We start from the raw sequence: 115,343 nt of genomic DNA, 5'->3' as shown, positions 1-115,343 counted from the left end.
TCCGAGGTGAAAATTTACTGTTCTTTCAGTGACCCCTAGAATCTGGGCAATTTCTGCTGACGTTTTACCCTCAGCAGTCCAACGCAGTGCCTCTTTTTCTCGGTTCGTTAAATAAAGATTAAACTGAGCGAATTCCACCTCATTTACAACTTTAGCAATGCTAGAATGCACAGTTTGAGACAACCAATACATATTTGTATATTGTGACTTTTGCTCTTTTTCCGACAATTGGTCATTGGATCTTGCGAGTGTTAGCATCCCTCTGGTTCCAATAAAGTCACGGCTTGACTGAGCCCAACCGACATTAAGGCCATAAGAGCGCGCCTCCTCCCAGAAATCTTTTTCTTCTTGTGTCTTTGCAGATTGGCTCGACCAGACAAGAGGTTGAAGTGATACCATACAATGCTGCACAGTTGGATCTATCTTCACATAATGCTGTTCCAAATAACGCTTTTGCCATGCTTCTGGATAATTATTCAACATAATCGTTTTTGGTTCAGCAATAGATAATGGCGACTGCATACCATAAGCACAATAATCAAATCCAAGCTTTGAAGCTGTAGATTTAACGATTTCAAACAGCTGGTATTCATTTTGTACGATCAGAAATTCTGATAATAAGTCCTCTTGCCAATTTTCCATTTACTCTCATTAGACTCCATTCACAAATCATTTTTTTTCAGTTGCACATTGTGAATTCAAACAATCCAATTGAAGCGTAGGTCTCTTCGTTTACCTTTATTTCAACAAAGCTTTTAAATACCTAATTTTATTTATCTGATTTCTCAATTTCAGATTTTGAATTCATCACCTAATTAACAACTCTTTTAAGCCAGATATGATTGCAAATTATTCAGACAAACTAAATTTATAAGAGCTTCCAAGGTTGTTATATTCCATGTGCGGATTATGCTTGAAAAATTGAATTTTACAGGATGCATTTTATTACAAAAAAATAAGTATTTTAAAAAAGATCAGAAGATCTATTAATCATTATTAATATTCAGTTTTCATTAATTTAATTAAACAATATTTTCTATCACCTATCTAGCCGATATAATTTTACTAATTATTATACAAATAAACTAAACACACCTTTAATAATTTAATAAATCAAGCAATTACATTATAAATCACCTTGCTTAGTATTATTATTTTAACAATAAGACTTGATGCACACTAAAACTTCTACAACAACACCAATCTACTTAGCATTTTTTTAAAAGGCAGTTTGCATATTAAAACTACAAAATTCTCGTTTTTTCATAAGTAAGCCTTAAAGGCTGAATAACTCTCTAGTAAGAACAGCTTAACGGTGTATGCCATACAATTACATTTAACCTGTTAAACATAACAGTATTTTATTGGCAATAATTTATGTTATTTATCCATTGAACCCCAATTCAAGTCACTTGAACAGGTAGCATGGTCACCATCCCCCCTTATTTCTCAATATCAGCAGATGGTTTTATTCGAATGAATGAAAACCAGCTCATGAACTATCCGCTCCAACACCTCATATCTATTGTTGAATCAACACAAATTGAAGATTCTCAAATTCTCTATTATGGTTTTACTGAATGGGTAACATCACTGACCCCAGCTTTAAGCACGGGATGGGATTGGGAATTTATTGAGTACAATGGCATCACAAGTATAAAAAGAATTGGCCTGCCTCGAAGCAATATTATGCTTGTTGATGTATCTGGTACAGATATTGGATTTGAAGTTACTGAAACACTAATTGAAAAGAAAATCGATACTTTGTTCTGGGAACAGTTCATTTATGCCCAAATCAATACAACCCAAACAATGGCTAAATTAACTCCATATTTCTCTTAGAAACCTGTAAATTCTTACAGTTACCGCTTCCTCACCTGTTAAGTAAAGTCACTTGAAAAATAAGTGGAAGCACTTGTAATGAATGTTATTGCTGGATTTCAAAATAATTTTTCAGAAGGCCTATATACTAAATTTAAAAATTACCGCTATAGGGTATTTGTTGAATATTTAGGTTGGGAGTTGAACTGTCCTAATAATGAAGAATTAGATCAGTTTGACAAAGTCGATACCGCCTATGTCGTCGCTCAAGATAGAGAATCTAATATTATTGGTTGTGCCAGATTACTACCGACTACTCAACCTTATTTACTTGGTGAGATATTTCCTCAATTACTTAATGGAATGCCTATTCCTTGCTCACCAGAAATTTGGGAGTTATCAAGATTCTCAGCAGTAGATTTCTCGAATCCGCCATCTTCAGCTAGTCAAGCTGTGTCATCGCCCGTCTCTATTGCAATTCTGCAAGAATCTATCAACTTTGCAAGAGAACAAGGTGCAAAACAACTCATTACCACCTCTCCTCTGGGGGTAGAACGGTTATTACGTGCTGCGGGTTTTCGTGCTCATCGTGCAGGCCCACCCATGGTTATTGATGGCTATGCGATGTTTGCATGCTTGATTGATATTTAATTTCTTATTTGGGACTCATACCTATTTTTGGCATGAGTCCCAATTTTTATATAGTTAGGTAGCAATACGATTAAGAAACATGAATACCTATTAATCAATTTTGGTTTTTAAATTTAAATTCGACTTTTTATAATAAGCTTTATCCGTTTTAGCACTCCAATCACGCGGCATAAATGACGTCGATATAATTGCGACTACAGCCATACTTCCAATATAAAGCATAATTAGATATGGATTACCCTGCCCGACACTCAACAATTTAGTAGCAATCATCGGTGCTAAACCGCCACCTAATACGCCAGCCAACTGTACCGAAATCGAGATTCCGCTATAACGAATTTCCGCTGGAAATTGACGTGCAAAAAGCTGAGCTTGCGGCGCATACATAATTGGGAACACAACGCCAATTGCCAAAACAATTGCTGTCCACACTAATACCGGATCTTTTGTATTGAGCATGGTAAAAAATGGATAGCAGTAAAGCGCCAATATGCATAGACCAAACATAAACATATTGCGTTGGCCGACTTTATCCGACAAATGTCCACATAACGGCGTCATAAATAAAATGACGGCTGCGCCGCAAATGGTGGCAAATAAAATGTCTTGGCGCGGGATTCCAAGTTGTGCAGTGGTATAAGCCAATGTAAATGTTGAGGCAATATAGAACCATGCATTCTCGGCAGCGCGAGCCAAAATAATAGTGATGAGTTGCTTTGGATGGTTTTTAAAAACCTGTAAAGCAGGAACTTTGACTTCTTCAGACTGTTGTTTTACTTTTTCGAAATCTGGTGACTCTGGCACTTTTACACGAATATACCAACCTACTGCCAGTAAAATAATACTGGCAAGAAATGGTAAACGCCAACCCCAGCTAAACAGCGCTTCTTCAGGTAATAACGACACCAGACCCAACGCGATTGAGGCTAGCATTAAACCACCACCTGTACTAGCTTGAGGCAAGCTTCCCCAAAACCCTTTACCGCCTTCGGGTGCATGTTCAACGGCCATCAGTACAGCACCGCCCCATTCACCGCCCATTGCCATACCTTGAATGAATCGCAAGACAACCAAACCAATCGCAGCCCAATATCCAATTGATTCATAAGTCGGTAATAAGCCAATCAGTACGGTTGGGATCCCCATGAGCATCAAGGTCAGTAGCAACATCGATTTACGGCCAATCTTGTCACCAAAATGACCAAAGACTAAGCCGCCTAATGGTCTTCCAATAAACCCAACGGCATAAGTTGCAAATGCAGCAAGCACGCCGGTAAGTGCATCCAGATTTGGGAAAAATAATTTATTAAAAATGAGCGCCGCCGCCGCACCGTAAATAAAAAAGTCATACCACTCAATGGTGGTGCCGACCATGCTAGAGATACCTGCTAATCGATGTGACGACTTTTTAGTATTTGAACCTTTTCCATGTATTGATTGCATCGTAATATCCTTTTTAGATTTTCTTGTTTTATCTTTTTTATGCTTATGACCAGCCCTGACCATAAGCATTTTCAGGTCTCGCTTTATCTCCTTAAGCTTTTTATGTTTTTGTAATTCGGTTTAGCTCAATTTTTCTAAAATTGGTTCAAATTTCGAATTACGTTCTTGCCACTGTGGTTGTTTGTCTTTATCGACAATGAGAGCGCGGACACCTTCAATAAAGTCACCATGTTCAAACCAGATATCCTGTAAATCACGTTCAAGCTGCATACACTGAGGTAAAGAGAGCCCTCGACCTAAATGTTGCAGTTTTAAACTGGTTTGCTTGGCAATAAATGAGCGTTGCTGCAAAATGCTGAGCATCTTGCTTGCCCAAGTCTTTAAACTTTCATCTTGTTCATTTTCAAGACTTTGCTCGATTTCATCTAAATGCTGATATCCGAAGTGTTTACGGATACCTTCCGCCAATTGTTTTAATTCACTTTCGGCAGGGCGAGTAATAAATCGGGTAATGATACGTTCAATTCCCTCTTTGCTTAAACTTGGCGCGTCAACGAGAGCATCTTGCAAAGCTTGTAACTGCTCGCTTGGCACATGGTAGTCAATTAAATCGAGGTAAAGCGCATCACTACTGCTGATCTGCTCACCCGTAATGGCCATATAAACACCAATATCATCAAGGCGAGAAAGGAAATGAGTTGCACCAACATCTGGGAAAAAGCCAATCGCTGTTTCAGGCATGGCAAATCTGGACTTTTCACTGCTCACCACAATGTGGCAAGCCTGAGCCAAGCCAAAACCGCCACCTAATACATAGCCATCAAGCACAACAATGATTGGCTTTTCATATTCACGCAGTATATTTAGCATTTTATATTCGGCACTAAAGTAGCCTTTGTAATCAGCCGTGCCATTTTTATAACTGTCATAGAGATAGCGGATATCTCCACCTGCACAGAAGGCTTTTGGACTATTTGATTTGATTAAAACTGCCTGAACAGCAGCATCATTTCGCCACAGTTCCAATTGGGCACCAATACTTTTAATCATATCTAGCGACAATGCGTTGAGATGAGTCACTCGGTCTAAGGTAATCATGCCCAACTTACCTTGTTGCTCAATCATTAAGTGATTTTCTGTATTCATTTTATTGATCTCTTATTGATTTTTAAAATTTGGTTTTCGTTTTTCAACGAACGCCTGCATTCCTTCTTTTTGGTCAAATGTTGCAAATATTGAATGAAACATGCGTCTTTCAAAACGTAAGCCTTCAGTCAGATTCACCTCAAAAGCGCGGTTAATGGTTTCTTTAAGCATCATGTTTGCTGTTAAAGATCGTGCCGCAATTTTTTCAGCTGCTTGCAAGGTTTGTTCAAGTAATTCTTCTTTGCTAAACACACGTGCAACTAAACCACTTTGTTCTGCTTCTACAGCGCCCATTTGACGAGCGGTAAAACACATTTCCATTGCTTTGGCTTTACCAATGGCATGGGTTAAGCGTTGTGTGCCACCAATACCCGGAATTACCCCTAAGGTGACTTCGGGTAAGCCAAACTTGGCGTTGTCAGCACAATAAATAAAGTCACACATAAGCGCCAATTCACAGCCACCACCTAACGCATAGCCACTCACCGCTGCAATTAGAGGTTTACGGCGCTGTGCGATACGGTCTGCAAGATGAAAAAAGTCATCAAAATAAATATCAGGAAATGCTAAATCAGCCATTTCTTTAATGTCTGCACCTGCGGCAAAAGCTTTTTCTGAGCCTGCCAATACGATGCAACCAATTTCGCGGTCTTTTTCGAGCTGATCTAATGCCTGATTAATTTCACTAATTAATTCGCTGTTTAAAGCATTGAGCGCTTGAGGGCGATTTAATGTAATCAGTCCAACCCCATTACGCTTTTCTAATAAAATACTTTGCCACTGCATTACTTATTCCTTGTTCTGATTTTATAGACTACGTGCGATGACTAAACGTTGGATATCACTCGTGCCTTCGTAAATTTGGCAAATACGGGCATCACGATAGATACGTTCAATTGGGAAGTCTCTGAGATAGCCATAGCCACCAAACACTTGTAGTGCACTCGAACACACACGCTCAGTCATTTCTGAAGCAAATAACTTAGCCATTGAAGCTTCATTGAGACATGGTTGTCCTGCTTCTTTTAAACGCGCAGCGTAGTGAACCAGTTGTCTCGCTGCTTCGATTTCTGTTGCCATGCTAGCAAGGCGAAACGCGATGGTTTGATGCTCAAAAATTGGCTTTCCAAAAGTAATACGCTCTTTGGCATAACGGGTCGCTTCTTCGAGCGCCGCACGTGCTAGACCGACTGCTTGTGCAGCAATCCCAATACGACCACCTTCCAAATTGGCAAGTGCGATTTTTAAACCTTCGCCTTCTTCGCCTAGCATGAGACTTTTATGAATGCGCACATCGGTCAGAGCAATCTGGCAGGTATCCGACGCATGCAGACCCAGTTTTTCTTCAACACGAATCACTTCGTAACCCGGTGTTTCGCGTGGAACTAAAAAGGCACTAATGCCCTTTTTGCCTGCGCTCGGATCAGTCACTGCAAACACAATAATGACACCTGCATTATCACCAGAGGTAATAAACTGCTTGGCACCATTTAAAATGTAATCATCGCCATCTTTTACCGCTCGTGTTTTAATGGCTCCTGCATCTGAGCCAGTATGCGGTTCAGTTAAAGCGAAAGCGCCAATCATTTCACCTTGTGCCAAAGGTTTTAAAAAGCGCTCTTTTTGCTCGTCAGTCCCAAATTTTAAAATAGGCACACAACCAACCGAGTTATGTACACTCATAATGGTCGAAGTTGCACCATCTGCTGCGGCTACTTCTTCGAGTGCTAGTACATAGGCTAAGTTACCCGTGTCTGAACCACCCCATTGCTCTGAAACAAGCATACCCATAAAACCGAGTTGCCCCATTTGAGCCAAGGTTTCTTTCGGGAATGTCCCGTCCCGATCCCAATCGCTGGCATGAGGCTTGATTTGTTCTTGGGCGAAACTTTTCGCCATGTCACGGATAAGTAATTGTTCTTCGGTAAATTGCATTATTATTTCCTTTACCCTGCTTTAGCTTGTTGTTTAGCAATTTCTTGATTACGCAATAAAAAGCGCTGAATTTTGCCACTTGGAGTTTTAGGTAATTCACTCACAAATTCAACTAAACGTGGGTAAGCATGAGCAGAAAGTCGTCTTTTAACAAACTGGCTGAGTTGTTCAGCAAGTGCCTCTGTAGGCTGAACACCCGTAGCTAAAATCACAAAAGCCTTAACCACTTCGGTACGGTCTGGGTCAGGCACACCAATCACTGCGGCCTCAACCACTGCATCATGTTCGAGTAAAGCGCTTTCTACATCGAATGGCCCAATCCGATAGCCAGATGTGGTGATTACATCATCACTACGACCAACAAAGCTCATGCTGCCATCAGCATGAAGTTCGGCAGTATCGCCTGTTAAATAGTAATGACCAACAAATGGCGATTTACGGCTTTCTTTATAGCCACCAAACCACATCATTGGAGACTGGCTAATATCGACTGCTAAAATTCCTGGTGTGTCGGCTGGAAGCTCTTCACCTTGTTCATTGACAATCGCAACACGGTAGCCCGGACTTGGGAAACCTGCTGAACCAGCATGAATTTCATGTTTTAAACCATGATGATTACACACCACCATGCCGACTTCGGTTTGCCCATAGTGGTCATAAATCGGAGCGTCTAAAACTTGTTTAAACCAACGTATTACTTCTGGATTCAGTGGTTCGCCTGCACTGCTCACTATACGAAACTGCCCTTTTAACGGCGCCATTTGTGCTGGATCAGCCGCCATCATCATGCGGTAAGCGGTTGGTGCACCTGCCAAGTTGTTAACTTTATAATCTTTCACAATTTGGCATAAGCTATCTGTGCTGAAACCACCTTCATAGAACAAAGTAGCGTGACCCAAGAATAACGGCCCAGTAATCGCATAGTACAGACCATACGCCCAACCCGGATCGGCAATATTCCAGAATGAATCTTCTTCGGTTAAACCAATGGCATCTTGCATATATCGACCAAAGGCAATCAGTGCTTTTAAAGGCACTTCCAATGGCTTAGCAGGACCTGTAGTGCCTGAAGTAAACATAAGCAAGAAAGGATCTTGGATACTACGCATGACCAAATCGCATTGATCAGACTGCTGCTTCACTTCATTCCAGAAATTAAAATCATCTGCTTTGAGTGGAGTACCTTGTACATCGGCAACCGTCACAATTGCAGGGCAATTCTCAATTTCATCAAGCTTACTGCGGTTACCTACATCGGTCACCACCAGCTTACTTTGTGCAAGCTGAATACGGTGCTCAATTGCTTTTGGGCCAAATGCAGTAAACAACGGTTGATAGACTGCACCAATTCGCCAAGCTGCCAAAATAGTCACGATCAATTCAGGTGTTCTTGGTAATAGACCTGAAATACGGTCGCCTGCTTTTACACCTTGTGATTTTAGAAAGTTGGCAAACTGACTTGACCACTCTTTTAATTCACGGAAGGTATATTGCTCTTTTCGTCCATCTTTTCCTTGCCAATACAGTGCAATTTTGTCGCCATCTGCGTGTCGATCACAGCATTCATAACAAGCATTTAAGGCATCAAGTGAACCTGATAACATCTGTTTTGCAGTGCTTTCCAAATCGAAAGTCTGTGCAGCATTTTGATAATCCATCATATCTTTTCCCTCAGTCCGGATTTGTTGTTATTCACGACAGGGTTTATGTGTTTAAAGCCATCCTTTGGCTTTACCGTTATGCCTCTTGTGGCAGGTATTGCTGAATAATGCTCGAAAAATCGAGATTGGCATTACCGCGCATGCACATTTGCTGATACAGCTGTTGCACCATGCCACCTAATATAACTGGTTGTTTGACTTGGCCCGCGGCCTCTACAGCGAGTCCTAAATCTTTTAGCATCAGCTGAGTCGCAAAACCATCTTGGTAACCTCGAGATGCTGGCGCATTTTCATTAATATGCGGCCATGGGTTACATACATCCGAGCTCCAACAACGGCCACTTGAGGTGTTAATGACGCCTGCCAATGCTTGTGGGTCGATGCCCAGCTTTACACCGAGTGCCATACCTTCGGCAACAGCAGCCATTGAAATACCTAAAATCAGGTTATTGCAGATTTTGGCAATTTGACCTGCGCCGACATCACCACAATGAACTATATTTTTACCCATGTGGCTAAGTACAGGTTTTACTTCATTAAAGGTTTGATCATCGGCACCCACCATAAAAGTTAAGGTTCCTGCTTGAGCACCAATGGTTCCACCAGAGACGGGTGCATCACAGATTTTAATATTTTTACTATGCGCAGCAGCAGTAATGTCTTTAATGGTTTGTGGGTCAATGGTACTGCTATCAATGCATAAGCTACCTGCTTTTAGTACTTCTAAAACACCATTTTCACCTAAGTAAACTTCTTTAACATGCTTTGCCGCAGGCAACATGGTAATGACCACATCTGCTTGTTTAGCTGCATCCTGTGGGCTATCACACACCACCCCACCTGCCTCGGCGAAGTGCTGAATCGCAACTTCACTGAGGTCATATCCATAAACATTGAGTCCGGCTTTAAGTAGGTTATGGGCCATTTTGCCGCCCATATTGCCTAGACCGATAAAGGCGATATTCATCCGTGATCCCCTTAACGTAAACTAATTGTTGTATTTACACCGCCAACTTCATGGCTATCTTCAAACCAGCGACTGGTAATGGTTTTGGTTTGAGTATAGAACTGCACAGCTTGTTTGCCGTATGGCCCCAAATCACCCAGTTTCGAACCTCTTGAACCGGTAAAACTAAAGAAAGGCACTGGCACAGGAATTGGAATATTGATACCAACTTGACCAATATCAATTAAGTTTTGGAAAGTACGTGCAATCGCACCGCTTTGTGTAAATAGACCTACACCGTTACCAAATGGGTTGGCGTTGATAAGCGCAATCGCTTCATCAAGTGTGTCTACACAAATAATTGAAAGGACAGGACCAAAGATTTCTTCTTTATAAATACGCATGTCGGTATTTACGCCACTAAAAATCGTTGCACCCACGAAGTTGCCCGATTCATAGCCTTGAACTTGAACATCGCGACCATCGAGTAGTAACTCTGCACCTTGCTCAACACCGCTATTAATTAAGTCGAGTACTCGCGCTTTAGCACGTTTTGAAATCACTGGGCCAATGTCAGTATTTGGTTCATGGCCTGCGTTTACTTTTAAGGTTTTGGCTTTTTCGACTAGCTCTTGAATCCACTGTTTGCTGTCACCGACCATGACTGCAACAGACAATGCCATACAACGTTGCCCTGCTGCACCAAACGCTGCGCCGACTAGAGCATTTAAAGTTTGCTCTTTATTGGCATCTGGCATCACAACCACATGGTTTTTTGCACCCATCATCGACTGCACGCGTTTACCATGTTGTCCTGCAAGGTTATAAACATGTGTTCCAACCGCAGTTGAACCTACAAATGAAATCGCTTTAATGTCTTTATGAGTACACAAGCGATCAACCACTTCTTTACCGCCGTGCACAACGTTGAGCACACCTGCTGGAATACCTGCTTGAATCGCAAGCTCGACCAGCATCATGGTTGATAACGGATCTTGTTCTGATGGTTTTAAAACAAAGGTATTGCCGCACACGATTGCCATTGGGAACATCCAAAGTGGAATCATGGCTGGGAAATTAAACGGCGTAATACCCGCACAGACACCCAAAGGTTGCTGCAAGGTATAAGTGTCTACACCACGCGCTACACCTTCAACATATTCACCCATTTGCAAAGTACCAACTGAACAGGCATGTTCAACCACTTCTAGACCACGTTGAATATCGCCTTCAGCGTCTGCCAAGGTTTTACCCTGTTCCGCCGTTAATACTTGTGCAATTTCTTTCATGCTGGCACGAATCAAGTCTTGTAGCTTGAGCATGATGCGCATACGTGCCTGAATTGGAGTCTGACGCCAAGAAGCAAAAGCATCTTGTGCAGCTTGAATAGCAGCGTCAACTTCTTTAACCGTTGCAAATGGTACGCGACCAATCACTTCCTGAGTCGCAGGATTAATAATGTCTTGCCATTCCTGTGTTTCAGATTCAATAAAATTTCCGTTAATGAGTAATTTAGCGGTTTCCAATTCGATTTTTTGGATTGTGTTCATAACCTCTCCGTAGGCCATATTTTTATTGTGTTCAATTATTAGAAAATACTTTTTGATCGTATTTTCTTTATTTCAGTTTCAATTGAGACTAGCAAAGAAAACTTTGACCACCAACGGAAATTCATGCACGATTGTTGTGCAAATATGCACAAGGATTACAACAAAAATGAAAGTGGATTGGGATCATCTACATTTTTTTCTGGTTTTAGCTCGGACTAAAACCTTGACCAATGCTGCGCGGATTATTGGTGTCGAGCACAGTACGGTTGCAAGACGAATTCAGGCCCTAGAACTTGCTTTGGGTACAACGCTGTTTAAGCGTGAAGCAACGGGCTATGAGTTAACTCTCGAAGGGATGGCACTGGTTCCTCGAGTTGAGCAAATGGAACAAGCTTTCTTACAAATTGAAAAACCACACCAACCTTTGCAAGGTCGTGTGCGAATTGGCACACCTGAAGGTTTTGGTACTGCGTTTTTAGCTCGGTTATTGGCTGAGTTCTCGATTCAATATCCACTGCTCACCATCGACCTAATTCCAGTGCCAAAAATGATTAAGCTTTCACACCGTGAGGCAGATATTGTGGTGTCAATTGATCGTCCTACGTCTGGCCCTTACATCATTACGCGATTATCAGATTATTGTTTAAAAATTTATGGTAGCAAAAACTATCTGACTCAAAACCCGCCTATCCGTGCCTTAGAAGATTTAACCCAACATCGCTTTGTGAACTATATTGATGATCTGGTGTATAGCCCTGAGTTGTATTGTCTAGAACGTTTACCTTTAAAGCTGAATGCTAACTTCCGTAGCAGCAGTATTTTGGCCCAGCAAATTGCGGTAAGTGCGGGTGCAGGACTTGCGATTTTGCCCAAGTTTTTGGCAGATGATAAACAGGAACTTGAAGAAGTGTTAGAGCAACAAGTTCGTTTTACCCACACATTTTGGATGCTGACATTTGTTGATTTACAACATGAACCGCGCATTAAACTCGTCTGGGATTATCTACGCAAACAAGCTGACAAATATCAGCATTTGTTGGTTGATTAAAGAACCTAAATAAAAAAGCCAATCATGATCGATTGGCTTTTTTGAAATTATTAATAATTATTCAAAAGTTTCTTGGCCTAGTTTTTTCATGCGTGGTTTATAAAACACATGATAGCTAACGCCTAAAACAACTAGCCACAATGGACTAACATATACCGCTTTTAATGTATCTGGCTCTAGTGCCAAAATCACTAAAGTGAACAAGAAGAATGCAATGACAACATACGCCATCAACACCCCGCCTGGCATTTTAAAGGTCGATTTAGCATGTAACTCTGGACTTAACTTACGGTAACGTAAATAGCATGCCATGATCAGAAGCCATACACTAATAAAGAGAATCACACAGAGTGAACTTGCCAAAGTAAATGCTTCCATGGTGTTTGGAACAAAGTACTGAAGCACTGCCCCACCCATAATGAAAATACATGAGAAGATTAAACCATTTGAAGGTACGGCACGTTTTGATAAACGCCCCAAAGCACTTGGCGCCTGACCATCTTTCGATAAACCGAACAGCATACGACTGGTTGAAAACACACCGCTGTTCATTGAAGACATCACCGAAGACAGTACAACCAAGTTCATAATAATTGCAGAAATAGGAATACCTGCATTTAAGAACAATTCAACAAATGGACTTTTATCTGCACGAATGTGATCCCAAGGTGTTACTGACATCACCACAAAGAGTGCCAACACATAGAATAGAATAATACGTACAGGAATCGCGTTAATTGCCTTCGGTAGATTTTTCTCTGGATCTTTCGTTTCAGCAGCAGTTGTACCAATCAATTCAACGCCAATAAAGGCAAACACGGCAATCTGGAAACCTGCCAAAAATCCGCTTACGCCTTTTGGAAATATGCCGCCATGCGACCAGACATTACTGATGCTCACCACATCACCGTGAGGAGCTTGGAAATGAGTGAGGATCATGTAGCCACCCACTCCAATCAAGCCAATAATGGCCAAAATCTTAATCAGCGCAAACCAGAATTCAACTTCACCAAATAGCTTAACAGTAAGCAGGTTAAGCCCTAAAATGAATAGTACACAGCCTGAACTAATCATGGCTTGTTGCATGGGTGAGAAACTGGCGCCTTCGGGCAGCCAGAAACTTAAATAGTTAATGACCGCAGACAAATCAGCAATACCGACTAGTACCCAGCCTAACCAATAAGTCCAGCCTATATAATAGCCAGCCCATGGTCCGATCAAATCATAAGCCATATCGACAAATGATTTGTAATGTAAGTTGGCAAGCAGTAGTTCACCCAATGCACGCATCAGAAAAAAGAACATGCCACCAATTATCATGTAGATAACGAGGATTGAAGGACCTGCGAGGGAGATGGTTTTGCCCGAGCCCATAAATAGGCCGGTTCCAATTGCACCGCCAATTGCAATCATTTGTAGATGGCGATTATTTAATTTCCGTTGTAAATGATCAGGGGAGCTTGCCTCATCAGAATGATGAACCATTGTCATATTAGAAGTCCTTTTTATATTTTGCTTAACTTAAATCAGCAACCTATAGGGAGAAAAACGAACCGTATATCGTGGGTTGCTGAGTCTATACCTCAGGACAAGATGTTCAAGTATATTTTTTCCTTAATTGATAAATCGTTTGTCCTGATTTTTTTAAGTCACATTATTTATGTACTGCCTTCACGGCAATTTTAATTAATCAATCTGGGTTTCCAGATTAGCCGAAGTGTAGCATGTGATCCTGCTATATGTACTTTTCCAATACCCTCCAAACTGCACTAGTGATTCAAAAATAAACAATATTATTCCGATAAAAAATCTAATAAAAATAAAAAAAGCCAATCATGATTGATTGGCTTTTTAATAAAACTTAATGATCGTTGACGAGTTCACGTCCTAGTTTTTTCATACGTGGTTTATACAACACATGATAGGTAACACCTAAAATGACCAGCCATACTGGACTGACATATAAAGCTTTCAATGTATCTGGCTCTAATGCCAAGATGACTAAAGTGAAAAGCATAAATGCCAAAACAACATAACTCATCCAAACGCCACCTGGCATTTTGAATGTTGATTTTTCATGTAATTCAGGACGTAATTTACGGTAGCGTAAATAGCACACCATGATGAGACTCCAGACACTAATGAATAGAATCACACAAAGTGAACTTGCCAAAGTAAATGCTTCCATCGTGTTTGGAACAAAGTACTGAAGCACCGCTCCGCCCATGATAAAGGTACAAGAGAAAATCAAACCATTTGAAGGAACTGCGCGTTTTGATAAACGACCAAATGCACCAGGTGCCTGACCGTCTTTTGATAAACCAAACAACATACGGCTAGTTGAAAACACGCCGCTGTTCATTGACGACATCACCGAAGAAAGTACAACTAAGTTCATGATGATGGCTGAAACAGGAATACCAGCATTTAAGAACAACTCAACAAACGGACTTTTGTCTGCACGAATGTGATCCCAAGGGGTTACTGACATCACAATAAACAATGCCAACACATAGAACAAAATAATACGTACCGGAATCGCATTAATCGCTTTCGGTAAGTTTTTCTGTGGATCTTTGGTTTCAGCAGCCGTTGTACCTACAAGTTCAACCCCGACAAAAGCAAATACAGCAATCTGGAATCCTGCCAAGAAGCCTTCTGTACCTTTCGGGAATAAACCGCCATGCGACCAGACATTACTGATACTTGCAACAGCGCCTTGCGGAGCTTGGAAATGGCTGAAAATCATGTAGCTACCCACTCCGATCAGACCAATAATCGCCAAGATCTTAATAAGTGCAAACCAGAATTCAATTTCACCAAATAGGCGTACTGTTAAGAGGTTAAGACCCATCACAAACAACACACAGCCTGCACTAATCATGGCTTGCTGTATCGGAGAGAAGCTTGCTCCATCGGGTAGCCAGAAACCTAAATAGTTAATGACTGCTGAAAGGTCCGCAATACCCACCAGCACCCAACCTAACCAATAAGTCCAGCCCAAATAATAACCAGCCCAAGGACCAATCAGATCATGAGCCATATCAACAAAAGATTTGTAATGCAGATTTGCAAGGAGCAACTCGCCCATTGCACGCATTAAGAAAAAGAACATTCCTCCAATAATCATATAGATCAAAAGGATTGAAGGACCTGCGAGGGAGATAGTTTTGCCCGAACCCATAAATAGGCCGGTTCCAATTGCACCGCCAATAGCAATCAGTTGTAAATGACGGTTAGACAGTTTTCGTTGCAGATGATCAGGAGAATTTTCCGTATCTGAATGACGAGCCATTGTCATATTAAAATTCCTTTTTGAATTCCTTTGTTAAGATCAGCAACCTATGGCGAAAATCGAACCGTATGCCATAGGCCGCTGAATCTGTTCACCAAAAATGACTGGATAAACCGTATCTATCTTCCTTCTGTTAGATACATCATCATTTTTGGAGTAAAAACGAATTACTTTTGTGCTGCCATCACGGCAATTTCAATTAACCAATCCGGATTGACCAAATCGGCCTGAATTGTGGCACGCGATGGAGCAACACACCCTTTTAACCAGTCAACCCAAATTGCATTTACGGTTGAAAAGTCAGAAAGATTTTTCAAATAGAGCTGTGCAGAGAGCAAGCGAGATTTGTCGGTATTGGCTAATGCCAAAAGTTCATCAATCGTTGCAAGAATTTCACGAGTTTGGCCTACCACGTCTTGCTCGGTATTTTTAGGTACCTGACCTGACAGATAAACTACTTTGTTAAAAACAGTCACGGCGCTCATGACTTCGTTAGTGTTAATCTTTTGTATATCTGAATTAGACATTCGGATTTCCTTATACCTGATTAATAAATTGAACACGGGCGGTGACAGCACACATCAGTTCATAGCCCACCGTACCGGATGAAACTGCGACATCATCAATAGGTAAAACGACGCCTGTACTTGATTGGCCCCAAAGCACGACTTCACTGCCGACTTTGGCACTTTCAATACCTGTTAAATCGACTGCCAACATATCCATGCTGACACGACCAATTGTGCGAGTGCGGACTGAGTCCACTAAAACAGGCGTACCTGTTGGTGAAATACGTTGATAACCATCAGCATAGCCACAAGCGACAATTCCAATCGTCATAGGCTGCTCTGCGACAAAGTTTGAGCCATAACCTACGCTTTCATTCGGCTCTAAATACTGAACGGAAATAATTTCACTGCGTAAGCTCATGGTTGGTTGCAAGCCCCAATCAGCAATACTATGCGTCGGGTAGTCTGGCGAGCTGCCATAGAGCATAATGCCGCTACGGGCATAATCTGATTTGAGCTGGTCTTGATAACGTAGAATTGCCGCACTATTACTTACCGATCTTTCACCCGGTAAATCTTTAATAATTTCTTCAAATGCAGTGATTTGATAATCAATGCCTTGCTGGCCAAAACGCTCGCCATCTGCATCAGAAAAATGCATCATGTGCGTAATCTTGGACACATTTGCCAAGTTATTTAACCGTTCCCAAGCCTGCACATAATGCTGTGGTTTAAAACCAAGACGGTTCATTCCACTATTCATTTTCAAGAAAACATCAAATTGAGCTGGATAAGGATGCTTTTCTACCCACTCAATTTGCGCTTCACTATGAATGGTGAAACTGAGTTGATATTGCACACAATCAAATAAATCTTGAGGAGAGAAAATTCCTTCGAGCAATAAAATTGGACCTGTCCAACCTAAAGCACGAATGCGTTTTGCTTCATCAAGATCAAGTAAGGCAAAGCCATCTGCTGCTTTAAACGCTTCATAAACACGTTCAATTCCGTGTCCATAAGCATTGGCTTTTACAACGGCAAAGACCTTACTGTTTGGCATAGCCTTGCGTACCACCGCCAAGTTGTTTTGTAAGGCTTGACGGTGGATGACTGCGGTAATAGGACGAGGCATGATTACTTTCCTAACGTCCGTTATGCAGCATGCGCGTGTGAATAACGCTGAATTGAAAGGCCATCGGTACTGATATCAGTCTTGTGATTCAATACGATGTCACTGATTAATTTTCCTGAACCACACGCCATCGTCCAGCCTAGAGTACCGTGACCTGTATTCAAGAACAGATTTTTAAAGCGAGTTGCGCCAATAATCGGTGTACTGTCTGGTGTCATTGGACGTAAACCAGTCCAAAAAGACGCCTGTGCCATATCGCCGCCCGGGAACAAGTCCTGAGTCACCATTTGCAATGTTGCACGGCGGTCTTCATTCAGGCCTAAGTTAAAGCCACTTAACTCAGCCATACCACCTACGCGAATACGTTGGTCAAAACGAGTAATCGCAATTTTGTAGGTTTCATCAAGCACTGTAGATTGTGGAGCAAAAGCAGGGTCAACAATTGGAATTGTCAACGAATAACCTTTCACAGGATATACAGGTAACTGTAGATCAAGTGGTTTCAAGAAATCACGTGAATAGCTACCAAATGCTAAGACATAACGATCTGCAGTTAAAACTTTACTATTGACCTGAACGCCCTTAATTTCATCGCCTTCAACAATCAATTTTTCTACATTCTGGTTGAACTGGAAGTTAACACCCAACTCCTTAGCAATTTGAGCTAAAGCATTGGTAAATAAATAACAGTCACCTGTTTCATCATTTGGTAAATGTAAACCACCAACCAGTTTATCTTGTGCATTTGCCAGCGCTGGTTCTACACGACCAAGTTCATTGCCATTTAATAATTCGTAGCTTACGCCGCATTCTTGTAGCACGCTAATGTCACGTTGAACCGCTTCCATTTGTGCTTCTTTACGGAATAACTGCAACGTGCCTTTTGCACGGTTTTCGTAATTAATGCCTGTATCTTTTCTAAGTTCACGTAAGCAGTCACGGCTATATTCAGCCACGCGCATCATACGTTCTTTGTTCACAGCATAACTTTGCGGATTACAGTTTTTTAGCATTTGAGCCATCCACTGTAATTGCCACATGCTGCCATCTAAATTAATCGCAAGCGGTGCATGGTGTTGGAACATCCATTTCACAGCTTTAAAAGGGATTCCTGGTGCTGCCCAAGGAGTAGAATACCCAGGCGAAATTTGACCTGCATTACCAAAGCTTGTTTCTTCAGCAGGACCTGACTGGCGATCGAGAACAGTAACCTCAGCTCCTTGTTGAGCTAGATAATAGGCACTTGCCACTCCAATAACGCCGCTACCTAAAACAATTACGCGCATTTCCATTCCCTCACGCACACCAGTTTATTTAACTAGTATATTTCTGCTTCAATAGTTTATTTCACTGTTTTTCAGGCTATAATCTAGGTAAATTTATGTTTTTCTCGCGAGAATTTAAAAAAAAGAGGAAATATCTATGCGCCCCTTAGATCGTATAGATCGCATGATTCTGGACATTTTGCAGCGTGAAGGACGAATTGCGATTAGTGAATTGGCATCGAGAGTTAACCTGTCGACCACCCCTTGTTCAGAGCGTGTAAAACGCCTAGAACGCGATGGCATTATCATGGGTTATTACGCTCGGCTAAACCCAGCCTTTGTGGACCGTAACCTGCTTGTCTTTTTAGAAATTAAGTTATCTGCCAAATCTGGCGATGTGTTTGATCAGGTGGCTAGAGATTTAGTCGAAATTCCTGAAGTGCTCGAATGTCACCTTATTTCTGGCGAATTTGACTACCTTGTAAAAGCGCGTTTAAAAGAAATGAGTGCATACCGCCGCTTATTAGGAGATCTGCTAAAGAAACTCCCTGCTTCGGCATCGTCACACAGTTATGTGGTTATGGAAGAAGTCAAAGAAACTCTATATCTCGATGTAAGCAAGTAAAGCGAAGCTTCATTGAATTCGCTTTACTCACGTTTTGAAAATTAGAAATATTTTAAAATCGAAATATGTTTGTTTTGATGTTTGAACTTCGAGAACCATTTAACCGCTGGGTAGAGTGCAAAAGACAACACAATCGTGATTAACCATAGCATCCACACATGATTGACCGACAAATAGTTTCCGTAGTTAGCTCCCCACACACTGAGTGCAAACACATACATGAGTTTCAACACATATAAATGCAGTAAGTAAAAGAACATAGGCACCGAGCCAAACACCACCAAGGGTTTTAGGAATGAATATTGCTGCATACGCTCAAAAGCAACAAGCGCAAGCAAGCCAATTCCAACATTCAGCAAAATAAATAATAAAGACGGTGGATACTTAGTGAGGTTAAAAAAGCTCATAAGGCTAAGTTGTAATGACTCAAAATGTTGCCACGGCTGGTCGCCATAGACATTGATAAAACGCAGTAAAACAAACAATCCAATACTTACTAAACCAAGGCTAAGTAAAGTGCGGCTTCTTTGCTTTGCTGAATATTTTGAACTAAAGAACTGACCTAGCGCATAGCCCAATAAAATCACGCCAATCCAAGGTAAAACAGGATAGCTTGTGCGAAGCTTGATGCCTGCAAACTCAAGCCAACCACGGTCATGTAAAACAAACCATATATTTTGTAAGATGCCTTGAGAGAAATGTACTGAATCTAATAAATTGTGCCCAAAAACAATAACCAAACCTGCACCCGCAAGAACAGGCAAAGGCAAACTTACACAGCAAGCCAAAACCACCATGCTAATGCCGATTGCCCAAATTACCTGTAAATAAATGACTTCGGGTGGAAAGGTAGCTGTCCAAGCAAAGTTCACCAGCGTGAGCTCAAGCCCAATCAAAAATAAGCCACGCTTTAATAAAAAAGCTCGAGTTTGCTGTAAGTCTTGTTTTTTTGATTGAAATAAAAATGCAGAAATACCGGTTAAAAGTACAAAAACCGGAGCACAGATATGTGCCAATAACCGACTACCAAATAAGGCGGGTTCAGTCACGGTCACATCCATTGGATCTATGACCTGCTTATGCAGATAGAAAGTTTCTCTTACATGGTCAAGCAGCATAATCAAGATAACTAAACCGCGTAAGGCATCAATCGACTGTAAACGCTCAATATTTTTTTCTAAAGGCATAGCGATAATCAACAAAATAATGTAACGTTATACTATTACATTTAATTCCTTTTGTCTTTTATGGCTGTTCATTTATGCAACACAAATTAGGTTTGTTGTCTTCGTTAGGACTCTCGTTTATATCGACTCTCACTTGGGCAGAAGAAACGTCAACGGTACTTGAGACCATACGTGTTCAGGCTGAAAGCACCCGGGAAAATGTGAGCCAAAATAGCTCGGCAACCAAGTTTTCTCACGATGTTTTAGATGTACCGTTTAATCGTGCTTTTCTCTCTAAACAAATGATAGAACAACAAGACGTTCAACGGATTGATGATGCATTAACTTTAGTGAGCGGAGTTTTTCATCAAAACAATTATGGGGGCGGTTTTTGGGATAATTACTCTTTCCGCGGTTTTAGTACCGATCCCAATTTAGGTGCCTCAATGATCCGCAACGGCTTGAGTGTCAACCGAGGGATTAGTGCTCCAAAAGATGTAGTAAATATTGAATCTTTAGAGTTTTTAAAAGGTCCAATGGCGGCGCTATATGGCCGCGGCGAAACAGGAGGCTTGCTTAACCTCAACAGTAAAAAACCACAATGGGAAAGTGAAAGTGAAGTTAACTTACGCGCTAATACCCAAGAACAATACCGAATTAGTCTGGAACATACCGCGCCTATAAATGATGAACTGGCCTATCGTGTAGCAGTGGCTCATGAAGATAATCAAAGCTTCCGTGATCATGTCAGCAGTGAACGCTGGTTCTTTTCACCACAGTTTACATGGAAAATTTCAGACCAAACGCAACTCGACTTTGACAGTGAATTTACAGAGCACAAAGGAACCTTTGACCGTGGGGTAAGCACAGTCAATCACCAGTTTGTGATGGACCCGAAAACCTTTACAGGTGAACCTGACGACGGCGATTTGAAAATAAAAGATTACTTTTACCAATTACGTCTTAGTCACGAGTTTAATCCTGACTGGAAACTAAATAGTGCGGTCAGCTATAAAGATGCCAAAATGGTCGGCTTTGCAACCGAACCTCGGCGTATGCAAGCCGATGGACGTACTTTAGAACGTCAACGTCGCTATCGTGACTATACAAGTGAAGATGTCCTAGCTCAGACAGAGTTACTTGGCAAGCTTGATACCTCTTGGGCTCGCCATGAAATTTTACTTTCAACCGAGCTTGGTCAACTTGACTATAAGCAAAACCAGCTTCGTCGTAATCACAGTGCTGGTATGCCAAACACAATTGATATTTACCAACCTGAATACGGCAAATATTTACCGAACCTCACTCCGTTTACCAACACCAAAGAACAGCAGCGTTACTTTGCACTTAATGTACAAGACCAGATCTTTTTTAATGATCAGTGGAGTGTGCTATTCGGCAACCGTTTTGATCAGGTCGAACAAGACTTTAAAAATCACCTGACTCAGACTGAAAGCAACCAGACCCTTCATCAAAATAGTCCGCGTTTTGGAGTAAATTTTAAAGCCTCTGACCAATGGGCGTTTTATACCAATTATGGCCGCTCATTTGCCATGAATAGTGGTATGAACCGAAATAGTCAGACTTTTGCTCCGGAAAAAGGTGAAAGCTATGAGGTCGGTACCAAATATAAAATGAATGACCAAAGTGTGCTGAGTCTCGCTTTGTTTAAAATGAAAAAGCAGAATGTACTGACGACAGATCCTATCAACAAAGACTTCCAAACCGCAGCTGGCGAAGTAAGTAGTAAAGGGATTGAGTTTGACTTAAATAGCCAAATCAATGACCGCTGGTTCGTCAATGCCAACTATAGTTATATTGATGCTCAAATTGAAAAAGACCAAGACTTGGCAAAAGGCGCTCGTCTGAGCAATGTTCCAAAACACCAAGGCTCCGTAAGCACCAATTATGAATTTCTACAAGAAGGTCCACGAAAAGCAGGTGTAGGTGCCAATCTCACTTATGTGGGTGAGCGTAGCGGGCATAATCTAGATAATGGATTTAATTTACCAAACTATACGCTGGTCAATTTAAATGGCTACTATGCCCCATCTGACCGCCTACGCTATCAGCTCAATGTGAATAATCTGTTTGATAAAACTTACTATGTCTCAAGCTATAGCGACTTATGGGTTCAACCAGGTGAACCCCTGAACGCCTCAATTTCGGCACAGTGGAAATTTTAATTCTTCCATAAATAAAAAAGCCCGAATTATTTTCGGGCTTTTTTATTAGAACATACCATTTTCATTGATGAGTGGGTCGGGCTGTACTTGCCCAATATCCCAAAACTCAGCAATTTTACCCTTTTCAAAGCGGCAAATATGAACCACGGCCAAGGTGGTTAACCCATTCATCTGCATTTCAAGTTTTGAATGCACTGCAACCAAATCGCCCTCTTCAATGACATGTTGAACATCAAAGACTTTGTTAGGCGTTTCAATTGCACTTTCACGCATCCCTTCCTTCAAAGAAGTCGCATCACCCGCATAATAAGGATTGTGATGCTTGAAGTTTGGCGCGGTGTAATTGCTATAGGCTTCATCGACTTCACCAGCTGCGGCAAGCTCTAAAAACCGTACTGCAATTTGTTTTTGAGATAAGTTCATATTTATCTCCTACTCTTTATTTTAGACCTTACTGCAACAGGTCATCTTCTTCGTCTTCCTCGAAGACGTAGGCCATACAGCCCCATCCATCATATTCGCCCTGAAATTTCTCAGCGATACTGGCAAACCATTGTTCCAAGTCAACAATATCTGAATACTCAGGTTCCATGTTAACGAAGATGGTTATCACCCATTCATTTGGCTCAACAGAATCATCTTGAAAAAGTGAAACTTTTTGTTCTTGGTAAAGCAAATAAAGTGCACATTGCTCTGCATTTTTCTGATCATGAAAAGCAATAGAAAATTCAATTTCATGCAGTTCGGTTAAATCATCCCCGTCTTCAGCCATTTGCCAAAGTACATTGCCGTTATCGTCATCTGGAAATTGTTCGTAGTCACGAGTCATAAAGTGATCCTTGTTGTTGTTGCGGTATTAATATTATTCGACATCAAGAATACCCGACTTTTATTGCAGTTTGGGTATATATTCAGTTCCCAATTGCATTAAATTAATTTTTTAATTATATAAATTTTAAAAAGGCACTTGTGACTCAATCACCACATCCGTTCCATTTAAGGGATGTTGGAAAGCCAAATATGCGGCATGTAAGGCCATGCGGTTTAAGTGAAAACGTTTAGGCTCAGGGTGATATAACTTATCCCCCATAATCGGATGTCCTATATGCATCATGTGCACACGTAACTGATGCGAACGCCCTGTTACTGGTTCAAGTAATACTCGACTTTGATCTGTTGTTTCATCATAAACCAACGGTTGAAACAACGTTTTAGCATGTTTACCTAGTTCAAAATGTACAATTTGTCTTGGGCGATTTTCCCAGTCGGTAATGAGCGGAACTTCAACACTTCCCTCTTGTGCGACTTGGCCTTGTACCAAAGCAATATAATGTTTTTTGACTGTTCTGGCCTGAAACATTTTACTTACCGCAACTTCTGCATCGCGATGTTTGGCAAACATAAGTAGGCCCGAAGTCGCCATATCTAAACGATGCGTGACCTTTGCTAAAGGAAACTTTTCCAAAACCCGTAAATAAGCGCTGTCATGATGCTCAGGTAAACGCCCCATCACCGACAACAAACCCGCAGGTTTATCAACCACAATTAAATCGTCATCTTCAAATAAAATTGAAAGCGGATCTTGTGGCGGAGCGTAAACAAAATTGTCGTTTAAAGGCATGGTCGTAGAAGCAGCAATGGAGCATGGCGGCAAATCATAAAGAAATTTCGAATCTACCGCAAAATAATCTATAACGCTCTACTCATGTTCCACGTGAAACTCAGAAAATCTTTATCGTTTTTTATTCATTTCAGCTAAAAGATCGAGCTGAATTTCTTGAATATGCGCAAGCCTTTCCCATTGATGCGATAAAAGGTGGTCCATTTTTTCATGCAAATGGCGAATTTCAAGTTCGGCTTTTAAATTAATTTGATAATCATGTTGAGAACGTAAGCGGTCTTTTGCTTCTTGGCGATTTTGGCTCATCATAATAATAGGCGCCTGAATTGCAGCTAAACATGACAATACTAAATTCAGCAAAATAAAGGGATAAGGGTCGACGGGACGTACAACCATCACCACCGTATTTAGAATAATCCAGCCTGTCAAAAATAGAGCAAAGCAAATGAGAAAAGCCCAGCTACCACCAAATGTCGCGATCTTATCTGCTAACTTTTCTCCAAATGTCCAATTCTGATCAAAGTCGGATTCGGTATTTCGGCTAATCAACTCATGGCGTTGCATACTGCCGATCACTTCATTTTCTAAATTAGATAACTCACCCTTTTCCGAGCGTAATAGCGACTGCACATATTTAATTCGATAATCTGCCAGATCAGCCCGACAAATAAAACTTGAGTAATTCCAATCTGGATAGTCTTTTAAAATTTCGTCGCTAATCACATTACGGATGACTTCACCAGACACTAGATCTTTTAAAGGAAAATTTTTCCCACAAACGGCGCACTGCCGACACTGATTTTTATTTTCCATATTATTCAGCTCTTTATTATGATAATAAGATTATTATATAAACAATTTTGGCTGATCACATCGTAAATAAAAATAGTAATCTAACCTAAAATCTGTAAAGTCGCTGGTACGATTTTTCGATGGGCAGGAATTACAGGTAGCATATACAATCGCCCAAGCCAATTTTTAATATGCACTATTGTAGTTACGGTAAGCACTTGGGTATCTTCATTTTTATAAATAGATAAAGTCACATTTAAGTGCTTATCATCATCTCCAATCACTAATTCATTTTCGGTACGTTGCCGTAAGGTAAAAATTCCAATTCGGTCGCCTGCGACATACTCATTTTCTTTTTTATTTGAATCAATCTGTTTGAAACTTCCTAAGTCTTTAAGCCCAATCTTTGAAGTAATTTTATTACGCATATTCATGCTCCACTCTACCCACTGCGGAGTGTGTTGAAATAGCTTAATAAGTTGTTGAAATATATTCAGGTCGGGCTGACCAAGCACAATACTCCACGAGTCGTGGAAGTAAGCATTGTTCAATTGAGATGAGATTTGGCTGTCGCTAGGTAAAGCAGAAAGATAAGGCTTATTCATAAATTATATTCTTGTAAAGTATCGTTTTTATTATAGAGAATTTTTTAGGGTGTCAAGGGAAAACATCTATGGTTTACTTCAACAATTATAACTTTGTAAGTTAGAACCTTATGCCTATAAACTTTTGATCTATAGCGTCCTAAGCCGAATCGAGACCTTTTGGGTGAGTACACACTAACGTTATACGTTTTGGTGCATGCTACTCTTTTCGATCCCTATCACACCCTTGAGATATAGTTTAGCCAGCACCCTGCGGGATTGTTTTTCTAAGAAAAGCGAATTTTTATTATTTTTGGGAATTTTTACAACATTAAGCCAATTTAAAAGAATTTATTCCCATTTGCACATAATTAGTTAAATTTAAATTCCACTTTATTTGTGTTTTTCGGTTTATTTTACCAAGAAATTTTTTAAGCCAAATTGGAAGTTCATTCAACAGCGCATGTTTAGCCGAATAACTCATGTAAAGCTGACTCCCTAATATCCACTTTTAAGCATTTTTATTCTTTGGGTACTATTCTTAGAGATAACTTTTGCGCTTGAATACATTATAAAAACATATTATAAACTATTTCTAACCAAATAATTGGTTTTTTGGAACTTTATAATGAACAACAATATTATAATTTTTGGTTATGGAACGGGTATTTCCAAAGCCGTAGCATATAAATTTGGTAAAGAAGGCTATAAAATCGGGTTAGTGGCACGTAATGCTGAAAAACTCGAAAAAGCCATTTTAGAACTTAAAACACAAGGTATTGAAGCTTACGCTTTTGCATGTGATTTAGCGGTTCTTGAAGATATACCAAATCTTATTAATCGTATTAAAGACCGATTAGGAGAGATTAAAAATATTCATTGGAATGCTTTCCATGATATTGAAGGCAATATCTTAAAAACCTCTCCACTAGAGCTTACTAAAAGCTTTCATATTCGTGTTTCGAGCTATATTGCGACGGTACAAGCTTGCTTAGGCGATTTAGAGAAGAACCACGGTAGCATTTTATCGACAAACGGAATTTTTGCTTTCGATGCAGTTGGTATCGACTTGGTTGCCAAAGAATATTCATCGTTAGCAACCACCGCTGCCGCTCAATACAAAGCCACCAACTTACTTGCTCATAGTCTAGCGGACTCAAATGTTTATGTGAGCCAAGTGATTGTGAATGGTTTCGTTGATGGGACATCTGGAGCACAAGATAAGACCTACACGGTACATCCAGAAACCATTGCGGAGCAGTTCTGGTACTTACACCAGCATAAGCAAGAAACTGTTTCCTTTTGTGGTGAAGCTATTCAAGCTGCTTAAACTATTTCTTATAGCAGAAGAAGCGTAATAAATTACGCTTCTCTGAAATTTTTTAATTTATAGTTCTATATCTCAGAAATATTTAATTATTTTTCATACTCTGAAGGATCAATTTTGTATTCTTTGAATAAAATTGAACGCACAGAGTCTTTTATACGTTCATCATGTTTAATAATTAAATAAATATCTTTTTTAGTCAGAGGAATTTCTTTTAGTAAATCAGGCAAGTCCTTCGACCTTATACCACTGACTTCACTAGGTTGTTTTAAGATATCTGGGTCTTGTTCTTCGAATTTAAAATCTACACCTTGTAAATTGAAATAAACCATAACCCTTCTGTTCAAAGAGTCACTATCATCATATAAAACAGTACCTTCTGGTAAAATATAATATTCTGGCAAAGTGCTATTTTTCGAATATTTACCTTCAAACGAATATATCTTTAAAGGTTTTTCTAAAACATGAATTTCGGGTGTTTTTGTACGGTTCCAGAAGTAATAATTTAATAAAGACTGTATGATGAAAATTGAAATTAGTATGGTAATTAATAAATTCTTTTTCATATCTACTTCTTATTAAAAATATCTTTTATTCTTTAACTACAAATTCATAGGTTTTAGTTAGCTTATCATCGCCTCGCCCATAAAAATATGTATTAATTATAATTTTGTATTTTCCTTTATATTTAGGAATACCTTCTATTTTTATATGATTGTATCCATCTATATCATCTACTGGAGTAATTTGGAAACCCTGATTTTCTGGAATATTAGAAGTTAATTCAAAATGTTGTTCTGAGAGTTTACCACCTGTAATTTTAATAAATTGACTATATGACTTTCCTATATAAGCTACTGGGAGCTCATGTGGTTCAATCTTGTAATCGCTACTACACCCTAAAAAACTTGTCATTAAAAACAATATTATTAAGTTTTTAAAGTTCATCTTTATTTCTCTAGATTTCGGGCATAATTATAGCCAACCCATCCTAAATCTTTTAAAAAATTTTCCACCATTGCTTGTTTTTTCTCTGCTCTTCCGCATCTTTGATAGCTTTATTAATATTAGCTTCTATTTTATCTTTATTATTATCCCATATCTTATTTAATACCTGCTCAAGATCTTCTCTGCTCCATAAATGAAATAAGCCACTGCTTTCACCCATTGCTTCTATAATTTTTTCATGAACTTTCTGGTTATCATAATTTTTTATTTTTTTATTAAACATATCAACAACCAAATCATTGATATTTGGCTTTATGTCATTATAAAAATCTATTGTCGTATGATCTTCTAAATTATCATCTTGTATAACCCATTTAGGTACAGGTAAATACAGATTAGTAACAATGATTTCTATCCGTATAATATTTTTATAATACATAGTCCGCTGCGTACCATTAAATCGAATTGCTATTATTTTTTCTTCATCCCAAGATAATTCTTTCGTTAAATATGGAGAAGATTTTTCCTCTTTATGATTACTTTCTTGTTTAAAAAAATTAAATAGCATTGTTTTACCTCTTTTTAAAATACAGTCCAAGCAGTAAATGCTTCTAATTCTTTATCAAATGCATCTACCAGTTGATATGCAGCAATCCCCCCAATTGCGCCACCAATGAGGATACCAATACCAGAACATATAGGTGATCCTGGACCACAAATTCCTCCTGCTATTGCTCCACCTGCCGCACCTCCTGCAATACCAGCACCAATAGAGGCGCCTTGTCTGTAAATTTCTTTTTCTTTATTTTCCGCGTTATAGATTTCATAACCTGCATAAGCAACAGAAAAAACTACAATTGCTCTTCCCCCCCATTTCATAAATGAGATTTTAGAATTAAACCCAGCATTCGTTTTCCCTGAACCTTTTAATATGCTGTAAAACACTCGGTTCTTTTGTGAATCATTAAGCGATTTAAAAATAGGGTTTCCTTGTTTTGCAGATGCCTTAACATAACTATCTATCGCACTACGCCCCTTACTTTTAAGCTCATCAAACAATTTGGGATTTTTCTCTTGTAATGCATAGTACTCCATGAATTCATCCATTGTTTTTGTGAGCAGTTTTTCTTTTTCTGCTATAGCACGCCCCACTGGTGAATTACGTTTTCGAATACCTTCTAATATTTCATTTCTTAAACTCGTTGCCTCTGAGGTCGCCTCTTTTACTGTCATCTTTCCTTCTTTGACTAACTGAAGGTAGCGGTCACTCATCTTTTTCACTTCACGGATATAAATTTCACGTAGATGAGAATCATGAGCTAGGAAATTATTTCCAAAATAAACAGCAGTACCATTTAAACTATCTAATGCTATTTCCAGTTCATTTTTTACTTTAACAGGTACTTTATTAGTATCAGCCTGTTTTGTTGAGCCACTCGTTGTTTTTAATTGAAAAGTGGATTTATTAAACTCTCCATTTTCCAATGCAGGAACACGAATTCTCGCGAGCTTAGAATTATTTAAAATGAGTTCAACAAAAATTAGATCCAACTTGTTGCATGGATAAACTCTCGTACATCCATTCGCATCAAGCTTGCCTCCATAGTTCTGTTTTGTTGTTGTATTTGTAAAAGTATAATTTAGCTTAGTCAGAATTTCTTTATTGTCGCAAAATACCTTTAAACGAGCAGTATAAGTCACTCCTTTTCCTCCATAGCTTCTACATCATACTTATGAACCATGAGGGTAAATTTTTCTTCTTTATCTGACGAAGCGACACGCACAATTCCGTCTTTTGGAACACTACCAGTTCTAATATTACCTTGAGAGTCTATAAGGCTATATGTTGGTAAGCTTTCTAATGCCACATTATCAAGTTTATGACGAACATCAAATTCCAATATATACTTTCCATTAGGTGATGAGGGAAGATTAGGAAGATCGGTTGTTACTGTTTGACTGCCACTAAATTTATGCTGTCCAGCCTTCACTTCAAACTTACCACCTGTGGTCATAAAAATGCCTGAACCGGTAATTTTGACTTGAGAACCGCCTGCGGTGAGTACAATTTCTTTGGCTGCGGTCGCTTCGATTTTGTCTTCAGTCGAAATCACCTGAACAGCTTTACGGGCAATCAAATCTGCTCCATCGCCTTGCGCTTGTATCTCGACTTTGCCTTTGCCTGCATAGAGTCTTGCCCCTTCTTGAGCTGCAAAAAGACTAATTTTATTTTGGGCATGTGCAATCAGGTTCTTTTGGGTAGACAGATTAATGCTGTCTCCAGCAGTTTGGTTTAGCTGCCCATCTGCGGTTAAGTGAATGTCTTCGTTACTACTCAACGCGACACTATTCGGACTTGCCAGCAGCATAATCGCTTCTTTAAAGGTTTTGGCTTTTGCGTTGTCTTGCTGCTCAAGTTTTTCAATAAAAGATTTTAGGTTTTCTAAATTTTCTAAAGGGTCAGTTTGCTGATTTTTGGCAACTTCACTGAGTGCTTTGGCATTGTTGAGGCCGCCTTCTATTTGTTGCTTAGCCTCATTTGCATCAAGGTGTACACCTTGAGCTTGATCCTGTTTGTGGGTACTAACGAGTAAACCACTGCCAGCTCTTACTGCGCCCCACTGGTCTGTTCTTAGTTCGAAGCCTTCACCACGACCTTCACTCTCCGCCTTATCTTTTGGATGGCTTAAGTTACCCAAGTTGAGCTGGCTTGCCGCATGACTACTTTGTAGCTGGGCACTGATTTGCCCTGTCGTGTCATCAAAACGTAGCTGGTTAAAGCCTTTACCGTCGACTTCTTCTGAGCGGATGCCGCTGAGTTTTTTAGTGTCAGGTAGCTGGCCTTTTTGGTCAAACTGCGTTGGGTGACGTTCGGCTTCATGAATACGTCCGACTACAAATGGGCGGTCAATATTGCCGTCAAAGAAGTCGATGACCACGATCTCACCTACGCGAGGCAAGAAGCGTGCGCCATAACCGGCGCCCGCCCACGGGGTCAGCACATCTACCCAAGCCGAGTCAGTGTCATTGTCGTTACTTCCTGCCCCACCATCATGGCTATGGTCGTCAGCTCGGGTAAACAGGAATCGGACTTTAATGCGGCCCCACTGGTCGACATGGATGCTTTCGCCTTCTAGCCCCACCACTTTAGCGCGCTGCGGATGAGCAGCTGGTCGGTGTTCTAGCGGGTTATATTCAGGCACAGCTTTAATATTTCGTCGAACAACGCTCAGCTCAGCATAGTGGCGCTGTTCAGGGTTTTGGCTGTCGAGTTGGGCTGCCTTGAGCTTATCTTTTGGTAATAGTCGCTCAAGTTGCTGTTGTAATTCTTTCGGTAAATTATTTTGGTTATAGTAGTGCTTGCTTAAGATTAAGAATTCTTTATCGGCACTGTCATGTTGATCAAGTTCTGAGTGATCATTGAGTTCAAACCAGTAACCGACCTGTGCATCCCGAACGTTACCAGCAACGGTAAATTGTTTAGAACTCAGGTGATGATAAGCATTCATGTGCTGGTTAAGCTGTTCAATCTGGCTATTGCCTGAAGCTGTAGCTTGGTCTTCGCCTTTTAGGTCCTGCATCCAGGCTGGGCTAATGTGCCATGCGTCTTCAAGATTTAGGCTGGCATTGTCATAGTGTTCGCTGTGCTTTTGTGTGCCTTGTACGCTACCGCTGCCTTCTTCTTGTTGCAGCGCATCTGCTTGCCAGCGTTGCACATGAACCGAAGTTGGTTGTAAACGGCGCTCTGCCTTGACTTGGGTAATGGTATCAAACTGCTCTGTGGCACTGCTGCGCTGGTAGCGTAGGCTTCGACGTTCAAGGGCCTGATAATTTTGGTTATCGTCAATTAAACGTAACACTTGTGGTTGAATGGAAGCCTTCGGATCAGCGACCAAAAGCTGTGATTCATCGACCAGCCAGTTGATGCCTTCGCTACGCCACAAACGGGTTAAAAAGTCATAATCGCTTTCGTTTGACTGCATCACAAATGGACGCACATCGTAATCTTTGGTTAAGCCTGCCGTGTCGAGCGTTAGACTTGAGGCAAACAATGGGCTTTTGCCTTGCCATTCTTTAAACAGAATTTCGCTAATATCACGCACGCTTTTATTCATAAACACGCGGCTATTACGGCGCTTATGCCAGAGTGCAGTTGGGTCTTTTAAAGTAAGGTTATAAATGGTGAGTGAGCCGTCGCTTTGCCCTTGGCTCGCTTCGGTAATAATTCCTGTTGTTCTAAAGAACTGGCCTGTGTCAGTGACTTGATCTACGGCAACCTGACAGCCAATAAATTGTTTTAATGCAATATGCGCGTTTGTCGACAGACACAGTAACTCAGCAACGCTACCTTGGTTGAGGGTATGTTCACCCTCAATGCGTTGCAAGAAAACTTGCTGATTTAAAGACTGATTTGAGAATTGGATATGAACAGCGCGATTTTGTGAAACAAGGCCTAAACGCTCCAATATACTCGACACACTCATCTGCATTTTTATTATCAATCAAACTTATATTTAGGCCGCATTTTAATTAAAAAAAGACTAATCTGTCTATCTATACTCATTTTCAAAATGTAACTAGTCTAAATATGCAGTTTTAGGTTAATTTCTTATTAAATAGGTATTTAAACCGTAAAATCAGATCATTTTAAAGCGTTATAAACCAACCAAACATATTTAATATTTTTCTTTTATATTCAAATAGATATTAAAGAAAGCAACTACTCAAATTAATAAAATTCAGGATAAGATATGAAAATAAAAAAGTCTGCTTTTTATATATTTACGGTGATTTTCTCACTTCATTCTTCAGCATTTGCTGAACCGAGTGTGGCCGATATTCAATATCGTGCAGAACAAGGGCAAGCTGTTGCTCAATATCATCTGGGGATGATGCTTTTAAGCGGCGAACAAGGTGTGGTTAAAAATTATGAACAAGCGTTTAAATGGTTAACTGCGGCTGACCAAAATGGAAGCGTGGGGGCAAAATATAGTTTAGGAATGCTGTATTACACAGGTACGAGCGTCGAAAAAGATGCCAAGCGCGCTTTTGATTATTTCACCAAGGCTGCGGCCAAGGGCCATGCTAAAGCGCAATATAACTTAGGGGTTTTATACGACAGAGGTGAAGGAACTGCGCAAAATTATGTGCAGGCGTTTGAATGGTTTAGTCGTGCTGCCGAGCAAGGCTATCCACCCGCAGAATATAATTTAGCTCATCTATATAAAAAAGGTCACGGCGTTTCACAAAGTGATGAGCAAGCCCTTAAGTGGTACACCAAAGCGGCTGAGCATAATGAAAGCGATGCTCAGTACAACTTGGCCCAGATGTATTTAAATGGTGAAGGCACGCCGAAAAACCTACAACTGGCAAAGAAATGGTTTCAGCAAGCTGCCGATGCAGGTGATTCGGATGCTAAAGAAATGCTTAAAAGTTTAGAATAGGCAGCTATCTCTATAATATTTTATTTATAAGATAATGAATCTCTACTATTAACAACATTACACTTACAACTTATTTTATTATTTATTTTTTCTAATTAAATATAAATATTAATCCTATTATTTTAAAAATACATTTATTTTTTATTATTAAATCAAAAATATTTTAAATATTAAATTGACGTAATTAAAATCACCGATTATTATCTCGTTGCTGGCCTACATTGCCAGACGGTTTTGACAGACCGTAACTCGTAGCGGGTTATAGTTCTACTATAATTCGTTAGACCCTTGCGTCCCCTTTTCTTTGCGGTAGGACGGGAGGGGGACGCCCCGTGCGTGCTGGTTCTACGAGTCCAGTCTGTCAACCCCCTTTCGTTCTACCACCATAAATTAATTCGCGGTAATCTGGTGGTAGGACTCCATAAATTATAAGGAGTTGACCATGACATTTTTCAAACTTATTCCCTCTCCTGCTTAATCATTTTATTTATTTAAAATTTAGGTTTTCTATTGCCTAGTTTTTTAAATTTATAAATTATTTTTATTTTAAAAATTTAATTATTTTATTTTCCTATAATTATGGGAGGATTAATTATTACCTAAAATTATTTTAAATCTTAAAACTAATTATATTTTTATTCTACTCATAGATATAAATTATTATGAGAATAATATGACAATTTATAAATCTATTATAGCTTTAAGTTTGGTTGTAGCGAGCTTGGGAATTTCGGGTTGTAACTTACACACTCAGCAGGAGTTTGAAAAAATTTGCCTGTCGGGTGGACACACTAAGACCAGTTGTGGATGTATTTATCAGCGGCTTGAACAAACCTACTCACTCAAGCTGATGCAGCAGCTAGAACATGTCAGTTTGCAAAGTCCTGTTCTCCCACGGGACTTTGCCCCTACTTTCTTTAGCGTCATGCAGCGGTGTGACAAAAGTAGTCTGGGCTAAGCGTTTGGCTTAGCTCTTTATCTCTGTGTTGCAATGGTTTATTACTTTAAATCAGCGCAAAAGATTAAAGTCTGTTGCGGCACAGGGGCCTAAAGTTGAATTCAAAATAATATATATCGAAAGCGATCTTGTACGTTTTTTCCTACAAGCTTTTAAGGATTTTGCGGATTGGCGACACCCTGCTTTTTTCCTAATATGAACTCATACAGGAACAGGATGTTCCGGAACATAAAACAACAATAATAGGTTCAAGCACCAGGAGCGTGAGATACGACAGGAGTCATATCTAGCAACCAAATACGAAAAAGCTCGACAGGATGTCGGGCTTTTTTTATTGCCATTTAAAAATAACCTAAAAGAAAATTCTTATATTGTTTTATGCACAACATACCTTTGCACTACTTGGTTGAGAGTAATTTCAGAGTGAAGGCGGCCATTATTTGCTTGAATGGTATTTGCAGAAGCTAAATTAGATTTATAACAATGTATATGTAATTCTGTTAGGCCTAACTTCCATGCCTCCTGAATTGTAAGCTCTAACAATTTCGAGCCAAAATTCTGTCCACGTTTAGAGGGACGAATACCTAAACCAATATGCCCACCGCAATATTCAATCTGTTCATTGAGTTTAAGTCGCAAGTTAGACGCGCCAATAATTTCATTACCTTCTACTAACCAATATGTAATGTTGGGAACATGCCCTTCTTCTAGGGATTCCCCTTTTTCATAATCTCTTAGTTTATTCAAAAATGATTCAAAATTTGTATGGTCAAACTCCGTTGTCAAAGGGTGACGATCTTCATCTGCTAATTCATTAATATAGTTGTTATAGCTTTCTTTAAATCTTAAATGAGGTTTTACCAACATAACGGTCATTTATTTATTACTCCCGATAAAATTGTTCTTTTTACAACCAAACTTAAACATAACATATTGTTATCAATAGCAACTCTTATTCTTCTCAACATCTCAAATGATTAGATATAAAAGTAAGCCCCCTCTATTCGCCCCCCGTTGTAACTACAAAATGCCCCATACCATGTTTCAATGTACGTTTTATCCTACAAACTTTTAGGGATTTTGCGGATTGGCGACTTACCACTTTTTTCCTAATATGAACTCATACAGGAACAGGATGTTCCGGAACATAAAACAACAATAATAGGTTCAAGCACCAGGAGCGTGAGATACGACAGGAGTCATATCTAGTACCCAAATACGAAAAAGCCCAACAGGATGTTGGGCTTTTTTATTACGTATAGAGAAGATATAAATTTAATATTGAGATTTAAATTTACTAAAAATAGGTTTAACGCTATCAGGCACACTATCTAAATTAATTAAATCAAGTACATACCCAAATCTTCTTTTACAGGAAGGAACATTTTCAATTCTGTAACCCAATATTACATTTGGCGTCTGAGCAAGTTTAAATAGAAAACTTATTTCTAATGGAGAAAAGTTTCTAATCATATTCTCATAAAATGGTATTGCTGCATTTGAAACTCCGTATCCATTTCCAATGTAACAACATACAATATGATGTACATACAGTTCTTGGATTGTAGAAGGGACACTATGCTGCTGAGTAATCTCATATACTCTTTCTGCAAAAGGAGGTTCATTATAAAAATTATTAGTAGCTCCATGGACTTGATAAAGTCGTTCTATTGCCCGATGGAATAAACTATGTAATTCAGAACTATCCAACAAACCTAATAAACTTAATAATTCAAAGAACTTTAAAGAGGCTTTATGTTTGTCCTCATCTCCTTTTGCCTTATAAGAATTATGATTTGTGATCAAATCCGATTTTAATTGTGATGTAAATTGCTCCTTGACTGAAATACATAGATTTATAATATTTTGCCTAGTTGTTTCCGAACTATTAGCATCACAATACATACCATGCATCATTTTCACTAAAATAGTCCTTTGAGCATCATATGTTTGACTAAGGGAACTTATCCAATGTGCTTTTTGAAGTTCTGAATATGCTCCGCATTTTAATGTATCAATAAATTCTTTTAAAACAACTCCTGTATGTTGTGTCGGATTCGCTAAAGCATATTGAATACAACGATTTGAGAATGCTAAAAGCTCTGTCTCATCAATCATTCCCACACTAGGATGTGCAGCAGAATAATTATTTCTGGTAGATCTAGCTTGTGATAAAAAGAAATAAGCCTGTTCATCTAAGATATTCAATTGAAAGCATATATCTAATAGCTCACTGTCTTGCAAATCAAGAAGATGCTTTTCTTCAAAATCTTTTTGTAAAATCTGAGCTACCACATTCAAACCAAAAGATTTTACTTTTTCTCTTAGGCTCAAAATAGCTGCATTCCAAACATAATTTATAGCACTGTCAAATAATCCAACGCTCACTGCTATACACATTCGGGCTATAAGTTCGTTTCTGTACTCTAGAGGAATATTCTTGAGTTGCCTAGGTAAATTGGCCCATGAATACTCAATAGCCTCATCACTAGCTAGAATACTTCTAGGAATATTTAAAGAAGGTAATAGAGTATTTATTCCAACTATTGTAGAAGTTGTAATATTAGGTAAATTAACAACAGGATTAGCATTATTCGTCATCTACTGCCCCTAAATATAATAAATAAGTTTAAAATTCCCTTTAAATAAAAATTTCTTATAAGGCATTTAGTCTAAAAATCACTGCCTATTACCCTTACTATTATTGAAATAATATTTAAAGCTGAGTCGTTTTTTAAAATATGACCTTTTAAAATAAACTTCAACTAGTTATAGACTAAATATTCAAATAGATATCATTAAAAATCTTGGGTAATGAAAGCCACATTTATAATTTACAACGGACTATGCACCTGTTCTTGCTTTTTCTGGCGAATCCAACGTACCACCCAAATAACTGCAATCAGCACCACTATTGCCACAAGCGCAGGCACTAACATGGCAGAAACCGAAAGTAAGATTGCCCCAATCCACTCCCCTGTTGCAACGACAAAATTACCCAAGCCACCCGTAGTTGCAGTTGAAACACCACGTGCAGCAACGGTACTCATTTGCACCACACCAGCCGTACCACCGCCCACAATAATCGCTGCCGCCCAACTGGCAAACTGAGACATTTCTCCGCTGCTAACCGCCATTGTCGCTAACGTACCCGCGATCATCGCCGCAGGAGTCGCGACTGTGTCTAAGGCATTATCAACCCAAGGAATATAATAAGCTGCAACTTCACACACCGTTGCCACGCCTAAAGCCAAACACACCGATGGCAGAGCTAACCACTCAAAGCCCTTCGATGGCTCAAACCATCCCATCATGGTGGCAATGCTCATGACCAGTAGCGGCACAAACACGCGAAAACCGCAGGCAGCACTCAGCCCCACGCCAATACATAAACCCAATATTGTTTCCATAACGGTTTCCTTTTCATGCCCATCACGGGTCTTGTTATGTAAGTCTTATTTTTAAATTAACAAAAAGCCCCATCAGGTGACAGGGCTTTTTGTTAAATGCGAACGCAAATATTATTTCATTCTTAACGTTTAAATTGTGTGCAGTAGCATTTCGTGCAAGGTGGTAAAGGGTCGGTATTAATTTCTAAAAACACTCTATGACCGCACTGAGCACAGAAGTAGAAGCCTGTTCCGGGTTTTTCGCCAGCTGTTACCATGATTACATTCCTATAATCGTATATATATTAAACAGGAATATAACCCACTTAAAGTGAATGTCAATTGTCCATTTCGCCCGATGATGATGGCATAAATGCAAAAAATGTTATTTGTACGATTTATCTTACATAGATTTAGGGATTTAGCCGATTGGCTATCTTCTGCTTTTTTTCTAATATGAACTCATACAGGAACAGGATGTTCCGGAACATAAAACAACAATAATAGGTTCATGCATCAGGATCGTGAGATACGACAGGAGTCATATCTAGCAACCAAATACGAAAAAGCCCAACAGGATGTTGGGCTTTTTTTTATTGATCTAAGATAATTGCGGAACTTCGATTAAGTTAACCGTAAATAAATTTAGAATATCTTCTCTGTCCATAAAGATTATTTGACTTCTCTTATTAGCATCAAGTTTATTTCCCAACCAATTTCTTGCTGCTTTAGTAATTTCTCCACCTGCAATGATATAAGCATGATCAACTAAAACTCTTTTATTTGTTTCAGGATCAAAAATCTCATGTCCTAACATCATTGTAGTTTGGTTATAAATTTCAGCAATATTATGATTCCCTGCTTTAGTCATTCCAGAAGAATCTAATTTTCCTTTCTTAACTTGTATCCCAAAATAAATTATATGTTGGGTGGGCAGCGTAAATTTCATCCAAATATCTTTTCCATATTCTAAAGCTTTGTCTTTATGTCCAGCTACCGTGATTCTTTGAAAACCCAATATTCTAAATAAAGGTAATAAAATTTTTTCAATTAACTCATCTTCTGAACATCTCTCTAAAAAGTTTATAAGTAATTCTCTTTTCTTTAGCTCATCTTCTGTGAATGGTCTATGTGGATTTTCACTTGGTTTTATTAAATTATTGGTTCTTATATTTCTTACATATAAAATATTATCGTTTCCATAAAAAGCTTCAAATCCCTCCCGACTTAATGGTTTATTCAATTCCATTAATGCATTTATTCTTTCAGGATCATCTTCTGTTGCATCAGACTTATACATTAATATCCTAAGCAGATTGATAAATTTCTCAGGTAAAGAGTCTTTTGCACACGGTTCTTCCAATAATTCCTTTAATCTTTCTGCTGTCCACCACCATCTAGTACTCCCATCATGTACATAAGGTAAATCACATTCATCAAAAAACTGTGTAATATAAAAACTACTTCTATAAGGAAAATATTGCCTGTCACCCACAATACAGTCTGCAATATCTTTTAAGTTTCTATCTCTAAACCTCATAAAAGCCTCTAAAAAAATAAAGAAACCTACTTTAAAGTAGGCTCTTTTTTAAAGAATATCAATAATTTTCAATTAAGTAGTATGGCACGCGTTTGCACACCAGTAACAACCATTTATTCTATTATTCGGCCAATTCGATTTAGCTTGAGCTACTGCTTGTTGGCAATTAACAAAATTACCTATTGAGACTTGATTTTCTATACTTGGTAAATAATTACATCCTTTCGTAGCATTATGTACTTCGTGATCTCCATTATATTGTGGATTTTTATTGATAATATAATGATCCATTGTTTACCCCCATATTTATAAAGTTAAGAGGCTTAAAAAATAAAGCCATATTTAAAATATGGCTTTATTGTACAAAAATCAATCTACTTTTTACTATTTAATCAAGCCACTTGGCCTTCTAAAAAGTCTTGCGCAAAACGCTGTAATACACCGCCCGCTTCATATACAGAAACTTCTTCTTCTGTATCTAAACGGCAGGTCACAGGTACTTCAAGAATCTCTTCTTTACCATCCGCTGTAGCACGCTCAATCACTAAAGTTAAAGTCGAACGTGGCGCAATATTACCAATCACGCTGTAAAGCTCTGTACCATCTAGTTTTAAAGACTTGCGGTTTACACCCGGTTTAAACTCAAGAGGTAACACGCCCATCCCCACTAAGTTGGTACGGTGAATACGCTCAAAACCTTCTGCCACAATCGCTTCAACACCTGCAAGGCGTACACCTTTTGCAGCCCAGTCACGGCTTGAACCCTGACCGTAGTCAGCACCCGCGATAATAATTAACGGTTGCTTACGGTTCATGTAGGTTTCAATCGCTTCCCACATACGCATCACTTCGCCTTCTGGCTCTACACGCGCTTTTGAACCTTGCTTAATGGTACCGTCTGAACGAACCACCATTTCGTTATAGAGTTTCGGGTTGGCAAATGTTGCACGTTGTGCAGTCAAATGGTCACCACGGTGGGTTGCATATGAGTTAAAGTCTTCTTCTGGTACGCCCATTTTGTGAAGATATTCACCCGCAGCCGAGTCCATTAAAATCGCATTTGAAGGCGACAAGTGGTCGGTAGTGATGTTGTCACCCAAAATCGCAAGTGGACGCATGTTCGCCAAAGTACGTGGTGCAGCCAACGCCCCTTCCCAATATGGTGGACGGCGGATGTAAGTACTTTGCGGACGCCAGTCATAAAGTGGGCTCTTCGCTTGCTCAACTTCGCCCAAGTCAAACATTGGAATGTAGACTTTACGGAACTGTTCAGGCTTCACAGCTTCTTTTACTAATGCATCAATTTCAGCATCAGATGGCCAGATGTCTTTCAGATAAATCGGGTTACCGTCTTTGTCATGACCTAATGCATCTTTTTCGATGTCAAAACGAATCGTGCCCGCAATTGCATATGCCACAACAAGTGGTGGAGATGCCAAGAACGCTTGTTTTGCATAAGGATGGATACGGCCATCGAAGTTACGGTTACCAGAGAGTACTGCTGTTGCGTACAAGTCACGGTCAATAATTTCTTCTTGAATGACTGGATCTAACGCACCCGACATACCGTTACACGTCGTACAAGCGTAAGCCACAATACCAAAACCAAGTTGCTCTAAGTCTTTTAGAACACCCGCTTCTTCAAGGTAAAGTGCAGCCGCTTTTGAACCTGGTGCAAATGATGATTTCACCCAAGGTTTACGAACTAAACCAAGTTCATTTGCCTTACGTGCCAACAAACCTGCCGCCACAGTGTTACGTGGGTTAGAAGTATTGGTACACGAAGTAATTGCGGCAATAATGATTGCACCATCTGGCATTAAGCCATCAGAACGGTTTTCAACAACACCTGCAATGCCTTTTTCTTTTAGGTCCGCAGTTGAAACACGTGCATGTGGGTTTGATGGGCCAGCAATGTTACGTGTGACTGTCGATAGGTCAAAACGTAGTACACGTGGGTACTCTGCTTTGGTCATTTCAGATGCCCAAAGGCCGATTTCTTTTGCGTACTGTTCAACCAATGCCACTTGAGCATCTTCACGGCCTGTTAGACGTAAGTAGTCAATCGTGTTTTGGTCGATGTAGAACATTGCAGCTGTAGCGCCATATTCTGGTGTCATGTTCGAAATGGTTGCACGGTCGCCCACAGACATGCTGTCAGCACCTTCACCAAAGAACTCAAGGTATGCACCAACAACGCGTTCTTTACGCAAGAATTCAGTTAGAGCAAGTACGATATCTGTTGCAGTAATGCCTGCTTGACGTTGACCTACAAACTCAACACCAATAATGTCTGGCAGACGCATCCAAGATGCACGGCCTAACATCACGTTTTCAGCCTCTAAGCCACCAACACCCACAGAAATTACGCCCAAAGCGTCTGTATGTGGTGTATGTGAGTCTGTGCCGACACATGTGTCTGGGAATGCTACGCCATCACGCGCCTGAATCACCGGAGACATTTTCTCTAGGTTAATCTGGTGCATAATGCCGTTCCCCGCAGGGATCACATCGACATTTTTAAATGCAGTTTTGGTCCACTCAATAAAGTGGAAACGGTCTTCGTTACGGCGGTCTTCAACAGCACGGTTTTTTGCAAAAGCGTCTGGGTCAGCACCACCGTATTCCACTGCTAAAGAGTGGTCGACAATGAGCTGTGTTGGCACAACTGGGTTAACTTTAGATGGGTCGCCGCCTTTGTCAGCAATCGCATCACGCAAGCCTGCAAGGTCAACCAATGCAGTTTGGCCTAGGATGTCATGACACACCACGCGCGCAGGATACCAAGGAAAGTCTAAGTCCTGACGGCGCTCAATTAACTGCGTTAAATAAGCAGTTAAATTCTCGGCATCGGCACGGCGTACCAATTGCTCTGCAAGTACTTTAGAGGTGTAAGGCAGTCTTTCGTATGCGCCTGGCTGAATATCTTCAACGGCTTGACGCACGTCGTAATATTCAAGCTGGGTACCTGCCAGCGGTTTACGGTATTTTGTGTTCATTAACCACGCTCCGCCAATGGTTTAAATTCGAGGTTTTCAGGGCCTGTGTAGTTCGCGCTTGGACGAATAATTTTGCCGTCTTGGCGTTGTTCAATCACGTGCGCTGACCAGCCTGCTGTACGTGCAATTACGAATAACGGTGTGAACATGGCAGTTGGAACACCCATTAAGTGATAGCTTACCGCACTGAACCAGTCGAGGTTCGGGAACATGTTTTTCACTTCTTTCATCACTGCTTCTAAACGCTCAGCAATGAGGTACATCTTGGTGTTCTCTTGTGCTTGTGCTAAGTCATGTGCCACTTTCTTGATCACTTCGTTACGTGGGTCAGAAACTGTATATACAGGGTGACCAAAACCAATCACGACTTCTTTATTTTCAACACGTTTACGGATGTCAGCTTCAGCTTCGTCTGCGTTGTCATAACGCTGTTGAATGACGAATGCAACTTCGTTTGCACCACCGTGCTTAGGTCCGCGAAGTGCACCAATACCGCCTGTAATTGCCGAGTACATGTCAGAGCCTGTACCTGCAACCACACGTGAAGTAAATGTAGACGCGTTAAACTCGTGCTCAGCATACAAAATAAGCGATGTATGCATTGCTTGAATCCATTCTTCAGATGGTTTTTCGCCATGAAGTAAATGTAAGAAATGCGCTGCAATTGAGTCGTCATCAGTTTCAACTTCAATACGACGACCGTTATTGCTGAAGTGATACCAATAAAGCAGCATTGAGCCTAGGCTTGCCATTAATTTGTCAGCAATGTCTTTTGCGCCCGCTTCATTGTGGTCTTCGTGTTCTGGCGTTAAACAACCTAGCACTGAAACACCTGTACGCATCACGTCCATTGGGTGTGCAGACGGAGGAAGTTGTTCAAGTGCAGTTTTAAGTGCTGCCGGTAAGCCACGAAGTGCTTTTAATTTTGCTTTATAGGCTTTGAGTTCAGCTTTGTTTGGTAATTTGCCATGTACGAGCAAGTGAGCAACTTCTTCAAACTGGCTACCCGCTGCAAGGTCAAGAATGTCATAGCCACGATAGTGCAAGTCGTTACCGCTACGTCCTACGGTACACAGTGCTGTGTTGCCTGCAACTTGTCCGCTAAGTGCAACTGATTTTTTTGGTTTGAAGCCTGTTGTTGTTTCATTTGAGCTCATAAGATTGTCCTTTCCTATCTATCTGAATTTATTTATTAAGCACGACGGAGTCGTACCATTTTCACTTCTTATTTCAGGATTAACCTTCGGTTCGACCTACTTTTCTTTCGGGAAAAGTAGGCAAAACCATTGTCATCTGCAAAACTCGTCCACAACCATCGAATATCCTATCTATCGCAGAACCATTTTTTAAAAATGTAGTCCTGTCTCAAACAGTTGCAGATGACGCCTCCGAGTATCAGATTCCAATTAATCAACTTTTTAATTTATTACTTCTTTTTAGCAAATGCGTTGTCTAAGTAGTCTTCAAACGCATAATAGTTAATGCGTTCATATAACTCTTTACGCGTTTGCATAATATCAATCACGTTCTTTTGCGTGCCTTCTTTACGCAAGGTTTCATACACAGTTTCGGCTGCTTTGTTCATGGCACGGAAAGCAGAAAGCGGATAAAGCGCAAGGCTTACATCGGCAGATGCTAACTCTTCAGTGGTAAACAGTGGTGTAGAACCAAATTCGGTAATGTTCGCCAAAATTGGTGCGCCAGTCTTCTGAGCAAATTGCTTGTACATATCAAGCTCGGTAATTGCTTCAGGGAACAACATGTCTGCACCCGCTTCAATGTAGGCTCCCGCACGGTCAATTGCAGCTTGTAAGCCATCTACGGCCAATGCATCAGTACGTGCCATAATCACGAAGCTGTCATCACCACGTGCATCGACCGCAGCTTTAATACGGTCAACCATTTCTTCTTGAGTCACAATGGCTTTGTTCGGACGGTGACCACAACGTTTTGCGCCCACTTGGTCTTCAATGTGCATTGCCGCAGCACCAAACTTGATGAGTGCTTTTGTCGTACGAGCAATGTTAAATGCAGAAGCACCAAAACCTGTGTCCGCATCGACCAACAATGGAAGATCACATACATCGGTAATACGGCGTACGTCTGTCAACACGTCATCAAGGTTACTGATTCCCAAATCAGGTAAGCCTAAAGAACCAGCTGCTACACCACCACCTGATAAGTAAATCGCTTTATAACCTGCACGTTTTGCCAAAAGTGCATGATTGGCGTTGATGGTTCCAACCACTTGTAATGGCTTTTCTTGGGCTACTGCATCGCGAAATAGCTGACCTGCGGATTGTTTAGCCATTGTTATGTTCTCCTTGTGCTTGTAGCAGTGTTTGCTCAATAATTTTGTAAGAAGCATTGATATGTCGATGCATGAGCAGCTCGGCAAGTTCACCATCGCCTTCTGCAATTGCATCTAAAATACGGATATGTTCATCCCAAGCTTTGCTTGGTCGATCAGGTGTGTTTGAAAACTGAATTCGGTACATGCGAATGAGGTGATAGAGCTCATCACATAGCATTTTTTCTAAGGTTTTATTGCCACTACTTTTGATAATGCAGTAGTGAAAATCGTCCTGCCCTTCTTGCAAGTAATATCCTTTACCTGCTTTAAAATTTTCATCTTCGGCATGCATACGCAATACATCACGTAGCGCCAAAATTTGCTTTTTATCAATATGCTGTGCAGCAAGTTTGCAAGCCAAACCTTCTAAAGACGCACGAATTTGGTAAAGCTCTTTGAACTGTTGCAGTGAGAGCGAAACCACGCGCGCACCCACATGAGCAGTGCGCTCAACCAAACGTTGACCTTCAAGGCGATGAATTGCTTCACGCAATGGCCCACGGCTAATGCCATAAGTGCGCGCCAGTTCAGGCTCAGAAATTTTGCTACCCGCCGGAATTTGACCCAAAACAATCGCCGTCTGTATTTGTTTAAATACATTCTCGGTCAGTGTTCTTCCCTGACTTTGTAGTGGCGCTGGTGCGAAGGTCAAATCTTGCATATTGTCGACAATTTTTAATCAATTATGAGTTTTATAGCGGTATGAATGAAAAAAATCAAGGTGATTGTTGACACTTTACAGAACGCATCAGGTCAATTTTTATCGTTTGACCTGTTATTTCACCTTATATTTATAGCATTACACCACTTACCAATTAGCACTTATAAAACAGTTATTTAATATTATTTTACCTATAAATTTATGGCACTTTTTTAGTTGCTTTTCGGCCTCTCATCTTTTGTTTCAAACTTTAGTCTACAACCAATGTATTACAGCAAGATTGTAGACAATCTGCTTGAATGAAAGCATGAGTTAGAAATTAGTTTCTATTTACCGTAATTTCTTTTAAATCTTTTTATCATTTTCATCCAGAAAATATCGATATTAGTGAAATTATCAGGTGCTTCACGGTAGCTTTATTGATACATTATTGAGCATCGACATAGTTGTGGCGTATTTTTCGAGACAGAAAAAACCCAGCACTATGCATATTGTTGAATGAAAGGACTTTTTTGATGTTTCAACATATCCCCCCATACGCAGGCGATCCAATTCTCTCTTTAATGGAACAGTTCAATGCTGATACTCGTTCTGGAAAAGTGAACTTGAGTATTGGTCTTTACTATAACGAAGACAGTATTGTTCCTCAGTTAGAGACCATTATTGAAGCGCAAAAGCGTATCGAGCCTAAAAACGGTAAAACCAAACTTTATTTGCCAATGGAAGGCTTCAAACCTTACCGTGAAGCAATTCAAGCACTTTTATTTGGTGCAAACAGCCCAGCAGTTAAAGCTGGCCGTGCTGTAACCATCCAAACACTTGGTGGTTCAGGTGCATTGAAAGTTGGTGCGGATTTCTTAAAAACTTATTTCCCAAATTCTGACGTTTGGGTAAGCCAACCAACTTGGGATAACCACGTTGCGATTTTCAATGGCGCTGGCATCAAAACTCATTTCTACCCATATTTCGACAACGAAACACGTGGTGTAGATTTTGACGGTATGCTTTCTACACTTAAAACTTTGCCTGAGCAAAGCATTGTGTTATTGCACCCATGCTGCCATAACCCAACTGGTGCTGACTTAAACCCAGCGCAATGGGACCAAGTAATTGCAGTATTAAAAGACCGTAACCTTATTCCATTCCTAGACATCGCTTACCAAGGTTTTGGTGACGGTATGGAAGAAGATGCGTATGCAATTCGTGCTTTAGACCAAGCGGGTCTAAACTTCATTGTGAGCAACTCATTCTCTAAAATCTTCTCTTTATATGGCGAGCGCGTTGGCGGCTTAACTTTCGTATGTGATGATGCAGAAGCTGCTCAGTGCACATTCGGTCAGTTAAAAGCGACTGTACGCCGTATTTACTCTAGCCCTCCTACAACAGGCGCTTGGTTAGTTGATGAAGTGTTAAATGACGCTGAACTTAACCAACAATGGCAAGGTGAAGTGAAAGAGATGCGTGAGCGTATTATTAAAATGCGTAGCATCTTGAAAGATGAACTTACTAAAGCATTACCAGACCGTGACTTTAGCTACCTTGTAAACCAAAAAGGTATGTTCAGCTATACAGGATTAACTGCTGAGCAAGTGGATATCTTGCGTGAAGAATATGCAATCTACTTAGTACGTAGTGGTCGTATTTGTGTAGCAGGTTTAAACATGAACAATGTTTACACTGTTGCAAAAGCGATGGCTGAAGTGCTTGCTAAATCAGTAGAAGCAGCATAAGACATCTATTAAAAAAGGCGCTTCGGCGCCTTTTTTTATGTCTCAATATTACGATTTAGCCTTGCCCCAATATTTCAGTTTTGAGGTATGTCCAATACCCACATTAAAGCTGTTGGTTGGGTCGAGTTTTTGGTAGAAATTGGCTAAGGCAGGTTTAGCAATGTAGAGATGCCCGACATTATGCTCTGCCGGATATTCAGCACGGCGCGCGTCCAATAACTTCCACATTTGATGTTCCATTTCTAATGGGTCATGGCCCTTTTTAAGAATATAGTCCTGATGAAAAACATGACAAAAGAAATGCCCATAATAGAGTTTATGGAGGATTTTATTTTCCATCTCGGCTGGTAGTTGCTCTACCCACTCACGGTCATTACGACGTAACGCAATATCAAGCGCCACAATATCTTCAACTTCACTACGGTGCGTATCACGATAACGAATTGCCGCCCCCGCAATCGCAAAGCGGTGCAAGAACGCCTTTCGGCCTTCTTCTTCGCTACACACGAAATAGCTACCTGACGGATGCACTGCAAAATATTCTTTTAAAAACTGCTCGGTCTGAGCTTTTGAATTATTTTCGACACGTAAAACTAAATGGTGCTCATAACGATCTCGATATTCGGTCATATGCTTCGGCAAATGACTCGGTAAAAAGAAGGTAATCGCCTGTAAAATATGATCCGTTAAGCCTTTAATTTTAAATCGTTCTAAAAAGCCATCGACTTTATCTTTCATCGCAAAAGCTTTGGGAACATTGGCTGTGCCGAACTTTTCAATAAACAAGAACGTGTCTTTCCCGTACTTCTCACCAATCAAATAAGCATCTCGATGAATATATTCACCTGCAATCGGTAGGCTTGGCAGCGAGGTGAGTAAGTAACGACGAATGGCTGTTAAATCATCGGCATCATTAGTACCAATATAAAAGACATTACTTTCTACTTTTTCATAGGTATCAAGGCGCACGGCAAACACACAAACTTTACCTGCCGAACCTGAGGCTTCAAACAAACGTGACGGGTCTGCATTAAAACGCGCAGGCGTATCTTCATCGACTTGAGTCACATCGTGGGCATAACGATGGTCCGATGCCTGCTTTTCGCTATCATCTAAAATATCTACGGCTTGGTATTGTTGCTTCTCTAAACGAGTTAAAATTTCTTCAGGAGTCGAGCCTAAATTCACACCTAAATGGTTCACCAGTTCTAATTGACCAGCAGCATTGACCTGAGCATATAACGCCAGTTCAGTATACGCAGGACCACGGCGTACCAAGGCACCGCCAGAATTATTACACACACCGCCCAGTACCGAAGCACCAATACAAGATGAACCAATTACTGAATGTGGTTCACGGTCATAACCTTTTAAAATTTGTTCTAAATTATCTAAGGTTGCACCTGGTAAACAAATGACTTGCTTGCCGTCATGGATGACTTGAATACCCTTTAATCGGCGAGTACTCATTACTAAAACAGGACGATCATAATCATCGCCATATGGGGTTGAACCACCAGTGAGTCCTGTATTTGCCGCCTGCATAATCACAATACAGTCTGCCTCAATTGCAGCCTGCAACACTTGCCATTGCTCAAGCAAGGTCCCTGGTACAACCACTGCAAGTACTTTCCCCTCGCCAAAACGACGACCTTGACGGTACTGACGCGTACTTTGATCATCGGTCAAAACATAAGAACGCCCTACAATATTTTGTAAGCGTTCGATCACTGCTTGAGGGGAAAATGTTTGCATGATGGTTTCCTTTTGGTCATCCATACCACATAGTTTTTTTAAATTTAGAGCAACACGACGTAGTCTTACAGGGAAAACTTCGATGTAAGCAGCTCATTCTGTTACTTTGGTTTTGCCCAAAGTAACCAAAGGCACTGTCACTTACAGAACCTGTTCGCTGTAGCCATTTTTCAATTTACATTGCAAAAACAAATCCTTGCTCATACCACGCAGGCTGTAAGTGACGCTTAGCACAGTAGCTAATTTCTTAATCCAATTGGCGACGCGTTGGCGGCATGGATGCCGCCGTTTCGATGCGGTAGCAAGGACGTACCGTCATCGAAACTAAAGTTTTTGGTTACTTTTTTAAAAAAGTAACGTCAATTAGCTACTTACATTGAACTTTTTCCGATAAGACTCCGTCGTGCCAATATCATCAAAGTTAATACGGAAATGTTAGAACTTCATCGCCTGCACTAAACAATCCGCATTAATATCCTTAATCGACTTAGCACCCGTTAAGGTCATCGCAACACGCATTTCTTTATCGATCAAATCAAGCAAGTTCGACACCCCTTGCCCACCTGCTGCCGCCAAGGCATAAACAAATGCACGGCCAAGTAAAACCGTATCGGCACCGAGCGCCAACATACGCACCACGTCTAAACCATTACGAATGCCTGAGTCAGCCAAAATGGCCAAATCACCTTTGACGGCATCGGCAATTGCAGGCAATGCACGAGCAGACGACATCACACCATCTAACTGACGACCACCATGATTCGACACCACAATACCGTCAGCACCAAAACGCACCGCATCTTTGGCATCTTCAGGATCTAAAATGCCCTTAATCACCATTGGGCCATCCCAAAATTCACGAATCCACTCAAGGTCTTTCCATGAAATGGATGGGTCAAAGTTCGAACCTAACCAACCAATATAGTCTTCAAGCCCAGTCGGTTTACCTAAATATTTAGAGATATTGCCCAAGTCGTGCGGACGACCCATTAAGCCGACATTCCATGACCAATGTGGGTGGAACATAGACTGCATATAACGGCGCATCGCAGCATTTGGCCCACTCATACCCGAATGGGCATCACGGTAACGTGCACCCGGCACAGGCATATCTACGGTAAACACAAGTGTTGAGCAGCCTGCCGCTTTTGCACGTTCCAAAGCATTACGCATAAAACCACGGTCGCGTAATACATAAAGCTGGAACCACATCGGGCGATTAATTGCAGGTGCAACTTCTTCAATCGGACAAACAGAAACCGTTGAAAGCGTAAATGGAATGCCCTTTTTGTCGGCTGCCATCGCCGCTTGAACTTCGCCACGGCGCGCATACATACCTGTTAAGCCTACAGGTGCCAAAGCAACTGGCATCGACAATGTTTCATTAAACAGTTTTGTCTCTAAACTTAACGCTGACATGTCATTGAGTACACGTTGACGCAATGCAATTTCTGACAAATCTTGTACGTTACGCTTTAAGGTATATTCCGAATACGCTCCACCATCGATGTAGTGAAATAAAAATGGAGGTAAGCGACGTTGTGCCGCAGCACGATAATCATTGCCAGAAGAAATAATCATTTTGAATCAACTCTATTTAAACGATTTGCACGTTTCTGGCGAGCTTCATCTTCATCCAGAGAACGCACATGATTAATCACAAATTCAATATGACCGCAGACAGCTTGGCGTGCGGCCTCGGGATCTTTACGATCAATAGCATCCATTACCTGAAAATGCTGCTCGCTCAGCAAGTCACCATTTACGGGGTCGTTATAAACTTTTTTACGTCCTAACAAGACGTTGTATTGCAGCAAATCAAACAGACTACGCATCATTTGGATCAGCACCACATTGTGAGATGCTTCAGCAATCGCTAAATGGAATTCAGCATCGGCTACTGCCGCCTGTGCCGAGTCACCCGCATTTTGATGGCGGCTAATTTCATTAAAATAATGATGAATTTTGACGCGATCTTCAGGCGTTGAGCGTAATGCGGCATACCAAGCAGTGCCACCTTCAAGTAATAACCGCGCCTCTTGCACATCGAAACGGTAGAGCGGATCTTCTTCAATCAGGTTGCTAATCGGGTTCACAATCAGTTGCTGTGGCCACTGTTCAGGTAACTGCTGAATATAGGTCCCATCACCGCGGCGGCTACTGAGCACCCCTTGACTATTGAGCTGTTGAATCGCTTCACGCAAAGACGGACGAGAAACCCTTAAGCTAGTTGCAAGCTGGCGTTCGGCAGGCAAACGGTCACCTTTTTTCATGTGACGTTCTTCAATTAATGCCTGCAATTTCATGACCACTTGATCGGAGATTCTCATCGCGTTTCCTTCACTGGAGTTATGGAATCATCCACGGAACAAGATAAGCCTGAACCGTAATAATGATGCCAACAAAGACAGTGAATATGATGCTATGTTTTACCGTGAAACGGAACAAGTCAGACTCTTTTCCAACTAAGCCTACTGCGGCACAAGCAATCGCAATCGACTGCGGAGAAATCATCTTACCTGTCACGCCTCCACTGGTATTAGCAGCCACCAGTAACACTTCTGGAATACCAATTTGCTGCGCTGTAGTTGCCTGTAGAGCCGAGAACAAAGCGTTTGAAGAGGTATCTGAACCTGTAAGGAACACTCCAAGCCAGCCCAAAAATGGTGAGAAGAAAGTAAACGCATGACCCGTATGCGATAGAGCCAAAGCCAAAGTTGCAGATAAACCTGAATAGTTCGCAATAAAAGCAAACGCTAACACCATACCAATCGAGTAAATCGGTGTTTTCAACTCATTGAGTGTTTCACCAAAAGTCGTTAGTGCCTCACTTGCTTTCATTTTCAAGAAAATAGCAGTGATGATTGCAGCAATAAAAATTGCAGTACCTGTTGCAGAGAACCAGTCAAACTTATAAATCGCTTCATATGGTTTCATCTCTGCCACAATTGGTGGCATTTTTTCGACCAATTTATGCAAATACGGTACTTCAAGTTTAAAAATCCAGTGCTCAAGAGCGCCATCTTTTGCAAATAATGCTTTAAATGGCTTAATACTCCAGATGGTGACCATCACGGTTAAGATGGCAAATGGAGACCATGCCTTCACAATTTTGCCAATGCTATAACGTTGAACCGTAGTAGGTTGTTGAGTTAAAGTTTGACCCGCCTCAGGTTCAAAACGGAAAATATGTTTTGGTTTCCAAACACGGAACAGTAAAGTTAAGCTCACTAATGATGCAATTGCTGCGGTAATGTCTGGTAATTCAGGGCCAATGAAGTTAGAAGTGAGATACTGAGCAATCGCAAACGAACCACCACCGACAACTACCGCAGGCCAAGTTTCTTTAACACCACGCCAGCCATCCATAATCGCCATAATCCAGAACAGCACGATCAGCGTTAAAAACGGCAACTGACGACCCACCATCTGGCTAATTTCCATGGTATCTACACCAGAAACCTGTCCTGCCACAATAATTGGAATACCCATTGCACCGAATGCCACTGGTGCTGTATTTACGATCAAACATAAACCAGCAGCGTAAAGTGGCTTAAAGCCTAAACCAACAAGGAGTGCAGCGGTAATTGCTACAGGAGCACCAAAACCCGCCGCCCCTTCAAGGAAAGTACCGAATGCAAAACCAACCAATAGCATTTGCAGACGTTGGTCTTCGGTAATCGACAAAATGCTTGAACGAATAACCTCAAACTGACCTGTTTTTACCGAAATTTTGTATAGAAAAACTGCCCCAATAATGATCCATGAAATTGGCCATAGACCGTAGAAGAAACCGTAAATGATTGACGCAAAGGCCATTTGACCCGGCATTTGATAGAAAAAGAGCGCAATCAATAATGCAATAATGACTGTGCCCGTACCCGCGATACTGCCTTTTAAACGAAAAACTGCTAGTGCTAAAAAGAAGAAAATAATCGGGATTAATGCAACCGCACTGGACAGCCAAATATTATTTAAAGGGTCATAAAGTTGTTGCCACATATTGAGCATTGTCATCTCCTTGAAATGCCGGGGCGAATTTTTGTACCTTAAATTCTTAAACATTCAACACAATTGGTATGACCAATTAAAAATTAAGTGCAAATGTTGTTCCTTAAACCACAGACCGCATCATAAACACAGATATTGGCAAGATCAATCATTAAATAATCACTATAATTGGTAAGACCAATATGATTAAGTAAAATCAAGACATTTCAAACTTTTGAATTTAATTATTAGACTAAAGTCGTAAAAAAGCTTTTTTATAAATTTAGATCAGGTCTATAGAAATGAAGTGAAAAATTTCAGTATAAAAACTATAAACATACCTGTTTAATGATCTATGTATAATGTGCACACAACTCAAACCACATGTATTGAATTGAATAATGACTACTTTAACGTGTTTTAAAGCTTATGATATCCGAGGCAAACTCGGCACCGAATTGAATGAAGAAATCGCCTATAAAATTGGCCGCGCTTACGGACAAATCTATAAACCAAAGACTGTGGTTGTAGGTTGTGATATTCGTCTAAGCAGTGAAACTTTAAAACAAGCGACCATCCGCGGTTTAAATGATGCGGGTGTGAATGTTCTTGATTTGGGCATGACGGGTACTGAAGAAGTGTACTTTGCAGCTTTTCATTTAGACGTACAAGGTGGTATAGAAATTACTGCGAGTCATAACCCAATGGACTATAATGGCATGAAATTAGTACGAGAAAATGCTCGTCCAATTAGTGCTGATACCGGTTTAAAAGAAATTCAGGCTTTAGCAGAAACCAATAACTTTGAAGAAGTTAGTCAAAAAGGTACAACGCAAAGCTATAACATTTTGCCTGAGTTCGTTGACCATCTACTGACTTATATTGAACCTGCAAAAATCCGTCCATTAAAGTTAGTGGTAAACGCAGGTAATGGTGCAGCTGGTCATGTGATTGATGCCATTGAAGAAAAATTTAAAGCGCTTAATGTACCAGTTGAATTTATTAAAATTCATCATGAAGCAGATGGTACTTTCCCAAATGGCATCCCTAACCCAATTTTAATTGAAAACCGTGACAGTACCCGAAATGCTGTTCTTGAGCATAAAGCAGATATAGGTATTGCATGGGACGGCGACTTTGACCGCTGTTTCTTGTTCGATGAAAAAGGTCAATTCATTGAGGGCTACTATATTGTTGGTCTATTGGCTCAAGCTTTCTTGATTAAACAGTCAGGCGAAAAAATTGTGCATGACCCACGTTTAGTGTGGAACACATTTGATATCGTCGACGAATATAAAGGTGTTGCTGTACAGTCAAAATCGGGGCATGCATTTATTAAAGATGTTATGCGTGAACACAATGCCGTATATGGTGGTGAAATGAGTGCCCATCACTATTTCCGTGACTTTGCTTACTGCGACAGCGGGATGATTCCATGGTTACTCACCGTTGCTCTACTCTCTGAAACAGGTCAATCTCTTTCAACCCTAGTTGAAAATATGATTACTAAATTTCCTTGTAGTGGTGAAATCAACTTTAAAGTGGCTGATACACAGATCACTATTCAAAAGATTTTCGATTTCTATGCTGATCAAAATCCACAAATTGATCGTACCGATGGTGTAAGCCTCGACTTTGGTGCATGGCGTTTTAATGTGCGTGCTTCAAACACTGAGCCTTTACTACGTCTCAACATTGAAAGCCGTGCCGATCGCCAAGCTCAGCCAATGCAATATTATGTAGATGAATTGACTAGGTTAATTAAGTCTTAATAGAGTTCATATCAAAGAGATGGAACATTATTGTTCCATCTCTTTTTGCGTACTCTGCATAATCTTATAAGTATGATTATGCCCATCTAATACATCCTTATTTAGATTTTCATAACCTTTTAACAATACTTTCTTATCAAAATTACACGTTGGATTTTCATTCATAAATTTTTGGTGAATGGCACTATAACAACTCGAGACATCATCAATAAATTGATAGTAACCTGATAAAGGCAACCCTGCCAGCTTTAATAGTTTTGGAGCAACGAAACTTGCAGCAATATAAGGCTGCTTTAAAGGCTTCTTATCTAATTTATAATTACTCCACACTACAAACGGTGTCTGATAATTTTTTAAATTAGTTCGCTCAGGATCATCTTTAAAAAAATCATAACTATCATAAACTTCTTGTAGATTCGGTAAATGATCGCCAAAAGCAATTAAAATTGTTGGTCGATCTACTGTCTTTAAATATTCAGCGAGCTCTTTTAGCTTTTGGTTAGCACGCGCAGTTCCAGCAGTATAAGTACTTAATTTTTGCTTTTCAGTTTCAGATAATTCTTTGTTAAGTTTATAATTTTGTTTACCAAATCGATAATCGTTGTACATTGGGTGATTTTCAACAGTAATCGCATAAATAAACTTTGGCTGTAGCTCATTCTCTTTTAAAATAGACTTAATTGAATCAAAAATAAGATCATCTGTGACCCAACCGCCTAAATTAATAACTTTTTCTAGATCTTTATGGGCAATCATGTTTTCAAGCGATATAAATTTCTCAAACCCTAAATCTGGATATACCTTATTACGATTATAGTAGTAACTATAATTATTATGCATTGCAACTGTTTGATAACCGATTGAATTTAAATAATAAGGTAGAGCATAAGTTGGCTTCTTGAGCTTAGAAACATATAACAATTCATTTGGGAAAAAAGTTGTATTGAGGCTCGTAAGTACTTCAAACTCGACATTCGCAGTACCTCCCCCAAAAGAAGGTGACAATAAGTTAGAAACTTGATTTTTGTGGACAAAAGATAATAAATTTTTTGGTAATCCAGTTTCTAAATGATGAGAATCCCAAAAAGACTCTTCCATAATAACCACAATATTCGGATATTCCTTCTTATTCTTTTCTAATGATTGAATCAAATGATGTTGCTGAAAAATTTGCTGTATATCTTGCTCAGACATTTTCTGACTAGGCAATAATACACTCGTTACATTATCCAATACTTTAGAAATGTAAAAAGTCACAAAACCATAATCTTGAATTTTCCGATAATCACCGATCCAGTCATTTCTTGTATTTGGAAATTCCTGTAAGCTTGCACAAATCATAGGCTTATTTTTAGAAAAACAAGCGCCTGTAGGATTTCTAATGAAATTTAAATAAATTAGGCTACTACTAAGTAATCCAAAAATAATAATATTTGGTACATAGAAATGAAATGTCACCTTACTTTCTTTTCTTATTGCAATTAGCAGAGTAATAAGAAAGAAAATAATTGAAGTAAAGAAAATGAGTTGTAAATGCCATGGTGTTGCCTTCATTGCCTCAGGCACAAGAAAAATATCTTCAGGACTTAGATTACTAAATAAATATTGTTGCTTCTTTTTATTAATAAAATTTAAAAATATAACGAATAACTGACTTAAAAAAAGAGCCGTATACTTACGACCAACTACAATAAAAAATAGTTGAATGACTGCATAGTTAAAGAGAATTGAAAAAATAGCTTTTTCTGAAATCAAATAGCTATAAAACTTATTCCATGTCAGATTCATATCCCATGCAACGTATACACCTACGCAAGTGGATAAAAAGGCAATAAAGATAAATAACAGCTGTTGACGCAGAAAGGCCATAACTTAACTAAAAGGAAAAAGGCAATGGCGAATATTACCATAAAAATAATCGCCAAATTAACAGTTCTCTTAATTTGCTAAATCCACTCCCCTCTCCTTTCTTTTTAAAAACCATTTAGTCAATCCTTTCTGCATAAAGAAACTAATAATTGGTTTCTCAATAAAACGATATGAAAGCCATCCCCAAGCTATTGCACCACCAGTCAAAAGAATAATCATTATTTGTACTGTACTATTATTTATAAAATGTAATTTATTTAAAATAATTACGCTCGCTCCTAAAACAAAAAGATGCGATAAATATAAAGAATAAGATGAATCACCCAATTTCATAAGAAACTTAGAAAATATATTATCAATTTCAAATCCTCCTTTAACTTCTATTAGTAAAACAGAGAACATCAATAAGAAAGATATAGCTCCATAAGAAACTAATCTTTCAGGAACAACTCCATTAAAAAATAAAGAAAAAATTGCTATCATAAAGAAAAATATTAAGAACCATAAGTTTTTATCAGATCTATTATAAACTAAGAAATATATAATCATTCCTAATAGAAATTCTAAAATAATTGGACTAGAAATATAATGTAAATAAAATGAATCATATTTAACTAAGCTAGATATTGATAAAGCAGACAAAATAAAACCAGTAAATATATATCTATATTTATTCATCAATAATAGAGATAAAGCAAATAGTATATAAAAATGAACCTCATAAACTAAAGTCCAAGCAACCAAGACAAGATTGGTATGATTTGTATATGGAATCAACAAATATGAAGGTAATATTTTAGTAGGTTCTGCTGCACTTCTATTAATTGAATCTGGACTAATTATAAAAATTATTAATGCTATAGTTGCATATACATAAAATATTGGATAAATTCTCACAAATCTTTTATATAGGAAATCGGCAACTCCCACATCTTTATTAAATGTAATATAAACCATAATAAAACCAGAAATAATAAAGAATAGGTCTACTCCAGCTTCTCCCCATGAATAAAAGTTTTTTGCTCCACAGCATAATGTACTAGTATTGCACCACTAGCATGAAATAAGACTACAGCAAGAGCAGCCAAACCTCTTAAATATTGAATTGATTTAATCATTTTTATTCCAAAATATTAGCTAGTTCCTAGAAATTATCTAATTTAAAATCCATTCTTTGAGCAAAAGCTTGAATTTATATAAGACTAAAAAATAGTAGTAATAAAAAATTAATCTAGTTAACTCTTTATTACTACTGATTAAGCTTAAGCACTATAAATTAAATTATTTCATATAACCTGTTGGATTCTGCTTTTGCCAATTCCAACTATCTTTAAGCATATCCTCTAAACCATATTGCGGCTGCCAACCTAGCTCCGCAACTGCGCGAGCGTTATCGGCAAAAGATGTTGCTACATCGCCTGCTCGACGTGGCGCAAATTCAAAAGCAACAGGCACACCGTTAACTTGCTCAAATGTATTTTTTACTTGCAAAACCGATGAACCATTACCTGTACCAATATTCCATGCACGGCAACCTGTCGCTTCTAATCGATTATTTAGAGCACATAAATGTGCATTCGCTAAATCGACGACATGGATATAGTCACGTACCCCAGTCCCGTCTACAGTATTGTAGTCGTTACCATAAATAGATAGCTTTTCACGGCGACCTACAGCAACTTGAGTCACATAAGGCATTAAATTATTTGGAATACCTTGTGGGTCTTCACCAATACGGCCACTTTTATGGGCACCCACTGGGTTAAAATAGCGTAGTAAAGCTATCGACCATTTAGAATCTGAATTTGACAGTTTTTGCAGCAATTGCTCAACAATCAGTTTAGTATAGCCATAGTTATTACTTGGCATACCTGTTGGCATATCTTCATTTAATGGAGATATATTGGCCTCGTCATATACTGTCGCAGAAGAGCTAAACACAAGCGTATACACACCTGCTTTTTCCATCGACTTAACGAGTTGAATACTACCAGCAATATTATTATCAAAATAAATCAGCGGTTTTTCTTGACTTTCACCTACTGCCTTTAAGCCTGCGAAGTGAATTACAGCATTAATTGAATGATCTTGAAACACGCGATCAAGTTCATTTGCATTACGAATATCACCTTTAACAAAAGCTAAACTCTTTTGTGTGATATCTTGGACTCTCGTTAACGACTCTTCAGAACTGTTTGATAGATTGTCAAAAACAATAACTTCATGACCAGCATTTAAAAGCTCTACACAGGTATGTGAACCAATATAACCAGCACCACCAATAACTAGGATTTTAGCCATCTACTTTTCCTAATAATATTTTAATTAATCCACGTGTTGAGGCATCTAATGATGAAAGATCATTTTGAACCCCATTTAAAATAGGTAATAGCTGATCAGCAATCTGTTTACCTTTTTCGACACCCCATTGATCAAACGGGTTAATATTCCAAATTACAGACTGCACAAAAACTTTATGCTCATATAAAGCAATTAACATTCCCAAACTATATGGATTTAACTCTTTCAATAATAGGGTCGAACTTGGTTGGTTACCTTCATATTGCTTGTAAATCGGCAGTTTTTCTAATTCAGTTGAGTCTAAAGCTTCATTACCAAAGGCCAATAATCTTGATTGGGCCAGACAGTTCGATAACGCAAGATGATGCTGTTCGACTAAAGCGTCTGCATTTTCAACATAGGTAAAATGGTCAGCGTTATAGCGTTGGACTGGGGCAATAAAGTCACAGCTGACTGCTTGAGTTCCCTGGTGTAATAACTGATAGAAGGCATGTTGAGCATTTGGTCCAACTTCACCCCATACAATTGGGCACGTATCGAGTTCGACTTCTTGACCGTCACGTTGTACCGATTTACCATTAGATTCCATTTCAAGCTGCTGTAAATAAGCAGCGAAATACTTTAATCGACCATCATAAGGCAATACGGCATGTGTTTGAATATTTAAAAAATTATTGTTCCAAACGCCTAATAATCCCATTAAAACAGGAATATTTTGCTCATAACTTGTATTTTGAAAATGTTCATCTATTGCATGAGCACCAGCTAAGACTTGTTGAAAACCTTCAACCCCGATACTCAACGCAATAGGTAAACCAATGCATGACCACAATGAGTAACGGCCACCTACCCAGTCCCAAAGCAGTAATTGATTTTCTGGGGCAATCCCCCATTCAGTCATTTTATCTGCTTTTGTTGATACTCCAACAAAATGACTTTTTAAAACTCGGGCATGTGTTCCCAAAGTTTTTTCAAGCCACTGACGTACGGTTTGGGCATTTGATAAAGTATCAATCGTTCCAAAAGATTTTGAAGAAATAATAAATAGTGTAGTTTCTGGACGAAGTTGGTGGAGTAATTCCGATAACTGACTACCATCCATGGTCGATACAAAGTGAACATTTAAAGGTTTAGCCGTTTTCACCTTAAAATCAGATAACGCATGGGTCACCATTTGTGGTCCTAAATCAGACCCCCCCACTCCAATATTGACAACATCTTGGATCACTTCACCAGTAGCACCACGATATTGCCCTGCATGGATTTTTTCTACTAAGGCATACATACGTTCTAACTGGCTATGGACTTGAGTCGTTAACTCTGGAAACTTCGAATAGTCAACTGGCAAACGTAGTGCCCAATGCATTGCTGCACGTTGCTCTGTACAATTTACTTTGTCTTGTGAAAAAAGACGCTCTATCCATTGATTTAATTGTTTAGTTTTCGCAAGAGCAATCAATTGTTCCAAAATGTCTTTCGTAACACGATGCTTACTATAATCAAAAACTAATGGATCAAATTTTATAGAATATTGTTGAAAGCGATCCGGTTCTGAAGCGAACAATTCTTTTATATGTAACTTTGAATTTTTCTCACCCATCGCCTGTAATTTTAGTAAAGGTGAAACCAACTCTTTAGGAAATTTCTCGATAGATTTACTCATAAACGACCTACTCCTTCATAAGCAAAGCCTTTAGCCTTTACATATGCTGGGTCATAAATATTACGCCCATCCAAAATTAAAGGATGTTGCATCAATTGTTGTAACTGCTTAAAGTCAGGACTCCAGTACTGTTTCCATGCGGTAACCAAACATAAGGCATGTGCACCTCGAGCAGCCTCATATTGATCAGTACACAGTATTAAATCCTTACGGTCACCATATGTAGCGGCAATTTCATCTAATGCTTGAGCATCATGCAAACGTACCGTTACACCTTGCGCCCACAATGCAGCTAATAAAATATGAATTGGCGAGTTATGTATGCTTGAGGTATTTTCTTTGAAGGATGCACCCCAAATAGCCACGGTTTTACCATTCAAATTACAATGATAGTAATTCCACAGCTTACGGAATAAAATTTCTTTTTGTTGTTCGTTAATCGCCCATACCTGCTCTAACAGTCGACTTTTCGCCCCAGTTTCAGAAACAGTACTCGAAAGGGTTAAAATATCATGCGAAAAATTTTCACCGCCAAAACCGACTCCAGCCGATAAATAAGCCGCTCCAATACGTGTATCTGCCGCAATACCATGTTTTACATTAGCAATATCAATACCGAGTTTCTCTGCTACCATAGCTAAGTCATTCATATAACTAATGCGGGTTGCCAACATGCCAGAAATACTAAGTTTGGTAAATTCAGCGTCCAAGATCGGCATGAATAAGTATTGATAGCTAAAACGAAAGAATGGACGTAACAGCTCTTGCATTGTATCCCGCGCATGGTTGGACTCAACACCAACAATGACATGTTTTACATTCAGCACACTGTTAATGGCATTTCCCTCTTGAATTACATCAGGGAAATAGACCCACTCATCTTTTGGTAAATATTGTTTCAACTGATCAGTTCCATGTAAACCAAACGTAGAACCATTTACCATTAATCTAGGATGAACAATAGGACGTTGGCTTAACTTCTCAACCGTATTTAAAGCAAGTTGCATTTGTGTGGGGCTAAAACAGAATAAATAAACCTCAACATCAAGAGGAATAGCAGAAAAAGGACTTTCTTGTAGAAAACCCGATCTTCTTTGCTTATTTAAATAATTATTAACTTCTTGATCTTGATAGGAAAGTACAGAAATATTTTCTTCGCAGGTGACACTTGTGCACCAATAAATCTGATTGCCATATTCAGCTAGTAATGCTGCCATTACACCAGCGTGTAAGGTGGTTCCAAACACTGCGATTTTCATTGCACACCTGATTTTTTAATATTCTATAGATTTCTCTTCCCGGTAAGGGAAGAGAATATATTGATTGTTTATTATATTCAGCAGTTTTTACAAATACTTAAGTAGAACTACACAATACTACAACTTAAGTTCTTGAATTAACTGTTTAAATTCTGACCCTAATTTAGGATGTTGAACTCCATAATGTAATACAGCTTTTAAATAACCAAGCTTACTACCGCAGTCAAAAGTTTGGCCTTGCATACGATAGGCTTCAACAATATCTGTTTCTTGTAACATCGCAATCGCATCTGTTAACTGAATTTCATTACCTGCACCTTTTGGCGTGTTTTCCAAAAGTTGCATAATTTTTGCAGGCAAAACGTAGCGACCAACTACAGAAAGATTAGAAGGTGCAGAGCCAACAGCAGGTTTTTCAACAATGCCTTGCATAGCAATACTTTCACCCTCATTAGGGCTATGTGCTACATCTACAATCCCGTATTGATCCACAAGGTTATCAGGTATTGCTTCTACCATAATCTGTGCAGCTTGAATTGCATTATAACGTGCAATCATACGAGATAAATCATTTCGGCCCGAGTCGTCTTTCACCAAAACATCTGGTAATAACACAGCAAAATCATCTTGACCAACAATACTCTTTGCACATAAAACCGCATGCCCTAACCCTAAAGGCTGAGGTTGTCTTACACTTACAACACTCACATGGGGTGGAACAATTTGTGTAATTTCTGCAAGTAAATCAAATTTCTTTTTTTGCTCTAATGTAGTTTCTAATTCAAAGTTTCGATCAAAATAATTTTCAATCGATGCTTTTGAAGAGTGAGTCACCAAAATAATCTGCTCTATTCCAGCATCAACTGCTTCACGCACTACATATTCAATAGCTGGACGGTCAACAACTGTTACCATTTCTTTTGGAATTGACTTACTTGCTGGTAAAAAACGTGTACCTAAACCAGCTACTGGTAAAACTGCTTTTTTGATCATACGGTAGTTTTCAAGATATAAAATTTACTTTACAGACGAGTCGATATTTTCTTGGGTATTATTGCCTTTAAACAAAGAAGGTCCAACATGCCCTGGTGCATTAATGCCTTCACGCTTAGTCATCACTTTGACTGTTTTAAACATAATTTTAAAGTCGACCCAAACATTGTGATTATCGACATACCAAACATCACATTTAAATCGTTCCTCATAATCTAGTTCATTACGGCCACTTACCTGAGCCAAACCAGTCATTCCAGGACGCACTTCTAAACGACGTGCCTGCTCTGGTGAATATAATGCAACAAAGTCTTTAAGCATTGGACGAGGTCCAACTACACTCATGTCACCTTTCAGTACATTAATGAGCTGAGGCATTTCATCTAAGCTTGTAGAGCGCAATTTCTGACCAAATGGGGTAATACGTGCCTCATCTGGCAATGGGTTTCCTTCTGCATCAAAAGCATCTTTCATTGAACGGAACTTAATCATTTTAAATAATTTTCCGTCCTTTCCTGGTCTTTCTTGATAAAAGAATATGGGTGACCCTAAATTTTTACGAACCTTATAAGCAACAATCAGAAATATTGGCGACAGCACAGTTAAAGCTATTAAAGAAATGACTATGTCTACTAAACGCTTCATATTTTCATTCACTCATTTTTTAATATCTTTACGAAGAAAGGTATTATAAATTTTACCCAATAAATTTGCTGGTAGCAGTCTAAACGCAGACCGTACCAGAAACAGCATGTTAGCATATAGAGGATTTTGTAACTTTAGTTGTTTTTTTAAATCTAGTAACTGTTTTTCACTTTTAATATATTGGAAACCTTTACGGCGTCCATGCATACCATTATCGATACGAGCATAGACCAATACATCTTGTACATTCTGAACCTTATACTCTTTGGCAATCACACGCAAAAAGAGATTGTAGTCTTCCATCCATAAATGGTGTTGATATCCACCTACCTCTAAAATCTTCGATTTTCTATAAGCAATTGTCATATTATTAAAAGGACTTTGTTTTTTTGCGTATTGGCGAAGCTCTAAATTTGTCAATGGAACATTTCGCATACCAGAAGGTGAAGAGATATCATCAATAAACTCTATAATTTGACCACCTAAAATTACTAATTCAGGATCATTTGATAAAATTTTAATTTGCTTTTCAAAACGATCCGGAACACTGATATCATCAGTATCCACAATACAAACTATTTCATTAGTGCATTGCTTTAGACCAATATTTTTTGCTTTACCTGTACCTACATTTTTAGCAAGTTTAGTAACTTTTAAAATATCTTTTAATTTCTCTTCCCAATATTTAATTATTAGATCTAACTCAGGAGTTAATGGGCCATCTTCTACCATGATAATTTCAGAAGGTTTCACTGTTTGATTATTCCAAATACTTTCCATACACGCATTAAAGTGATCTGGCTGCTCTTTAAAATAAATGGAAATTAGTACAGAAAATTTCATTAATTAATATCCTGATAAACATAGATAATGGTACATAGCATTCATATAAAACCTAAGAAACAAACTTAAATGGAATTTAAACTTAATAAATTTCATTTAATTAAAAAATTACAATACTTTTTTATAGAATCAATAAGCTTATCTTCTTGATCCTCCCAGGTCATGTCATTTTCATATTTACTATATTTATTAAAAAAAACTGTAGTATTAGACTTTAATTTCTCTTTAATATCATTAGGTGAGTATTCATCAACAATAATAACACTAGAATTATCTTGTAAATCCTCAGCCATTTTTGTCTTCTTAGATAAAACAATTCTTTTTTCAAAGAAAGAGCATTCAAAATACTTATTAGAAATTGCATAAACAGCATTGAAATCATTTGTAGGATAAGCCGCCCAAACTAAATCCGACTTTTCATAAATATATTTAAGATCAGAAGGCTTATATCTTCCAAAAAAGAAAACCTGCTTTTCCAATTTATAAAAGTTAACAGCCTTTACTAATTTATCAAGATCCGGACCGTCGCCAAAGACAAAGAAACAAATATTTGTATCTTTTATCGCTAATAATATATTTTCAATAATATCCAAATACCGAACCACTCCAATCCACGCTACATTTTTAGAGCCTTTAGGAATTTTATCATCATAACGCTTTATCCAATCTGGTTCAGTTGATGTACTATTAAGCAATTCTGTCGATGGATAATTTTCAAAGATATAAGACTTTACTTTTTTTGAATAAAGAGGTTTAAAGTGTCGTGAAGCAAAAATTGTCAAGTTTACGAACTTTAAACATATTTTCTCAATATAAATAATTATTTTTCTTATTATATTATTTGATAAAGTAGGTAAATCTAAACAGTCATAGATTATCTTTACTTTCCAATTCCAAATGAGCTTTAACAGCACGGCACAAATTAATGAGTCCCAATGACTTGCAAAAAAAACATTTGGTTTTTCTTTCTTACAAACTGAATAAATATGAATAAAAAAAAGAGGAAGTTTTAATAATTTTTTTAATTGATTTCCATAACCTATATTCGTATCTAAAATATAAGTTCCTTCTAATTCTTCTTTGACCCCTACTGAACCTCGATTCCAAGCAACTACAATAACTTTAAAGTATTTCTTAAAAGAATTTTTAAATCGCTCAGTTCTAGAATTAATTGGCCAAGTTGTATCTATTAGCAAAATTTTTTTCATCTCTATTTTCTACCAAAAAAATGCATAAGGTTGAGCTTTTAAAATTAAAGATGCGGTATATAAAAAATAGAGAAAAATAAATACCGAAGACATTACCCTTTTTGATCCCATATTTTTCTCTATTAAAAGGTTGTATACTTTAGCCAACCATGGAATAGTAACTACACTTATAAGCAAAAATAAATAACTAACACGCCAAGCCATAATTACAACGTGTGAAAAAATAACCATCAGCAAGGCACCAATTATATATAATTTGCAATAATACATATCAAAATATTTAGGAATATGCTGTTGACACTTAAAGATCAAAAAGACCACTCCCATAGCTAATATAATACGAGGATCATATATAGCCATAGGATATCCATAATCATCTGAAGCAAGATAACTTAATAGAAAATCTGACAATCTAGTTAAATGTAAAATTTCGAATATTTTTAGCAAAATTTGAAAGGGAGAAACAAAGACTAACATTGCAAAAGCAATGATTGTGGCATAAAATAATTTTTTCAAACTCACTCTAGCTAAAAATACTAAAACCAATATTAAAGCTGAAGAGTGAAATGAAGCGGCAATCACCAAAGCTAATAATGCTATAAGCCATCTTTTTTTATAATAAAGAATCATAAAAAGCAAACCAAAAGCCGCTGCAACAGAAGTACGACTTGTTTGCATATTCATTGCTAAAAAATATGGCATCCAAATTAATAAAGATAATATTTTATAAGGTGAGTATTTATAAATTATATATGTAACTGGAATTAATGCTAAAGTAGCCATGGCGACAATAATATATTGCTCACCAAGACCCAAAGAATGACCTAAAAAAGAAAGTAGTCGAAAGCCAATTTCTGCATGTATCTCAGGATTTATTACCTTTTCAAAGGTATCCGTTGTTGAATATAATCGTAAATAAGCATCATAGTCACCTGTACCAGTTCCTCCTACCCTAAAAGCAGAGAATATCAACATCCATAAGCTTAAAATAAAGAAGAAAATTTTATCTATTTTTTTACCATCAAATAGAGTACCAAACATGATGGCAAATAATAAGGTAAAATAAGGTACCATTAAAAATTTTCCTTAATAAAATCAATTATTCTCTGGCTCGCCAAACCATCTCCATATGGATTATTTGCACGAGACATTTGCTGATAAATTTTAGGATCATCTAATAATTCTTGGACAGCCAAGGTAATGGCCTGATAGTGTGTTCCCACCAATTTTACTGTACCAGCATCAACAGCTTCTGGACGCTCTGTTGTATCACGCATAACTAAAACTGGCTTACCAAGTCCTGGTGCTTCTTCTTGTACTCCCCCACTATCTGTAAGTACTAAATAAGCATGCTGCATCAGATAAACAAAAGGCTCATAACTTAATGGAGCAATGAGATGAACATTATTCAAACCACCTAATAATCGCTTCACAGGTTCTTGTACATTCGGATTAAGATGAACTGGATAAATAAAATGAGTTTCAGGGTTCACCTTAGCAAGTGAAGATAAAGCTTTACAAATATTCTCGAACCCTTCTCCAAAATTTTCTCGTCGATGCCCAGTAATTAGAACATAGCGTTTATCTATAATTGTATCTTTTAAACCTGCTTGTTCTAGAATTGAACGAATAGAGATCTTCATTTCACTAGAGTTTTCTATTTTCTTTACTACCCACTGCAAAGCATCTATTACAGTATTTCCTGTAATTTTAATTTTTTCTAAAGATATATCTTCATGTAATAAAGCTTTTTGATTTCGCTCTGTAGGAGCAAAATGAAGTGCAGCTAATCGTCCCGTTAATACACGATTTGCCTCTTCTGGCCATGGTGAATACATATTGCCTGTACGTAAACCAGCTTCTACATGTCCAACAGGAATTTGCTGATAAAAAGCAGCTAAGGATGCTGATAGAGTAGTTGTTGTATCTCCATGTACTAAAATTAAGTCTGGGCGAAAATCTTTAAGTACATCACGGAGACCTAGCAAAGCACCCGCTGTAACATCATACAAATCTTGTCCAGCTCTCATTAAATTCAAATCATAATCAGGTTGAATTTCAAACAGTTTTAAAACTTGATCAAGCATTTCTCGGTGCTGGGCAGTTACAGCAACTCGAGATTCAAAATAATCATCTGCAGCTAACGCTTTAACTAAGGGAGCCATTTTAATAGCTTCTGGACGGGTACCAAATACTGATAGAATCTTCATAATGTATCAAAGCTCAATAACTAATATAGATGTTTAGAAAGTTTTTCTTTCCATAAATCAAGTGAGAAGTCTTTTTTAATCTTAAGATGAGCAGCATCAGACATCTTTACATACTCAGTTTGAGAAAGGGATAGTGCACGCATCATAGCTTTAGCTAAATCAAAATCCGTAGCGACAATACCATTCACACCGTCTTCTATTATAACTTCATAACCATCACCTGGATAAATAATTGGTACAAGACCAAAAGACATTGCTTCAAGCAAGGCATAATTAGCTAATATTACATCTGCAGGTAAAATAAAAAATTTATAATCTTTCATTATATCTTTAATATTTTTAACAAACCCATAAACATCAACAAAATCATTTAATTTTAGCTCATTATATAATTTCAATGTTTTTTCAGAATATGGGGTACCTCGTGGAGCATAAACATTATTTGAAATGGAATTAAATCCATATATGGCCGCCGAGTATTCCACATGATCATCTCTTAAATCAGCCAAAGCCTCTACCAAAGACATAACATGTCTACCCTCAATTACAGCATTAGCATATATAAAAGTTTTTCTTTCTTTATTAACTAGGGCAGGGTTAATCTCTAAGACCGGAACACAGTTATATATTTTTTCAATTTTATCCAACAATTTAGGGTTTATATCTTTTATTGTTCTTATATGATGGTGTTCTTTTGCATAAATAGTATTCGTGAATACCAAGCAAAGCCTTGACAAATGCATCTTCGCATTAATAATAATGCGCAAAAATAAAGAATTATTATTTGCATCTTGTTTGTCGCCAACAAGCTCCCCACCAATAAGCCAAAATCTAACATTAATGCCTAACAATCTAGCAACTAATATATAGAAGATTGATAATATAGAATAATCATAACAATCAATATTTTTAGGGCGAAATTTATATAATACAGTTAAATAAGTATATACTCGTTTAAATTTATTTGTTCCTGCATAATAAAATTCTTCATTAATAGAGGAATCATTATTATTTCTTTCGGCATTTAACAACACCTTAGCATTAACGTCTATATCTTTATATGAATCTAATAAATACTGATATTTATGCGGGAAAAAAGGTAATCCAACAATTAGTAACTTTTTCATAGCACAAAAGCCTTAATAAACTGACGTCTGGTACCTAATACAGTCAGAATTTTCATAACACCGCTCTCTAACAGAACCACTAGAACTTTAAAATTTAACCCAACTGCAATAAAGATTTTAACTTTATGTTTTTAAACAAATAAAAACCAAAGAATAATGCAAAAAGCCACATCCCTATTCGTATATAAATCTCAAATGGAGCAAAAACATTGATTATAGACAAAACCATCAACAAAGCTGTAACAACATAGGCTTTCTTGGTAACGAAATCTCTCCAAACTTTTTTAGAAAGTTCAGTTCTAAATAGATAGAAACACCAAAAAGCCAAAGCAGTCGATATAGCAGCCCCACTAGCACCATACAAAGGTACTAAAATATAATTACTTACTAAACTGACTAACATCGCCAAAATAGAAGCTAGCATAGAGAATTTTGTTTTACGCGCAATTGTGATCCCTATCGCCGTTGTTTCCGATAAGGTAAAAAATAACGGCCCTAACAAGCAGATACACATTAAAAATTGAATCTCTACATAAGTCTTAGGCAATAAAAATGGTAGTACCCATGAAAACAAGCCTGCAAGAACTACGACAAAATAGATGGCAGCGAGAACATATTCTGAAATATCATCAATTTTTTTATAATCGACATTCCCTTCACTAATCCATTTAAAAACCATGGGAGACCAAATAGTATTAAAAATACCTGAAATAAGAGTTGCAACAGCAGCAATGCTCATTGCAACAGAATAGACACCCAACTCTGCATAAGTTGACATACTACGTAAAAATAGCCTGTCCATTACATTTAAGCCCCAAGATGCTAATCCACCTACAACTAAGGGTAATCCAAAAGCTAAACTCACTTTAAACTGTTGCCAATCAAATTTAACTTTTATTGCTGGTATCCAGTCTTGTCGTGTATTCCATACATATACAAAAAAAGCAGCTATTAATGACAAGGCATTTGCCGTCAAAAGCGTATAACTATTTTTGTCAAAATTAAACCAGACGACACTGAGTACAAACACCAAAAAAAGTATTTTAGGCAGCAACTGGCTCATAGAAAAAGCCAGAGCTTTTTCTTGCATTCGCAGGATAAGGGAAAGAAAACGGGCAATTAAGGCAACAAAAAAACAAATAATACTTAGTAGGCTTAAATATATACTTGAAATACCATACAATAATTTAGAGACAATAGATGTGTCATATAAAGTTACTACAAAAAGAGAGATAGAACCAAGTATTAAGCCTGGCCAAAGTACTACTTTAAATAATAGAAATTTATTCTCTACTTCATGATACTCACGAACATACGCTTGATCTAAGCCCAAACAAAACAGTAGTATAAAAAAACTGGTACAGACTTGGAGCATTGAAATACGGCCGACATCTTCTACAGAGTAGAACCATGTAATCATTGGTAAGGTAATTAAACCTATAAGTCCTGAACCAATTGGACCCACTGCATAGGCCATAACTTTTTTTAACAAAATAGAACCTCTTACTTCGTAGCTAAAGAAATTATTTTTTTTGTTTTTGCCATAATAACTTCTTCACTCCAAAATAATTTTAACTTCCTTCTATTAGATTCGACCTCATCTATAGTTAATTTTTTATCTAAAATTTCTGGATTAATTAATATATCCTCAACAAGATATACCGTAAAATTATTTTCTTTAAGAAAACTATAGACCGGATTTTCTTTTCTTAGATAAATTTTGGCCCCTAGATATAACATTAAAATAATATTGCCAACAGCTTGTTGACGCACATGATTCATAATAACATTACCGCAGCTTAGAACCATTGAAATATATTCCTCAATAGGTAAAAGCTGTAATAATGGAGTAAAATTAGTTTTTAAATAACTTTCACCAATTGAACGTATTTTTTTTTGATATTTTAAGTCTCCATAGCTCAATGGACAAACTACAGACTTATCTTTTAAATTAATTCCACTTAAGAATTTTATGGCTTCTATATGATTACATGTAGCAGATGAACTATTGCCTAAAAGAATATCATTATCAGAAACCTGCCTATTCTCAAATCCCTTTATAAAATCATGTTCAAGAACACCATAGTTAAAATCTAAATATTTCGGTATTTTTTGATTATTAAATAATTTTTCAAATAAAACATATTCACTCTCCAGAACAGGGGCAAAATAATCTATTTTCCTAATAATTTTTTTCTTTTGAATATTTCTATAAACAGATAATATTGGCTTACAAGTCTTATAATATATAAACTTAATAAAACCTTTTTGCATTAAAAGCGAATTAACACAAGCTTGTGTCTCTTTTAAAAGAATTTGTTGAGGAAATAAATCATAATAATCATACCCCCAACCTATCCATATTACTTTAATGTGAGCTGGTTTTTTTTCAATAATATCAAACCAAATACTATTGAGAGCATGTACTACAATCAAATTATAATCAAGCTGATCAATTACATTTAAGAGTTCATCTTTTTTATTAATGTAAAAACATTTACCTTCAAATTTTTTAAGTCTATTACCACCAAATTTAACAACTATATTATTCTGAGGTGAAGCTTTTTCAAAATATTGCAACGCAATATCTGTAAAAGAGTCATCCACACATAAATGTAAGATATTATTACTCATCTTTCACCGTTATTAATATAGAGATTTTAAAAATTTAGCAGGGTTTCCAACTAAAACTTGATTTGTTAAAACATTTTTAGTAACAACAGAACCCATACCAATCATAGCTCCACTCTGTATTAGGGTCTTTTCTTTGATCGAAGCATTAGCTCCTATCTCAACTAAAGACTCTAGGTGCACATCACCAGATACAGAAGCATTAGGCGCTACTGTAACGTAATCTCCTATTGTTGCCCCATGAGACAAAACCGCATTCGTGTTTATAATACAATGGCTCCCTATTTGAACGTCTATCGTTAAAATACTTCCAGCACAAATCATTGTTCCTTCTTGGATGCAAATATTTTCTCCAATAATTGCTGTAGGATCAATTAGCGTAGCAAAAGCAAGATTTTTTTTATGAAAGAAACTTTCAACAATTTTCTTTCTTGCTCGTGGAGAACCAATAGCAACTATAAATTCACAATCTTCAAATCGAGTACATTGATCTAACATCCCTAAAACAGGAATACCAGAGATATTACTTCCCTGTTTCTCAGGGGTATTATCTAAAAAACCTCTGATTAATCGACCGCAACGTTTAGCCAACCAAGCTATTTCTTTTCCGTGCCCACCAGCACCAATAATAATAAGATCTTTCATTTTTTTATGAATTAACATCTTTTATTAAATTGACTACATATTCACATAATTCAACTGTTAAATGTGGATACATAGGTAAACACAATACATGCTCCGATAGATATTTAGCTTTAGGAGTTAAAGTCTCAAACTTTTGATAAGGTTTAAATTGAGTAATTAGAGGATAGAAATACTTACGTGCAAATACATTATTCTCTTTCAGAAAAGTAAACAATTCATCACGAGATAATTTATATTCATCTTCAACAACTATTGGAAAATATGAATAATTATCTATATCTACATAGATTCGTGGAAAACATTTTATTCCTTTCACATCATTTAGCAAACTACGATAAAGTTCATCAACTTTCTTTCTTGCTTGTAGAGTTTCATCAATAGTCTTAAGTTGTAAAAGTCCTAAAGCAGAATGAACTTCACTTAACTTACCATTTAATGAAATATCCTCAACATTGGTCTCATCGACAATACCAAAATTTTTTAATCGATCAATTTTTTGTTTAGTTGCAAAGTCTTTACAAACAATAGCTCCACCTTCAAAAGTATTAAAAACTTTAGTAGCATGAAAGCTTAATACGCTTAAATCACCATAATTAAGTAAACTTGTACCGTTATATTTAACTCCAAAAGCATGAGCTGCATCATATAATAATTTAAGTTTATATTTATCTGCTATTGATTGTAGCTCTTCAACATTGCAAGGAATTCCATAACAATGAACAGGTAATATCGCCACAGTCTTATCAGTTATAGCTGCTTCAACAGCAGAAGGATCAATATTAGAAGTTTTGTCATCAATATCAACAAAAATAGGAGTTAAATTATTCCATACAATTGAATGAGCAGTTGCAATAAATGAGTAAGGAGTAGTAATTACCTCACCTTTATCAAGCCCTAAAGCCTGTATCGCGGTAACTAAAGCGATGGTTCCATTGTTAAATAAAGATATATAGGGAACATCTAAATATTCACAAAGCTTTTGCTCAAGTTGTTGATGCAGTGGACCACAATTCGTTAAAACTTTATTTTTCCAGATTTGTTCCAGATAAGGAGTAAAATCTTTTAAATCAGGTAATAATGGTTGAGTTACATAAATTGGCTCTTTCATATTTCAACAACCAAAGAAATTAAATACTGACCATAATCATTTTTACTCATACTCTGACCAATTTCTAACACTTTCTGTTTAGATAACCAGCCATTATTTAGAGCAATTTCCTCAAGACAAGCTACTTTATAACCTTGCCTTTTTTCAATTGTTTCAACAAATTGAGCCGCCTCTAGCAAGCTACTATGTGTACCTGTGTCTAACCACGCAAAGCCTCTGCCTAAAAGCTCTACATTAAGTTCGCCACGTTCCAAATATATTTGGTTAACTGTAGTAATTTCTAATTCACCGCGTTCAGATGGTTTTACCTGCTTTGCGATTTCAATAACCTCATTATCATAAAAATACAGACCAGTAACAGCGAAATTAGATTTTGGCTGTTTTGGTTTTTCTTCAAGCGAAATAGCACGTTTTTGTCCATCAAACTCAACTACACCAAAACGCTCTGGATCTTTTACCTGATAACCAAATACTGTAGCACCCTTTTGACGTGAAACCGCTTGACGGAGCATTGGAGTAAAGCCTTGACCATAAAAAATATTATCGCCTAAAACTAAACAAACATTACTGTCACCAATAAACTCTTCGCCAATTATAAAAGCCTGAGCTAATCCATCTGGACTAGGCTGGATGGCATAATCTAGTTTTATCCCAAACTGTGAGCCGTCCCCTAATAGACGTTTAAATCCATCAATATCTTCTGGTGTACTAATAATAAGAATTTCATTAATACCTGCTAGCATTAATACTGAAATCGGATAATAAACCATCGGTTTATCATATATGGGTAACAGTTGTTTAGATACACCCTTTGTAATGGGGTATAAACGTGTACCTGAACCACCCGCTAAAACTATACCTTTTGTTGTTTTCATTATACATTCTCCCCCAATCGTTCTCGTTGGTAACTGCCATCTTGTACTCTTCGGCACCAGTCCAGATTATTTAGATACCATAAAACAGTTTTCCGAATACCAGTTTCAAATGTTTCCTGTGGCAACCACTTCAAGTCATTCTTGATTTTTGTCGCATCAATTGCATACCTTAAATCATGCCCTGGGCGATCTTTTACAAATGTAATTAAAGATTCATAAGATTGTTGATTGTCTAATGGCTGCAACTCATCTAAAAGTGAACAAATTGTTCTAACTACTTCAATATTTTTCTTCTCATTATGCCCACCAATATTATAAGTTTCTCCAACTTCTCCTTCTGTTAAAACAGTATATAAAGCTCTGGCATGATCTTCTACATAAAGCCAATCACGAATTTGGTTTCCATCGCCATATACTGGTAATGGTTTTTTATCTAGAGCATTTAATATAATTAAAGGAATTAATTTTTCAGGAAAATGATAAGGACCATAATTATTAGAACAATTGGTTACTAGCGTTGGAAAACCATAAGTTCTTTGCCAAGCTCTCACCAAATGGTCTGAACTAGCTTTACTAGCGGAATAAGGAGAACTCGGCGCATAAGACGTTGTTTCGGTGAATAAGTCATCTGTCCCCTCCAAGTCACCATATACTTCATCTGTAGAAATATGATGGAAGCGGAATTTATCTTTTTTTGTAGATTCCAAACTATTCCAATATTTTCTCGCCACTTCTAATAGAACATAAGTGCCTACAATATTTGTCTGGATAAATGCTGCAGGTCCATCAATTGAACGATCAACATGCGACTCAGCAGCCAAATGCATTACAAAATCTGGCTGGAATTGCTCAAAAGCATTTGTTAACGCCAATTCATCACATATATCTATTTGTTGAAATTCATATCGATCTGACTGGTCTATTTCCGACAAAGACTCCAAGTTTCCAGCGTAAGTAAGCTTATCAATATTTAATACTTGGTTCAGCGTATTATTGATAATGTGCCTAATAACGGCAGAACCAATAAAACCAGCCCCTCCTGTTACTAAAACTTTCATAATCCTAAAGCCTCTACTATCTCAATTTGTTGTCTTTCTTGTAAATAAGGATGCATAGGTAAACTCATTACTTTTTCAGCAACCGCATCTCCAATAGGGAGATGAATCTCACTATCCGCTACAGCAGGTTGCTTATTAAGTGGAATAGGATAATGCACAGCTGTTGGAATACCTTGAGCTTTTAATTTCTCTTGTACTTCTGCACGGTTATCAATCTGAATCGTATACTGTGCCCAGGCACTCGTATTATATGACTCAATAAATGGGGTAGTATTAATACCTGCTTGACTAAATAATTGATTATAAATTTCAGCTACTTTTTGACGTGCTTGAATTTCATCATCCAAAATTTCTAATTTTGGTAACAAAATAGCTGCTTGTAAGGTATCTAAGCGGCTGTTCACACCCACACGAATATGGTGATAACGCTTATCTTGGCCATGACGTGCAATCTGACGAATCACTTTAGCTAGTTCATCATCATTGGTAAAAATGGCACCACCGTCACCATAACAACCTAATGGTTTGCTTGGGAAGAAACTCGTGCAAGCAACAGTACTTAGGTTACAGCTTTTACGACCTTTATAGGTTGCCCCAAAGCTTTGAGCTGCATCCTCAATAACAGGAATACCATATTTTTCCGCAATTACATTGATTGCATCAAAGTCTGCACACTGACCATATAAACTTACAGGAATAATAGCCTTGGTCCGAGGTGTAATTGCTGCCTCTAGTTTTTCAACGTCTAAATTATAAGTCTTCGGATTTACATCGACATAGACAGGTTTTGCACCTAAGAGTGCAACTGTTTCAGCAGTAGCAATATAAGTGAAACCCGGAGTAATCACTTCATCACCTAGCCCAATACCAAATGCCATTTGTGCAATTTGCAAGGCATCTGTTCCATTGGCGCAAGTAATACAATATTTAGCACCCACATAAGCAGCAAGCTTTTCTTCTAGCTCAATTACTTCTGGGCCTAAAATATATTGTCCATGTGTCAATACATTTTGAATACCAGCATCAATTTTATCTTTAATTCGATTTTGCTGTTTTTTTAAATCAATAAAGTCAATCATATTAACCTTGCTTTGTTAGTGTCGTTCCATCGAGTTGATAAACTGCTCCTGTATGTGAACAGGTTACTTGAGCTTGCCCCTGTAAAGGTAAATCAAGCTGTTCACCGAATTCACTCATCCACCCAATCTGTTTAGCCGGTACACCCACCATCAACGCATAAGCTGGTACATCTTTATTCACTACAGCACCAGCCCCAACAAAAGCATAAGCACCAATGGTAACACCGCAGACAATAGTACAGTTTGCGCCTAGCGTAGCGCCCTTTTTCACCAAGGTATCTCGGTATTGGTCTTTACGCTCTATGAGAGAACGCGGGTTATATACATTTGTAAAGACCATGCTTGGGCCACAAAAAACACCCTCTTCCAAAAATACATTATCGTAAACCGATACATTATTTTGGACTTTACAGTGATCACCAATTACAACGCGGTTACCCACAAATACATTTTGGCCTAAAGATACGCCTTTACCGATTTTGGCTCCACCGCAGACATGAACAAAATGCCAAACACGGGAGTCCTCACCAATTTGTGCACCATCATCGACTATGGCTGTTTCATGTTGATAAAAGCTCATGCTTTTTTCACCTTTGCCAATAGTGGATGTGGATTTTCTGGGTTTTCAACAATTGGAGAAACGCGAATCACTTCAACCGTCTCAATCGCTGCACGGTTTTCTTCAACTCCATAACCTTTACCTTCCAATACACGCTGGTAACTCTGTGTATGTAAATCGGTAAAGCCACCTGAAAACTCAAGCTCTTCATTTTCAATGGTAATACTACGATAAGTCAGCTTTTCACCTTGTACAGCATTCTCTGGTAGGTTATTCGCATCAATTGACAAGAACCAACGTACACGCGCACGCTCATATTCTAAATAACCCGAAGCGGTTTTCTCATCACGGAAATGCACTTCATTTTTAACAATTTTGCCAAAAATAAAATGCAACATGTCGTAAAAATGTACGCCAATATTAGTTGCTACACCACCTGATTTATTATCTACCCCTTTCCATGATTTTAGATACCATTTACCACGAGATGTAAGATAGGTAAGGTCTACGTCAAATACTCTGTCTGCTGGTGCAGCTTGAACTTTATCACGCAAAGCAATAATTGAGGGATGAAGGCGTAATTGTAAAATTGAGTTTACTTTAGCACCATATTGCTTTTCATATTCAGAAAGCATATTTAAGTCTTCTGAATTAAGCACCAATGGTTTTTCGCAAATGACCTCAATGCCATTTTTCAAAGCATATTTCATATGCGGAGCATGTAGATAGTTCGGTGAACAGATCGCTACGTAATCTAACTTTTCACCTTTTAGTTTTTGGTCTTCTACATAAGCTTCAAATTCTTCAAACTCGGTAAAAAACTCAGCTTCTGGAAAATGGCTATCCATAATCCCAACCGAGTCATTTACGTCCATAGCAACTGCTAAGGTATTACCAGTTTCTTTAATAGCTTTTAAATGACGTGGTGCGATATAACCAGCAGCACCAATAAGTGCAAATTTTTTCATAATCAAAACTTCAATTTAATAATAAGATAAAATTAGAGACGGAATACAGTAAAACCAGCATCTGACATTTCGGTGCGGTCAAAAAGGCTCTTTACATCAGCCAATACAGGTTTTTCACATTTCACATAATTTCGTAACTCATTTGCAGAAAGTGAGCGAAATTCGCTATGACCTACTGCAACAATGACGCTATCTACAGGATTTTGAGCATCAACTTTTCCAAGCTCAATACCATATTCATGCCTAACTTCATCTGCATCTGCCCATGGGTCTGCTACAACAACTTGTGCACCCCAGAACTCTAACTCTTTAATCAGATCAGCTATTTTACTATTACGAATATCAGGACAATTTTCTTTAAAGGTTACTCCGAGCACACCAACTTTTGCACGGGGCACATCAATACCATTTTGAAGCATAAGTTTAATAGTATTACGTGCAACATAGCGTGCCATATTGTCATTAATACGACGACCAGCAAGAATTACTTGTGGATGATAACCAACTTCTTCTGCTTTATGAGTCAAATAGTAAGGGTCTACACCAATACAATGCCCCCCCACTAAACCTGGACGGAATGGTAAAAAGTTCCATTTACTACCTGCGGCCTCTAACACATCTAAAGTATCAATACCAATACGATCAAAAATGACAGACAGCTCATTTACTAAAGCAATATTTAAATCACGTTGCGTGTTTTCAATTACTTTGGCAGCTTCTGCAACTTTAATGCTAGATGCTTTATGAGTGCCAGCAGTAATAATGCTTGCATAGACTGCATCTACAGTATCTGCTACTTCAGGTGTACTACCACTCGTAATCTTTTTAATTTTAGTCAATGTATTAACTTTATCACCGGGATTAATACGTTCAGGACTATAACCAGCAAAAAAATCTTGATTAAATTTCAATCCAGAGACTTTTTCTAATATCGGGATACAAACTTCTTCTGTAGCACCTGGATATACGGTAGATTCATAAACTACAATATCGCCTTTCTTCAGAACTTGCCCGACAGTTTCACTCGCTTTTTTTAAGGGAGTTAGATCAGGACGGTTCACCTGATCTACGGGAGTAGGAACAGTTACAATAAAAAAATTACTTTCTTCTAAATCCGCTAGATTTGCACTAAAACTTAATTGTTCTGCTTTTTGAAGTTCTTCTGGTGTCACTTCCAGCGTATGATCTTGTCCACTCTTTAGTTCATTAATACGATTTTGATTAATATCAAATCCAATTACTGGCCCTTTTTTCCCAAACTCAACCGCCAATGGCAAGCCTACATAACCTAAACCTATAATCGCTATTCTTAAATCGGCAAGTTGCATAAAAGTTAGCCTTATTCCTTACAAATTGTATATATTAAATAATGATACATGTTGACCGAATATCGTCGTGCGTAACTATATCAGTTTTTTTTTAATCCCCGTAACTCATTTGTATAAATGTGTTTACAATACAAATGCTGCCTGTTAAAGAATATATTTTTTAGTCTCCCTTTTTAACATTCCAATCGATTTTTTATACTCAACTTGACCTATATATATAAACTAAACATACAAAGCTCTACTATTTTTCGGTGTTTTTTGATTTCTTTTCAGCTAGAATCTGTTCATCCTGCGTTTAATAGATACTTGTTACTATGCAGTGGACGATATCAATTAAAGATAAATACACAAAGGGTTGCGTGTGAAGTATTGCCAGTTTTTTTCTATTCTTGCCTTAAGTTTGAGTGCTGCCAGCTGTGCGGTTACTTCGGGTTTACAAACTTACGATATTCCAAGTGAGGGGATTTATAAAACAGATCTCGGCACCACAGTTAATGTCGTTAAAATTTCTCAAGAAACAATACCAGCAATTCAACCTGCTCAAATTGACTATCAACGCGACTATGCAAGCTTATTTAAAACTCAGCAATCTATTTATCGCCTGAGTCCAGGAGATGTTCTCTCTATTCAACTGTGGGCGTACCCTGAAATTACTCCTCCTATTAATGGGATTAGTAACGAGCAATCTATTCAAGCTAACGGCTATCCAATTGACCAAACTGGTTACATTCAATTCCCTCTAGTTGGCCGTTATAAAGCTTCTGGAAAAACACTTGCTCAAGTAAACCGCGAACTTCGTAGTCAGCTTGCTCGTTTTTTGAAGAATCCAGACGTTGTAGTTCGAGTAGTCTCTTATGAGGGTCAGCGCTTCTCAGTACAAGGTAGTGTCACTAAAGGTGGTCAATTTTATTTAAATGATCAACCTGTCAGTATTTATACTGCGTTAGGGTTAGCTGGTGGTGTAACTACAACTGGTGATAATACTTACATTCAACTCATTCGAAATGGCCGAACCTATAACTTAAATACGATCGATCTAGAAAAAGCCGGATATTCCTTACATAAACTACTCGTTCAACCGAACGATACCATTTATGTAAGCACTCGTGAAAACCAGAAGATCTATGTAATGGGGGAAGCTGGAAAAAGTCAAGCCCTACCAATGCGTGATCAAGGTATGACTTTAAGTGATGCCTTAGGTGAAAGTTTAGGTATCAATCCAGCTTCTGGTAGTGCAAGTAAGATTTATGTAGTGCGTACTAATCCAAACGATCATACTACTGAAATTTATCATTTAAACCTATTAAGTATTGGTGACTTTGGTTTAGCTAATCAGTTTAGACTACGTAGTAATGATATTGTCTATGTTGATGCGACAGGCTTGACACGTTGGCAGCGTGTGGTTAACCAGATTATTCCATTCTCAAATGCTTTATACAACATAGATCGTTTGGGACAATAAAATTATGCAAATCAAAAACATTTTGGTGGTTTGTATTGGAAATATCTGCCGTAGTCCTATGGCAGAATATTTCTTAAAACAACAATACCCCCAATTAAATATTGAGTCTGCTGGCATCTCTGGACTCGTTGGGCATCAAGCAGATAATAAAGCGCAACTTTGTATGCAGCGCCTTGGAATCAATATGATGCCTCATATCGCAAGAAAGCTAAATGCCGAACATATTAAAAAAGCTGACCTTATTTTGGTCATGAGTCTCAACCAGCAAAAACATATTGAACAAACTTGGCCCTTTGCAAAAGGTAAAATCTATCGCTTAGGGCATTGGCAGAACAAAAATGTGCCAGATCCTTATCAGCATGACCAAGCAGTTTTTGATGAAACTTGCCAACTTATTCAACAGTGTATTGCTGACTGGAAACCTTATATTTAACGCCAAGATTTTAAGCTTATGAACCAAAATACCAATACCGAAGATACAATTGATTTAAAAGAATTGTTTTTTTCACTAATTGCCCAATGGAAACTTATTGCGCTCTGCATTATTTTGAGCCTCGTATGCGCTTTACTGTATTTACGCGTAACGCCAGATACCTATTCGGTGGATGCTTTGGTTCAGGTTGAAGATAGTAAAGGGGCTTCTGCCGCTCTTTTAGGTGAACTATCAAATGTTATGGAGCAAAAATCACCTGCCCAAGCGGAGATTGAAATTTTACAATCACGTCTGGTTCTAGGCTCTGTAATTAAAAACTTACATCTTGATATACAAGTTTCCAGCACAGAAGATACTCTTTCTCATCGCCTATTGAGTGATACTGATTATAAAACTGAATACACTAAAGATGGTGTTTTATTTAAAGATGGGCTAAAAAGTTTTGAAATCCGTCAATTTGAAATTCCAGCTTACTATTTAGATAGAAATTTAATTCTTAATTTTGATAAACAATCCGTGCGTTTAAGTGATGCTAGTACTGAGCAGACTATTCTAACTGTACCACTTAATCAGTTAAATCAAGTCACAGGTCCACATGGCTCTTGGAAAGTTGCTATTTTTAGTAAAGATCAATTTGATACTTCTTATAATATTAAGCATTTATCTTTACCTGCAGCAGTTGGTTCAATTAGCTCAAATTATTCTGTAGCAGAACAAGGAAAACTAACTGGTGTTCTAGGACTGACTTATCAAGGTCAAGATAAAGAACATATTACTAAAGTTTTAAATGCGATTTTGGCAACTTATAGTGCTCAAAATATTGAGCGTCGCTCAGCAGAATCAGCTCAAACATTAAAATTCTTAGATGAACAACTACCCGATCTTAAGAAACAGCTTGATGATGCTGAACGTGAATTTAATAAATTCCGTCAACAATATAATACAGTTGATGTAACTAAAGAATCTGAGTTGTATTTAACTCAAAGTATTACTTTAGAAACTAAAAAAGCTGAGCTTGAACAAAAGCAAGCTGAAATGGTAGCAAAATATACTGCTGAACATCCAGCAATGCGGGAAATTAATGGACAGCTCGCAGCTATTAATAAACAAATTGGTGAGTTAAATAGCACCTTAAAACAGCTACCTGATGTACAACGCCAATATTTACAATTGTATCGTGAAGTAGAAGTCAAGACTCAACTCTACACAGCACTTCTCAACTCTTATCAACAACTTCGTATTGCCAAAGCAGGCGAAATTGGGAATGTGCGTATTGTTGATACGGCTATTGAACCTGTTCAGCCTATTAAACCGAAAAAGCTTTTGATTCTTATTTTATCTGTTTTTGTTGGTGGCGTTACTGGAGCCATAATTGCATTACTACGTAATATGTTACGTACAGGTATTAAAGATTCTGGCCAAATTGAAAATGAGTTAGATCTGCCTGTCTATGCGACTGTACCCCGCTCTCCAATTCAAGAGAGTCGTATTAAGATTTTAAAGAAGAAAAAGAGCATTCCTATTCTTGCTGTTAAAAATAGTGATGATATTGCAATTGAAAGCTTACGTAGTATTCGTACAGCCATTCATTTTGCTTTAACAAATGCGAAAAATAATATCATTATGATCGCAGGCCCTTCTCCAGAAGTGGGTAAATCATTTATTTCAACGAATCTTGCAACTATTTTTGCGCAAGGCAACAAACGAGTGCTATTGATTGATGCCGATATGCGCCGCGGTTATATGCATAAGTACTTCGATGTAGATGTAAAACCTGGTCTTTCTGAACTACTAAGTGGACAGGCAGACTTTCAACAGGTTCTCCACAAAACTCAAGTTGCTAACTTAGATGTGATTACCCGTGGTAAAAGTCCAACGAACCCTTCGGAAATCTTAAGCTCTAATCAGTTTAAAGATTTGCTAGAAAAGGTTCAAAGTGAATATGACCACATCATTATTGATACTCCACCTGTCCTTGCAGTAACCGATGGTATTATTATTTCACAATATACTGGTGTGAACTTAATTGTTGCGCGTTATGCTAAGTCGCAAATGAAAGAGCTTGAATTAACGCTTAATCGCTTTGAACAAGCAGGTGTTAAAGTCAACGGCTTTATCCTTAACGATATTCAACGTGCGAGCGCGGGTTATGGTTATGGCTATAACTATGCCTATGCTTATAAAGCACAAAAAGAAGATTAATCGTAAAATGATAAGAGAACCGGATCAAATGATCCGGTTTTTTTATTTAAGATTTTTTAAGTTTATTCCAACTAAAACTAACTAAAATATATAAAAAACCACTCGTTTTTTTTCTTAAACATTCTATGCTTAAGCATGCTAAGATCAAAAGCAGCCTTTTTAGACTCAAATGATTATTTTTGGAACCTTTTATGAGTAAAGCCTTACCCATTGCTGTCGCTGTAGTTTTAGGCGGTGCTGCACTTGTACCAGTTTATTATGCAAGCCAACATCCGACCACAGAAGTCGGAAGCAAAGCAAATAAAAATGCCTCTCCAATTGAAAAAATCAGTTATGTTCTTGGGTACGAAGTTGCTCAGCAAACTCCACCTGAACTTGACACAAAATCATTTGTGAAAGGGATTCATGATGCTCGTAATAAGCAACCAAGTGCTTATACTCAAGAAGAGTTAAAAGCTGCTGTTGCTGCTTATGAAAAAGAATTGCAGCAAAAAATGCAACAACAAGATAAACCAGAGCAAGCTGCTGGAGCAGCGTCTGAATCTGCAGATGTTCAATTCCTTGCAGAAAATAAAACAAAAGCTGGTGTAAAAACTACAGCATCTGGCTTGCAATATATCATCACTAAAGAAGGCACAGGTAAACAACCAACTGCGCAGTCTATGGTGAAAGTACATTACGAAGGCCGATTAATTAATGGTCAAGTATTTGATAGTTCTTATAAGCGCGGTGAACCAGTTGAGTTTCCACTCAATCAGGTTATTCCAGGTTGGACCGAAGGGCTTCAGCTCATGAAAGAAGGCGGCAAAGCGACGTTCTTTATTCCATCTAATCTTGCTTATGGTCCTCAGGAACTTCCTGGCATTCCAGCAAACAGTACGCTGATTTTTGATGTAGAACTCATTTCAGTGAAATAAATACATTCAGGAGAGTAAAACAGTACTCTCTTTTTTTTGGAAAACGGCATGAAAAAAATTGGTTTAATTATTGCAACATCAACGATAAGTTTATCTGTTTTTGCTGCTGCACCTATTACAAATAAAAGCCCGGCGAAAGAACAATTTAGCTATAGCTATGGCTATTTAATGGGCCGTAATAATACTGATGCTTTAACAGATCTAAATCTTGATATTTTTTATCAGGGTTTACAAGAAGGTGCTCAGAACAAAACCGCACGCTTAACTGACGAAGAAATGGCGAAAGCGATTAATGATTATAAAAAAACTTTAGAAGCTAAGCAGCTTGTTGAATTTCAAAAAGTAGGACAACAAAATGCTCAAGCAGGTGCTGCATTTCTTGCTGATAATGCAAAAAAATCGGGCATAATCACGACTAAATCAGGTCTCCAATACCAAGTATTAAAAGAAGGTACAGGTAAAAAACCGAAAGCTGTATCACGTGTTAAAGTAAATTATGAAGGTCGTTTACTTGACGGAACTGTGTTTGACAGCTCAATCGCACGTAATCATCCAGTTGAGTTTCAACTCAGCCAAGTGATTGCAGGCTGGACTGAAGGTCTGCAAACCATGAAAGAAGGCGGTAAAACCCGTTTCTTTATCCCTGCAAATCTCGCTTACGGTGAAGTCGGTGCAGGTGATACGATTGGTCCGAATAGCACTTTAATTTTCGATATTGAATTGCTGCAAGTTTTGCCAAAATAAATGTATTAGTATAAAAAAAGCGATCATTTAAGATCGCTTTTTTTATTTTTAGTGTTTTAAATCTCTAGGTCGAAAACCCGTAAGGATTAAACCGATCAGGTAAGCAATTATCCCAACTACACATAGCCCTACGACTTCAGCAACACGTAACCACTGTGAAAGCTCTCCGTTATACCAATTGAGCCCAAACCAAAGCGCTGCAATCATGGCAAGGTTCGCTAAACCATATTGAAGTCCTAATTTCTTCCAATGCGGACCAAATCGGAAAATATTACGCTTATGCAAATAGAAGTAGAGTAAACCAGCATTTACTAACGCTGAACCTGAAGATGCTAGTGCAAGTGCCATATGTTCTGCATGCCAATCAATAAGCTTAAAGAAACCAATAAATACAACGTTTAAAATTGCATTAGCTGCGACCGACATTAAGCCTACGCGCACTGGTGTTTTTGTGTCTTGTTGTGCATAGAAACCAGGTGCAAATACTTTAATCAGCATGAAAGAAATTACACCTGCACTCATACATTGCAATGCTAGAGCTGTCATTTGTGTATCACGTAGATCAAACTCACCACGCTGGAATAATGCTTGAATAATCGGTGTTGAAAGCATAAATAAAGCAATACTTGCCGGTAATCCTACCAATACAATGACTTTTGCAGCCCAGTCGATCATGCCGCGGAACTTTGCTTGATCCTGCTCTGCATGACGGGCAGAAAGCGAAGGCAAAATTACTGTACCAATCGCAACCCCAATTAAACCTAAAGGTAGCTCAGTCATGCGTTCAGCACTGTAGAGCCAAGACACTGAACCATCTTGCATGAAAGATGCCCAAATCGTATTTAGCAATAGGTTAATCTGAGTCACCGATACACCAAATAATGCTGGAAGCATTAATTTTAAAATACGCTCTACACCCTCATGTTTAAAATCAACTTTAGGTGGAATCAGTAGGTTTTTACGCCACAATTCAGGAATTTGTATCGCTAACTGTAATACCCCAGCCGCAACAACTGACCAGCCTAATGCTTTGATTGGCTCAGCCATATACGGCGTAAGCCACCACGCTCCTGCGATCATCGCTACATTTAACAAAACTGGTGAAAAAGCTGGTGAGGCAAACGAACCATAACTATTTAAGATGCTGCTAGCAAAAGCCGTGAGCGACATAAACATTAGATATGGAATAGTCAAACGGAACATGCTGACGGCTAAATCGAACTTTTCTGGATCACTGTGGAAGCCCGGTGCGTACATATAGATGATTGCAGGTGCTAAAACCATAGCCACAAAAGTGAGTAAGGTCATAACTGTTAGCAAACAGCCAAATACCCGACTAATTAAGATCTGTACTTCAGCGTGTGCTCGACCTGTTTTATATTCAGTTAAGACTGGGATAAAGGCCTGAGAAAAGGCGCCTTCGGCAAATAGTCGTCGAAAGAAGTTAGGAATACGAAAAGCGACGACGAAGGTATCAAAATCTTTACCTGCACCAAACACGTTGAGCAATACGACATCACGTACTAATCCTAACACTCGTGACAACATCGTCATTGCACTGACAATAAAAGTCGATCGCCACAATGCCATCGCACTCACCTACAGCTATATTCGAAAGACGCTATTGTAATGAAACTAGAAAATCTTTTCGTTGTGAAATGATGAACAAACTCAAGTTTTTTTCTGAGCTAACAATTGTCTAAAGTGCTGCCATTTAAAATAAGGGCCTGGATCGGTTTTTCGGCCAGGAGCAACATCTGAATGCCCTGCAATATGGTTTTTAATTTCTGGATAAGCTTGGCGAATAGCAGTAACAACGTCAGTTAATACTTCATATTGTACATCTTCAAAAGGTAAATCATCACTTCCTTCAAGTTCTATACCAATTGAATAATCGTTGCATTCTACTTTGGCTAAATAACTTGAACGCCCTGCATGCCATGCTCTCTCGTTAAAGTTAACAAACTGTAGAACTTCACCTGTTCGTAAAATTAACAGATGTGTAGAAACTTGCATGCCTTTAATAGTCTGAAAATAAGGATGAACTGACCAATCTAACTTGTTTTGAAAAAACTGCTCAATATAGCCACCTCCAAATTGAGACGGCGGCAAACTAATATTATGAACCACAATCATTTGAATTTCGGTGCCAGTCGGACGCTGGTTAAAATTTGGAGAAGGGATTTGTCTCGCCCCTTTTAATTGTCCATCTATAACTTCATACGGTGTGATTTGCTTCATTGAGACGCCAATAAATTGCTTGCCAATTGTTTTAGTTTAAAACAGTTATGCGCTTTTCAAAGCAGTAAATGCGATTGTTTATCGCGATTAATCTCATAAAATAGCTTATTTTTCAGGTTGACGATGCTAATATATCGCAAGTTTTAGGGTCATCGACAAAATGGAAACCGTATGAGCATACCTCAGTCTTTGCTTGAACAATCAATTCAAATCAATATTCAACAAGCATTACAAGAAGATATTGGGGACGGTGACATTACCGCTATGCTCACACCTGAAGATGAGCAAGCCACGGCAACCATTATTAGCCGCGAAGATATGGTCTTAGCTGGACAACCGTGGGTTAATGCGCTCATCTCAGCTTATGACAATACTGTTCAGGTGACTTGGCTAAAACAAGAAGGTGAACGTGTTGCTGCAAACGAAGCCTTTTTAAAGCTTGCTGGTTCTGCACGTAGCTTACTGACTGTAGAGCGCCCTGCTTTAAACTTTATTCAAACTTTGTCTGCTGTTGCAACAAAAACTGCTGAATATGTTCAACATCTTGAAGGTTTAAATACAAAACTTCTCGATACACGTAAAACTCTACCAGGCTTACGTATTGCACAAAAATATGCGGTTGCTATCGGGGGCGGACAAAACCATCGTCTTGGCTTATTTGATGCGTTCTTAATTAAAGAAAACCATATTATGGCAGCAGGTGGTATTGCTCAAGCAATTGCCAAAGCACATCAAATCGCACCGGGCAAACCTGTTGAAGTCGAAGTTGAAACTTGGGATGAACTAAATCAAGCGCTTGAAGCTGGTGCTGACATTGTCATGCTCGATAACTTCAGTCAACAGCAAATGATTGATGCCGTAAAACATGTGGCGGGCCGCTGTAAACTCGAAGCCTCTGGCAATATCACTATTGAAAACTTGCGTGAAGTTGCCACCACTGGCGTTGACTATATTTCTATGGGTGTCCTAACTAAAGACGTTAGAGCTGTTGATTTATCTATGCGTTTTAATGCTTAGATAAAATCTGCGTCATTATTAGTATTTTTTTGCGACTTGGTCATGTCTGCCGCTTGTGTTTTTTGCCACGCTGACTGAGTCGCTTGTGCCCCACTATCACGTGGATCGGCAGCCATTAGAACAAATGTCACTACTGCTAATAATACAATAAAACCTTGTAGCATAAATTTTCCCCATTACTTTAAAAAATTCAGGGTTTCAAGGTAAAAGATAAATATGACCAGGCTTAGGAGATTCTGTTACAAAAGGTAAGTCTTTATTTTTATTATTCATCTATACGACAGCATATTCCCACATAATATTTTATATCAACAGCATAACTCCCTTTATTTACTATCGTGACATGGATATCTCTTTTCCTACACGACAGAGTCTTATCGCTTAGAATTTTTTGCCAACAGCTCATTCTGTTACTTTGGTTTTGCCCAAAGTAACCAAAGGCATTGTCATCTGCAAAACCTGCCCACTTTCATCCTCTATCCTATTTTGTTGCAAAAATAAGATCCTTATAGATTATAGACAGGTTGCAGATGACTTTTAGCACCAATTAATGAGGAATAAATTTCAATACCTTCATTAACAGAAATAACTTACCAACCTAAGACTCTAGATAACCCATATATGGATCAGAAATTGAATCTTCTTGAGTTTCTATACGGCCTGCGAAACGACGACTGAAAGTAGTATCATCAGCTAAAGTCACAGTGAAGTCATACCAGCCACCAAATTCAGACATATCCCAAACTAATTCTTTTTCAGAACTATTGGTTTCAATCGTCCATGTCTTGTTTGGAAGATAAGCATTTGCTTTGACGTTTAGCTTGACTGACTTATTACCATCATGACGCACTTTTAAATACAAATTCGCATCACACTCTTCCACACACACTCTAATTTCCGGTAATACTTGAGTCTGGTTAGCTTGACTCAAATCGCCTTTAAACGCGCGATGGAAACCATTTGGTCCAAGCACCCACAAATCGTACTGCCCATTTGTAGCATTCCATACATCATCGAGCTGTTTACCCGCCTCAACCATATAACGACGTGGAATTGCCGTAAGATCTAATCGGTTATAGACATGAAAAACGGCTGCCTGTTTACCCGTATTAGAGAACATCAGCTTAACCGTTTTTTGAGTGACATCGACTTTGGCACTGGTGTGCAAAATATATGGCAAAGCACGTGATGGCCTAATTCCCATTTCCTGCTGAGGAAATTGCTGCTGGCTCGGAACAGGAACTTGTGGCAATAAAGCTTGAGCAACACGAATCGCATCGGCTTCGGCTTTAGTTTTCTTCCCATCTAGTTCAGCAACAGGCAGAACATTCGGTGTTTTAAAGTTAAATGCCGTCGTTAAATCACCACATACAGCACGGCGGTATGGGCTAATGTTAGGTTCTTGCACACCAAAGCGTTTTTCTAAGAACTGTAAAATAGAGGTATGGTCAAAGACTTGAGAATTTACCCATCCTCCACGGCTCCACGGCGAAATCACATACATTGGAACGCGTACACCTGGTCCATACACTCGACCATCTGGCTTAGGTTGAGATTTTGAAGTCGCTACTGCTGGATGGTTAAAGTACTCATAAGATACTTGCTGATCGTTTAAAGTCGTTTTTCCATATACAACACCGTTTACATCTTTAGAAGGTGCACTTGGTGAAGGAATATGGTCAAAGAAACCGTCATTTTCATCGAAGTTCACCAATAAAACAGTTTGGCTCCACAGCTCAGGGTTTTCAGTTAATGCATTTAATACTTCTTGAATATACCAGGCACCTTGTACAGGACTAGATGGCCCCGGATGTTCACTGTAAGTTGCAGGAGCGACCAACCAACTCACCTGCGGTAATTTACCTTGTACGATATCAGCTTTAAAAGTTCCTAAAAAACCACCGTCCGGCATGGTATTGGCAATACCTTTGTAAAGTGGTTGAGTCGCATCAATCTTTTCATCGTATGCTGGACACGTTAGTGTGTCGTTACTAACAGGTTGACCAGATTGCTCATTTGCACGGCGATACTGTTTGAAACCAGCTAACGGGTTATCGGTAAAGTTATCTGGCATATTTTGATAAACTTTCCATGTTACGCCAGCCTGCTGTAAGCGCTCAGGATACGTCGTCCATTCATAACCTTCTGTTGATGCCCCAATCCCATCAAATTCATTTACAACACTCGCAACACCTGCACCTGTAGGACCATTAGTTCCAGTCCAAATAAACTTACGGTTTGGGTTGGTTCCAGCATGCATAGCACAGTGGTAAGCATCACAAATGGTAAAAGCATTCGCTAAAGCAAACTGATATTCGACTTCTTGTTTTTTATAATAGCCCATCGACTGTGGTTTTTTATAAGCGACCCAATCACTCATACGGCCATTGTCCCAAGCTGCTTGGCCATCAGACCATGAGTGAGGTGTACCTGAAACACGCTGAGCATTTCCTAAACGACTATCTAAATGGTAAGGCAATACTTTCTTTTTATTCGCATCATATTGTTCCCAAACCTTTCGGCTTTCCGTCATTGGAATCGTAAAACGATCACCAAAACCACGTACACCTTTTAATGTTCCGAAATAATTATCGAAAGAACGGTTTTCCTGAGTCAAAATCACGATGTGTTTAACATCTTGAATAGTTCCACTTTCAACTTTGGCATCAATAGCTAAAGCTTTTTGAATACTCAGCGGGAAACTCGCTAAAGCAGCTGTCCCAAACATGGTTTTTGTAGAGTTTAAAAGAAATTCACGACGATTCATTAGTTCTATCCTAGTTCTTATTATGGTGCACAGTGCATTTTGCAATTACTGGTGGGCGGTGTTGTTGGCGATGAATTATCTGAGTCGTTATCATCGTTACAAGCACTGAGCATGAGTGCTAAAGAGGTAATTAATAAAAGTGAAAGTTTTCGCATTGGTTTTTTCCAAACGGTTTAAATGCGAACTACTAATAAAGCGTAAAAGTGACAAGCAAGTGATGTTTTTATGTCGATTTGATGAAGGCATAAAAAAACGCATCCGAAGATGCGTTTTTCAGAAAGCGTAAAATTACCAGCCTAAAGCTTCTTGTTGCTTTTTAATGAGCTCGGCAATTCCTTTTTCAGCCATTTCTAACATGGCATTGCTTTGAGCGCGGGTAAACGGTTTGTCTTCGGCAGTACCTTGAATTTCAATAAACTCGCCAGCTTGTGTCATTACTACATTTAAGTCAGTTTGACAGTTCGAGTCTTCTTCATAGCAAAGGTCAAGCAACACTTCGTCTTGATACATACCGACAGAAATTGCAGCAACCAACCCTTTAAGCGGATCATGCTTAATTTTCTTTTGAGACAATAAAACATTCATCGCATCAACCAATGCTACAGCAGCACCAGTGATTGAAGCAGTACGCGTACCACCATCAGCCTGAATCACGTCACAGTCGATGGTAATCGTGTTTTCACCAAGCTTTTTCAAATCAACCATCGCACGTAAGCTACGGCCAATCAAACGTTGGATTTCTTGAGTACGACCAGTTTGTTTACCACGAGCCGCTTCACGGTCACAACGTGAATGTGTTGAACGCGGTAGCATGCCATATTCTGCCGTTACCCAGCCTTGGCCTTGGCCTTTTAAAAAGCGTGGCACTGAGTTATCAATGCTTGCAGTACAAAGGACTTTGGTGTGACCAAATTCGACTAGCACAGAACCTTCAGCATAACGGGTGTAGTTTCGTGTAATTTTCACTTCACGTAATTGGTCTAATGCACGTTGGTCAATACGCATAATCCTTCCTAACTTCTCTTAAATACGAACTTGGGCATAGTATAGCAAAGGATTTTGACAGGTTGAGTTTATTCCCTACTTTCAAATGTAAGTCTGCAAGTTTCATAACTCAAAAATAAAAATAGCCCCTAAAAAGGAGCTATTTTGAATTAACTGAGATTATGCAAAATTAAATTTTGCTTTTAACTTTTCTAATGTCTGCATTACTTTTCCAGTGGTATGGTTTGGCAGTGAACATTTCGCTAAACGTACCCATACACTCCAGAACTGGCGCATAAAGTTCGCTTCATTGTAATTAATGCCATATTCTGCGCAAAGTGCCTTAATTTTCGGTGCTACTTCTTTATAGCGGTTAGCTGGCATATCTGGAAATAAATGATGCTCAATCTGATGGCTTAAGTTACCACTCATAAAATGTAGCCATTCTGTACCACTAAAATTACTTGAACCACGAATCTGGCGTAAGTACCACTCGGCCTTAGTTTCGGTATCAGTATTATCAGGCTCAAACGTTTCTGCATCTTCAGTAAAGTGACCATTAAAAATCACCGCAGATGACCATAAATTCCGGATAATATTCGCAACTACATTTCCTGCAAAAACCGGTAAAAACATAGGGCCAGAGATCACAGGGAAAAACACATAGTCTTTTAAAACTTGGCGTGTGGCTTTTTTACGGACTTTAGCCGAATCTTTCCACACCTGTTTCCAGCTCTTGGTTTTATAAACTAATGCATCTTCAAGATGTAAGTTTTGTACACCTACATACCACTCAAAGAAAAACATTAACTGTAGACCTAGAGGAATATTAAACAGGTGGCGAGGTTCCCACTTCTGTTGATCACTTACTCGCAAAATACCATAACCGACATCATGGTCTTTACCGACAATATTGGTATAGGTGTGGTGCACATAGTTATGTGTTTCACGCCAGTCATCACCCGATGCAATGGTATCCCAATCGTAAGTATTACCATTCAAGCTTGGTTCATTTAACCAGTCAAACTGACCATGCATGACGTTATGACCAAGTTCCATGTTTTCTACAATTTTAGAAATACCTAATAAGCCTGTGCCTAGTAGCCAGACTGGCGGAATCCAACCACCAAACATCAACATGCCACGCGATGCGATTTCGGTATATCGAACAAAATTACGTACTTTGTAGATATATTTTGCATCTTGCTCACCAAGACTTTGCATAACGTCTTGACGAATCTGCTCAACACGGCGACCAAACTCTTCAGTCTGTTCAGGTGTTAAATGAGCAGATTTAGAAACAGTAGAAAATTCTAATGCCATATTCATAGGTTAATCCTCTTTAATTCTTTTTATAGATCAATCGTGACTGGGCTTAATGCCTGGCTCACGCATAGTTTAATTGGACGGTTCGGTTGATCTTCAATTTCACCAGTTAACAGGTTTTGAGTAACTCCGCTTACCTTGGTACAGCTGCATTTATTGCAAACACCCATACGGCAACCATGTTGTGGGCGTAAACCGACTTGCTCTGCACTGCTCAGTAAATTTGTTTCAGCTAAAAACTCGTGTTGAGCACGGCGGAAAATAACAGGCTGTGCTACATGTGTACCAGTCACGTGAAGTGGCTGAAAATACTCTTGATGAAGCTGGGACTGAGCATCTTTTTGTGCATAAATTTCATTGGCTTGCTGCATCATGCCATGATGACCACAAACATAAGTTGCTGTTTGCTCGAAATCTGGAACCAGCTTTTGCAGTAAGCTTTCAGTTAAATGCTGCTTTTGCTCGGTGGTATTAAAAAAGTGATATTGAAGCTGCGGGTGCTGTTCTGCCAAAGCTTTTAATTCAGTATGAAAAATTTCCGCACGATTAAAATAAATGACATGAATTTGTTCAAGTTGCTGTTTTAAAGCTTGCTGCAAGAGTGAATAAATTGCAGTTATACCGCTTCCTGACGCAATCAAAATCGCAGGATGCTGACCTTGGTGCAAAATAAAATCACCTTGTGGTTGTGAAATCTCAACACACTCACCCACATGTAATAGTTGAGCTGCACGAGACACCAAACCTTGTACTTTAATACCTAAAGCGATTTCACCCTGAGTAGTCACTTCAATAATTGAATAACTACGCTGTTGGTAAACGCCATCGATGAGTAAAGTCAGCAGGATACTTTGACCCGCTCGAACCTGATCGAAATTAAAATTACGATTCGGTTTAAGTCTAATGAGCACCATATCGGTATGAAGTGGCTGAACTGCAGTAACTTCTGCAAGTACCCTTTTCCACGCCCAAGTCACGTTAATTTTCTGCAAGACAAAATCAACGAAATCTTCTCGAACCCAATGTGGCTGATAACTAAGTGTTGCGTTCATACGTTCCTCTTTTGTATCTGGCTATTTATTTGAGTGAACACATGTTCGTATAGTGAACATATGTACACTATATTTATAACTGTTCACTCAGTCAACACTTGTTCACTATTTTTTTTATGAAAGTTTGCTCTTTTTTGTTAGACTTTGGCTCACGGTTTAAATAGGTTCTTTTAATGTCGATACGGGATGAACGAAAACAGCAAAGTCGTCAGGCACTTCTCGATGCAGCCTTGCATCTAAGCACGTCTGGGCGTTCGTTCAGTAGTATCAGTTTGCGTGAAGTTGCACGTGAAGTAGGTTTAGTACCGACAGCGTTCTACCGTCATTTTCAGGACATGGATGAACTCGGCAAAGAACTGGTTGACCAAGTTGCCCTACATTTAAAAAGCGTTTTACATCAACTAGGTCAAAGTTATTTACAACATAAATCTGCTAAAACCCAAACCAGTATTGAGCTATTTGTGCAGGCGGTAAATCATAGCCCTAAGCAATGGCAATTTATGATTGCTGAACGTTGGGGAGGCTCAGAAACAGTACGTGCAGCAATTGCCAGAGAAATTGAATTTCTGATTGAAGATCTAACAACTGATCTTACTAAACTCGAAAATTTTAAACATATTCAAAATCCTCAAGACTTAAATGTCTTATCTACCATTTTGACTAATATGTCATTTACATGGGCAATGACGTGGCTCAACCTATCGAAACAATATCAAGATGAACAGCTCAAGCTGCAACAAACTGCCTTTATTGAAAATGCCTCTACACAAGTTCGTTTACTCTTTAGAGGGATTGCAAACTGGGAACGATAGAAGCGGCAAATGACAAAAAACAGGTTATGTGGTAATACGTAAAGAGAGAAAGAAAAAGGCTAAAAATTTCGAGAAAAGTCTTTTTCTTTTTTACAGGAAGTAAACTATTAGTTAGGCCAAACTGGTGTGGGAATACCTATGAATCTTGATCGTCATACACAGTTTTTGATGCGTAAAGAAAAAATTCTGAGCGTGGCAGAAAAGTTGTTATTAGAAAACAATCAGGAAATTACTCTAGATGAGTTAGTGGCCGAGCTAGATATTGCTAAAGGCACACTTTATAAGCATTTTAGAAGTAAAAATGAGCTTCTACTTGAGCTCATTATTCAAAATGAAAAGCAAATTTTAGAAATTTCTAAAAAATATAATACAGATTTCAAAGAATATGCTCCTCATTACATGCTTCATCATTTACTTGCACCAGGTAAAACGATTCTATTGCATCAACTTGAAGAAAATCTGACGATGACAGAGTCTAAGTTGAAGCATCTTTTCGAAGAGCTGTATGAAATTCGACAGCAGCGTATTTTGGCAATTAAAGATATTACCGAAAAGTATTTAAAATCATTAAATTATGACATGTCGATTCGTGATTATTTGTCTTATATCTGGTCACTGACTTATGGTGCATCACTACTTTTAAATTCTACTTATTATCAGCGTTCGATTGGTTCTCGCCAAAAATTAATTAATTTATATATTAATCAAGCATTATCACTGCCGACTCAAACCGCTAATTTTGACGTTTTAAATTTTCAAATTGAAGATGAAAACCAGAAAAATTAATTGAATTATTTCGTGATAATTAACGATAAATTAAATATAAAAATGGGCTTCGTATGAAGCCCATTTTTGAAGTAAAGCCTAAACAACTTATTTTGCTTTACGTTCTTTCTCAATTAAATAATTAAGAACTTGAGTAACTTTACCATCTTCACCCTGCACAACATATTTACCATTCACGACCACTGCAGGTACGCCTGTTAATTGGTATTGTTGAGCAAGTTTATTTGACTCAGCAACTTTTGCCGTCACAGCAAACGAGTTATAAGTACTATTAAATTTCTGCTCAGGTACGCCATAACGAGTAAAGAATTTCGCAGCAGAAGCCTGATCAAAAATTTGTTGACCGTTCACCTGAATCGCATGGAATAGTGGTAAATGCGTGCGTTTACGTACACCTAATGCCTCAGATGTATAGTACGTACGTGCCCCTTGTTCCCACATTTTATTCATTGCAGCAGGTGTACGTACAAAACGTACATCTTTAGGAATCTGTTTTAACCACGTTTGCATATGCGGTTCAAGTTTAAAACAGTGTGGGCATCCATACCAAAAGAACTCTCGAACTTCGATTTTCCCCGGAACTTCCACTTTGCCTGGATTGGCAATCACGGTGTAGTCTTTACCAGCAACAAAATCTGCTGCCATTGCACCACCCGATACGGCCATAATTGCTGCACTCAAACCACCCAAAACCAATTTTTTCATTGCTACAGCTTTTCCTCTAAGTTGTTATGCATTAGCTTATGCCCTAAATATAAAACAAATATGCTAAATTCGTTTTGCTTCTGTGAAGTTTTTTATTGGGTTTATCGCTTTTTTCCCAATAATCGCTACACTAACGGCGAACTACATCCAAAAAGATAACTCAAGTTTAGAGGTAGCACCATGTCGCAATTGAATGTTGATTTACAAGAAATCGCAAAGTTTGAAGCACTTGCTGCCAAATGGTGGGATCAACATTCTGAATTTCGCCCACTTCACCAGATCAATCCACTACGTCTTAACTGGATTGATGAACGTGCAGGCGGTCTCGCTGGTAAAAAAGTACTTGATGTCGGCTGTGGTGGCGGTATCTTGGCCGAAAGCATGGCACGTCGTGGCGCAGATGTATTAGGTATCGATATGGGTGAAGCACCTCTAGCTGTCGGCCGTTTACATGCTCAGCAAGAAAATGTTCAAAATATTGAATATCGTCAAATTCCTGTAGAGGAATTAGCACAAGAACAGGCTGGTCAATATGACGTGGTGACTTGTATGGAAATGATGGAACACGTTCCAGATCCAGCATCTATTGTAAAAGCTTGTCAGGCTCTGGTTAAACCGGGCGGCCATGTGTTCTTCTCGACCATTAACCGTAACCCAAAATCTTATTTATTTGCCATTATTGGTGCAGAGTACGTACTACGCATGTTGCCAAAAGGTACGCATGATTATCATAAATTTATTCGACCATCTGAAATGGCACATGATATTCGTAATGCAGGCCTTACGTTAAAAGAAATGACTGGACTACATTACAACCCACTGACCAAGCATTACTGGTTAGCGCCAAATGTCGACGTTAACTATATGGTTCATACGATTAATACAGGTGCATGATGAAAGCTGTTTTATTTGATTTAGACGGTACGCTTATCGATACAGCTGCGGATTTCATTCGTATTATTCAGCAAATGTGCCGTGATGCAAGACGCCCTGTTGTAGAAGCCGATCTTATTCGCACTCAGGTGTCTGAAGGTGCACGTGCGATGGTGAAATTGGTCTATCCAGAGCTGGATGTGGCCAATCCAATTTTCTTGGCACATCGTCAAAACTTTTTAGATCTGTACGGCAATAATATTGTGGTTGATACAGATCTGTTTGAAGGCATGTATCCACTCTTAGAAGAGTTAGAAGCTGCACAAATCCCATGGGGTATTGTGACCAACAAACCGCGCGGATTAAGTGAATCTCTTTTAGAAAAGTTAAATCTGACCGAACGCTGTGCAGTTTTGGTATGTCCTGAAGATGTCAGTAAAACCAAGCCAGATCCAGAACCAATGTATTTGGCCGCTAAACAGTTGAATATCCCAGCAAATGAAATTATCTATGTGGGTGACCATCCACGTGATATTGATGCTGGTCGCAATGCCGATATGTATACCATCTTGGCAGCTTATGGCTATTTACCTATCGAACACCGTGATGATTTAGCATCATGGCAGGCCGATTCGATTGTAAATACAGTGACAGAATTACACGATATGTTACGTCAAAAGCTTCCTGCTCTACAGGAAAATCAGCGTATGATAAGTTAACATCAGAGTTTTATAGACTTTTTTAACGGCTATTTGTTTTATCAATATAAAAAGAAGGAGGTTTACCAATGAAATATTCAGAATACCAACCTCGTCCGGATCTACTCAAAGATCGAATTATTTTAATTACCGGTGCTGGTGATGGAATTGGGCGAGCTGCGGCTCTAAGTTATGCCCTACATGGTGCAACCGTTGTCCTACATGGTAGAACCTTAAATAAACTTGAAGTTATTTATGATGAAATTGAGAGTCTCGGTGCACCACAACCCGCGATTTTACCGCTACAACTTTCAAGTGCCTCTGACCGTGATTATGACTTTTTAGTCGATACGCTCGAAAAGCAGTTCGGACGTCTAGACGGTATTTTGCATAATGCGGGTATTTTAGGTGAACGTGTAGAGCTAGCACATTATCCTACAGAAGTATGGGATGACGTGATGGCAGTTAACTTACGTGCTCCTTTTGCCCTCACTCAAGCTCTATTACCACTTTTGCAAAAGTCAGAAAACGCCTCTGTTGTATTTACCAGCTCAGGTGTAGGCCGTGAAGCACGAGCTTTATGGGGCGCATATTCTGTCTCAAAAATTGCCATTGAAGCAGTAAGTAAAATTTTTGCAGCGGAGAATACTTATCCAAATATCCGCTTTAACTGCATTAATCCAGGCGCAACACGTACTGCAATGCGTGCGAAAGCCTACCCACAAGAAGATCCGAAAACACTACCTACACCAGAGTCTATCTTGCCTGCTTACCTCTATTTAATGGGTGAAGACAGCTTGGCACTCAATGGTCAAAGTATTGATGCGCAGGATTAAAAAGTTAAAGATGAAAAAGCTAAATTAAATTACGGCCAATCATCAAATCTGGCTTGCCTATACCTGAAAAGATATACAAGCCTTTTTTATTATTGATAAAAACCCTTGATCTATCCGTAATTTTAATTGAACCATTAAATGATCTTCACAGTTTCTCTGCATTTTGCGCGTAGAGTATTCAACATGAGAGACATCAGATGTAAACGAGGATGCATCATGAAAAAGTTGTTCACCATCTTAGCCCTTTGCATAACCGTACTAACCACAAGTATGGCGAGCTTTGCTGATCCTCCTTTTGACCGAGGCCATGGCCCCAAAGGTCCTAAAGGTGGAGGTCCACGTGGTGAGTGGAATGATCGTGGGCCAGGATTTGGACGTGATCATGATGATGATCGTATCCGTGACGAACGCCGTATGCGCGAAGAGCGTGGCTTTGAACGCTTAAAACAACATCGCTGGCAGCCTGGCTATGTTATGCCACAGCACTATCGTGGTAATGGCTATAAAGTCGACTATAAAGATAGTAACTTGCCTAAACCAGGTCGTAATCAGCAATGGTACAAAATCAATAATGACTATATTTTAGTCGACACAGATTCTAATAGCATTGTGAGTATTCGTGGTTTTTAAGGCGATAGACCCTCGCTATCGCTGAATAAAAAGGATAAAGCCTCTCGGTTTTATCCTTTTTTATTGCTTATCTAACTTAAAAATAAAAAGATTTTTTATATTCTTAAATGATGAATTTTCTTAATTTCTTCTTATTTCATAGAGAGTTTTCACATTTATTCTTCTTAGCCTCCACGATTTATCTGCAATTGTTCACTAATCTTTAATTATTGAAATTTAACTCATCATTCGAGGTTTACAATGAAAAAATTAACAACAGCGATTGTTCTTTCTCTTAGTGGTTTAGTTGCAACAACAGCCATGGCAGCACCAAACGATCATAATCATCATGGCAATTACCAAAACCATGAAGTAAAAACAGTTAAAGTGATTAAAAAAGATGATCATCGCAATGCGTGGCGAGTAGGCCAGGTTGTACCGCATGAGTATCGACATTCACGTTACGTGATCGACTATCGTCAACATCAAAAATTGACTAAACCAGGTCGTTACCAAAAATGGTATAAAGTGAATGGAAATTATGTACTGGTGAATGAACAAAGTCATAAAATCATTAGAGTGGTTTACTAATTTAAAACTTTTTAAGCACCCAAATTTCAATTTGGGTGTTTTTTTATCTAAAACATGCGGCTTTAATCTTTTTTGTTTAGAATCATCTTTATATCTTTTTGCTGTTGATTCGAGATCGGTATGTCAAGTAAGCCTGTAAGTAAGTCACATAATAACACCCAGCATTATGTACACTGGTTTCGACACTCAGCGCCCTACATTAATGCTCACCGCGATAAAACATTTGTGTTGATGTTTGGTGGTGAAGCAGTCCGTCATCCTAATTTTGAACATATCATTCACGACATTGCTTTATTACACTCTCTTGGTATTCGCTTAATTCTCGTGTACGGCGCACGTCCGCAAATTAATCAAAATCTTAAAGAAAAAGGAATCGAAACTCCTTTTTATGATAACAGCCGTATTACCACACGTGAATCTTTAAGCTGTGTCATGAGTGCTGTAGGTTCTATTCGCCTAGAAATCGAAGCATTGCTTTCTATGGGCTTAGCAAACTCGCCAATGTACGGCGCTCGCATAGATGTGGTATCAGGTAATTTTGTGACTGCTAAACCTTATGGTATTCGTGATGGCATGGATTTCCAGCTTACAGGTGAGGTTCGTTCTATCGATACCGATGCGATTGATCGACACCTCGACAACCATAATATTGTACTGCTAGGACCAACGGGTTACTCCACTACAGGTGAGGTATTTAACTTAAGAGCTGAAGAAGTTGCAACTAAAACAGCAACTTACTTAAAAGCAGATAAACTCATTTTTCTTGGAGAGCAACAAGGATTGCTGAATGAAGATGAGCAAATATTACGTGAATTAAGCCCACATCAACTGGATTACTATATTCAACAATACCAAACTATTAGCCCAATACTCACTTTGCATTTGCAACAGGCAAAAAAAGCATCTTTATCAGGCGTACACCGCGTTCATCTTATTTCTTATGCCTATGATGGTGCCCTTCTCGAAGAGTTATTTACTCGAGATGGTATCGGTACCATGATTACCGATGCGCATTATGAAGAAGTTCGCATGGCCAACATTCAAGATGTGGGCGGTTTAATGAATTTATTACGTCCATTAGAAGAAGAAGGTATCTTAGTTTATCGTTCGCGTGAACGTTTAGAGCAAGAGATTAGCCAGTTCGCTGTTATTGAGCGCGATGGTACGATTCTAGCGTGTGCTGCACTTTATCCAATTCCAACCGAATTTAATGAAACACGTTCAGCAGAAATCGCCTGCGTCGCAGTACACCCAAGTTATCGTAAATCGAACCGTGGCAGCCAGATTTTGCAATTCCTTGAAGAAAAGGCAAAAGAACAAGGTATTCGTCAATTATTTGTTTTAACGACTCGAACCGCTCACTGGTTCTTAGAACACGGTTTTCATCAGGTGAGTGTTGATGACTTACCAAATGCTCGTCAGGCACTCTATAACTATCAGAGAAATTCTTTAGTCTTTAAGAAACTGCTTCCTTAGCCTTTGCTCTTTTTAAGATATTCTTATTTCAGATAAGCTTAGTTCAAAAAGTACAACCGTAAACACGATTAATTTATGGTTGTACTTTTCTTAAATCTAAATTTTTAAGGTTTTAATATTTTTTATTTTATTTACATTAACTTAATAACAATTCATTAAATATATTTCTATTAGATAAATCATTTTTTCGCATAAGTTTATAGCCTATTGTGTTTAGCTTTTTTTTGCATAAATAAAGACCGAATACTTATTTTTTCTGAAATAAAAATCCATTTAGGGTATCTGCTCATCCAACTATTTTTTTCTTTTTCTCTTTCGGGGAGTACGAAATCTCATGGCACTTTTCAACACCACTTCATGGGCAAAATATTCAGTCATCGCGGCCAGCCTTGCAGGAGTGATGATGTTAAGTGGTTGTGCCAAAAAAGAGGAACAAGCCACCACAACCTTAAATATCGGCTATCAAAAATATGGGATTCTTCCTATTTTAAAGGCTCGTGGTGACTTAGAAAAAGCATTAAAAGAACAAGGCGTGCAAGTGAAATGGGTTGAGTTCCCTGCTGGCCCTCAATTGCTTGAAGGTTTAAACGTAGGAAGTGTTTCACTCGGTGAAGCAGGTGAAGCACCACCGATCTTTGCTCAGGCTGCCAATCCAAATTTAGTCTATGTCGCAAACCAACCTGCTGCGCCAAAAGCTGAAGCACTATTGGTACAAAAAGACTCTCCAATCCAATCTATTAAAGATTTAAAAGGCAAACGTGTTGCTCTTAACAAAGGCTCGAATGTTCATTACCTATTGTTAAAAGTTTTAGAAGCCAACAACTTAAGCTTAAGTGATATTCAACCAGTTTATTTACCGCCATCAGACGCTCGTGCTGCCTTTGAAAAAGGTGCTGTAGATGCATGGGTGATTTGGGACCCTTTCTTTGCAGCGGCTGAACATCAAATTCAGGCCCGAGTTTTAGCAACAGGTGAAAACTTGGTGAGTAATCATCAGTTTTATTTAGCTGACCGTAAATTTGCAGAAAGTAACCCGAAAGTACTCAACACTGTTGTACAGACACTTAACCAGACCACTGAGTGGGTAAGTTCACATCAGGATGAAGCTGCCAAATTACTCGAAAAACCTACCGCACTTGAGTTTGATGTACTCAAAACTTCCATTTCACGTATGGGTTTTGGAGTTCAGCCAATCTCTGACAAGGTGGCACAAGAACAACAACAAGTAGCTAATGCTTTTTATGCGCAAAAGCTCATTCCTAACAAGCTCACCATTCAAGATGCCATTTTAAAACTGAAATAAACCCAGCTTGGGCACGGCTTAAATAATCATATAAATGCTGTGCCTGACCTCAAGGGGAACAAGGATATCAATATGCAACATCAGTCATTATTTATTAAGAGTCAGTGGACACAATTAATTAAGCGCCTCAGTGCAATTACTGTATTAGGCTTAACAATCGCAGCACCAGCTTGGGCAATTGACCCAACCGTGAAAGAACTTCGTATTGGTTTTCAAAAAAGCTCGATTAACTTTGCAATTGCCAAACAGCAAAAGCTATTTGAGCAAGAATTCCCAAATGCAAAAATTACTTGGAATGAGTTCCCTGCCGGTCCACAAATTTTAGAAGCTTTAGCTGTCGGTTCGCTTGATGTAGGCGTTACTGGAGACACTCCTCCTGTCTATGCTCAAGCGGCTGGAAAGCCTTTATATTACATTGCTTATGAAGCTGCTAAGCCATTGGCATCGGCAATTTTAGTTCCAAAAAACTCGCAACTAAAACAGCTTAAAGACCTTAAAGGCAAACGCATTGCGCTGCAAAAAGGTTCGAGCTCACATTACTTACTTGTACAAGCCGTACGTAAAGCAGGCCTAAACTGGAGCGATATTACCCCCATCTGGCTTACCCCTGCCGATGCTCGCGCAGCATTTCAAAAAGGTGCCGTTGATGCATGGGCAATTTGGGATCCTTACTTCGCTTCAGCACAACTAGAAGACCAAGCTCGTGTTCTTGCATCGGGTAAAGGCTTAAGCCCGAATTATACATTTTATTTAGCAGCTCCAAATTTTGTTAAACAACATCCTAAATCTGTTTCAGGGCTCATCAAACAAATCAATCAAGCTGACAAATGGGTTCAAAGCCATCAAGCAGAAACGGCAACAGCCATTGGCCAAAGCACAGGACTGAAACCTGCGACCAGTGACTTATTTATTAAAAGACGTCCACGCCCCTCATCGGCAGCTCCACTCAGCAGTAAAGTGATTGCTGAGCAGCAGCAACTCGCAGACATTTTTACTCAACAAGGCATCATTCCAAAACCAATCAGCATTAAACAAGCTGTTTGGATTGCCAAGTAATTTCAATAGACATATAGGTAATGCACATGAAAATTTTCTGGTTTATTCCTACCCACGGTGATAGTCGCTATTTAGGTACAAGTAAAGGCGCTCGTCAGGTTGACCATGCCTATATGAAGCAAATTGCTGTAGCAGTAGATAATTTAGGTTACGAAGGTGTACTTATTCCAACAGGTCGTTCATGTGAAGATCCTTGGATTACGGCGGCTAGCCTAATTGATGCAACTCAACACCTTAAATTTTTAGTTGCATTACGACCAGGGGTAACCACACCAGCTTTAGCTGCTCGTATGGCTGCAACGTTTGACCGTTTGTCGAATGGTCGTGTATTACTCAACTTAGTGACTGGTGGTGATGAGGCTGAATTACGCGGAGATGGTTTATATGAAGATCACTCAACACGTTATCAAACTGCCAATGAATACGTAAAAATCTGGCGTGAGATTTTGACACGCTCACATACGGGTGAAGCTTTTACATTCCACGGTGAACGCTTACAAGTAGATGATGCAAAACTACTTTACCCACCTGTTCAAAAGCCTTACCCACCACTTTGGTTCGGTGGCTCTTCAGACGTCGCTGTCGATTTGGCTGCTGAGCAAGTTGATACTTACCTTACGTGGGGCGAGCCACCAGCAGCAGTTAAACAAAAGATCGAACATGTTCGCGCCAAAGCTGAGGCTAAAGGTCGTAAATTAACTTATGGCATTCGCTTGCATGTGATTGTTCGCGAAACCAACGAACAAGCTTGGGCAGCAGCGAATGAGCTTATCCAATATCTTGATGATGCAACTATTGCTGCAGCACAGAAAAAATTTGCACAAATGGACTCCGTAGGTCAACAGCGCATGGCAGCTCTTCACGGCGGTAACCGTGACAAACTTGAAGTATCTCCAAACCTTTGGGCAGGTATTGGTTTAGTCCGTGGCGGTGCTGGTACAGCACTTGTAGGTGACCCAGAAACAGTTGCTGCCCGCATTCAGGAATATGCTGATTTAGGTATCGATACTTTTATTTTCTCGGGCTATCCACATCTTGAAGAGTCGATCCGTTTTGCAGAGTTGGTCTTCCCGTTATTACCAATCGAAACTCGCGCTAAACTTGCTCAGCCAAATTTAACCGGTCCATTCGGTGAAATTATTGCCAACAACTATGTTCCAGACGAGAAGAAGCAAAATAGTTCCGTCAAGGAGCCTGCATGAGCAAAGACGAAAGTATTGTTTCACGTGGAACAAAACAAATCGGGCAGCGTTTGCTGCCTTGGATTTTCCCTATTGTTCTATTGGTTGTTTGGCAAATTGCCTCAAGTTCGGGTCTTTTAGAGAACCGTATTTTGCCTGCACCGACTGCTGTGGTTTCCGCTTTTTGGCATCTACTCGTTAGTGGAGAATTATGGCATCACGTTAAGGTAAGTGCTGGTCGCGCTTTGATTGGTCTTTTGGTTGGTGGCGGCTTAGGTCTGCTCTTAGGTTTACTTAATGGCTCTTCACGCTTCGCCTCTACCCTGCTCGATACGACTCTGCAAATGATTCGTAACATCCCAGCATTAGCACTTATTCCACTCGTCATCTTGTGGTTCGGTATTGATGAAACAGCGAAATTATTCTTGGTCGCAGTAGGTGTTTTCTTCCCGATTTATATTAATACCTATCACGGTATTCGGTCAGTTGACCCTCAATTGATCGAAATGGGTAAAAGTTACGGCCTTTCTCGCTGGCAACTTTACAAAGAAATTATTCTGCCAGGTGCAATGCCTTCTATTTTAGTAGGTCTACGCTTTGCTTTAGGTTTGGTTTGGGTATTGCTCATTGTCGCTGAAACCATTTCAGCTCAAGCAGGTATTGGTTATATGACCATGAATGCACGTGAGTTTTTACAAACAGATGTAGTTCTGGTCGGTATTCTTCTTTACGCCTTACTAGGCAAACTGGCCGATGTTTTAGCCCAGCTTTTAGAACGCTATTTACTACGTTGGCACTCTGGATATCAGAAATAAGGGAGCTTAGAACATGACAAATCTGAATTTAAATATTAATCAGAATGAAGTGCAGCTCATTCCGGAAGAACCAACAGAATCTCAAGAACCTGTATTAGGTGCAGAGATTCTGATTGAGCAACTCTATAAATTCTATGGCGAGGTAAAGGTCCTTGAAGATCTTGACCTACACATCCAGCCTGGTGAGTTTTTAGCAATTGTTGGTCGAAGTGGCTGTGGCAAAAGTACGTTACTCCGTTTAATTGCTCAACTTGAAAAAGCCAGTTTTGGAGAAATTAAATTCAAATCTGCCCGGCATTTACGTGAAGGCATTACTAACGATGATATTCGAGTAATGTTCCAAGATCCACGTCTACTTCCTTGGAGGAATATCCTTCAAAATGTTCAACTGGGTTTACCTAAAGCCCAACATGCTTTAGCAGAAGAATTACTGGAAAAAGTGGGTTTAAAAGAGAAATCAGGACAATGGCCTTCACAACTCTCAGGTGGCCAACGTCAGCGTACAGCCTTAGCACGTGCACTATCGCATACGCCACGCATTTTATTGCTTGATGAGCCTTTAGGTGCATTAGATGCTCTAACTCGGCTTGAGATGCAAAGCTTGATTGAGCGCTTGTGGAAAGAACAAGGTTTTACTGCCATTTTAGTCACACACGATGTAAGTGAAGCAGTGCAATTAGCTGACCGTATTATCTTATTAGATAAGGGCCAGATTGCTCAAAGTTTCCAAGTTAATCTTCCACGCCCGCGTAAAAAGAGCATTACTTTTGCCCAACTTGAACAACAAGTACTCGATGCAGTTTTGGCAACTTAAGATTGCGATGAGTAATCAGAAACGCTCAACCGAAAAATGCCCAATTTACGAGCAATAAAACTGCTGTTTTATTGCTCTTTTTTAGGGCGAAATTTAAAAAATATTTTTAAGAATAACAATAAACTAGTGAATCTCTCTATTTTTTGCACAATAGTATATCTATTACGCAAATAACTAGTCGTTTTTTGATTAAAAAAGCAAGACACCTGTGCACAAATCAAACAATTTCCCTTACAATGGGAATATTATTTTTTTAATTATGCAGCAGATGGAACAAAAAAAGAGTACCCAAAAGCGCAATCAGCTTCTTGCTGCCGCCCTTGACGTATTTTCAGTCTATGGGTTCACTGGCGCAAGTCTGGATGAAATTGCCCAACTCGCCGACATGCATAAGTCGAATATTTTCTATTACTACGAAAATAAAGAGTCTTTATACGTAGAAGTGCTCACAACCGTTTTACAAAAATGGTTGGCTCCCTTACAAACTTTAGAAGCTGAATTAGAACCAGCCGAAGCCTTATCTCACTACTTAATACAAAAAATCGAACTGTCTCGTAGCCAACCGAAAGCATCTAGATTGTTTGCATTAGAAATCATTCAAGGCGCTCCACATATTTTACCTATACTCAAAGGACCATTAAAAAAACTATTTAAGCGTAAAGCTAAAGTCATTCAGACGTGGCAAGAAGAAGGAAAGATTTCACCAGATATCGACCCGGAATTATTAATCTTAAACATTTGGGGCCTTACGCAAAACTATGCAGATTTTGCAACCCAAATGGAAATGGTGACTGGAAAAACACTGCGTAACCGAAGCATGTTCCAACGCTCAATTGAGCATACGGTACATATGATGCTATACGGCGTATTGCCTCGTTAAAACCAAAAAAAGATCGGCAAATTTGCCGATCTTTTTTTAGAAGTGATTTTGATAAAGTGCTAAAAGTTTTTGAGCACCTAATAATAAATTTTCTTCCCAATCTACATGTGCAGTGTCATCTGCACCATCAGTAATATATTTCACAGAAATCAGGCGTACACCTAACTTATGGCAGACTTTGGCTAAGGCATATCCTTCCATATCCACCACATCACAAGCTACTTTTGGCTGACCCGTTTCAAATGAATCTCCAGTTCCACAAACTGCTTTTGGCAAATCAGCAAAATGTGATTGAAGATGAATTTCAGCGGGCAGGTGATCATCTAACGGCGTTACACCTACTTCAAACCCTAATGGTGAAACATCCATATCACGTTGTACAAAAGTTTTTACTTCGACTAAATCATGTCGATTAAATGCAGAGCTTCCAGCTGTACCTAGATTAATTAAAGTTTTACAGCCAGTTTTTTGAATAACCTCAAATGCTTTAAAGGCAGCATTAATCTTACCAATACCACTGTAATGGACTTCAACACCTGCCTGCTCAAACAAACCTTTAGATTCATTAGGAAGTGCCATAATTAAAGCAATATCAGTGTTCATTCAAAAAGCTCAAATCAAAATTAAATAAATTAGAAAATAAGTATAAATCAGGTGCAAAAGCTTTTTGCACCTTTTCATCATTACTGCATTTTTTGTTGTAAGGCGATTAAACACGGAGAAAAGAACAGTTGGCCGCTATATGCGCCTGCTAGCGTTTTCTTCATTACCACACCCCACATTGTCAATAATAAAAGACTCAATGCCACAGCAACGTATTGTAAAAATACAATTTCAACCTGATGCCCTAAATTAAACAATGCAAGAATAAATACGCCTAATGGAAAGGTTAAGCCCCACCAACCCAAATTGAATGGAATACCAGTCTTTGCGTGACGAAGCGTTGTTAAAATTGCAAGACCAAGCCACCATAACCCGAAGCCTAAAAGCACAAGACTGCCCACAATTCCTAAAGCTTGAAAGACATTCGCAAATTGGTGAAATCCTACGTTTGGCGCTACTCTTTGGGCCTGCTCTCCTAGCAATAAGAGACCTAAAGCACCTGTACTAATCGGCCCTAAAGACAACCAGCTAGAAATTGCGACTTCTTTTTCCGGTAACTGATGTAAAGCCATACGCAGCATTAAAATTGTCAAAATAGCGAATGCTGGTAAAACAGAGATTCCCCAAAGTACATAGCCAGCCATTAATAAATGAAAGCTGTGTACATCTGCTGGTAAATGTGCAACCAACATACCCGCAGAACTTGCCGCTACTTCACATGCAACCACAGGTAAAAGCCAGATTGCGGTCATCGTATGTAACTGATGGTTCTGACGGCTAAACATGCAAAACGGCACAATCCACGCGATTGCTAGAGCTAAAAAGACATCGATGTACCATAAAGCTTGGGCAATATGGATTGCGACTTCACCGTAAAGCCCGATACCAAAGCTTAAAAAGCCATTTAGTATGGTAGCGAGCCCCATCGGAATAGCGCCTAAAAACAAGCTCATATTTGGATGATTAAAAATTTGCTTCGCCTCATGAGGGAAAAGAAACCACCGCAATAAATAAAGAACTGAAAAAACGCTAAATAAAACAATATTAAATTGCCATAACAAAGTAGCTAGCTTGAATAAAAATGATTGAGCAAAAGGCAGCTGGATTAAAATCATACTAACCACGCCAGTACCCATAGTTGCTGTAAACCAATTTGGGGTAAAATGTCTTATAACATCTTTGCTTTGATTTAATTGGTAAAAGGGTTTTTTCATCTTAGTTCTCTAATCAAAGAGTGGATAAAGACATAGTAGAGCAAACCACTAATAAGAAAAATTGATTTATTTTTATTTAATTCATCAGTATTTTAAATATATAGATATTCATTTTGAAAAATAACTGAGTAAAAACACAACAACAAGACGAATCTGTGAGATTATGGCAATATATAGCCCTTGCAAAAATAGCCATATTTTAAGTTCATGAAACTGCTTCGTCTCAATGCGTTATCGCCCAATTTTCAGTTACCTCAAACAGCGGTGACTATTGGTAATTTTGATGGTGTCCATTTAGGCCACCAAGCGATGATTGCTCAACTCAAAAAAATTGCTGCAGCACAAGGCTTAAAAACTTTAGTCATGATTTTTGAGCCACAACCTCTTGAATTCTTTAAAGGTTATGATGCACCTCCGCGTATTAATTCATTACGGGAAAAAGTTGAATACCTAGCTGAGCTTGGCGTTGACTATATTGCAGTTGCTAAATTTGATGAACATTTCCGTAGCATGAGCGCATCTGCCTTCGCAGATTTATTAAAAAATAAATTAAATGCCCAGTCATTAGTTTTGGGGGATGACTTTCATTTCGGTAAAGACCGCCAAGGCAACAGTGAATTTTTAAAAGATTATGGCTTCCAAGTCACAAATTTACACACCATTGAACTTGAAGGTGAACGCGTCAGTTCAACCCGTATTCGCCAAGTACTTCAAGTGGGTAATCTCGCTTTAGCAGCTAAATTATTAGGCCGTCCGTACAGTATTACTGGACGTGTCCAATATGGCGATCAAATTGGACGAACTCTTGATTTTCCAACCATTAATGTTCGTCTCAATCGCCACAAACCTTGTTTAAACGGTATTTATGGTGTTGAAGTCATTTGCGAAACGACTTCTCTCACTGAAAAAGTGCGCCAAGAAACACCTGAGAAACCGGGAATTGCCGGATATCATGAAAATAGCCTCTATGGCGCAGGTCATGTCGGTACACGTCCCGCCATTCAGCAAGAACATCCAGAATGGAGATTAGAAGTACATTTCCCTGATGTTTCTGCTAATCTGTATGGCTTATTTATGCGGGTGACTTTTCTTCACTATCTTCATGGTGAATTGAACTACCCTTCGCTTGAAGCACTTAAGGCTGGAATTGATAATGACGTGCAACAGTTACGACAATATCGTAACGACACGACACAATTTCCTTTTTAATTCGAATTTTGATTGTAAAACATGTCAGCTCCCAAGCTGATTAAACTGGAAGAAAACTTGCATGAGCGATAAGCAAACTCCTGAGAATGCAGTGGACTACAAAGCCACGCTAAACCTGCCGGATACTCAATTTGCAATGAAAGCAAATTTGGCAGTACGTGAAGTGAAATGGTTAGAAGAGTGGTATACCGACAACATTTATCAGCAGATTCGTGCATCGCGTATTGGCAAGAAAAAATATATTTTGCATGATGGCCCTCCATATGCGAACGGTACAATTCACTTGGGTCACGCGGTCAATAAAGTACTCAAAGACGTTATTGTAAAAAGCCGTACGCTTTCAGGTTTTGATGCACCATATGTTCCGGGTTGGGACTGTCATGGCTTACCAATCGAACTAAAAGTTGAAGAGAAAGTAGGTAAAGTGGGCGAAAAAGTTGACGCAGCAACTTTCCGTAAACTTTGCCGTGAATACGCGCTAAAACAAATTGATTTACAACGTACTGACTTTAAACGTCTTGGTATTTTAGGTGATTGGGATAATCCTTATCTCACCATGAATTACAAACAAGAAGCCGATATCGTTCGTGCTCTAGGTCTCATCCAGAAAAATGGCCATATCCAACCAGGCTTAAAGCCAGTGAACTGGTGTATGGACTGCGGTTCAGCTCTTGCTGAAGCAGAAGTTGAATACGAAGATAAAAAATCTGACGCAATTGACGTTGGCTTTGGCGTTGTCGATCTAAAAGATTTAAGTGCCCGCTTAAACGCAGAAGTTCAAGACCCAACAGATATTGTGATCTGGACGACTACACCGTGGACATTACCAGCTAACCAAGCGGTTGCATTGCATGCCGAAATTGAATATCAATTGGTACAAGTATCTACTGAGCGCGGTAAGCAAAACTTCATTCTTGCTAAAGACTTAGTTGCTTCAGCAATCGAACGCTATAAGCTTGAAAACCCAGTTGTTTTAGCTGACTTTACAGGTTCAGCTCTTGAAAACCTTACCCTGCAACACCCTTTACTTACTGACCGTCAAGTTCCAGTAATTTTGGGTGAACACGTTATTGCAACAAGCGGTACAGGTGCCGTACATACAGCGCCTGGCCACGGTGCAGACGACTATAAAGTAGGTCTTCAATACAACCTTAAAGTAGATAACCCAGTGGGTGGTAACGGTGTTTATTTACCAACTGCTCCAATCTATGCTGGTGAACACATCTATAAAGCCAATCCAAAGATTATCGAAGCTTTGGGCGCTGTAGGCCGTTTATGGGCTCATCAGCCAATTAAACATAGCTACCCACACTGCTGGCGCCATAAGACTCCAATTATTTTCCGTGCTACACCACAATGGTTCATTAGCATGGATCAAAAAGGTTTACGTGAAGGTGCGCTTAATGCCATTGAAAATGATATCGAGTTTGTACCGAACTGGGGTAAAAACCGTATTGAATCAATGATCGAAGGTCGTCCGGACTGGTGTATTTCACGTCAACGTACTTGGGGTGTTCCAATTCCATTCTTCGTTCATAAAGACACGAACGAATTACACCCACGTACACCTGAACTCATCGAAGAAGTTGCTCAACTGATCGAAGAAGAAGGCATCGAAGCATGGTTCAAACGTGAAGCAAAAGACTTCATCGGTGAAGATGCTGAACAATATAACGCTGTTCGCGATACACTCGATGTATGGTTCGACTCTGGTACAACGCATTACGCTGTACTTGAGCAACGTGATGAATTAGAAAGCCCTGCTGACTTATATTTAGAGGGTTCAGACCAACACCGTGGCTGGTTCCAATCTTCTTTATTAACGTCTATGGCAATTCACAATCGTGCGCCATATAAAGCCTTGTTAACTCATGGTTTTACAGTGGACGAAAACGGTCGTAAATTGTCGAAATCTTTAGGCAACTATATCCCGCTTGAAGAAATCATCAAACAGCTTGGTGCAGATGGTTTACGACTATATGTAGCGTCTAGCGACTACCGTTATGAAATCGCAGCATCGAAAGAAATCTTTAGCCGTGTAAGTGATAGCTATCGCCGTATTCGTAATACCCTACGCTTCTTGCTTGCGAACCTAAATGGTTTCAAACCAAGTACTGATGCTCTGGACGTAGATGACCTTATCGCTCTAGATCAATACATCTTACAGCGTGCGAATGAAGTACAACAAACCATTATCACTGCCTATGAAGAAATGAACTTCCATGTGGTGTGTAGTGCGTTAACAAGCTTCTGTATTAATGACTTAGGTGGTTTCTACCTAGATATTATCAAAGACCGTCAATACACCACTAAAGCGGATTCTCAGGCACGTCGTTCTGCACAAACAGCGCTTTATCATATTGTTCAAGCATTTATCCGTTGGATGAGCCCAATCTTAAGCTTTACTGCTCAAGAAGCTTGGCCACTGATTCCAGAACAAACTGAAAAGTATGTATTTACATCAGAATGGTATGACTTACCTGTTTCATCAAAAGCAAACTTGCTTTCTGAAGAAGATTGGCAAACATTGATTAGCGTAAAATCTGCAGTAAATAAACAGATTGAAGCAGCGCGTAACGCTAAACTTGTCGGCAGTAATCTTTCAGCCAAAGTTGAACTTTGGGCAAGTGAATCATTACAAACAGTTTTAAACCAACTGGCTGATGAACTCCGTTTTGTTCTTATTACTTCGCAAGTAGTAGTACATCCATTTGCTGAGCAAGGTGAAGCAACTGAAATGGAAGGCTTACGTGTACAAATATCTGCAGCTGAAGGTGAAAAATGTGCACGTTGCTGGCACGTTCTTCCAGATGTAAATACACATGCCGATCATCCTGGTTTATGTGGTCGTTGTATTGTGAACGTCACTGGTCGTGGCGAAGTGAGAAAATATGCCTAATTCACAAGCTAAAAAAGGCTTATTCCAGTTTTATCCACATAATCTGATTTGGCTTGGACTTTCTGTCCTTGCCATTGTATTGGATCAATGGACAAAATGGATTGCGAGTACACATCTAAACTATGCAGATCCTGTACCTGTACTTCCATTTTTAAACTGGACACTATTACATAACTATGGTGCAGCTTTTAGCTTTTTATCTGATGCAGGAGGATGGCAGCGCTATTTCTTCACATCACTGGCGGGCTTAGTTTCAGTACTTTTTGTATTTTGGTTAATGCGTATGCCTAAAAAAATGGTGGTGCTACCTGTAGCCATCGCTTTAATTTTAGGTGGAGCTTTAGGCAATTTAATTGACCGTATTACCCTAGGTTATGTAGTCGATTTCATTCATGTTTATTACCAAAATCATCACTTTCCAGCTTTTAATATTGCGGACAGTGCCATCACTCTAGGTACGATTTTGCTACTCATTGATACATTCTTCCTTGAAAAGCAACGTAACCAAAATTCGGATGCATAATATGACCGAAATTATTCAACCTAACGAAGAAATTCGTATCCAAGAAGGCTCTAAAGTCGACCTACACTTTTCTGTAGCTATCGAAAATGGTGTAGAAATTGACAATACACGTAGCCGTGAAGAACCAGTTAGTCTGACGATTGGTGATGGAAACCTTTTACCAGGTTTCGAAAAAGCATTATTCGGTTTACGTGCAGGTGACCGCCGTACAGTACACCTTCCACCAGAAGATGCTTTTGGTCCGTGGAATCCAGAAAATGTTCAAACTTTCGATACAGTTAAGTTTGAACAACGCCCTATTCCTGGTCACATGATCGAGTTTGAAGATAAGGCAAAAACCACCTTATTCGGTGTAGTAAAATCAGTTAATGATGACATTACAGAAATTGATTTTAATCACCCATTAGCTGGGAAAAATATTACCTTTGAAGTAGAAATATTTAAGGTTACTCCTGAAGGCCAACAAGGCATTAAGCTAATGTAAATAAAAAGCCCTCTAAATGAGGGCTTTTTTATGGTTCAATTTTTATTAGTGACATAAGAATCCTTACAAATTCTATATTCTCTCCTACCTATATAATGAATTAAGTTATAAAGATAAAAAATCTTAGGAAAAATACATGCTGGTCTATATTATCGTAGGAAGTGTTCGTGAAGGACGTACAGCAATTAAAGTTGCCAATTGGCTAGAATCCACAATTCCATCATTTAATCTAGAAGATTTTCAGACAGAAATAATTGATTTAAAAGAGTGGAATTTACCGTTATTTTCAGGCTCTCACCCACCTGCTACTGGGGTTTATGATCAACCTAAACAACAAGAATGGGCAGACAAAATTGCTCAAGCAGACGCATTTATCTTCATTAGCCCAGAATACAACCATGGTTACAGCCCAGCTTTAAAAAATGCACTTGATTATGTCGGTAAGGAGTGGGGTGGTAAACCTGCTGCATTTATTGGCTATGGTTCAACAAATGGCTCTCGTTCTATTAGCCAAATACGTCAAGTCACCTCAAGTTTAAGTATTATTGACCCGAATGCTGTAATAGAGATAAGAGATATATTTAAACGTAATAAAGATGAAAAATTCGAAGCTAATGAATTTGAAGTAAAAGGTCTTCAATCCATTGTTGAGAAACTACAGAAATATCATTTGTCTTAATTGCACAAAAGGCCTCTTTTCTAAACAAAAGAGGCCTTTAATTTTATAAACTATTTAAATACTCCACTACATCAGCATTACCTGCCATTTCTGCAAGCTCTAATGCTGTGTATTCACTTTTGTAAGCGACATGCGCACCTTTTTCAATTAAGAGTTGAACTATCTCTAAATGATCATTTTCAGCAGCTGCTTGTAGAGCACTATATCCCTCATCATCTATCTGATTAGGATCCTCTCCCTCTATTAGTAATTCTTTTACTTGATCGATATCACCTAGAGATGCCCAATAAATCAATGCAGGCAAAGATAGCTCTTCATCATCTTCAGGTATTGGAGAGAAAGAATTGATTTTCATGGACGTACCCAAAATAATAGACTTCATCATTATATTCATAGAATATAGCAACAATACAAATCTAATTTTGGACCTATCTTTTATTAAAAATTAAATTCCGCACATAAAGAAACACCCCCATTCATTAGAATGGGGGTGTTTAGAATAATGAGCTGGCGATGACTTACTCTCACATGGGTAACCCCA

At 38.7% G+C, this 115,343-nt stretch carries 107 protein-coding genes and 1 pseudogene (1 of these 108 running past the window's edge); 36 read left to right on the top strand and 72 right to left on the bottom strand.

Annotated features, from left to right (window positions below; genetic code table 11):
• Positions 1–642: the 5' portion of a LuxR family transcriptional regulator AbaR gene (gene abaR, locus RMB06_RS07665; protein ID WP_311079008.1), read on the bottom strand. Its footprint begins 75 nt before the window's first position; 642 of the gene's 717 nt are visible here — the first part of the coding sequence; its start codon is at positions 640–642; its stop codon lies off the left edge, out of view.
• Positions 643–1,425: 783 nt separating this feature from the next.
• On the opposite strand from abaR, the gene RMB06_RS07660 reads away from it, so the two are divergent.
• Positions 1,426–1,842 (top strand): DUF4902 domain-containing protein, encoded by a 417-nt coding sequence (locus RMB06_RS07660; RefSeq protein ID WP_311079007.1) that lies wholly within the window; start codon positions 1,426–1,428, stop codon positions 1,840–1,842.
• A 63-nt stretch (positions 1,843–1,905) separates the two neighbouring features.
• A complete protein-coding gene (abaI, locus tag RMB06_RS07655; RefSeq protein WP_079380981.1) occupies positions 1,906–2,472 on the top strand; it encodes an acyl-homoserine-lactone synthase AbaI in 567 nt (188 codons plus the stop codon).
• A 90-nt stretch (positions 2,473–2,562) separates the two neighbouring features.
• Here abaI and RMB06_RS07650 read toward each other — a convergent pair whose 3' ends face one another.
• From RMB06_RS07650 to RMB06_RS07620, 7 genes are all read right to left on the bottom strand, one after another.
• The gene (locus RMB06_RS07650; RefSeq protein WP_199997618.1) at positions 2,563–3,915 is read right to left on the bottom strand and encodes an MFS transporter; all 1,353 of its coding nucleotides are present in this window, start codon (positions 3,913–3,915) and stop codon (positions 2,563–2,565) included.
• Positions 3,916–4,035: 120 nt separating this feature from the next.
• A complete protein-coding gene (locus tag RMB06_RS07645) occupies positions 4,036–5,061 on the bottom strand; it encodes an enoyl-CoA hydratase/isomerase family protein (protein WP_014208100.1) in 1,026 nt (341 codons plus the stop codon).
• Between the two features lie 12 nt (positions 5,062–5,073).
• A complete protein-coding gene (locus tag RMB06_RS07640; protein WP_005309095.1) occupies positions 5,074–5,847 on the bottom strand; it encodes an enoyl-CoA hydratase in 774 nt (257 codons plus the stop codon).
• Positions 5,848–5,868: 21 nt separating this feature from the next.
• A complete protein-coding gene (locus RMB06_RS07635; protein ID WP_304398314.1) occupies positions 5,869–6,996 on the bottom strand; it encodes an acyl-CoA dehydrogenase family protein in 1,128 nt (375 codons plus the stop codon).
• A gap of 11 nt (positions 6,997–7,007) precedes the next feature.
• Positions 7,008–8,657 carry an AMP-binding protein gene (locus RMB06_RS07630; RefSeq protein WP_086394872.1) on the bottom strand — a complete coding sequence of 550 codons (1,650 nt, stop codon included), beginning with the start codon at positions 8,655–8,657 and terminating at the stop codon, positions 7,008–7,010.
• Positions 8,658–8,733: 76 nt separating this feature from the next.
• Positions 8,734–9,624 carry a 3-hydroxyisobutyrate dehydrogenase gene (mmsB, locus tag RMB06_RS07625; protein WP_304398313.1) on the bottom strand — a complete coding sequence of 297 codons (891 nt, stop codon included), beginning with the start codon at positions 9,622–9,624 and terminating at the stop codon, positions 8,734–8,736.
• Positions 9,625–9,635: 11 nt separating this feature from the next.
• A complete protein-coding gene (locus tag RMB06_RS07620) occupies positions 9,636–11,153 on the bottom strand; it encodes a CoA-acylating methylmalonate-semialdehyde dehydrogenase (RefSeq protein WP_311079006.1) in 1,518 nt (505 codons plus the stop codon).
• A gap of 166 nt (positions 11,154–11,319) precedes the next feature.
• Between RMB06_RS07620 and RMB06_RS07615 the strand changes: the two genes are divergently transcribed.
• Positions 11,320–12,201, top strand: coding sequence for a LysR family transcriptional regulator (locus RMB06_RS07615; RefSeq protein ID WP_311079005.1), 882 nt, complete (start codon positions 11,320–11,322; stop codon positions 12,199–12,201).
• A 57-nt stretch (positions 12,202–12,258) separates the two neighbouring features.
• Here the strand turns inward: RMB06_RS07615 and RMB06_RS07610 are convergent, their stop codons facing one another.
• The 5 genes from RMB06_RS07610 to RMB06_RS07590 all read right to left on the bottom strand — a co-directional run bounded on the left by RMB06_RS07610 (position 12,259) and on the right by RMB06_RS07590 (position 18,423).
• On the bottom strand, positions 12,259–13,692 hold the full coding sequence (locus tag RMB06_RS07610; protein WP_304398311.1) for an amino acid permease: 1,434 nt from the start codon (positions 13,690–13,692) through the stop codon (positions 12,259–12,261).
• 370 nt (positions 13,693–14,062) lie between these two features.
• Positions 14,063–15,502, bottom strand: a complete 1,440-nt coding sequence (locus RMB06_RS07605) for an amino acid permease (RefSeq protein WP_311079004.1) — start codon at positions 15,500–15,502, stop codon at positions 14,063–14,065.
• 161 nt (positions 15,503–15,663) lie between these two features.
• Positions 15,664–16,023 carry a RidA family protein gene (locus RMB06_RS07600; protein ID WP_033850956.1) on the bottom strand — a complete coding sequence of 120 codons (360 nt, stop codon included), beginning with the start codon at positions 16,021–16,023 and terminating at the stop codon, positions 15,664–15,666.
• A gap of 10 nt (positions 16,024–16,033) precedes the next feature.
• Complete coding sequence (alr, locus tag RMB06_RS07595; RefSeq protein WP_033850955.1) at positions 16,034–17,137, bottom strand: alanine racemase; 1,104 nt, start codon at positions 17,135–17,137, stop codon at positions 16,034–16,036.
• A 20-nt stretch (positions 17,138–17,157) separates the two neighbouring features.
• Entirely contained in the window at positions 17,158–18,423 is a 1,266-nt protein-coding gene (locus RMB06_RS07590) for a D-amino acid dehydrogenase (RefSeq protein WP_200001901.1), read from the bottom strand.
• 136 nt (positions 18,424–18,559) lie between these two features.
• Between RMB06_RS07590 and RMB06_RS07585 the strand changes: the two genes are divergently transcribed.
• Positions 18,560–19,027, top strand: coding sequence for an Lrp/AsnC ligand binding domain-containing protein (locus RMB06_RS07585; protein WP_005804788.1), 468 nt, complete (start codon positions 18,560–18,562; stop codon positions 19,025–19,027).
• A gap of 41 nt (positions 19,028–19,068) precedes the next feature.
• Here the strand turns inward: RMB06_RS07585 and RMB06_RS07580 are convergent, their stop codons facing one another.
• Positions 19,069–20,214 carry a DUF1624 domain-containing protein gene (locus RMB06_RS07580; RefSeq protein ID WP_031966913.1) on the bottom strand — a complete coding sequence of 382 codons (1,146 nt, stop codon included), beginning with the start codon at positions 20,212–20,214 and terminating at the stop codon, positions 19,069–19,071.
• A gap of 74 nt (positions 20,215–20,288) precedes the next feature.
• On the opposite strand from RMB06_RS07580, the gene RMB06_RS07575 reads away from it, so the two are divergent.
• Complete coding sequence (locus RMB06_RS07575) at positions 20,289–22,379, top strand: TonB-dependent siderophore receptor (protein WP_311079003.1); 2,091 nt, start codon at positions 20,289–20,291, stop codon at positions 22,377–22,379.
• 45 nt (positions 22,380–22,424) lie between these two features.
• Here RMB06_RS07575 and RMB06_RS07570 read toward each other — a convergent pair whose 3' ends face one another.
• The 5 genes from RMB06_RS07570 to RMB06_RS07550 form a co-directional block, all read right to left on the bottom strand.
• The gene (locus tag RMB06_RS07570) at positions 22,425–22,802 is read right to left on the bottom strand and encodes a nuclear transport factor 2 family protein (RefSeq protein ID WP_009387369.1); all 378 of its coding nucleotides are present in this window, start codon (positions 22,800–22,802) and stop codon (positions 22,425–22,427) included.
• Positions 22,803–22,830: 28 nt separating this feature from the next.
• Positions 22,831–23,208: a ribonuclease E inhibitor RraB gene (locus RMB06_RS07565; RefSeq protein ID WP_005079563.1), complete on the bottom strand. Its 378-nt coding sequence runs from the start codon at positions 23,206–23,208 to the stop codon at positions 22,831–22,833.
• Positions 23,209–23,334: 126 nt separating this feature from the next.
• Positions 23,335–24,000: an RluA family pseudouridine synthase gene (locus RMB06_RS07560; protein WP_086376389.1), complete on the bottom strand. Its 666-nt coding sequence runs from the start codon at positions 23,998–24,000 to the stop codon at positions 23,335–23,337.
• 111 nt (positions 24,001–24,111) lie between these two features.
• Positions 24,112–24,813 carry a DUF1003 domain-containing protein gene (locus RMB06_RS07555; RefSeq protein ID WP_016802481.1) on the bottom strand — a complete coding sequence of 234 codons (702 nt, stop codon included), beginning with the start codon at positions 24,811–24,813 and terminating at the stop codon, positions 24,112–24,114.
• A gap of 80 nt (positions 24,814–24,893) precedes the next feature.
• Positions 24,894–25,397 carry a DUF2867 domain-containing protein gene (locus tag RMB06_RS07550; RefSeq protein ID WP_311079002.1) on the bottom strand — a complete coding sequence of 168 codons (504 nt, stop codon included), beginning with the start codon at positions 25,395–25,397 and terminating at the stop codon, positions 24,894–24,896.
• A gap of 607 nt (positions 25,398–26,004) precedes the next feature.
• Between RMB06_RS07550 and RMB06_RS07545 the strand changes: the two genes are divergently transcribed.
• Complete coding sequence (locus tag RMB06_RS07545) at positions 26,005–26,706, top strand: SDR family oxidoreductase (RefSeq protein WP_044102466.1); 702 nt, start codon at positions 26,005–26,007, stop codon at positions 26,704–26,706.
• Between the two features lie 86 nt (positions 26,707–26,792).
• Here RMB06_RS07545 and RMB06_RS07540 read toward each other — a convergent pair whose 3' ends face one another.
• Genes RMB06_RS07540 through RMB06_RS07515 form a run of 5 tightly spaced genes read right to left on the bottom strand, consistent with a single transcriptional unit; the run spans position 26,793 to position 32,141 of the window.
• Entirely contained in the window at positions 26,793–27,269 is a 477-nt protein-coding gene (locus tag RMB06_RS07540) for a hypothetical protein (protein ID WP_311079001.1), read from the bottom strand.
• Between the two features lie 25 nt (positions 27,270–27,294).
• Positions 27,295–27,651: a hypothetical protein gene (locus tag RMB06_RS07535; protein WP_311079000.1), complete on the bottom strand. Its 357-nt coding sequence runs from the start codon at positions 27,649–27,651 to the stop codon at positions 27,295–27,297.
• Positions 27,652–27,703: 52 nt separating this feature from the next.
• A complete protein-coding gene (locus RMB06_RS07530) occupies positions 27,704–28,219 on the bottom strand; it encodes a hypothetical protein (RefSeq protein WP_309171384.1) in 516 nt (171 codons plus the stop codon).
• A gap of 14 nt (positions 28,220–28,233) precedes the next feature.
• Positions 28,234–29,352 (bottom strand): hypothetical protein, encoded by a 1,119-nt coding sequence (locus RMB06_RS07520; protein WP_032055683.1) that lies wholly within the window; start codon positions 29,350–29,352, stop codon positions 28,234–28,236.
• Positions 29,349–32,141, bottom strand: a complete 2,793-nt coding sequence (locus RMB06_RS07515) for a type VI secretion system Vgr family protein (RefSeq protein WP_311078999.1) — start codon at positions 32,139–32,141, stop codon at positions 29,349–29,351. Before RMB06_RS07515 ends, RMB06_RS07520 begins: the two co-directional genes overlap by 4 nt.
• A 261-nt stretch (positions 32,142–32,402) precedes the next feature.
• Between RMB06_RS07515 and RMB06_RS07510 the strand changes: the two genes are divergently transcribed.
• Both RMB06_RS07510 and RMB06_RS07505 read left to right on the top strand, forming a co-directional pair.
• On the top strand, positions 32,403–33,095 hold the full coding sequence (locus RMB06_RS07510) for a tetratricopeptide repeat protein (RefSeq protein WP_311078998.1): 693 nt from the start codon (positions 32,403–32,405) through the stop codon (positions 33,093–33,095).
• Between the two features lie 673 nt (positions 33,096–33,768).
• A complete protein-coding gene (locus RMB06_RS07505) occupies positions 33,769–34,053 on the top strand; it encodes a hypothetical protein (RefSeq protein ID WP_311078997.1) in 285 nt (94 codons plus the stop codon).
• 366 nt (positions 34,054–34,419) lie between these two features.
• Here RMB06_RS07505 and RMB06_RS07500 read toward each other — a convergent pair whose 3' ends face one another.
• The 10 genes from RMB06_RS07500 to RMB06_RS07455 form a co-directional block, all read right to left on the bottom strand.
• Positions 34,420–34,929 (bottom strand): GNAT family N-acetyltransferase, encoded by a 510-nt coding sequence (locus RMB06_RS07500; protein WP_311078996.1) that lies wholly within the window; start codon positions 34,927–34,929, stop codon positions 34,420–34,422.
• Positions 34,930–35,328: 399 nt separating this feature from the next.
• Complete coding sequence (locus RMB06_RS07495) at positions 35,329–36,654, bottom strand: hypothetical protein (protein WP_311078995.1); 1,326 nt, start codon at positions 36,652–36,654, stop codon at positions 35,329–35,331.
• A 233-nt stretch (positions 36,655–36,887) separates the two neighbouring features.
• Positions 36,888–37,463, bottom strand: coding sequence for a DUF4126 domain-containing protein (locus tag RMB06_RS07490; protein WP_311078994.1), 576 nt, complete (start codon positions 37,461–37,463; stop codon positions 36,888–36,890).
• A 122-nt stretch (positions 37,464–37,585) separates the two neighbouring features.
• The gene (locus tag RMB06_RS07485) at positions 37,586–37,720 is read right to left on the bottom strand and encodes a zinc ribbon-containing protein (RefSeq protein WP_001983336.1); all 135 of its coding nucleotides are present in this window, start codon (positions 37,718–37,720) and stop codon (positions 37,586–37,588) included.
• Positions 37,721–38,043: 323 nt separating this feature from the next.
• Entirely contained in the window at positions 38,044–38,982 is a 939-nt protein-coding gene (locus tag RMB06_RS07480) for a restriction endonuclease (protein WP_262470567.1), read from the bottom strand.
• Between the two features lie 72 nt (positions 38,983–39,054).
• Positions 39,055–39,273 carry a hypothetical protein gene (locus RMB06_RS07475; RefSeq protein WP_000350168.1) on the bottom strand — a complete coding sequence of 73 codons (219 nt, stop codon included), beginning with the start codon at positions 39,271–39,273 and terminating at the stop codon, positions 39,055–39,057.
• Positions 39,274–39,374: 101 nt separating this feature from the next.
• On the bottom strand, positions 39,375–41,981 hold the full coding sequence (gene acnD / locus RMB06_RS07470; protein ID WP_311078993.1) for a Fe/S-dependent 2-methylisocitrate dehydratase AcnD: 2,607 nt from the start codon (positions 41,979–41,981) through the stop codon (positions 39,375–39,377).
• Positions 41,981–43,138 (bottom strand): 2-methylcitrate synthase, encoded by a 1,158-nt coding sequence (gene prpC / locus RMB06_RS07465; RefSeq protein WP_002120737.1) that lies wholly within the window; start codon positions 43,136–43,138, stop codon positions 41,981–41,983. Before prpC ends, acnD begins: the two co-directional genes overlap by 1 nt.
• A 269-nt stretch (positions 43,139–43,407) precedes the next feature.
• Complete coding sequence (gene prpB, locus RMB06_RS07460; RefSeq protein WP_005071840.1) at positions 43,408–44,292, bottom strand: methylisocitrate lyase; 885 nt, start codon at positions 44,290–44,292, stop codon at positions 43,408–43,410.
• Positions 44,285–44,995, bottom strand: a complete 711-nt coding sequence (locus RMB06_RS07455) for a GntR family transcriptional regulator (protein WP_311078992.1) — start codon at positions 44,993–44,995, stop codon at positions 44,285–44,287. The genes prpB and RMB06_RS07455 overlap by 8 nt, the downstream gene beginning before the upstream one ends.
• A 45-nt stretch (positions 44,996–45,040) precedes the next feature.
• Between RMB06_RS07455 and RMB06_RS07450 the strand changes: the two genes are divergently transcribed.
• Together RMB06_RS07450 and RMB06_RS07445 are read left to right on the top strand one after the other, a co-directional pair.
• Positions 45,041–45,175, top strand: coding sequence for a hypothetical protein (locus RMB06_RS07450; protein ID WP_311078991.1), 135 nt, complete (start codon positions 45,041–45,043; stop codon positions 45,173–45,175).
• A gap of 335 nt (positions 45,176–45,510) precedes the next feature.
• Positions 45,511–46,725, top strand: coding sequence for an amino acid aminotransferase (locus RMB06_RS07445; RefSeq protein ID WP_016142558.1), 1,215 nt, complete (start codon positions 45,511–45,513; stop codon positions 46,723–46,725).
• 48 nt (positions 46,726–46,773) lie between these two features.
• Here the strand turns inward: RMB06_RS07445 and dld are convergent, their stop codons facing one another.
• The 4 genes from dld to lldP all read right to left on the bottom strand — a co-directional run bounded on the left by dld (position 46,774) and on the right by lldP (position 52,497).
• Entirely contained in the window at positions 46,774–48,480 is a 1,707-nt protein-coding gene (dld, locus tag RMB06_RS07440; protein ID WP_311078990.1) for a D-lactate dehydrogenase, read from the bottom strand.
• 435 nt (positions 48,481–48,915) lie between these two features.
• Complete coding sequence (lldD, locus tag RMB06_RS07435; RefSeq protein WP_213689040.1) at positions 48,916–50,061, bottom strand: FMN-dependent L-lactate dehydrogenase LldD; 1,146 nt, start codon at positions 50,059–50,061, stop codon at positions 48,916–48,918.
• Positions 50,058–50,810 (bottom strand): transcriptional regulator LldR, encoded by a 753-nt coding sequence (lldR, locus tag RMB06_RS07430; protein ID WP_311078989.1) that lies wholly within the window; start codon positions 50,808–50,810, stop codon positions 50,058–50,060. The genes lldD and lldR overlap by 4 nt, the downstream gene beginning before the upstream one ends.
• 19 nt (positions 50,811–50,829) lie before the next feature.
• Positions 50,830–52,497, bottom strand: a complete 1,668-nt coding sequence (gene lldP / locus RMB06_RS07425; RefSeq protein WP_311078988.1) for an L-lactate permease — start codon at positions 52,495–52,497, stop codon at positions 50,830–50,832.
• Between the two features lie 374 nt (positions 52,498–52,871).
• On the opposite strand from lldP, the gene RMB06_RS07420 reads away from it, so the two are divergent.
• Positions 52,872–54,242, top strand: coding sequence for a phosphomannomutase CpsG (locus tag RMB06_RS07420; RefSeq protein ID WP_311078987.1), 1,371 nt, complete (start codon positions 52,872–52,874; stop codon positions 54,240–54,242).
• A gap of 27 nt (positions 54,243–54,269) precedes the next feature.
• Here the strand turns inward: RMB06_RS07420 and RMB06_RS07415 are convergent, their stop codons facing one another.
• The 22 genes and pseudogenes from RMB06_RS07415 to tviB form a co-directional block, all read right to left on the bottom strand.
• Entirely contained in the window at positions 54,270–56,111 is a 1,842-nt protein-coding gene (locus tag RMB06_RS07415; RefSeq protein ID WP_311078986.1) for an LTA synthase family protein, read from the bottom strand.
• 69 nt (positions 56,112–56,180) lie between these two features.
• A pseudogene (locus tag RMB06_RS07410) lies at positions 56,181–57,107 on the bottom strand (acyltransferase family protein); the annotation flags it as partial.
• 285 nt (positions 57,108–57,392) lie between these two features.
• Complete coding sequence (gene galE, locus RMB06_RS07405; protein WP_311078985.1) at positions 57,393–58,412, bottom strand: UDP-glucose 4-epimerase GalE; 1,020 nt, start codon at positions 58,410–58,412, stop codon at positions 57,393–57,395.
• The gene (pgi, locus tag RMB06_RS07400) at positions 58,405–60,075 is read right to left on the bottom strand and encodes a glucose-6-phosphate isomerase (protein ID WP_311078984.1); all 1,671 of its coding nucleotides are present in this window, start codon (positions 60,073–60,075) and stop codon (positions 58,405–58,407) included. Before pgi ends, galE begins: the two co-directional genes overlap by 8 nt.
• Positions 60,072–61,334, bottom strand: a complete 1,263-nt coding sequence (locus RMB06_RS07395) for a nucleotide sugar dehydrogenase (protein ID WP_311078983.1) — start codon at positions 61,332–61,334, stop codon at positions 60,072–60,074. The genes pgi and RMB06_RS07395 overlap by 4 nt, the downstream gene beginning before the upstream one ends.
• 117 nt (positions 61,335–61,451) lie before the next feature.
• The gene (gene galU / locus RMB06_RS07390; protein ID WP_311078982.1) at positions 61,452–62,327 is read right to left on the bottom strand and encodes a UTP--glucose-1-phosphate uridylyltransferase GalU; all 876 of its coding nucleotides are present in this window, start codon (positions 62,325–62,327) and stop codon (positions 61,452–61,454) included.
• Positions 62,328–62,351: 24 nt separating this feature from the next.
• The gene (locus RMB06_RS07385; RefSeq protein WP_311078981.1) at positions 62,352–62,972 is read right to left on the bottom strand and encodes a sugar transferase; all 621 of its coding nucleotides are present in this window, start codon (positions 62,970–62,972) and stop codon (positions 62,352–62,354) included.
• Positions 62,973–62,984: 12 nt separating this feature from the next.
• Positions 62,985–63,815, bottom strand: a complete 831-nt coding sequence (locus tag RMB06_RS07380) for a glycosyltransferase (RefSeq protein WP_311078980.1) — start codon at positions 63,813–63,815, stop codon at positions 62,985–62,987.
• A gap of 92 nt (positions 63,816–63,907) precedes the next feature.
• Positions 63,908–65,023, bottom strand: coding sequence for a glycosyltransferase (locus tag RMB06_RS07375; RefSeq protein WP_311078979.1), 1,116 nt, complete (start codon positions 65,021–65,023; stop codon positions 63,908–63,910).
• 9 nt (positions 65,024–65,032) lie between these two features.
• Positions 65,033–66,097, bottom strand: coding sequence for an EpsG family protein (locus RMB06_RS07370; RefSeq protein ID WP_311078978.1), 1,065 nt, complete (start codon positions 66,095–66,097; stop codon positions 65,033–65,035).
• Entirely contained in the window at positions 66,097–67,233 is a 1,137-nt protein-coding gene (gene wecB / locus RMB06_RS07365; protein ID WP_014208051.1) for a non-hydrolyzing UDP-N-acetylglucosamine 2-epimerase, read from the bottom strand. The genes RMB06_RS07370 and wecB overlap by 1 nt, the downstream gene beginning before the upstream one ends.
• Before the next feature lie 20 nt (positions 67,234–67,253).
• A complete protein-coding gene (locus tag RMB06_RS07360) occupies positions 67,254–68,360 on the bottom strand; it encodes a glycosyltransferase (protein ID WP_311078977.1) in 1,107 nt (368 codons plus the stop codon).
• 94 nt (positions 68,361–68,454) lie between these two features.
• Positions 68,455–69,855, bottom strand: coding sequence for an oligosaccharide flippase family protein (locus RMB06_RS07355; RefSeq protein WP_311079032.1), 1,401 nt, complete (start codon positions 69,853–69,855; stop codon positions 68,455–68,457).
• 8 nt (positions 69,856–69,863) lie between these two features.
• On the bottom strand, positions 69,864–70,994 hold the full coding sequence (locus tag RMB06_RS07350; RefSeq protein ID WP_311078976.1) for a TDP-N-acetylfucosamine:lipid II N-acetylfucosaminyltransferase: 1,131 nt from the start codon (positions 70,992–70,994) through the stop codon (positions 69,864–69,866).
• 12 nt (positions 70,995–71,006) lie between these two features.
• Positions 71,007–71,636, bottom strand: a complete 630-nt coding sequence (locus RMB06_RS07345) for an acetyltransferase (protein ID WP_311078975.1) — start codon at positions 71,634–71,636, stop codon at positions 71,007–71,009.
• Positions 71,637–71,640: 4 nt separating this feature from the next.
• A complete protein-coding gene (locus RMB06_RS07340) occupies positions 71,641–72,744 on the bottom strand; it encodes a DegT/DnrJ/EryC1/StrS family aminotransferase (RefSeq protein WP_311078974.1) in 1,104 nt (367 codons plus the stop codon).
• A complete protein-coding gene (gene rfbA / locus RMB06_RS07335; protein WP_311078973.1) occupies positions 72,741–73,619 on the bottom strand; it encodes a glucose-1-phosphate thymidylyltransferase RfbA in 879 nt (292 codons plus the stop codon). The genes RMB06_RS07340 and rfbA overlap by 4 nt, the downstream gene beginning before the upstream one ends.
• Entirely contained in the window at positions 73,619–74,677 is a 1,059-nt protein-coding gene (rfbB, locus tag RMB06_RS07330) for a dTDP-glucose 4,6-dehydratase (protein ID WP_311078972.1), read from the bottom strand. The genes rfbA and rfbB overlap by 1 nt, the downstream gene beginning before the upstream one ends.
• A complete protein-coding gene (locus RMB06_RS07325) occupies positions 74,674–75,756 on the bottom strand; it encodes a DegT/DnrJ/EryC1/StrS family aminotransferase (RefSeq protein WP_311078971.1) in 1,083 nt (360 codons plus the stop codon). The genes rfbB and RMB06_RS07325 overlap by 4 nt, the downstream gene beginning before the upstream one ends.
• Position 75,757: 1 nt before the next feature.
• A complete protein-coding gene (wbpD, locus tag RMB06_RS07320) occupies positions 75,758–76,336 on the bottom strand; it encodes a UDP-2-acetamido-3-amino-2,3-dideoxy-D-glucuronate N-acetyltransferase (RefSeq protein WP_311078970.1) in 579 nt (192 codons plus the stop codon).
• A complete protein-coding gene (locus RMB06_RS07315) occupies positions 76,333–77,283 on the bottom strand; it encodes a Gfo/Idh/MocA family oxidoreductase (RefSeq protein ID WP_311078969.1) in 951 nt (316 codons plus the stop codon). Before RMB06_RS07315 ends, wbpD begins: the two co-directional genes overlap by 4 nt.
• Positions 77,284–77,315: 32 nt before the next feature.
• Positions 77,316–78,611, bottom strand: a complete 1,296-nt coding sequence (gene tviB, locus RMB06_RS07310; protein WP_311078968.1) for a Vi polysaccharide biosynthesis UDP-N-acetylglucosamine C-6 dehydrogenase TviB — start codon at positions 78,609–78,611, stop codon at positions 77,316–77,318.
• A 361-nt stretch (positions 78,612–78,972) separates the two neighbouring features.
• Between tviB and RMB06_RS07305 the strand changes: the two genes are divergently transcribed.
• The 5 genes from RMB06_RS07305 to RMB06_RS07285 all read left to right on the top strand — a co-directional run bounded on the left by RMB06_RS07305 (position 78,973) and on the right by RMB06_RS07285 (position 84,369).
• Positions 78,973–80,073 carry a polysaccharide biosynthesis/export family protein gene (locus RMB06_RS07305; protein WP_311078967.1) on the top strand — a complete coding sequence of 367 codons (1,101 nt, stop codon included), beginning with the start codon at positions 78,973–78,975 and terminating at the stop codon, positions 80,071–80,073.
• A 4-nt stretch (positions 80,074–80,077) separates the two neighbouring features.
• On the top strand, positions 80,078–80,506 hold the full coding sequence (locus tag RMB06_RS07300; protein ID WP_014208041.1) for a low molecular weight protein-tyrosine-phosphatase: 429 nt from the start codon (positions 80,078–80,080) through the stop codon (positions 80,504–80,506).
• An 18-nt stretch (positions 80,507–80,524) separates the two neighbouring features.
• Entirely contained in the window at positions 80,525–82,708 is a 2,184-nt protein-coding gene (locus RMB06_RS07295; RefSeq protein ID WP_311078965.1) for a polysaccharide biosynthesis tyrosine autokinase, read from the top strand.
• 191 nt (positions 82,709–82,899) lie between these two features.
• Entirely contained in the window at positions 82,900–83,625 is a 726-nt protein-coding gene (locus RMB06_RS07290) for an FKBP-type peptidyl-prolyl cis-trans isomerase (RefSeq protein WP_014208039.1), read from the top strand.
• A gap of 48 nt (positions 83,626–83,673) precedes the next feature.
• Entirely contained in the window at positions 83,674–84,369 is a 696-nt protein-coding gene (locus RMB06_RS07285) for an FKBP-type peptidyl-prolyl cis-trans isomerase (RefSeq protein ID WP_199114013.1), read from the top strand.
• A 48-nt stretch (positions 84,370–84,417) separates the two neighbouring features.
• Here RMB06_RS07285 and murJ read toward each other — a convergent pair whose 3' ends face one another.
• Both murJ and ampD read right to left on the bottom strand, forming a co-directional pair.
• Positions 84,418–85,968 carry a murein biosynthesis integral membrane protein MurJ gene (gene murJ / locus RMB06_RS07280; protein ID WP_005804817.1) on the bottom strand — a complete coding sequence of 517 codons (1,551 nt, stop codon included), beginning with the start codon at positions 85,966–85,968 and terminating at the stop codon, positions 84,418–84,420.
• A 72-nt stretch (positions 85,969–86,040) separates the two neighbouring features.
• Entirely contained in the window at positions 86,041–86,610 is a 570-nt protein-coding gene (gene ampD, locus RMB06_RS07275; protein WP_311078963.1) for a 1,6-anhydro-N-acetylmuramyl-L-alanine amidase AmpD, read from the bottom strand.
• 171 nt (positions 86,611–86,781) lie between these two features.
• Between ampD and nadC the strand changes: the two genes are divergently transcribed.
• Entirely contained in the window at positions 86,782–87,627 is an 846-nt protein-coding gene (gene nadC, locus RMB06_RS07270; RefSeq protein ID WP_005804819.1) for a carboxylating nicotinate-nucleotide diphosphorylase, read from the top strand.
• On the opposite strand, the gene RMB06_RS07265 is transcribed toward nadC, so the two are convergent.
• The 6 genes from RMB06_RS07265 to RMB06_RS07240 all read right to left on the bottom strand — a co-directional run bounded on the left by RMB06_RS07265 (position 87,624) and on the right by RMB06_RS07240 (position 93,756).
• Positions 87,624–87,791 carry a hypothetical protein gene (locus RMB06_RS07265; RefSeq protein WP_000938939.1) on the bottom strand — a complete coding sequence of 56 codons (168 nt, stop codon included), beginning with the start codon at positions 87,789–87,791 and terminating at the stop codon, positions 87,624–87,626. The genes nadC and RMB06_RS07265 overlap by 4 nt on opposite strands.
• Positions 87,792–88,225: 434 nt before the next feature.
• Entirely contained in the window at positions 88,226–90,394 is a 2,169-nt protein-coding gene (locus RMB06_RS07260) for a phosphocholine-specific phospholipase C (RefSeq protein WP_311078959.1), read from the bottom strand.
• Positions 90,395–90,414: 20 nt separating this feature from the next.
• Positions 90,415–90,549 carry a hypothetical protein gene (locus RMB06_RS07255; RefSeq protein WP_255787789.1) on the bottom strand — a complete coding sequence of 45 codons (135 nt, stop codon included), beginning with the start codon at positions 90,547–90,549 and terminating at the stop codon, positions 90,415–90,417.
• A 133-nt stretch (positions 90,550–90,682) separates the two neighbouring features.
• Positions 90,683–91,399, bottom strand: a complete 717-nt coding sequence (rph, locus tag RMB06_RS07250) for a ribonuclease PH (RefSeq protein WP_002120794.1) — start codon at positions 91,397–91,399, stop codon at positions 90,683–90,685.
• 159 nt (positions 91,400–91,558) lie between these two features.
• A complete protein-coding gene (locus RMB06_RS07245; RefSeq protein WP_311079031.1) occupies positions 91,559–92,701 on the bottom strand; it encodes an acyl-CoA desaturase in 1,143 nt (380 codons plus the stop codon).
• A 29-nt stretch (positions 92,702–92,730) separates the two neighbouring features.
• Entirely contained in the window at positions 92,731–93,756 is a 1,026-nt protein-coding gene (locus RMB06_RS07240) for a ferredoxin reductase (protein WP_311078957.1), read from the bottom strand.
• Between the two features lie 173 nt (positions 93,757–93,929).
• Here RMB06_RS07240 and RMB06_RS07235 point away from each other — a divergent pair, with 173 nt between their 5' ends.
• Both RMB06_RS07235 and RMB06_RS07230 read left to right on the top strand, forming a co-directional pair.
• Positions 93,930–94,568, top strand: coding sequence for a TetR family transcriptional regulator (locus RMB06_RS07235; protein ID WP_068611912.1), 639 nt, complete (start codon positions 93,930–93,932; stop codon positions 94,566–94,568).
• Between the two features lie 138 nt (positions 94,569–94,706).
• Positions 94,707–95,354, top strand: coding sequence for a TetR/AcrR family transcriptional regulator (locus RMB06_RS07230; RefSeq protein WP_025464204.1), 648 nt, complete (start codon positions 94,707–94,709; stop codon positions 95,352–95,354).
• An 87-nt stretch (positions 95,355–95,441) separates the two neighbouring features.
• Here RMB06_RS07230 and RMB06_RS07225 read toward each other — a convergent pair whose 3' ends face one another.
• Positions 95,442–96,059 carry a thiol:disulfide interchange protein DsbA/DsbL gene (locus RMB06_RS07225; RefSeq protein WP_005804825.1) on the bottom strand — a complete coding sequence of 206 codons (618 nt, stop codon included), beginning with the start codon at positions 96,057–96,059 and terminating at the stop codon, positions 95,442–95,444.
• Positions 96,060–96,239: 180 nt separating this feature from the next.
• On the opposite strand from RMB06_RS07225, the gene ubiG reads away from it, so the two are divergent.
• The 12 genes from ubiG (at position 96,240) to RMB06_RS07165 (ending at position 107,191) form a co-directional block, all read left to right on the top strand.
• Positions 96,240–96,953, top strand: a complete 714-nt coding sequence (gene ubiG / locus RMB06_RS07220; protein ID WP_005804826.1) for a bifunctional 2-polyprenyl-6-hydroxyphenol methylase/3-demethylubiquinol 3-O-methyltransferase UbiG — start codon at positions 96,240–96,242, stop codon at positions 96,951–96,953.
• Entirely contained in the window at positions 96,950–97,651 is a 702-nt protein-coding gene (locus tag RMB06_RS07215) for an HAD family hydrolase (RefSeq protein ID WP_081403807.1), read from the top strand. The genes ubiG and RMB06_RS07215 overlap by 4 nt, the downstream gene beginning before the upstream one ends.
• A gap of 68 nt (positions 97,652–97,719) precedes the next feature.
• Positions 97,720–98,466 (top strand): YciK family oxidoreductase, encoded by a 747-nt coding sequence (locus tag RMB06_RS07210; protein WP_002120710.1) that lies wholly within the window; start codon positions 97,720–97,722, stop codon positions 98,464–98,466.
• Positions 98,467–98,682: 216 nt separating this feature from the next.
• A complete protein-coding gene (locus RMB06_RS07205) occupies positions 98,683–99,096 on the top strand; it encodes an RcnB family protein (RefSeq protein ID WP_005071792.1) in 414 nt (137 codons plus the stop codon).
• Between the two features lie 240 nt (positions 99,097–99,336).
• Complete coding sequence (locus RMB06_RS07200) at positions 99,337–99,666, top strand: RcnB family protein (RefSeq protein WP_002120775.1); 330 nt, start codon at positions 99,337–99,339, stop codon at positions 99,664–99,666.
• Between the two features lie 120 nt (positions 99,667–99,786).
• Positions 99,787–101,142 (top strand): amino-acid N-acetyltransferase, encoded by a 1,356-nt coding sequence (argA, locus tag RMB06_RS07195; protein ID WP_311078950.1) that lies wholly within the window; start codon positions 99,787–99,789, stop codon positions 101,140–101,142.
• 334 nt (positions 101,143–101,476) lie between these two features.
• The gene (locus RMB06_RS07190) at positions 101,477–102,445 is read left to right on the top strand and encodes a sulfonate ABC transporter substrate-binding protein (protein WP_057067872.1); all 969 of its coding nucleotides are present in this window, start codon (positions 101,477–101,479) and stop codon (positions 102,443–102,445) included.
• Positions 102,446–102,517: 72 nt separating this feature from the next.
• Positions 102,518–103,501: a sulfonate ABC transporter substrate-binding protein gene (locus tag RMB06_RS07185; protein WP_311078949.1), complete on the top strand. Its 984-nt coding sequence runs from the start codon at positions 102,518–102,520 to the stop codon at positions 103,499–103,501.
• Between the two features lie 26 nt (positions 103,502–103,527).
• A complete protein-coding gene (gene ssuD / locus RMB06_RS07180; RefSeq protein WP_019457892.1) occupies positions 103,528–104,703 on the top strand; it encodes an FMNH2-dependent alkanesulfonate monooxygenase in 1,176 nt (391 codons plus the stop codon).
• On the top strand, positions 104,700–105,497 hold the full coding sequence (gene ssuC, locus RMB06_RS07175; RefSeq protein ID WP_005308906.1) for an aliphatic sulfonate ABC transporter permease SsuC: 798 nt from the start codon (positions 104,700–104,702) through the stop codon (positions 105,495–105,497). Before ssuD ends, ssuC begins: the two co-directional genes overlap by 4 nt.
• A 13-nt stretch (positions 105,498–105,510) precedes the next feature.
• A complete protein-coding gene (locus RMB06_RS07170; RefSeq protein WP_005308903.1) occupies positions 105,511–106,311 on the top strand; it encodes an ABC transporter ATP-binding protein in 801 nt (266 codons plus the stop codon).
• A gap of 259 nt (positions 106,312–106,570) precedes the next feature.
• Positions 106,571–107,191: a TetR family transcriptional regulator C-terminal domain-containing protein gene (locus tag RMB06_RS07165; protein WP_078225525.1), complete on the top strand. Its 621-nt coding sequence runs from the start codon at positions 106,571–106,573 to the stop codon at positions 107,189–107,191.
• A gap of 36 nt (positions 107,192–107,227) precedes the next feature.
• On the opposite strand, the gene RMB06_RS07160 is transcribed toward RMB06_RS07165, so the two are convergent.
• The gene (locus RMB06_RS07160) at positions 107,228–107,794 is read right to left on the bottom strand and encodes a 5'-nucleosidase (RefSeq protein ID WP_125739445.1); all 567 of its coding nucleotides are present in this window, start codon (positions 107,792–107,794) and stop codon (positions 107,228–107,230) included.
• 80 nt (positions 107,795–107,874) lie between these two features.
• Entirely contained in the window at positions 107,875–109,008 is a 1,134-nt protein-coding gene (locus tag RMB06_RS07155; RefSeq protein WP_311078948.1) for a TDT family transporter, read from the bottom strand.
• A gap of 207 nt (positions 109,009–109,215) precedes the next feature.
• Between RMB06_RS07155 and ribF the strand changes: the two genes are divergently transcribed.
• From ribF to RMB06_RS07130, 5 genes are all read left to right on the top strand, one after another.
• Positions 109,216–110,217 (top strand): bifunctional riboflavin kinase/FAD synthetase, encoded by a 1,002-nt coding sequence (gene ribF / locus RMB06_RS07150; protein WP_032012561.1) that lies wholly within the window; start codon positions 109,216–109,218, stop codon positions 110,215–110,217.
• Between the two features lie 61 nt (positions 110,218–110,278).
• On the top strand, positions 110,279–113,116 hold the full coding sequence (gene ileS, locus RMB06_RS07145) for an isoleucine--tRNA ligase (RefSeq protein ID WP_311078947.1): 2,838 nt from the start codon (positions 110,279–110,281) through the stop codon (positions 113,114–113,116).
• Positions 113,109–113,639, top strand: coding sequence for a signal peptidase II (gene lspA / locus RMB06_RS07140; RefSeq protein ID WP_005804840.1), 531 nt, complete (start codon positions 113,109–113,111; stop codon positions 113,637–113,639). The genes ileS and lspA overlap by 8 nt, the downstream gene beginning before the upstream one ends.
• 1 nt (position 113,640) lies before the next feature.
• Positions 113,641–114,123: a peptidylprolyl isomerase gene (locus RMB06_RS07135; protein ID WP_057067883.1), complete on the top strand. Its 483-nt coding sequence runs from the start codon at positions 113,641–113,643 to the stop codon at positions 114,121–114,123.
• 136 nt (positions 114,124–114,259) lie between these two features.
• On the top strand, positions 114,260–114,802 hold the full coding sequence (locus tag RMB06_RS07130; protein ID WP_068528288.1) for an NADPH-dependent FMN reductase: 543 nt from the start codon (positions 114,260–114,262) through the stop codon (positions 114,800–114,802).
• Positions 114,803–114,845: 43 nt separating this feature from the next.
• On the opposite strand, the gene RMB06_RS07125 is transcribed toward RMB06_RS07130, so the two are convergent.
• Positions 114,846–115,196 (bottom strand): ankyrin repeat domain-containing protein, encoded by a 351-nt coding sequence (locus tag RMB06_RS07125; protein ID WP_404976473.1) that lies wholly within the window; start codon positions 115,194–115,196, stop codon positions 114,846–114,848.
• Positions 115,197–115,343: the final 147 nt, after the last annotated feature.

Source organism: Acinetobacter sp. V104_13, from assembly GCF_031798995.1.
Classification (GTDB): domain Bacteria; phylum Pseudomonadota; class Gammaproteobacteria; order Pseudomonadales; family Moraxellaceae; genus Acinetobacter; species Acinetobacter pittii.
This window is presented reverse-complemented; position numbering and strand designations above follow the sequence as displayed.

Coding starts and splice junctions, on each gene's coding strand:
- RMB06_RS07325 (WP_311078971.1), bottom strand. CDS start 75,756: ATGATTGACTTTATTGATTTAAAAAAACAGCAAAATCGAATTAAAGAT.
- RMB06_RS07415 (WP_311078986.1), bottom strand. CDS start 56,111: ATGGCCTTTCTGCGTCAACAGCTGTTATTTATCTTTATTGCCTTTTTA.
- RMB06_RS07500 (WP_311078996.1), bottom strand. CDS start 34,929: ATGACCGTTATGTTGGTAAAACCTCATTTAAGATTTAAAGAAAGCTAT.
- RMB06_RS07240 (WP_311078957.1), bottom strand. CDS start 93,756: ATGAACGCAACACTTAGTTATCAGCCACATTGGGTTCGAGAAGATTTC.
- RMB06_RS07375 (WP_311078979.1), bottom strand. CDS start 65,023: ATGAAAAAAATTTTGCTAATAGATACAACTTGGCCAATTAATTCTAGA.
- RMB06_RS07620 (WP_311079006.1), bottom strand. CDS start 11,153: ATGAACACAATCCAAAAAATCGAATTGGAAACCGCTAAATTACTCATT.
- RMB06_RS07295 (WP_311078965.1), top strand. CDS start 80,525: ATGAACCAAAATACCAATACCGAAGATACAATTGATTTAAAAGAATTG.
- RMB06_RS07505 (WP_311078997.1), top strand. CDS start 33,769: ATGACAATTTATAAATCTATTATAGCTTTAAGTTTGGTTGTAGCGAGC.
- RMB06_RS07135 (WP_057067883.1), top strand. CDS start 113,641: ATGACCGAAATTATTCAACCTAACGAAGAAATTCGTATCCAAGAAGGC.
- ileS (WP_311078947.1), top strand. CDS start 110,279: ATGAGCGATAAGCAAACTCCTGAGAATGCAGTGGACTACAAAGCCACG.
- lspA (WP_005804840.1), top strand. CDS start 113,109: ATGCCTAATTCACAAGCTAAAAAAGGCTTATTCCAGTTTTATCCACAT.
- RMB06_RS07205 (WP_005071792.1), top strand. CDS start 98,683: ATGAAAAAGTTGTTCACCATCTTAGCCCTTTGCATAACCGTACTAACC.
- RMB06_RS07545 (WP_044102466.1), top strand. CDS start 26,005: ATGAACAACAATATTATAATTTTTGGTTATGGAACGGGTATTTCCAAA.
- RMB06_RS07395 (WP_311078983.1), bottom strand. CDS start 61,334: ATGAAAATCGCAGTGTTTGGAACCACCTTACACGCTGGTGTAATGGCA.
- ssuD (WP_019457892.1), top strand. CDS start 103,528: ATGAAAATTTTCTGGTTTATTCCTACCCACGGTGATAGTCGCTATTTA.
- RMB06_RS07245 (WP_311079031.1), bottom strand. CDS start 92,701: ATGGCATTAGAATTTTCTACTGTTTCTAAATCTGCTCATTTAACACCT.
- RMB06_RS07605 (WP_311079004.1), bottom strand. CDS start 15,502: ATGACAATGGCTCGTCATTCAGATACGGAAAATTCTCCTGATCATCTG.
- nadC (WP_005804819.1), top strand. CDS start 86,782: ATGAGCATACCTCAGTCTTTGCTTGAACAATCAATTCAAATCAATATT.
- tviB (WP_311078968.1), bottom strand. CDS start 78,611: ATGCAACTTGCCGATTTAAGAATAGCGATTATAGGTTTAGGTTATGTA.
- RMB06_RS07580 (WP_031966913.1), bottom strand. CDS start 20,214: ATGCCTTTAGAAAAAAATATTGAGCGTTTACAGTCGATTGATGCCTTA.
- RMB06_RS07420 (WP_311078987.1), top strand. CDS start 52,872: ATGACTACTTTAACGTGTTTTAAAGCTTATGATATCCGAGGCAAACTC.
- RMB06_RS07490 (WP_311078994.1), bottom strand. CDS start 37,463: ATGGAAACAATATTGGGTTTATGTATTGGCGTGGGGCTGAGTGCTGCC.
- RMB06_RS07630 (WP_086394872.1), bottom strand. CDS start 8,657: ATGATGGATTATCAAAATGCTGCACAGACTTTCGATTTGGAAAGCACT.
- RMB06_RS07535 (WP_311079000.1), bottom strand. CDS start 27,651: ATGAACTTTAAAAACTTAATAATATTGTTTTTAATGACAAGTTTTTTA.
- RMB06_RS07340 (WP_311078974.1), bottom strand. CDS start 72,744: ATGAAAGAGCCAATTTATGTAACTCAACCATTATTACCTGATTTAAAA.
- RMB06_RS07445 (WP_016142558.1), top strand. CDS start 45,511: ATGTTTCAACATATCCCCCCATACGCAGGCGATCCAATTCTCTCTTTA.
- wecB (WP_014208051.1), bottom strand. CDS start 67,233: ATGAAGATTCTATCAGTATTTGGTACCCGTCCAGAAGCTATTAAAATG.
- RMB06_RS07615 (WP_311079005.1), top strand. CDS start 11,320: ATGAAAGTGGATTGGGATCATCTACATTTTTTTCTGGTTTTAGCTCGG.
- RMB06_RS07650 (WP_199997618.1), bottom strand. CDS start 3,915: ATGCAATCAATACATGGAAAAGGTTCAAATACTAAAAAGTCGTCACAT.
- RMB06_RS07385 (WP_311078981.1), bottom strand. CDS start 62,972: ATGAAGCGTTTAGTAGACATAGTCATTTCTTTAATAGCTTTAACTGTG.
- RMB06_RS07550 (WP_311079002.1), bottom strand. CDS start 25,397: ATGAATAAGCCTTATCTTTCTGCTTTACCTAGCGACAGCCAAATCTCA.
- ampD (WP_311078963.1), bottom strand. CDS start 86,610: ATGAAGCAAATCACACCGTATGAAGTTATAGATGGACAATTAAAAGGG.
- lldR (WP_311078989.1), bottom strand. CDS start 50,810: ATGAGAATCTCCGATCAAGTGGTCATGAAATTGCAGGCATTAATTGAA.
- RMB06_RS07130 (WP_068528288.1), top strand. CDS start 114,260: ATGCTGGTCTATATTATCGTAGGAAGTGTTCGTGAAGGACGTACAGCA.
- RMB06_RS07265 (WP_000938939.1), bottom strand. CDS start 87,791: ATGCTACAAGGTTTTATTGTATTATTAGCAGTAGTGACATTTGTTCTA.
- RMB06_RS07350 (WP_311078976.1), bottom strand. CDS start 70,994: ATGAGTAATAATATCTTACATTTATGTGTGGATGACTCTTTTACAGAT.
- RMB06_RS07555 (WP_016802481.1), bottom strand. CDS start 24,813: ATGGAAAATAAAAATCAGTGTCGGCAGTGCGCCGTTTGTGGGAAAAAT.
- ribF (WP_032012561.1), top strand. CDS start 109,216: ATGAAACTGCTTCGTCTCAATGCGTTATCGCCCAATTTTCAGTTACCT.
- argA (WP_311078950.1), top strand. CDS start 99,787: ATGTCAAGTAAGCCTGTAAGTAAGTCACATAATAACACCCAGCATTAT.
- RMB06_RS07345 (WP_311078975.1), bottom strand. CDS start 71,636: ATGAAAGATCTTATTATTATTGGTGCTGGTGGGCACGGAAAAGAAATA.
- RMB06_RS07210 (WP_002120710.1), top strand. CDS start 97,720: ATGAAATATTCAGAATACCAACCTCGTCCGGATCTACTCAAAGATCGA.
- RMB06_RS07610 (WP_304398311.1), bottom strand. CDS start 13,692: ATGACAATGGTTCATCATTCTGATGAGGCAAGCTCCCCTGATCATTTA.
- rph (WP_002120794.1), bottom strand. CDS start 91,399: ATGCGTATTGACCAACGTGCATTAGACCAATTACGTGAAGTGAAAATT.
- RMB06_RS07155 (WP_311078948.1), bottom strand. CDS start 109,008: ATGAAAAAACCCTTTTACCAATTAAATCAAAGCAAAGATGTTATAAGA.
- RMB06_RS07585 (WP_005804788.1), top strand. CDS start 18,560: ATGCGCCCCTTAGATCGTATAGATCGCATGATTCTGGACATTTTGCAG.
- RMB06_RS07255 (WP_255787789.1), bottom strand. CDS start 90,549: ATGCGAAAACTTTCACTTTTATTAATTACCTCTTTAGCACTCATGCTC.
- RMB06_RS07530 (WP_309171384.1), bottom strand. CDS start 28,219: ATGCTATTTAATTTTTTTAAACAAGAAAGTAATCATAAAGAGGAAAAA.
- mmsB (WP_304398313.1), bottom strand. CDS start 9,624: ATGAATATCGCCTTTATCGGTCTAGGCAATATGGGCGGCAAAATGGCC.
- RMB06_RS07290 (WP_014208039.1), top strand. CDS start 82,900: ATGAGTAAAGCCTTACCCATTGCTGTCGCTGTAGTTTTAGGCGGTGCT.
- RMB06_RS07300 (WP_014208041.1), top strand. CDS start 80,078: ATGCAAATCAAAAACATTTTGGTGGTTTGTATTGGAAATATCTGCCGT.
- acnD (WP_311078993.1), bottom strand. CDS start 41,981: ATGAACACAAAATACCGTAAACCGCTGGCAGGTACCCAGCTTGAATAT.
- RMB06_RS07200 (WP_002120775.1), top strand. CDS start 99,337: ATGAAAAAATTAACAACAGCGATTGTTCTTTCTCTTAGTGGTTTAGTT.
- RMB06_RS07225 (WP_005804825.1), bottom strand. CDS start 96,059: ATGAAAAAATTGGTTTTGGGTGGTTTGAGTGCAGCAATTATGGCCGTA.
- RMB06_RS07185 (WP_311078949.1), top strand. CDS start 102,518: ATGCAACATCAGTCATTATTTATTAAGAGTCAGTGGACACAATTAATT.
- RMB06_RS07485 (WP_001983336.1), bottom strand. CDS start 37,720: ATGGTAACAGCTGGCGAAAAACCCGGAACAGGCTTCTACTTCTGTGCT.
- RMB06_RS07170 (WP_005308903.1), top strand. CDS start 105,511: ATGACAAATCTGAATTTAAATATTAATCAGAATGAAGTGCAGCTCATT.
- RMB06_RS07235 (WP_068611912.1), top strand. CDS start 93,930: ATGTCGATACGGGATGAACGAAAACAGCAAAGTCGTCAGGCACTTCTC.
- lldP (WP_311078988.1), bottom strand. CDS start 52,497: ATGACAATGCTCAATATGTGGCAACAACTTTATGACCCTTTAAATAAT.
- alr (WP_033850955.1), bottom strand. CDS start 17,137: ATGCCTCGTCCTATTACCGCAGTCATCCACCGTCAAGCCTTACAAAAC.
- RMB06_RS07475 (WP_000350168.1), bottom strand. CDS start 39,273: ATGGATCATTATATTATCAATAAAAATCCACAATATAATGGAGATCAC.
- RMB06_RS07660 (WP_311079007.1), top strand. CDS start 1,426: ATGGTCACCATCCCCCCTTATTTCTCAATATCAGCAGATGGTTTTATT.
- RMB06_RS07640 (WP_005309095.1), bottom strand. CDS start 5,847: ATGCAGTGGCAAAGTATTTTATTAGAAAAGCGTAATGGGGTTGGACTG.
- rfbB (WP_311078972.1), bottom strand. CDS start 74,677: ATGAAAGTTTTAGTAACAGGAGGGGCTGGTTTTATTGGTTCTGCCGTT.
- RMB06_RS07635 (WP_304398314.1), bottom strand. CDS start 6,996: ATGCAATTTACCGAAGAACAATTACTTATCCGTGACATGGCGAAAAGT.
- RMB06_RS07165 (WP_078225525.1), top strand. CDS start 106,571: ATGCAGCAGATGGAACAAAAAAAGAGTACCCAAAAGCGCAATCAGCTT.
- RMB06_RS07230 (WP_025464204.1), top strand. CDS start 94,707: ATGAATCTTGATCGTCATACACAGTTTTTGATGCGTAAAGAAAAAATT.
- prpB (WP_005071840.1), bottom strand. CDS start 44,292: ATGGCTAAACAATCCGCAGGTCAGCTATTTCGCGATGCAGTAGCCCAA.
- RMB06_RS07570 (WP_009387369.1), bottom strand. CDS start 22,802: ATGAACTTATCTCAAAAACAAATTGCAGTACGGTTTTTAGAGCTTGCC.
- RMB06_RS07160 (WP_125739445.1), bottom strand. CDS start 107,794: ATGAACACTGATATTGCTTTAATTATGGCACTTCCTAATGAATCTAAA.
- RMB06_RS07315 (WP_311078969.1), bottom strand. CDS start 77,283: ATGAAAAAATTTGCACTTATTGGTGCTGCTGGTTATATCGCACCACGT.
- rfbA (WP_311078973.1), bottom strand. CDS start 73,619: ATGAAAACAACAAAAGGTATAGTTTTAGCGGGTGGTTCAGGTACACGT.
- RMB06_RS07540 (WP_311079001.1), bottom strand. CDS start 27,269: ATGAAAAAGAATTTATTAATTACCATACTAATTTCAATTTTCATCATA.
- RMB06_RS07285 (WP_199114013.1), top strand. CDS start 83,674: ATGAAAAAAATTGGTTTAATTATTGCAACATCAACGATAAGTTTATCT.
- RMB06_RS07190 (WP_057067872.1), top strand. CDS start 101,477: ATGGCACTTTTCAACACCACTTCATGGGCAAAATATTCAGTCATCGCG.
- RMB06_RS07215 (WP_081403807.1), top strand. CDS start 96,950: ATGATGAAAGCTGTTTTATTTGATTTAGACGGTACGCTTATCGATACA.
- galU (WP_311078982.1), bottom strand. CDS start 62,327: ATGATCAAAAAAGCAGTTTTACCAGTAGCTGGTTTAGGTACACGTTTT.
- pgi (WP_311078984.1), bottom strand. CDS start 60,075: ATGAGTAAATCTATCGAGAAATTTCCTAAAGAGTTGGTTTCACCTTTA.
- RMB06_RS07380 (WP_311078980.1), bottom strand. CDS start 63,815: ATGAAATTTTCTGTACTAATTTCCATTTATTTTAAAGAGCAGCCAGAT.
- ssuC (WP_005308906.1), top strand. CDS start 104,700: ATGAGCAAAGACGAAAGTATTGTTTCACGTGGAACAAAACAAATCGGG.
- RMB06_RS07450 (WP_311078991.1), top strand. CDS start 45,041: ATGAAAAAAATCAAGGTGATTGTTGACACTTTACAGAACGCATCAGGT.
- RMB06_RS07565 (WP_005079563.1), bottom strand. CDS start 23,208: ATGACTCGTGACTACGAACAATTTCCAGATGACGATAACGGCAATGTA.
- dld (WP_311078990.1), bottom strand. CDS start 48,480: ATGCAAACATTTTCCCCTCAAGCAGTGATCGAACGCTTACAAAATATT.
- RMB06_RS07600 (WP_033850956.1), bottom strand. CDS start 16,023: ATGTCTAATTCAGATATACAAAAGATTAACACTAACGAAGTCATGAGC.
- prpC (WP_002120737.1), bottom strand. CDS start 43,138: ATGAGCTCAAATGAAACAACAACAGGCTTCAAACCAAAAAAATCAGTT.
- RMB06_RS07260 (WP_311078959.1), bottom strand. CDS start 90,394: ATGAATCGTCGTGAATTTCTTTTAAACTCTACAAAAACCATGTTTGGG.
- RMB06_RS07370 (WP_311078978.1), bottom strand. CDS start 66,097: ATGGTACCTTATTTTACCTTATTATTTGCCATCATGTTTGGTACTCTA.
- ubiG (WP_005804826.1), top strand. CDS start 96,240: ATGTCGCAATTGAATGTTGATTTACAAGAAATCGCAAAGTTTGAAGCA.
- RMB06_RS07360 (WP_311078977.1), bottom strand. CDS start 68,360: ATGAAAAAGTTACTAATTGTTGGATTACCTTTTTTCCCGCATAAATAT.
- RMB06_RS07560 (WP_086376389.1), bottom strand. CDS start 24,000: ATGCCTTTAAACGACAATTTTGTTTACGCTCCGCCACAAGATCCGCTT.
- RMB06_RS07480 (WP_262470567.1), bottom strand. CDS start 38,982: ATGAGGTTTAGAGATAGAAACTTAAAAGATATTGCAGACTGTATTGTG.
- RMB06_RS07125 (WP_404976473.1), bottom strand. CDS start 115,196: ATGAATATAATGATGAAGTCTATTATTTTGGGTACGTCCATGAAAATC.
- RMB06_RS07590 (WP_200001901.1), bottom strand. CDS start 18,423: ATGCGCGTAATTGTTTTAGGTAGCGGCGTTATTGGAGTGGCAAGTGCC.
- wbpD (WP_311078970.1), bottom strand. CDS start 76,336: ATGAGCTTTTATCAACATGAAACAGCCATAGTCGATGATGGTGCACAA.
- RMB06_RS07645 (WP_014208100.1), bottom strand. CDS start 5,061: ATGAATACAGAAAATCACTTAATGATTGAGCAACAAGGTAAGTTGGGC.
- RMB06_RS07455 (WP_311078992.1), bottom strand. CDS start 44,995: ATGCAAGATTTGACCTTCGCACCAGCGCCACTACAAAGTCAGGGAAGA.
- RMB06_RS07575 (WP_311079003.1), top strand. CDS start 20,289: ATGCAACACAAATTAGGTTTGTTGTCTTCGTTAGGACTCTCGTTTATA.
- RMB06_RS07515 (WP_311078999.1), bottom strand. CDS start 32,141: ATGCAGATGAGTGTGTCGAGTATATTGGAGCGTTTAGGCCTTGTTTCA.
- RMB06_RS07495 (WP_311078995.1), bottom strand. CDS start 36,654: ATGACGAATAATGCTAATCCTGTTGTTAATTTACCTAATATTACAACT.
- galE (WP_311078985.1), bottom strand. CDS start 58,412: ATGGCTAAAATCCTAGTTATTGGTGGTGCTGGTTATATTGGTTCACAT.
- lldD (WP_213689040.1), bottom strand. CDS start 50,061: ATGATTATTTCTTCTGGCAATGATTATCGTGCTGCGGCACAACGTCGC.
- RMB06_RS07510 (WP_311078998.1), top strand. CDS start 32,403: ATGAAAATAAAAAAGTCTGCTTTTTATATATTTACGGTGATTTTCTCA.